We start from the raw sequence: 115,343 nt of genomic DNA on the forward strand, positions 1-115,343 counted from the left end.
ACTGTTGCTTTCAGCCTGTGCGACCAGGCCTGAAATACGCTTCCAGGATGCCTCTGTAGCCGGTAAGTTTCCGCAACATTGGACCATAGACGGTCGCATTGCGTTTAAATCTCCGGAAGAAAAATTCAGCGCCTCAATGACCTGGGAACAAGATGATCAGGACTACTTGTTGAGATTGTCGAAACTCATTGGTGGTACACTGCTGACCATGCAAAAAACGGGCGAGCGCGTGCTGCTGGAAGTAGACGACAACACATTTACCGACAGCAATGCCACACGTCTTATTTATCAAAATACCGGATGGAACATTCCGGTTGACGATTTAAAATACTGGATTTCTGGCCGTCTTAACCAGGCTGGTGCTTCCGTGAAGGCTGTTCAGCGGGACGAGAATGGCAGGCTCTGGTCATTTACCAGCCAGGATGGTTGGCGAGTCAAATATCAAAACTATAAGGTGTTTTCTGGCACAGCGCTGCCCCACAACATTTTACTGAGTCACAATAAACTGCAATTAAAAATCCGCATTAGCGAATGGCATTTTAAAGGTTAACAAATTAGCTATGTTCCTATCCCGACACTGGCCCAGTCCGGCAAAGCTCAATTTATTTCTGCATATTACCGGTCGCCGCTCAGACGGTTATCACGAATTGCAATCGCTGTTCCAGATGTTAGATGTAGGTGATGAACTGCACTTTAATATCACCGACGATCCTGAAATTTTACTGTTAAGCCACTTTCCCGAAGTACCCCATGAGCAAAACCTGATTGTCAGAGCCGCCAAACTTCTGCAAACATTTTGTGGTGTCTCAAAGGGCTGCACAATAGAAGTGGACAAAATATTGCCAATGGGCGGCGGTATCGGTGGGGGCTCTTCCAACGCGGCCACGACGTTAGTGGCCTTAAACCACCTTTGGCGATGCAATCTCACCAACCAACAATTGCAACATCTGGGGTTGCAACTGGGTGCCGATGTACCGGTATTTATCAACGGTAAAACCACGTTTGCCACCGGAGTTGGCGAGCAGTTTCAGGCAGCGCCAGAAACACAGCAAACCTTTCTGGTAGTAAACCCAGGTGTACATGTATCCACCGCGGAGGTTTTTACTGATCCGGAGTTACCCAGAAATAGCGCGCTGCTCGACACAGCTCATTACCGTTTTGAAGACACCCGCAATGACTGCCAGGCACTGGTTTGTAAAAAGCATCCAGTTATTGCAAATACGTTACAGTGGTTGTTACAATACGCGCCGTCAAGAATGACGGGAACAGGAGCCAGCATATTCGGTGTATTTAATCACCCTGAAGATGCCCAAAAGGCGCTGCATGATTTACCTGAACATTGCTCAGGTTTTGTCGCTCAAGGGTGTGTCGAATCGCCTTTACACAAGCGGCTAAGTCAGGAACTTCCCGAATTTTAAAACCGAGTTGGCAGCAGGTTTTTACCATGATTATCTGGCGAAAATTCACGCTTACCCGACCATAACACAATTACATTAACGGAGTTGTTGCTTTCAGGGTCGGGACATTAGCTTTTACTATTTCTCCCCCTATGTTAGATCAACAGGCTCCACCTACTTTTCTGAGGAAAAACGTAGTGCCCGATATGAAGCTTTTTGCCGGTAACGCGACGCCTGACCTGGCTCAAAAAGTCGCTGACAGACTATATACTAAATTAGGTCACGCCAGCGTTGGCCGATTCAGCGATGGTGAAATCAGTGTCGAAATTCATGAGAACGTCAGGGGAGCGGATGTGTTCATCATTCAATCCACTTGCGCGCCTTGCAACGATAATCTGATGGAATTGATTGTTATGGTAGACGCGCTGCGCCGCGCATCTTCTGGCAGAATCACCGCGGTAATCCCCTACTTCGGTTATGCCCGTCAAGACCGTCGAGTTCGCTCTGCCCGTGTGCCAATTACTGCAAAAGTGGTTGCCGACTTTCTATCTAACGTCGGTGTTGATCGCGTACTCACTATCGATTTACACGCTGAACAGATTCAGGGCTTTTTCGACGTACCAGTAGACAATGCTTTTGGTACGCCAATTCTGTTAGAAGACATGCGCAAGCGCGACTTTAACAACCCGGTTGTAGTGTCTCCTGATATTGGCGGTGTGGTAAGAGCACGTGCTGTTGCCAAGCTAATGAACGATATCGACCTGGCGATCATCGATAAGCGTCGTCCAAAAGCCAACGTAGCTCAGGTAATGCACATTATCGGTGAAGTAGAAGGCCGTGATTGTATTATCGTCGATGACATGATTGATACCGGCGGCACTCTGGCAAAAGCTGCAGATGCATTAAAGGCCCATGGCGCAAATCGCGTATACGCTTATGCCACCCACGCTATATTCTCCGGCAATGCCGCCAGCAACCTGGAAAACTCAGTAATTGACGAAATCGTTATCACTGACAGTATTCCGTTATCTCCGGCCATGCAAAAAGTCAGTAAAGTTAAACAACTTGGCTTGTCCAAAATGTTAGCCGAAGCCATTCGTCGTCTGAGCAACGAAGAATCTATCTCGGCAATGTTCGAGCATTAATATTGCTATGAGTGGTCTGCTGCAGACCACTCTTCCCCGCCCTGCACATTAATCTCCATAAATATCAAACTATTGATTGTGCTACCCCGTTGCTAATGTTAGAATTCGCCGCCCTTTTTTGAGGGTAAGCACAGCTGTAATTCCGCAGTGAAGTGCGTTCGACGAAAATTTTGGTCGCGAAGTTTTCGTAATTTTAAGATTTATTGGAGTAATTTATGCCAGAAGCAATTTTTAATCTGGATGCAGAAGTCAGAACTGACTTAGGGAAAGGTGCGAGCCGCCGCCTTCGTCACGCTGATAAAGTTCCTGCGATCCTGTACGGTGCCGACAAAGAGCCAGTTTCATTAACTTTAGCTCATAACAAAGTTTTCCAGGCGCAAGAGTTTGAAGCTTTTTATTCTCACGTTTTAACACTGAACATCGGTGGCGAGAAAGTTGAAGCTTTGGTTAAAGACATGCAACGTCACCCATACAAGCCTAAGATCATGCACTTAGACTTTTTACGTGTAGATGCATCACACGCTTTAACTACAAACGTTCCTTTGCACTTCGTGAATGAAGAAGCTGCACCTGCGATCAAAACTGACGGCGGTCACGCTGAGCACCATATTGCTGACATCGAAATCAGCTGTTTGCCTGCTAACCTGCCAGAGTTCATCGAAGTTGATCTGATGGATGTTGCGTTAGGTCAAACTGTTCACCTTTCTGATCTTAAATTGCCAGAAGGTGTTACTTCAGTTGAGCTTGCTAAAGGTGAAGGCCATGATGTTGCAGTTGTAACTATCAAGGCTGCTAAAGGCGGTGCTGCTGAAGAAGCAGAAGAAGAGACTACAGAGGAATAATCTGCTTGTCAGATATTCGTCTTATCGTGGGCCTGGGAAATCCGGGCCCCGAATATCAAAACACACGCCATAATGCGGGCAGTTGGGTAGTAGAACAACTGGCTCGACAATCAAACATTCCCCTTAAAGCTGATAACAAATTTTTTGGTTTAACTGGTCGAGGCATTATTGCCGGTCAGGATGTTCGCTTGCTTATCCCCACCACTTATATGAATAAAAGCGGTCAATCCGTCGGTGCGGTAATGCAGTTCTACAAATTACAACCAGAGAATCTGTTAGTGGCTTTTGACGAGCTGGATCTCGAACCTGGTATCATCAAATTCAAAGTCGGTGGTAGTTCCAGCCAAAACGGCATTCGCGATATTGTCAAAGCACTTGGCAATAACAAAGAATTCCTGCGCTTGCGCGTTGGCATCGGACACCCAGGCTCCCGTGATCGGGTAACCGGTCACGTGTTGGGTAAAGCCTCGGCGGAAGATCAAAATAAAATGGATGCAGCAATAGACGAAGCGTTGCGCTGTATCGATATACTGTTTAAACAAGATATTAAAGCCGCAATGAATCGCTTGCATTCATTTAAAGGCTGACTCTGCTTATAAAGGAAAAACAATGGGTTTTAAATGTGGCATCGTTGGCCTACCGAATGTAGGTAAATCAACTCTGTTTAATGCACTCACCAAAGCGGGTATCGAAGCGGCAAACTTTCCGTTTTGTACAATCGAACCAAACACCGGTGTTGTGCCGGTACCGGATCTGCGTTTGGACAAGCTGGCTGAAATCGTCAAGCCACAAAAAGTGATCGCCACTACCATGGAATTCGTGGATATTGCCGGATTGGTTGCCGGGGCGTCTAAAGGTGAAGGTCTGGGCAACAAATTCCTGGCCAACATCCGTGAAACTGATGCTATTGGCCACGTTGTACGTTGCTTTGAAAACGACAACATTGTGCACGTAGCGGGCAAGGTTAGCCCTCAAGATGATATCGAAGTTATCAATACCGAGCTGGCTTTGGCAGATTTGGAAACCACCGAAAAAGCGTTAATTCGCGTTGGTAAACGCGCCAAAGGTGGTGACAAAGATGCCAAATTTGAGATGACAGTACTGGAAAAAGTTAAGCCTCATCTGGATGAAGGTAAAGCACTGCGTTCACTTTCTCTGAGCAAAGAAGAAGCTGCTGCGATCAGCTACATGAACTACCTTACGCTTAAGCCAACTATGTACATTGCCAATGTGAATGAAGACGGTTTTGAAAACAATCCGTATCTGGACAAAGTACGTGAAATTGCAGAACAGGAAAACGCGGTAGTGGTGCCTGTTTGTGCTGCTATCGAATCCGAAATTGCCGAGCTGGAAGACGACGAAAAAGCAGACTTTATGGAAGAAATGGGCCTGGATGAGCCTGGCCTTAACCGCGTAATTCGCGGTGGTTACAGCCTGTTAACCCTGCAAACCTATTTCACCGCCGGTGTAAAAGAAGTGCGGGCCTGGACTTACCCTGAAGGTGCAACTGCCCCACAGGCAGCCGGTAAAATCCACACGGATTTTGAAAAAGGGTTTATCCGTGCTGAAGTGATTGGCTACGACGATTACGTTGCCTGCAATGGAGAATCAGGTGCTAAAGAAGCCGGAAAGTGGCGTCTTGAGGGTAAGGATTACCTGGTTAAAGACGGTGACGTTATCCACTTCAGATTTAATGTTTAATCTTAAAAGTTTATTTAGAAAGGCGGTTTAACACCGCCTTTCTTGTTTTAAATATCTAACACCACGCTGTTTGCCAACGCGGTGCTTGTTACAGGTAAAAGCTAAACCCTACTGGCAGGAGCCAGGCGCTGATGCCAGGATATTGCTTTTCCCTTCGGTGTAAGCCGATACCCATGGCGTCTTACTGCCCTTACCGGCTGTAGCCAATACATAGTCTCGCAGCTCTGTTTCTGCAATCTGACGATTGGCATTAATGGTGTTTTGTGAAGCACCATCATAGTCCGCAAACATATCTGGACCATTGCCTTCGGTGACATCCAGGGATGCAAAAGCCCCTGATGTCGTGCAATTAGCGTCGGATTCGTAAACATAACTTCCCGTCACTTCCAGATTACCGTCCCGCACTGCATCAGTGAATAGCTCCACTTGCCAGTCAGACAAATCGTCTCCCTTTGAGTTAACTACAGGGTTCATAAACAGATTGTTTTCCACCAGCGCACTTCCGCCAACACGAATACTCATGACATCTTTGCGATAACCATAAAACACATTGTTGAACAGGTGGCTTTGTCCTCGACGCAATAGCGGTACACGACGCATCGTATTGTAGGAACTGGCACCAAAATTATCGTCTGTAGTAACAAACAGATTGTTGTGGATGGTAGTGGTGATCTGTGAATTGATGGCCCGACTATCACTGGAACCATGTAACGCAGCGCGCTTAACATTCACCAGTTTACTGAAGGACACAGTAATATCATAAGCACCAACCTTCACATCAAACGCAGAGTCGCCGGTAGTGTCAAAAGTATTTTGATGTATCCAGATATCGTGCGATTCACCTGTAGAACGAATCATATCCGGGTCCAGATCATGATCTTCTGTATGCCCTACACCAACAAATTTATTATTGGTAATGATGACGTTTTCGGACTGATGGGTAGATGCACCGCTACTGTCTGCACCAATTTTAAAGCCGTTAAACACAAAGGTTGCATTGGCACCCCGACCATCAATGGTGGTGTTGCTGTCGATGAGATAGTTTCGTATTGGCAAACTACTGTCGTTGAGCTCACTATTGAAAAAATCCACCAAACAATCGCCCGAAGACATGCCTTTGGCTGAGCAATAGGCTTGCGGATCCCGACAGGTTGCCTCATCTACACCCAGCGCACTTTGCAAGGCAGGGTCAGCGCAGTAAGGACGGTACATCATTATGGAAGTTTCGTTGGCGAAGTCTTCTTTGTCGAAAACAATCCAGTTGTAATCATCCGATGAAATAGCCGCCAGAATTTGATCTTCCGGTGACTGATTGGTGATCACCACCAGTTGACTATTTCCTGCCGGATTGTAACCGCCCGTCGCTGCCGCACCATAACCTACCGGTGAGCCCAGAGAATTGGCCAGACAGGCAACGATTTCCTGGTCGGTTTGCAATGAAGACTCACGCCAGTTAATCGCATCATTGTTTATCAGTTCTGCACAATCAGCGTTGGGGTAATTCACCACACCATCGCCATTGTCACCGCCATTACCTGGATCTGGGTCCGGAGTAGGATCTGGGTCAGGAGTAGGATCGGGATCAGGCGTTGGGTCCGGATCGGGCTGTGGATCGGGATCGGGTTCCCCTTCTGAAACAGTGGCCAGATAAGTTTCAAATTCAGTCACCCTGGGTGTGCCAGATGCCGACTCAATCACAAAACTGACTTTACTCAGATTAACCTGGTCGAACAGAATATAGTCCCCAACACCATTACCTGAAGCCAAATCGCTACCTGAATCATGATTTACCAGGGTCCAGTCACCGATTGTGCCCTCTGTGCCAGCATGTTCAAGAATGCGAACCGCGTTGATCGGCGCGGATAAATTCTTAACTGAAATGGTTCCCGTAGTGCCGGACGGCGACCAGTAGGTGCTTAAGTCTCCATCTCGGACGTTGCCATAACTGGTACCGCTTCCTTTAGAACTACCGTCAGAACCCGCACCAATCGAATAGTTTTCGCTGGTAGAGGTTACCTCACCTTCACCGGTGCCCGGCTCTTCTGGTGGTTCAGTGGGTTCTTCAGGCGGATCAACAGGGTCCTCTGGTGGATCCACTGGCTCCTCCGGTTGTTCTGTAGGCTCATCCGGTACAGTACCTGTCGCCAGATAGGTTTCAAATTCTGCGACCTTGGGTACACCAGAAGCCGAATTGATCACAAAATTCAGTTTGTTCAATGTTACTTCACTGAACTGAATGTAACCTGCTCCGTTTCCGGTGGCCAGCACGGCTCCGGTATCATGGTTTTCCAATGTCCAGTCACCTATGTTTCCTTCAGAGCCAGCAGCTTCAATAATATTGACTAAATTTACCGCTGTATTGAGATTTTTAACTGAGATTCTTCCGGTACTGCCCCCCGGAGACCAGTAGGTTGTCGTATCGCCATCGGTAACATTGCCATAGCTGGTACCACTGCCCTTTGAGCTACCATCCGCACCGGCGTTTAATGAATAGTTTTCGCCGGTTTCAAACTCACCGGGATCCGGGTCTGGTGTTGGATCAGGATCAGGCGTCGGATCGGGATCAGGCGTTGGATCTGGGTTTGGATCAGGATTATCTCCACCATTTGACGTTGAACAATTACCATCAGACACGGCTAAACCGGTATTAGCACCGGCACTGGCCAGCACAATGGCTTCTACACAGGATGCATCATCCAGCTCATAAACATAAGGAATACTGATACTGGTAGTGGAAACAGGATTAGGGCCAGCTGGATGGTTATCATCTGAATCCGCAGTCCAGGTTACTGAAGCATCAAAAATGTTGCCACTGACATCCCAATATCCCATGTCATTGGTATAAAAGGTTCCTAACGGATCTTTGGCATTTTCAAAATAGTTGTTTTCAGCCTTGATCTCACCACCGATTCTCGGGTTCATACCCGATTTGTTTATACCACTATACACATTGTTATAGGCATGAGCGGTAGCGTGTCTCAACAGTGGTGTTCTTGAATCAATGTTGTCATACAGGTTGTGGTGATAGGTTACCGGGCCATTATTATCATCACTGTCACTGGACCCAACCAGGCCACCCCTTCCGGAGTTTCGTAAAATACTGTAAGACAAGGTGATATATTTACTGGTGTCTTTTAAATCAAATAACGCATCGTAACCATCGCTTTCACCGCCACCAGCTTCAAGCGTAAGGTGGTCAGCCCAGACATTAAATACATCAGATTCCATACCGATGGCATCACCGCCATTGGATGTGGGCGAACCAGATTTTTTAACATTACGGACATGCAAGTTCTGCAAAATTACATTCGATGCATTGCGTAAATGAATACCCAGTTCATCAAAAAGCGCCCCATTACCAACACCGATAATAGAAATATTGCTCACATCTTTAATTTCTATCTTGTCATCTGCAGTGTTACAACTACCAGACACTTTCGAAGTATTGCCATGATTAATGGTACCCTCAACATGAATAATGATTGGAGTATCATTAGCCGCCCGGTTACACAATGCGGCGTGGATCTCGGTCCCCGTGGTTGCATACACCACACTGCCACCTGCTCCACCGGTAGTTCCGCCATTTAATGAAGCAAAGCCACCAGCATCTGCCCAAACCACGCCAGATTGCGCGGATAAAAGTAAAGCAATTGCCGAGCTCAATAAACCCGGTTTTCTCTTGCCTATGTTCATTTGTATTTACCTTAAATAATTATAAATTAAGTTATCTTTGGCATACCTTGATATCCCGACACATTTACCAACCCCAAAATGCCACCGGTAGCAACTTGAGCTAAAAATAAATGCCACCGGTGGCATTTATTGTAAAAAATCAAAGGCGCGTAGGCCTTTCTGTTGTGTCTATTGATAACTTTGTGATTGACGGTTGCTTACAGGCAACCACTCTACATCCTTGATTACATCCCAGTAACATCCCATTAACATGCAAAGTTATAACCTATAGTCCCGCCTAAGGTCAAATAATAACCCCATTTTTTTCTGTTTCATTGCTGAAGTTGCTAATTTACATTTAAAAATGTCAAAAACGAGTTCGAATAGGCCCATTCAGACGACAACATTACTCAAATGATAGAACTTCTAGTCGAATTTAATTAATTAGGAGTGATATGAACATGATTGAATGGGATGGCAACCGCAAGGGTTTATTACCCTTACTTTGGGTTTTTCTGACAGTGAATTATATTTATTGCGATGTGTTTACTTTGCACCTGGCTAAATATTTAGAAGCATTTTTATCCGGTGACGTAGGTGGAATGCATATTACCGAGGAATTTTTACTGGTTTTTGCTTTCATCATGCAAATTCCGATGATTATGATCCCGCTGTCCCGGCTTCTCAGCTACAAACTAAACAAATATGCCAACATCATTGCTGGAGTGATTACCACCGGGGTACAAACCTATACCGTCTTTATGGGAGGCACACTGCACTATATGTTTTTCAGTTTTTTTGAGATTAGCACGGGGTTAATCATTATTTATTTAGCGATTTCATGGAAACCGAGTGCAATTGAAGGAGAAACAACATAGCCAGGTAATATTATTGGTTTAGTGAGTTTCGATAAACTGACGGGCTATGTCCCGTCATGTTTTTAAAGGCGGTGTTAAATGTGGATTTAGAGTTGAAACCGACATCAAAGGCGATAGTCGTGATTAATTTGTCACTCTGCGCTAATTCCCGCTTTGCTTCTTCCACCCGATAACGGTTGACGAACTGAAAGAAACGCGTATTCAGATGTTGCGATAAGGTCTCTGAAATATGGTTTTCTGTCTCTGCAATTGCCTGAGATAACCTGTTCAGCGACAAGTCGTCTTGCAAAAACAACTTGTCTTCAACCATAGCCCTGTGAAGTTTGGAAGCAATTAATTGCATCTTCTCACTGCTGATAATGGCTTCGCGAGGCTGACTGGTGCGAGGTGCGCCTTTTTCAGATTGCTCTAATATTTTCTGTGCCAGCGATTTTTGAATAAAAATTCCCAGGGCAATAACTTCAAGTGTTGGCAGCAGCTTACCAGAGCCAACCCACAACCAACCCATCGCCCCCGCCATAAACTCCACTGAAAACAGTAGCCATACGGCGCCCCAAACCCACAAAATGGATCTAAACCAGGCTAGTGAATTGTGCTCTATCTCAGAAAACCGCTCCATAAGTTGTTGCACGTGAGCGCTATGCAATTTCAGCGATAATATTAGAAAAACAGCGGTAAACACGATAAATGTTACGGTGCTAAACAAGCAGGTAAATAAAGCAATGCGCCACAATTCTGGATCGCGTGTGGCAGGACTTGCCAGTGCCAGCTTTTCTGCCGGGCTAATCAAAAACATAAAGGGCAACATCGCCACAACCACCAAAATCGGACCGGCAGCAGCTAACCACAAAATCTTTTTATCTACGGCTTTTTCAGCAGACATAGTGGCATGAGCATAAAGATACAAAGCTGGTCCCAACAGTAATCTGAAAGGTAATTGCAACCCCGCCAGACCGGGCGCATAAACGTAGGCACCGGAATAAATGAACAGTTCACCCAGCAAATGGACGAGCAATAACACAAACAGTCCCTGAAGATAAAAGTTTTGCTTTTGTGCTGGTCTTTTAAAAACCTGCAACAAGGCCATTAACACCATGCCCAACATGCAGGAGTATAAAACTGTGGGAAACAGATCTATCATTTCATGAAGCTCAATGATTTTTTATTGTTTTAAATACATATTGATTAATATCATCTAAATTTTGAATTTATTTCTAATAAGGCTAGACAAGTATCTTAAAATACAGCGGTCAGACAATGTAATACTAGATCCAGACTAAAATGCGCAACTATGGCAGAAATAAGTCCATAACGCCAAAAGCACCAGCCATATAAAATAGAAACGCAGGTATTTCCTATAACGGTACCCCAAATAGCAAACGCATCGGTTACCCCATAAGACATCAGTTGGGGAAGATGGGCTGTCCCAAATAAAATACCCACCACTAATATTGTCCAAAATACTACGACATCAGTTAAAGTTTTTTTTAGGAGCAGGTTTTGTATGGCAAACAAGAGTAACGTCATTAATCCAAGCCTGAACCAAATTTCTTCCCCAACACTTGCCCCAAGAGACACGAGGAATCCACCGATAACTCCCCTAAAACCATATTCTGGCATCTCATCGGGCAAAGCGGAATCACTTCCCCAGCGAATTGCCAACAGGAATGCGCCCAAGGCAATTCCGTTTATAAACGCAAATTTCACCCCTCTCTGTAGCCCGTTAGTTTCAGATGTTCTCTCGCTCACTAAGCCAAGGCCCAGCTTTTTGCCGCATGTGAGCCCTACAAGCAATGCTGGTAAAGTGCATAAAGACAAGAATAAAAGGCTGGGTACTATAGTAACAATGAAGTCTTCATCAGAAACCATCTTTTCGTAAGCAATGTAACTGAACTGCGTTAACAAAGTGGCCAGAAACAAAAACATCAATTGAAATAGAAAATCACGGCGATTTTTATAAATGGATAACAAAACAGCTTCCATGACATTTATACTGGCTCTCAGGATAAAGAAATGACCACATAGCAACAAACAATAAGATGTTATTAAACGTAAATTTCGTAGACTGATAGACCACTCGAAAGCTAAGTGCCCTTTTCCACTACCAGATAGGTGTGTAATTCGGGATGCTGATCAAACTCCAGATGGCGAATGATACAACCGGCGTCCATAAACAGAGTTAAGAACCCATTTAAGCCCAACGAGGAATAATAAACTTCTGGCCCCATTGCTTTATTTTGATGGTCCCCTGCCTCTTCCGTACCACCAAAAGTAAAAATAAATACGCCATCGGGATTAAGTGCCGCAATAATCTTATTCAGCACTGGTTTTTGCATATCCAATGGAATATGCCAGATACTGTCCCACGCTGTGATGAAATCGTATTGCTGCGTTAAATTAAACTCACAGATATCTCCGTGATAAAAACACACATCAGGGTTGCGCTGACGAGCCAGCTCAATCATCTTTGCCGAAACATCTAATCCCGAATATTGATAGCCACGAGATACCAATAAATCAAGAAACCGCCCGGTACAGCCGCAACCAATATCCAACGCACTTCCCTCGGGTTGTGCAAAGCCCAGCGCTTTTTCATGGGCTGCAATACCATTCTGGCGATTAAAGGATTCTCGCTGCCACAAATGAGTAATTTGGTCGTAGGCTTTGCCTGTTTCAATTGGTTTCATTGCAGCTTTCTTTTACTTTATCGTTCTAAATTCTGTGATGCTTAAAAAACCAGGAAAAACAATCCGGTCATCACACTCACTCCCAGCAGCGCCGCTGCAATTTGCACTAAACCATCACGCTCTAACAATCCCAGTCCCATAATCATCAACACCAGAGCAGGTCCTAAATTGGTAAATGGTACCGGCAATGTGATAATGGCCCCCAACAAGGTAATGATAAAACCATTAATACGGTCAACAATAAAAGCTTCGGTGAATTGCCAGCGCGGTTTTAAAAAACGCTCTATCGCCCTGATTTTTGGCTCAAAAGTCAGTAAGGCTTTAGCCACACTGGGTCCACTAAGCGGGCGTTCCAGGATAAATTTGGGTAACCAGGCCTTAGTGCGCCCAAAGCTCATCTGAATACCCAGGCACATGATCAGGATACCAGCAAACAGGGATACAAACGGGATCACATTAAAAATAGACAGGAGTATCAGAAGCAAACCGAAAGTCCGATCTCCCATGCGGTCCGTCAACATTCGCAAAGTGATTTTTTCCTGACCGCACTGCTCAATCAGAGAAACAAGGACATCAGAGGTGCGAGTTCGCGGCGTCTCAGGAATGGTAAACAGCGTTTTGTCAGTATTTTTATTTTGCGTCAAACTACTTCACCAATGAGCTGTTCTTGTCCTGATTGTTCCGATTTTAGGTCAATTACACAGGTTCTACCAATTGCTAATGGCGATACTTGATATTGCCATACAAGGCTGCATAACGAGCGCAAAAATCAGACTGTTCAAGACGTAGCAACTCGTCGAACTAATCTTGGCAGTATGGATGCTCTGCCTGCCAGTGTCGGGCGATTTGCTCGCGGGTACACAGCCAAACGTGATCTTTGGCTTTTACATACTCTACAAAACGTTTTAAAGCAGCGAATCTGGCAGGTCTGCCAATGATGCGATTATGTAAGCCAATGGATAACATTTTAGGCTGCATCTGCCCTTCTTCATAGAGAATGTCAAAGGCATCCTTGAGATACTGATAGAACTGTTCCCCACTATTAAAACCCTGCGCGGTTGCAAAGCGCATATCGTTAGTATCCAGGGTATAAGGCACCATCAACAGGGGTTTGCCATTTTGAGTATCATAATAAGGCAAATCGTCCGCATAACTGTCTGCGCAATAGAGGATATCTTCTCGTTCGGCGATTAATTTCAGTGTGTTTGGGCTGGTTCTGCCTGTGTACCAGCCAACCGGCGCTTTGCCGGTTAACTGTGTATGCAGTCTGATGGCCTCATCAATTTGCTGGCGTTCCTGAGCTATGTCCATATCCTGATAATGAATCCAACGCAATCCGTGACTGGCAATTTCCCAGTCTGCCTGCAACATGGCCTGTACCGCTTCCGGGTTGCGTTGCATCGCCATAGTGACACCAAACACCGTGATTGGGATATGATGCTCCAGAAACAATCGGTGCAATCGCCAAAATCCGGCGCGGCTGCCGTATTCGTAGATGGACTCCATGGACAGGTGGCGATCAGGATAAGCCTGGGCGCCTATAATTTCTGAAAGAAATTTTTCTGAGTGGCTGTCACCGTGTAAAACGCAGTTTTCGCCGCCTTCTTCATAGTTAAGTACAAACTGTACCGCAATCTGCGCCCCACCGGGCCAATTGGCATCTGGCGGATTGGCGCCATAACCCTTTAAATCTCTGGGATAACTGGCCATAACTTTTATTCCGGTACTTTCAGGCCACAACTGCTCAAAATTGAGCGACACAGGTAATCGCCAACATCCTGGAAGCCTTTTTTATTCAACATCTTGCCATCCTTTAATATACTGATCTGAGCGGAGAAATCAGCGTAATGCTGGGTGGTAGCCCAAATCTGAAACATCAACATCGCCGGGTCCACATTGGCCATTTTGCCGTCCTGAATCCATTGCTGAATAATGGCAATACGAGATTGAAACCAGCTAACCATGCCGGCCTTAATTTCATCAGACAGTTGCTCTGCTCCTTTGATCATTTCCATCGCAAAGATTTTAGAGGCTTCGGGATAAGTGCGGGATATTTCCAGTTTTTCGCGGATATAACGCGACAAGGCGACCGCCGGATCATCCTGCGCTGTTGCGTGATCAAAACTGGAATTCCACAGAGACAAAATATCGCTCAACACGGCTTCATAGATGCCCTGTTTAGACTTGAAATAATAAAGTACGTTAGCTTTGGGTAATCCGGCTTTTTCTGCCACTTCCTGTACAGTTGCTCCCTGATAACCTTTAGTGGCAAATACAGTCACCGCAGCTTTAATAATTTTACCGTAATTTGCCTGTCTGACACTGCCCTTTACGTTCTTTTTGACGCTTTTTTGCACTAGCACTGATTCTTTTCCTCTATCGGTATTCCAATTTCTGATAGCGATGGCTGCAAACAATATATATTAATCTTCGCAGAAAGCGCCATACTATAACAGGTACTACAGTTAATTTAGGCTATAACAAAAAGGCATTGTCTGACTTTAGTTAGCGCCTGGCGTTTATTCAGACAACCCAATTGTTCACTTGCAACCCTGTTGAAATACCAATATATTGACCAAACGGTCAAGTTTTGCAATATATTTTAACCCGGAGGCACCTGATGATCAGCTTCTTGCTGAATAATGAACCCATCCATATTAGCAATATTGATAACAATTGCACGGTTTTGGAATGGCTCAGAGAAGATAAGAAACTGTCTGGCAGCAAAGAAGGCTGTGGTTCTGGTGATTGTGGTGCCTGCACGGTTGTATTAGCAGAGATCAATAAATCCGACGATGGTCTGAATTACAAAGCCATCAACAGTTGCATTACGTTTATGTCGGCGCTGGACGGTAAACAGCTTCTCACCGTCGAACACCTGGAAGAGCAATCACAATTACACCCGGTACAACAGGCCATGGTGGATAAGCATGGCTCACAATGTGGTTTTTGTACTCCGGGATTCGTCATGTCTATGTTTGCCCTGTATAAAGACAGAAGCAAAGGCAGCAACGATGATTTAAACAGAGATAACATTGAACACGCCCTGTCAGGCAATCTTTGTCGTTGTACCGGATACCGCCCTATCATCGATGCAACATTACAGGCTTGCGATCAGCCTGCCCCCGATAAATTTTCCAAAACAGAGTCCGATGTCGTTCAGTCTCTGAAGGCTTTGCCCGACAATCAAGGAGTCGACGGACTGCATCTACCCAAAAGCCGCACTGAACTAGCTGCGCTAATCAACAAATATCCTGATGCACGACTGGTGGCTGGCAGCACCGACCTGGCGCTGGAAGTGACACAAATGTACAAAATCTTGCCGCAGTTGATCAGCACACGTTATGTCCCTGAACTTAATAGCCTGACAATAGATAACAAACATTTAGTTATTGGTGCCGCTGTCACCTACAGCCAGTTACAAGACACTTTGTTAAATGAATACCCTGAACTCAATGAACTACTCACCCGACTTGGCTCTTTGCCTATCCGCAATCAGGGAACACTGGGAGGCAATGTCGCCAATGCCTCGCCAATTGGTGATATGCCGCCGGTCTTATTGGCATTAGATGCCACCCTGACCTTAGACGACGGCGAGCAAAGCAGAAGCTTGCCGGTGCAGGATTTCTTTTTAGATTACAAAAAAACGGCCCTTCGCTCCGGAGAATGGCTGCGCGATATTCGTATTCCCGCAAAAGTGAATGCTAGTTTTTTAAGCGCTTACAAGATATCCAAACGTATCGAAGATGATATCTCAGCGGTATGTGCCGTCTTTAATCTGCAGGTGGAAAATGGCGTTGTCAGTAACCTGCGCACCGGATTTGGTGGCGTTGCGGCCATTCCTTCTCGTTGCGCTGCACTGGAGACAGCCATCACCGGAGAAACCTGGAACAGAGAAACCATGCTAAAAGGCAAAGCCATATTAGCCAATGCTTTCAATCCAATTGATGATGTCAGAGCCACAGCGCAATACCGCAAGGATATGCTGGTTAATTTGTGGCAGCGCTTTTGGCTGGAGTCTCAGAACCACAACCACACGGAATTGAGGGTGTTGCAACATGCGTAAATTAATAGACAACAACACGACACCCGGTTTCAGCACTAAATCAGTCGGCACCAGTAAAAAGCACGAAAGTGCTGACCGCCATGTAACTGGTAAAGCCAGATACATCGACGATATGCCAGAGCCCGCAGGCCTAATGCACGCCGCGGTGGCAATGAGCGACACCGCCAGGGGCATCATTCGCACCAAAGATGTCAGTGCAATTAAAGCGTTTCCCGGCGTTGTGGACGTTATCACAGCAGAAGACGTACCTGGTCATCTGGATATTGCTCCGGTGTTCGAGGGCGACCCGATGCTGGCGCACCAACAGATTTTATTTCATCGTCAGCCCTGGTGTGCATTGTTATCCACCTCCACCAATATTGCCCGAAAAGCGGCTGGTTTAGGAAAATTAGAAGTCGACGCCGAAAAACCGGATTTAGATATCCATCAGGCTCACCAGAAGCAAAACTTCGTCCGCCCGACGCACCAAATGAAGCAAGGGGATTTTGAAAAAAGCAGTGCTTCGGCGGCCATTACCGTAAGCGGTGAGGTCAAAATTGGCGGTCAGGAACACATGTATCTGGAAGGACAGGTTGCGCTGGCCATTCCCGAGGAAGAAGACCGAATAAGCATTTACACTTCCTCACAACATCCCAGTGAGGTTCAAAAACTGGTTGCCGAAGTGCTAAATATCAAACTGCACAAGGTTACTGTTGATATGCGCCGCATGGGGGGGGGATTTGGCGGTAAAGAGACTCAGGCTGCGCAATGGGCCTGCATTGCAGCCTTGCTAGCCGTACGCAACCGCTGCCCGGTCAAATTGCGGGTTCCTCGCATGCAGGACATGATGCTGACCGGTAAACGCCATCCATTCCAGAACAGCTTTACGGTGGCCACCGATGAGCAAGGGGTAATTCAGGCCACGCAGGCAAATATCAATGGGCTGTGTGGCCATTCAGCAGATTTGTCTGAAGCCATTGTCGACAGAGCCATGTTTCATTGTGACAACGCCTATTACCTCGGTGCAGCTGACATTGTGGGCTACCGCTGTCGCACCGATACCGTATCTCACACTGCGTTTCGCGGCTTTGGTGGGCCGCAAGGCATGGTATTAGCTGAAGCCATGATTGAGGCTATCGCCCGGAAAACCGGAGAAGATCCCCTCACTATACGACAGCGCAACTTGTATGGTGGTGCTGGGCGCGATACGACTCAATACGGCATGAAGATTGAGCATAACAACTTGCCGGATCTTATCCAGCGACTGACTGAATCATCAGAATACTGGCAACGCAGAGAAAGCATTAAGCAATTTAATCAGCAAAATACCGTTCTCAAGAAAGGCCTGTCGCTGACACCCGTCAAGTTCGGTATTTCCTTTACCGCAAAGCACCTGAATCAGGCGGGTGCATTGGTACATGTTTATACTGATGGCAGCGTTCAGGTAAATCACGGTGGCACCGAAATGGGCCAGGGCCTGCACACAAAAATCCAACAAATTGCCGCCAATGAATTTGGTCTGGATATTGAGCATATCGAAGTCACCGCCACCCGCACGGACAAAGTACCTAATACCTCGCCTACTGCTGCTTCCAGCGGCACCGACATCAATGGCAAGGCCGTGCAAAATGCCTGTTTAACAATAAAACAACGTCTGGCGGATTTCTGGGCCGAGCAAAATCAGGGAAACAGCGACGCGGTTACATTCAAAGATGGTGTGGTTAGCCTGGATAAGGCGCAAATCCCCTTTGCCGATTTGGTGCAACTGGCTTACATGAATCGGGTTTCTTTGTCCTCTACCGGTTTTTATAAAACCCCTAAAATTCACTATGACCGCACCACCGGAACCGGCCGCCCATTTTTCTACTTTGCCAATGGCGCTTCGGTTTCAGAGGTAACTCTGGATACCTTAACCGGTGAATATCGGGTTGACCGGGTTGATATTCTGCATGATGTCGGCACCAGCTTAAATCCGGCCATTGATATTGGCCAGATTGAAGGCGGGTTCATTCAGGGTATGGGCTGGCTGACTACCGAAGAATTGTTGTGGGACGACAACGGCAGATTGCTCAGCAATAATCCGGCAACCTATAAAATTCCGGCCATTGGGGATACGCCCAGGGAATTCAATGTAGAGCTATATCCTTACCCCAACGAAGAAGACAGTATCTATCACTCCAAGGCTGTGGGTGAACCTCCCCTCATGTTGGCCATGAGTGTCTGGTGTGCACTTAAAGATGCCATTTCCAGCCTGACTGACTACAAAGAAGATCCGAAGCTGGATCCGCCTGCCACGCCAGAAAAAGTGTTAAAGGCTATTCAGGCATTGCCTGCTGACAGCCTCACTGTAGAGGTGTTAAGCCGATGAAGATCAGCAACTGGATGCAGGCCATCAGCTATTGTCAGGAGAAACAGCACCCCTTTGTGTTGGCCACAGTCATAGAACACAAAGGCTCGGTACCACGAGACAGTGGCGCCAAGATGGTGATCACTCAGGACCAGACTTTTGACACTATCGGCGGTGGCAACCTGGAATACATGGTTACGCGTAGCGCTCAGACCATGCTACTGGCAAACAATACGGCGATAAAAGTCGAAGAGTACCCCTTATCAGCTAAGCTGGCCCAGTGCTGTGGTGGTTTTGCCAAGGTATTACTGGAAAGCCATCAGATCCAGACACAACAAATCGCCGTATTTGGCTCAGGCCATGTTGCTAATGAATTGCTGCCTATCCTGCAGCGCTTGCCAGTAAGAATACATTGGATTGATGAACGTTCTGATTTATTCCCGGCAACAATGCAAGCCAACGTCAATATCATCGCCACTGATTGCCCTGTCAGCGAATTAAAGTTACTACCAGCAAATACGCTTGTTCTGATCATGACCCACAATCATCAGCTGGATTTCGATTTGGTTAAAACGGCACTCAAGCGAGATGATATTCAATATGTAGGCATGATAGGCTCGCAAACCAAAGCCAAACGATTTCGCTACAAATTAAAACAACGAGAGCTGAGCGATGTCCAAATAAACAAGCTGGTGAGCCCGGTAGGTGAACTCTCGGTGCCGGGAAAAACCCCCATTGAAGTGGCCATTTCCATGGCGGCCCAAATCACCCAGTTGTTGCATCAATCGAAACAGCAAAGCACGGATACTGACACAGAAGAATACATTCAGGAGGACACTCACGCGTGACCTTACAGCAACTCAATCAGCTCAATATTGACGATTGCATTAACTGGTTTGAACAAACCTGTGCGGCGCAAAACTGGTGTCAAAAAATGACACAAGCCCGTCCCTTTTTAGGTTTATCTGAATTACAAACCAAAGCGGAATTCTTTTGGCAACAATGTAGTCACCAGGACTACCTGCAAGCCTTTGAAGCCCACCCTATGATTGGCGATGTCAACAGCCTGCGAGAAAAATACGCCAGTACGAAAGGCATAGCCAGTAGTGAACAATCCGGCGCCCAAAGTGCCAGTGAAGAAACCTTGCAGTCGCTACACCGGCTAAATCAGCAATATCTGGAAAAACATGGTTTTATCTTTATCGTGTTTGCGACGGGGAAAAGTGCCGGGGAAATGTTACAAATACTGGAAGAGCGGCTGCCCAATGATACCGAAACTGAAATTCAATTAGCGGCTGCCGAACAACTTAAAATTACCCTGCTTCGAATTAACAAACAATTGCAAATGGAAGGCTTAGTATGATCACGTTATCCAGCCATGTTTTAGATACCACCAAAGGGCGACCTGCAGCAGAAATGGCCTTAATTTTAACCTCGCCAGATGGGACACAGCATCAGGGGGTAACCGATAGCGATGGTCGCTGTAAAGATTGGGGCATAGCGCACTACGAGGCCGGGATTTATTGTTTGCGCTTTATGTGTAAGGAATACCTGGACAGTTACGCCCCGGACAGCCTGTACCCGTTTGTCGATATCCATTTTGAAATGACAGAAAGTGGCGGCCATTACCACATTCCCCTGTTGATCTCGCCCTTCGGTTTTAGTAGTTACCGCGGCAGTTAAGTAAAAAATTCAGAGAATAAGTTAATTATGAGTATCAAGTTAATCACCGGTCATATTGTCCACTTCCCAAACAGCACAGAATCGCCGCAACAGGATGTAGTGGAAATCAAACAAGGTGCGTTAGCCATTGATGGTGAAAAAATCCTGACAACGGATACGGCTGCGCAGTTAACACAACGCTATCCCGATGCGGAAGTGATAGATTACGGCAACAAACTGGTGGTACCCGGTTTTATCGATACCCACCTGCACTTTCCACAAACAGAAATGATTGCCAGTTTCGGGGAGCAGCTAATTGACTGGCTGAACAAATATACCTTTCCCACAGAGCGCCAATTTGAAGATCCGGCCTATAGCCGAAAGATTGCCGATTTTTTCCTGAACCAATTGTGGCGCAACGGCACCACCACGGCTGCCGTATGGGCAACTGTTCATAAAAACTCGGCAGAACAATTATTTAGTGCGGCTTACGAGCGCAATATGCAGATATTAACCGGCAAAGTATGCATGGACCGCCATTGCCCAGACTACTTGCAGGATACCCCTGAGTCAGCGCAACAGGACTCTGCTGATCTCATTGCCACCTGGCATAACAAAGGCCGTCTGAAATATGCCATAACGCCAAGATTCGCCCCCACCAGTACCGAAAAACAAATGGCCATGATGGGTGAGCTGATGTCCAGTTACAAAGACGTCTATTTGCAAACTCACCTGAGTGAAAATCAACAGGAAATTGCCTGGGTAAAAGAGCTGTATCCCAACAGTAAACACTATCTGGACGTGTATGACAGCTACCAAATGGTGACAGAGCGCTCTTTGTTCGGTCACTGCATACATTTGGAAGATGACGAATGGCGACTGATGTCAGAAAAAGGGGCGATTGTCTCCTTCTGCCCCACGTCAAACCTGTTTTTGGGTAGCGGATTATACAATCTCAATAAAGCCAAAGCGTTTAACGTTAAAACGACTCTGGCCACAGATGTAGGTGGTGGCGACAGTTTTAGTATGTTGCGCACATTGGGCGAAGCCTACAAGGTATTTCAGTTACAAAACATCACCATGGATTCGTTGTCAGGCCTGTACATGATGACCAGAGGTGCAGCAGATGCCCTGAAGTTACCTGATATCGGGGATTTTAACGCCGGTACATTTGCTGATTTTACCGTGTTAGATCCGCATTTTAATGAGCTATCTTCGTTGCGTTTACAGGACTCTGACGATGCAGAAGATATTTTATTCGCGCTGAGTATGCTGGCCGACGAACGTGCCACCGTCGCTACCTGGATTGCAGGTAATCCTGTATGGCAGGCACAATAATAAAAACTAAAACGGAATAGCCTTTAGTGAAGGCAAACTACAAATAACAGGGATAGCTAAAAACAATAAGTTAAGGGGACTTTTATGTGGGCTGACTGGGTTGCGTTATTTATTCGCTGGTTTCATGTCATTGCAGGCATCGCCTGGATAGGCGCGTCCTTTTATTTTATCTGGTTGGATAACAATCTTCGCCAGCCGCCACAATGGAAAAAAGACAAAGGCATTAAAGGTGATCTTTGGGCTGTGCATGGTGGTGGCTTTTACGAAGTCGCCAAATACGAATACGGCCCGGAGCAAATCCCCAAAACCCTGCATTGGTTTAAATGGGAAGCCTACGCCACCTGGTTGAGTGGCATGTTGCTGTTGATATGGATGTATTATCTGGGCGCCGAAGCCTACCTGATTGACCCGGGTGTTAAAGCCATGGAGGCCTCCACAGCCATCAGCCTGGGCCTGGGGTTTATCTTTGGCGGTTTGTTTATTTACGAAATTGCCTGTCGCAGCCCGCTGGCAAAATCTGCCGGACTTTTTGCGGTATTTTTAGTATTGTTTTTAAGTTTATCGGCCTGGCTGGCTACTCAGTGGTTTAGCGGTCGCGGTGCCTACATTCACGTTGGCGCCCTGATAGGCACGATAATGGCCGGTAACGTGTTTTTTACCATCATTCCATCGCAGCGAAAACTGGTCCAGGCGGTAACAGATAAAGAGCCCATTGATCCGCAATGGGGTGCCGGTGCCAAGCTGCGCTCAGTACATAATAACTATCTCACACTGCCCATTATCTTTTTAATGATCTCAAACCACTACCCTATGACCTACCAGCACCCACAAAGTTGGTTGGTACTAGTGGCTATAGCTGCGGTATCAGCCTGGATAAGGCACTTTTTCAATCTGCGCCACATAGGCATAGTCCGGCCTTCAATTTTGATTACCGGCGCAATAGGTATGTTATTTATCGCCATTTGGGTATCAAAACCTCAAACCACACCGGTGCAAACTTCAGTGGAATCAGCCCCCACAATTCCGGTAAATCAGGACATAATGGCCTTAATGCAAAAACATTGTAGCAATTGTCACAGCGAGACACCCAGCGACGATATCTTTGTGGTTGCGCCACTGGGATTAAAGCTGGACAACTGGTCACAGGTTATTCAATGGGCTCCACGAATCCACCACCGGGTATCTGTGACCAAAGACATGCCTTTTTTGAATAAAACAGAGATGACTGAAGAGGAACGCCAGAAAATTACCGACTGGTATCATGAGGCCATCAGGAAATAGCCACCCGGTCAGCATGTTGTAAATTTACGTAAATATACTGTACATCGCCACACTGATCCTTACACTGTTAGCCTGCGTAAATGCTAATTTGATAAGGATGAGTTTGGATGACATCGAAGCTGGTTTTCAGTGTGGTTATAGCTGCGGCTTTTTTCTTCAACGCAATGGTCAGCGCGCAATCCGGTAATGGACCTGAACGGGCAGCGAACATCATTGCCCAACCACTGCAATTTCAACCTCTCAAATCAGCAATAGACACCATTGGTACGGCGGAGGCTCAACGCTCGGTCAGTATCTACCCTGCCACATCCGACATTGTCACTGAGGTATTATTTCAGCCTGGTGACTTTGTACAGTCCGGTCAGGTATTAATAAAACTCGATGATCGACGGCAGGTAATCGCAGTTGAGCGCGCCAAAATTGAACTCGCTGACAGAGAGCGTACACTTACCCGACTGAAAGAAAGCAAAACCCGGGGCGCTGCCACACAAAGCGATGTCGATGATGCCATCACAGAACGTGATTTGGCAAAAGTTCAGTTACAGTCAGCTGCAGCGGATCTTGAAGACAGAACGGTAAACGCACCATTTTCCGGCTACCTTGGTTTGACCGATGTGGAACCAGGTGATCGAATCAACACCAATACCTTAATCACCACCATCGATGACCGTTCCAACCTCTATATCAATTTTTCTGCGCCCGAATCCGCGCTGACAATTCTTAACAATGAGGCCATTGTGACGCTATCGCCCTGGAATAATCGCGGTAATGAAATAACGGCTGAGATAGCGCAAATTGATTCACGCATCAATATCCAGGACCGGACACTCAAAGTGCGGGCGATTCTGGATAACCAACATGATGTTTATCGTCCTGGATTGAGTTTCAAAGTCACCTTGCAGCTTGATGGTGAACCCTATCCTGTGATCCCGGAAGCCGCACTTTCCTGGGGAGCAACCGGTGCCTACGTATGGATAGTTCGGGAAGGAAAAGCAAACCGCGAGCGGGTTAATATTGTGCAACGCCTGCGTGGCAATATACTGGTCGAAGGCCAACTACAACGTGGCGAATCGCTGGTTATTGAAGGAATTCAGCAACTCAGAGAAGGTCAGGCGGTGCAGGCTTTTAGCAATACCGGTAAGAAACAACTAACCAGTGTGGAGCCCGGCTAATGTCTGAGCTACATACCAGTCACAAAGAAGATCTCCCGTCTTTATCAATTCGACGTCCGGTACTGATCATAGTACTGAATCTGTTGATCATTATTGCCGGTTTGTCGGCCATTCTGGGTCTGGAAGTGCGGGAATTACCCGATGTAGACCGCCCGGTTGTGTCAATTCGCGCCTCCTACCCCGGGGGTGCCCCCGAAACCGTGGACACCGAAGTTACCAGTCGGCTGGAAGGCGCTGCTGCCAGAGTCAGTGGTGTAAAAAGTATCAGAGCGCAAAGTGAAGAAGGCTTTGCCAGGGTTGTCATAGAATTCAGACCCGGTATCAATATAGAAGATGCCGCCAACGAAACGCGGGAGGCTATCAGTCAGGTGCAACGGCAACTGCCTGATGAAGTTGAGCGACTTGCCATCGTGAAAGCCGATAATGATGCCGGTGCCGTGGTAAGCCTGACGCTGTCCAGCGATAGTATTGAAATGGAATCGCTCACCGAGATGGTGGAAACGGATATTGCACCGCTGTTTTTGTCTATACCAGGGGTGGCGGATATTCGCATCAATGGTGAACGGGAAAAGGTGTTAAGAGTCACCGTCGATCCTATTCGCCTGGCCAGTTTTGCCCTGTCCTTTTCCGACGTCGCCAGCGCCTTGCGTACAGCGCCATTTGACGTCCCGGCAGGCAGCCTGCGTTCTACAGATCAGCAGGTAATTGTGCGAGCTGATGCCACCTCTATAACCGCCAGCGAAGTAGAGAACATCCTGATATCAGGGAATACCCGTGTTGGGGACGTTGCCAATGTGTACTTCGGTCCTGCCGACGCTAACAGTTTTGTACGCCTCAACGGCAAGCCCGTCATCGGGTTAGAAATATTGCGCCAGGCTGGCGCTAACACCATCGAGATATCTGATCAAACTCAGGCGATGGTTGAAGAATTACGACACCGATTTCCGTCCTTAGAAATACACATCACCGATGATGACGCCCAGTTTATTCGCGGTTCCATTGAGGAGGTGTTAACCTCTCTTTCCTTCACTATTGCCTTAGTAGTTTTTACCCTCTGGCTGTTTTTGGGTTCTTTCAGAGCCACAATTATCCCTGCGCTTTCTATTCCGGTATCACTTATCGGGTCACTTGCGGTTATGTGGATGCTGGGCTTTTCCATCAACATACTTACCTTACTTGCCTTAGTGCTGGCAACAGGTCTGATTGTTGATGACGCCATTGTAGTATCGGAAAACATTCAGCGCAGAAAATCACTGGGGTTGGCCAGCAAGGCAGCGGCAGTTATAGGTAGCCGGGAAGTGTTTTTCGCCGTGGTCGCCACCACCGCAGTGTTAGTGGCCGTATTTGTACCTATCGCCTTCTTACCTTCCACAGCGGGGCGACTGTTCAGAGAATTCGGCGGTGTGTTGTCAGCTTCAGTGATCATTTCCTCGTTTGTTGCGCTAACGCTGGTGCCTGCCTTTAAGGCCAAAATACCCACAGGCAACAATAAGACCATGTTCTCCGGTTTTGGCAATGCCTGTTTAACAGGCTATAAAACCGCATTGGGCTGGTGCTTAACCCGCGGTTTTGTGGTGTTGTTATTGAGTGTTGTGGCAGCCGGGGGCGCTGTCGCCATCTATGACTCAGTGAAAAAAGAACTGCTTCCACCCGAAGACCGGGGCAATGTCCGTATTTTCGCCCGGGGACCTGATGGTGTGGGTATCGCGTTTATGGACCGACAAGCTGAAAAGATGGAAGACACTTTGCTACCTTATATGCAAGATGGCAACATCGAAACCATCAAGACGGTGGTCGGTCAGTGGGACCCCAATATTGTCTACATTACGGTCAATCTCAAAGACTGGGAGCAGCGCAGTAAATCACAGCAAGATATCATCGCCGAAATAAGACCTGAATTGAACAAGATTCCAGGCGCACCGGGGCGAGCATTTGGTCCCAACTCTCTAAACCTTAGGGGACAGGGAGGCGGTTTAGAATTTGCGATCACCGGCAATGATTATGACGAAATATACGATGTCGCACAGGATTTCAGTAAAGCATTGGAAAACCGTTTTCCACAAATGGGGCGGGCCGAAATATCCTATCAACCTACTCAACCACAAATGCGGGTGCATATCGATCGTCGTAGAGCAGAAGAGTTGGGGGTGCCCTTTTCTGATATTACCAACACGCTCAGATCTGCCATTGGTGGCTACGATCTGGGTAATCTCAATGTCGGTGATCAGGCTATTCCGATTATGTTGCAGTCCACCTATAAGGACATTGCAGATCCAGCCGATTTAACAAACCTGTATGTGGGCTCAGGTAATGGCAGTTTGGTACCACTTTCCAGTATTGCCTACATCACTGAAGAAGGCGTTGCCGCAGAGTTAGAGCGTCATGCCCAGCGACGGGCCATTGAAGTAGATGTGGACTTGCCTGACAGTATTTCCATGGAAGAAGCCGTTACCGGCCTGCGAGAACTAGCACAAGATGTGTTACCGGATGGCTTTGGCCTGGTGTTTTTGGGCGAAGCACTGACCTTCAGAGAAACCGATCAACAGGTTAACATCACCTACCTGGTAGCCTTTATCATAGTACTTCTGGTTTTAGCCGCGCAGTTCGAAAGCTTTAACAGTGCGCTGGTTGTCATGATCACTGTGCCTTTCGGTATCGCAGCGGCTATTTACGCTGTATTTTTAACCGGCACTTCCATCAATGTCTATTCCCAGATTGGTCTGGTGATGCTGATTGGCCTGTTGGCAAAAAACTCCATCCTGCTGGTGGAGTTCGCTGATCAACTCAGAGACCAGGGACATTCAGTAAAAGACGCGATATTAAAAGCCGGTGAAGTGCGTCTGCGCCCAATTATGATGACCTTAATGTCTACGATTCTGGGAGGTATCCCCTTAATCGTCTCCAGTGGCGCCGGTGCAGAGGCCCGAAACGCTATTGGCTGGGTAGTGTTTGGCGGACTGGGTTTAGCGGTGGTATTTACCCTGTTTCTCACACCTGTTTTATATTTTTGGCTTGCCCGATTCGTTAAACCCCGCAAAGACAACGCTAAACAACTGGAAACAGAGCTGCAATCCGCCGGAGAAAAACTGCAACAGCACAACCAATAGGTCCCTTACAGTTTAAAGCCTTAAAAGACAATGAAAAAAGAAAATGAACTCAGCAAGCGTACATTGGCAGTTAGCTTGCTGCTGGTAGTAGCCATTGTGGCAGCGGGCACAGCGATAGCTCATATGTCCTGTATATATTTAGGGCCTCAGTGCTTTGAGGCCCAGTATGCTCCGATGGAAATCGTCGAATCTGCCCGACAAGGAACACTGCTGGCTCCGCTTGGCACCATTTTTGTTTCCGCACTATTTTTAGCAGTTACAGCGTATGCACTGTCAGCCGCGGGGTTTATTCGCGTGCTTCCGCTGTTAAAAGCCGCGATAATCACAATTTCCTCGCTATGTGTTATCAGAGGCATCTTGCCAATACAGTTAAAAATACGCCATCCAGAATTGGTAGATCTGAGTAACTTATTGATTGGACTCACCTGGCTGCTTTGCGGTATTTTCTTATACCTTGGCTATCGGATGATGAATCACAAAAAATAAAATCATGAATAAGCTTTACGTCTCACTATTTTTTATCATTGCTGTTATATATACGCTCAGCAGCCCTCTGGCACCCTACCCCCTGAGTCCTCTGGTAAAGGTATTCCCAATCGTTGTTTTAGCCTTAGTGGCTTACCAGCAGCTCCCTGCGGGGCATCGTACTTATCCCTTGTTGGCATTGACATTTAGCGGTTTAGGCGATGTATTACTGGCAATGCAGTTTGAACAGAATTTTATGGCGGGCCTGAGTGCTTTTCTGATCGCTCATGTCTTTTACATCATTTGCTTTGCGCGATTTGTCGACGATGTGCAAATTTACAAAGCCCGGTTTAGACATCTGGCGGCGCTGGCTATGTTGATCTACTCCTGGTTTATGGCCCAGTGGGTGATGCCGGAAGAAGTTGTTTTGAGATATGCGGTTATTGTGTACGTTGGCGTTATCAGTTTTATGTGTATCAGCGCTATCTTTTCGGCACAAACGTCCCATCGTCTTCATTTGTACGGCGCCCTGATTTTTGCCGTCTCAGATAGCCTGATAGCCTGGAATGCCTTTCGGCACCCCATCCCTTTCGCAACGGTCTGGATCATGGCCAGTTATTATCTGGCTCAATACCTGATCATCGTTGGAATTATACGTCTTACGGCATACGCTCGCCACGAGATGTAACGTAAAGCTGATACCACTGCTCACGGCTTAATTGCACCTTAGTGGCTTGTGCACAGGCCTGGATGCGTTGTGGGTTTGTCGTACCTATGATTGGCTGAATATTTGCCGGATGACGCATTAACCAGGCAAGCACGATAGCTTCTTTAGATACGTTAAATTCTGCCGCCATCATAGCCACCAGGTTCGCGGTAGCAATCACATTTTCAGGCTGACCATCGAGATTGCGCCCCGAAAACAATCCTTGTGCAAGACATCCCCAGGCCTGTATTTGCACATTATTGCTGCGGCAATACTCAACAATACCCGGTGAAAAGTGATTCGTTGTACCGGATGACATACCCGCGTTTACACTTTCATTTAACCAGTCCAGATTGCGCAGACTCATTTCTAACTGATTGGCGACCAGGGGTTGTTGCAAACCAGATTGCAAATATGCCATTTGATAATCATGCATATTAGAAACGCCGAAGTGCTTAACTTTGCCCTGTTCGATAAGCTGATTGAACGCTTCTGCAACATCATCCAATTCCATCAGAGGATCTGGGCGATGTAGCAGCAATATATCCAGTTGCTCGATATTTAGTCGCGCTAAAATACCCTCCACTGACTGTGTTATCCAGGATTTTGAAAAGTCATAGCGCGCCGGGCCTTTGTCGTCATCAAATTTAATGCCACACTTACTTTGGATCACGAATTGTTCACGCAATTCCGGACGCTGTTTAAGCACTTCGCCAAACACCGCTTCGGCTTTGCCCAATGTATAAATATCAGCGTGATCGATAAAATTGATGTTGCCTTCCAGTGCGGCATCTAAAGCTTGGTGCAATTCCGTAATATGTGCAGGTGTAAACGGCTCTGCACTCCAGTCACCGCCAAATCCCATACAACCTAGCCCAATCGAACTCACCGATGGAAAATAATTTGATAACGGAATAGATTTCATCATTTCTTTGCTCCTCATTTATACCGGGAAACCCCAAAGACCAATATTGTCAAAATGGACACGTTTGGGTTGTTGAAGTAAAAATAATACTGACTGCGCCAGATCTTCCGGTTGTAACCAACCAGACTTTTGGTTGTCTTCCGAGTTTGCCGCCGGCACCTGCACTAACCCGGGACACAAGCTGTGGACCTTGATGCCAAACTCTCTGACTTCTTCCTGCAGAGCCAGGCCCAACCCCAATACACCAAATTTTGCCGCACAATAAGGGCCAGCTTCTGCGTAACCATTTTTTGCAGCCTGAGAAGCAATATTGATAATAAATCCACTTTTCTGCGCCTGCATCGTGGGTAACACTGCCTGACTCAGCAAAAAAGTCCCTTTGGTACAGGTTTCCATGACTAAATCCCAGTTTTCTTCCGGACAATCAATAATTTTATCTGTAACACCCAGGCCCGAATTATTAATTAAAATGTCTACTGTACCAAATGACTGTAACGTTTTAGAAACCAGCCCCTGAATATCCGCTTTTATTCGTACGTCGGCAGCCACTGGTAAACACCTGGCCTCATATATGGCATTAAATTTATCCGCAGTTTCTGACAGCAGTGCCTGACGGCGAGAGCTAATAACTACATTAACGCCGGCTTTAAGCAGCGCTTCAGTGATAGCAAGACCAATACCTGAGGCCCCACCCGTGACAATAGCCACTTTGTTTGCGAGTGTGTTCATTTAAATTCCTATGGAGATTTGAAAACTAAGCCCAGCTTACATTAAACGCGTAAATGTACTGTCCAATATGTGAAGGTGCCATCAACAAGGTATTGGAGACAACCGCCTTAAACACATTAAAGTTACCGTATAACTGGCGCATACCGGAGAATTTAGGGGTGAAAAAAGACAAGGGAATATAGACCATGGTAACAACAAAATAACCTTGCCACAGAGACTGACTAAAGTAGCGCTCGTTAAAGGCCAAACCGAACAAGCCGATAAGGCCAAACAGCACCACGATGACATCAATGACATCCTGAACCTTATAGCCTTTGGTATTTTGCTGCCATGTCCCATTAGACAGATCAAACAGGCGTCCAATGACAGAAACCACAACCAATATTGAGGTATACCAGAAAACGATTGTCCAACTCATTTTTGATTCTTTTTAAGCCATTCGTTTAACAGTTTAATTTGACCACATTTATATGCTGCATAGGTGATTCTCAGAGAATTACTTAAAATTTCGCTGTCAGTCCACCCAGTCTTGTCTCGCAACTCGGCGTAACAATCAACCGCTTCAGGATTTACGTAGCCTCTTAACATTTTTTTGCCTTCAGCTTTTTGCTTTTCTCTGAACCGCTTTTGTTTATCTGCGTTTGCTTTCAGACGATTTTTAACGTTGCTCATGTCTATGAAAAGTCATCCCTTTTATGCAACTATACCCTTTCCCACGACGAATGAAAGTTTCACAGAAAATTTGCACAATTAATACCCTGTGTCATCCTCCAAACCATAAAAATACTGGCGAAAAAGACTAATCAGACTTGTTTAGCGCACAAGTGTTCGCTAAATTAGCCGCAAATTTTTAAACAGTGAAGTGCAAAAATGTCAGAAAGAAAGAATCAGTTTGATAAAGAAGACCTACTTAGTTGTAGTCGCGGCGAACTCTTTGGACCAGGAAACAGCCAGTTGCCTGCGCCCAATATGTTGATGATGGATCGCATTGTAGAAATTAGCGAAGATGGCGGAGACAACGGCAAAGGTTACATCCATGCTGAATTGGATATCACACCTGATCTGTGGTTCTTTGATTGTCATTTTCCGGGCGATCCTGTCATGCCCGGTTGCCTGGGTTTGGATGCCATGTGGCAACTAGTTGGATTCTTTCTGGGTTGGAGTGGCGGCCCCGGCAAAGGCCGTGCACTGGGTGTGGGCGAAGTGAAATTTACCGGCCAGATCTTACCTACAGCTAAAAAAGTCACCTACAAAATTACCATGAAGCGCGTCATCAAGCGCAAACTGTTTATGGGCATTGGTGATGGAGTAGTAGAAGTAGACGGCCGTCCAATCTATGAAGCAAAAGATCTGAAAGTGGGTCTGTTTCAGGATACCAGCAACTTTTAATTTAGTGCCAGATATACAAAAGCCCCTCTACCGGGGCTTTTGTTCTCTCTAAAATACTGAAGATTGTGTTTTTATTTTACAAGACCTAAGCTTCGATCTTCCATTGCAGCTCTCCAACCACCAAGCCACTGAGAACGCGCCTCTACAGCCTGGAATGGACAGTTGTCTTTAGCCCTACCAGAAATACCAGCTTGATACCCTTTTGCGTGGGCCCGAGATAATTTATCGCGCTTTTGTCTTTTCATTTTCACCTCTTTATCAATTGCTGTTTGTAGGCTTTATGCCCACCCCTATGAAATAGAGGATCCTGACCTTGTGTTCAAGGTTTAATTTTTACACTGACTACTTGACAACACATAAGTAAATGAAATCCATACAGCTTTTTCTTTACAACATTTTTTCATAAAAATTACATTTTTAATTACATGCAATTAGCGGTTAATTTTTATGATTAAAAACGCATAAAAAAGCCGCGAATCGCGGCTTCAGACAAAGTAAAAACAACTGGTTTATTAGCGTTTAAATCTTCTCATCAGTAATACAAGGGGTAACAGCAACAAGCCCCATCCCGTTGAGCCACCCTGACGATCAGGCGCGCTGGTATCGTCATCATCGTCATCGCAGGAATCAATTTCGCCACCGGGAATCGGATTTAAACGTACAGTGATAAAGGTATCAACCAGGTTTTCAGAACCATCATCAGCTAATGCCAGATTACCCTGAACATCAGTTTCAGCCCGTCTGACTCTGGCCAGCGCAGCAATTTGCCCACTGTCATTGATGCTATGCGCCTGAATAATCGTATAAGGTGAATCACAACTCAATAAATCATTGAGGTTCTGAAAGGTGCTGTCGTTCACATCATAGACAAACGCTTCTCTGCGTCGCGTGCTACTTAGGGTGGTTTCTACCTCGCCCTCGCCCACAACCTGACCATTATTGTTGATTCCCCGGGCGACACTGGAAGAACCAGGGAAAAAGTCATCGGGGAAGCTAATCTCATTAGAATCCGTGTTGTACACGAAAAACTTACTGCGATCGATACCGTTAATACGTTTTACCGCATATCCCGTCACAAGATTACTGTCATTGATGTCTGTCGCAATACTGCTTCGGTATTCATTTCTGTCTGTGATACTGATGATTTCGTCACCGGAAAATACCGCGGCATACTGGCTCATAAAATCCGTATTGTCTTCAAAGAAATTGGTGGTTCGGCCTACGGCCACACCATTTTCGTTTATTGCAAGTGCCTCACTGGAAAACAAACGGTCATCGTCTTCTTCTGGCTCAAAAGGCACTTCATAAGTCATGGTATCAGTGACATTACCATCAGTGTCTAACTGCCAGATTACGGCTCTGCGGTGGTGTGTACTGAACAACGTCGCATGTAAATTTTGTAAGCAGGTTTCCAATGGCTGGTCACCACGGTCCTCTTCATCATTACAGGTTTCTACCGCTTCAGTGATGGCTTCTCTGGGATTAAAGATTTCTAACCCCGCCACCATCAGGCTGTTGTTAACATCACGGGCTTCGGTGTATCCGCCCACCAAATCAGAATCGGAAACCAGACCGACAGTATTACCATTGAGGTCGACAAAACCTCGGGTAGTATGTCCACGTACCAGATAGGTTATTTCCTCATCGTCTTCATTGACGTACTCAACTTTTACCGGGTTTCCTTCAGAGTTACCCACGATAACACCACTGTCGTTAATCCCCTTAACGCGGGTATCAACACTCTTTGTGTAGCCTGAGTAGTCAGCGTCTTCAACATCAAACCCGGGAATATAGGACACTGCCCCGGTGTCTGACACATAGCTAAGCCAGGGAACCAGTCGTTGCACGGTTCTCACACCCTGACCGGCGCGAATAACGCTCAGAATAGTCTGATAATCTTCGAGATTAAAGTTGCCATTTTGAGCCGCTTCAATGTCGGTTAAATTATCCTGTAAGGTCTCACTTTCAAAATCTATCAGCGACAAATCAATGGGAATATTGTATTCCGCTAACGGGAACTGTGAACTGTAAGTAAGTGACATAACGATGTCACCTGACTCGTTCATATCCACCGGGAAGGCATTTTTTGACACCGCATGAGTATCAATTTCTGTAACCTGGTACAGTGCACCATGTGAAGCCTGAGAAAATACCGCCATTGAAACCAAGGCAACCCTGGCAAATTTAAAATATTTCATTAACTCGTTGATTCCTGTTTCATACTTTCAAGCTCATCCCAACGAGAATAAGCCTGTTCCAATTGTTGTTCTGTTTCTGCCAGCAAGGTCAGCGTGGCTGAGACCTTATCCTGATCCTGGCTGTAAAATTCAGGAGCACTTATTTGTTCCTGAATTTCCTGAGTTTTATTTTCAAGATGTTCCACTTTTTCCGGTAACTCATCCAACTCCAGCTGTAATTTGTAACTGAGCTTTTTCGCCTTTGTATTACCTGAAACGCTCTTTCGACTCTCCTGCGGGGCAGAAGTTTCAATCTTTACATTGGCTTTTTTGTCTTTTTGTTGCTGCGCATACCAGCGATGAATTTCCTGATAGCCGCCAACAAACTGTTGAATGATACCTTGCCCTTCAAAGAAGCAGCTCGAAGTGACTACATTATCCACAAATTCGCGGTCATGGCTAACCAGAATCAAGGTTCCCTGGTAATTTGCCAGGGTTTCTTCCAGTAATTCCAGCGTTTCTACATCCAGGTCGTTGGTGGGTTCATCGAGAATTAACAAATTACCGGGACGTGACAAGATCTTGGCTAACAATAAGCGGTTTTTTTCTCCACCTGACAAAGAAGATACCGGGGATTGTACCCGTTCAGGTGAAAACAAAAAGTCTTGCAAATAACTAATTACATGACGCCCGCGACCATTTATGTCTATTTCTCGTTTGCCATCTGCAACCACATCGATCACCGCTTTGTCAGGGTCCAGTTGCTCGCGGTGTTGATCAAAATAGGCGATTTCTAAATTGGTGCCTTGCTTGACTGTACCGGCATCAGGGGTAATCTGCCCCAGCAATAATTTGATCAGGGTACTTTTTCCGCACCCATTAGGGCCCACCAGAGCTAACTTATCACCTCGTATTACCTGTAAATCCAGGTTTTTTACCAGTGGCTGTCCATCTATGGCATAGGTAAGCCCTTTGGCCTCGAATACCCGTTTGCCAGATTTCTGACCGTCACTTAACTGGATAGTGGCATTACCTTGCACTTTGCGTCGCTGAGCATATTCGTCGCGCATTGCTTTCAGGGCCCTCACCCGACCTTCATTTCTGGTTCGGCGAGCCTTAATTCCCTGACGTATCCAGGTTTCTTCCTGACTTAATCTTTTGTCGAACAGCGCATCCTGAGTGGCCTGCACTTCCAGATCCTCTGCTTTTTTAATCAGGTATTTTGCGTAATCTCCCGGGTACTCGGTCAACACACCCCGGTCTAAATCAACAATTTTATTCGCCACACGACGGATAAACGCCCTGTCGTGGCTGACAAAAACCATGGCCCCCTGGTATTCCATCAATTGATTTTCTAACCAATTGATCATCTCAATATCCAGGTGGTTGGTGGGTTCATCTAATAATAAAATATCCGGCTTACGCACCAGCGCTTTAGCCAGCGCGGCCTTTCTGCGCCAGCCACCAGACAATGATTCCAGTGTGACATCAGCATCAAGCTGCAACAGAGAAATCACCTGCTCAATGCGCTGCTCTAATTGCCAGCCCTGACGGGCATCCAGTTGCTTTTGCAAGGTGTCCAGCGTCGCCAGGTTTTGCTCTGACGGATCTTCAGCCACAAGCGTTACCACTTCGTGATACTGCTTGAGCAATATACCGATTTCCTGCAGTCCTTCTGCGATGTAGTCAAACACTGTGATATTAGCCAATGCAGGCGGGTCCTGCGGCAGTACAGCAATCACCGTTTCACTGTTCACTATGCGCTGGCCATCATCCAGTGCCTGTTGCCCGGCAATCAGTTTCAGTAACGTGGATTTCCCCGTGCCATTGCGTCCGACTAAACACATTCTTTCACCGGGGTTTAATGTCAGATTGCCTTTTTCAACTAAGGGTTTGTGCCCAAAAGCAATACAGGCGTCTTTAAGTTGTAACAACATTATCTTAAGAACTCCTGTAACTGCGCCTCATCAAACGGCCAACCTAATTCAACCCCTGACTCATCGTTTCTTAACACCGGTATTCTGGCGCCGTATTGATGAAAATACTGGCGCTCGGCTTTAACGTTAATTTCAGAAAGCGTAATGCTGTCTGCTAACAACGTGGACAACATACTTTTGGCGATGTCACACAAATGGCAATCAGTGCCTGAGAACAAAGTTAATTTATGCATACAAATGTGGATTATTTACCCTGTAAAAGAAAACAATGATGAATTTTACTATTGCGCTTAAAATCCTCGGGAATAGTATCTGCTGTGATGTTTTTCACCGTCAGATTGAGCTTTTCCGTCACGTCACCAGACAATTTAAAATTGCGTAAATTATTGGAAAACACAATAACGCCATCGGTGGCTAAAGACTTGCTCGCATCCCTTAACAGTTCGACGTGATCTCGCTGTACATCCCAGGTGTTTTCCATGCTTTTGGAATTAGAAAAAGAAGGTGGATCAATAAATATCAAATCATATTGATAGCGGTTTTGTTTTAACCAACTGGTGACATCGGCTTTGACAAAGTCAAAATCTCCCTGCAATTTATTTAGAGCAAAATTCTGTTTTGCCCAATCAAGGTAAGTATTAGACATATCTACCGTGGTAACCGACTTAGCACCTCCTAATGCCGCATAGACCGACACAGAACCGGTATAGGAAAACAGATTTAACACCCGCTTGCCTTTACTCATATTGCGGATCATGCTCCGGGTATCTCTATGATCCAGAAATAATCCGGTATCCAGGTAATCAAACAGATTAACTAAGAACTTAGCGCCATTTTCCTGAACTTCCATCATCTTATTTTGACGGGAGACTTTTTCGTATTGATTTTTGCCCTTTTTAACTTCGCGCACTTTTAACGCAACATTTTGCGGCTCAATGTCCAGGACTTTAGGCGCCACCAATAACACTTCTTGCAGGCGGGCACGGCTTTTTTGCTCCGGAATGTTTTTCGGCGCAGCATACTCCTGGATCACCAATGCATCCTTGTACCGGTCAATTGCCACATTGTACTCTGGCAAATCCGCATCATAAATGCGATAGCATTCGGTGTTTTGTTTTTTCAACCAACGTCGCGTTTTATCCCAGTTCTTCCGTAACCTGTTGGCAAAATCACCTTCCAGTTTTGCTTCGTGTTTCAGTTCAGCCAGATTTCTGTCAGCCATGTGAAACAGCACTAACTCGCAATCCAGATTGGCGTTTTTAAATTTATAACTGCGGGAAGAAGCCAGTTTGAGTTGTTTAAGCAGTTCGCGGTTTGAGGTTAACAAGGCTAAGTGCCACTGCGCATAATACTCCTTTAACCAGCTACCCCATTGCTGGAAAATCGGCAATAAACGGTTGAAGTCGCTTAAACGTTCACCGTATGGTGGGTTGCTCACCAGATAACCCGGTACTTCAGTTGCCGGCGCATACTCTGTAGCATCTTTGTGAGTAAACTGAATCATATCAGCCACGCCTGCGATTCTGGCATTCTGCTTCGCAATATTAATGAGTTTATGGCTTATTTCACCGGCAAAGATATTGCCAATGGCTTGTTTCTGCCTTTTCTTAGCAGACCCCAAAATAACTTGCCACACACTTTCATTGTGCCCTGCCCAATGACTAAAGCCCCATTGTTTGCGTTGCAGCCCCGGGGCAATTTTAGCCTTGTACAAGGCAGCCTCAATCACCACAGTACCTGAACCACACATGGGGTCACATAAGGGCTTGTCAGTATCCGCTGTCCAGCCACTGCGCATTAACATGGCAAATGCCAGGTTTTCCCGAATGGGTGCCGGGCCAGTTTCCTGCCGGTAATTGCGTTGATGCAGGCTGCCACCGGACATATCCAGATAGATAGCGGCTTTATCACGGTGAATTCTACCCTGAATGCGAATATCCGGATTGCTTTTGTCTACGTTTGGCCTGGTTGAGTGGTTTTCAGAGAATTTATCCACCACCGCATCTTTTATTTTCAGAGCGCCAAACTGGGTATTGCGTATTTCTTTGTTAGTGCCGAAAAAATCTACAGCAAAGGTGTTTTTCAGGTCAAACTGGCCAGGCCAGTTGACTTCGCAAGCCAACTGATACAGGTCATCCCCTGTCTCTATTCTGCCCGACGTTAATTCCAGTAAGACGCGGTTAGCTAACCGTGACCACAAGCAAATAGAATAAATGGCTTCAAGCTCAGCGCTGGTAATGACCTGCCCGGGCTTTTGCTGACACTCCAACTCTGGCAGTAACTCTTTTATTTCTGCCGCCAGTAACTCTTCCAGGCCCAATGCTGTTGTGATAAGAATTTTATACATATTCATCTGTTCCCGCGTTTTCAAGGCTATCCCCGGTAAACGCAAATAATCTGTCAACACCCACCTTTATCAGAGAAAAAGCGGCTAATTGTTTGGTTTCATTAATCTGATATGGTTGCAACAACATGGCCAACACATAATGCCCTTCAGGGTTTAACAGCAATATATCAGCGCCATCGAACCGGGAGGTGACTGAAGCCAGACCGGGTATGGTGACAGACATTGAGTTTGCGTCCACATTTTCCTGGTACAGCCAGTTTTTTGCGGCAATTTCCTTGTGAAAGACAAGGGCTGCAGTGGCGTTGATCACAACCTGAAAGGCCAGTTCCGGCCATTGATTAAACACCGAGATTTCGATGTACTCCACCAGTTCATTGTAAATTTCGGTATCAGTTACCGAAAAGGCGACACTGCTCAGGTCTTTATCTCGCAACTGTTTAGCGGCAATGCCGGTAACCACCTTGTGCCCGGTATCAAGGTTGAGAGTCAGGCACTTAAACTCCGGATCCAGCTCCCATTGCCAATGAGGAGAAGGTAGCAAAAAACTCAATGAGCCACCTGAATACCGGACACGATATCTGTGATCAGTTGTGGCCCCTGGTAAATAAAGGATGAATAAACCTGTAGGACTTGTGCACCAGCATCTAATCTGTCTTGTGCGCTCTGAGCAGAATCGATCCCTCCTACCCCCATGATTGGGATTTCACCGGCTAAGGCGTTCGCCAGTAAACGGGTAACTTCAAGGCTTTTTTGGGTTAGCGGTCCACCGCTTAATCCCCCGGCTTCTTTTGCCCAACGCAATCCTTCCACACCGTCACGGGAAATAGTGGTATTGGTGGCAATGACCCCTTCCACCTGCGACTTTTTCAGTGAATCGGCAATGCCTTCAATTTCTTCCGCACTCAGATCCGGTGCTATTTTCACCAAAACCGGGACATGTTTACCATGCCTGTCAGCTAAAACCTGCTGCTCCTGCTTAATACCACTTAACAAGGCTTCCAGCGCTTCGCCATATTGCAGATTGCGTAAGCCCGGTGTATTAGGAGAAGAAATATTAATCGTGATATAACTGGCATGTTCGTAAACCTTACGCATGCAAATCAGATAATCATCCAACGCGTTTTCTTCTGGTGTGACTTTGTTTTTACCAATATTGATACCCAGCACACCGCGATATTGCGACTGTTTTACCTGTTCAACCAGGTAATCCACCCCTTTGTTATTGAAACCCATGCGATTGACGATGGCCTGGGCATCTTTAAGCCTGAATAACCGGGGTTTATCATTACCGGCCTGAGGCAATGGGGTCACGGTTCCAACTTCAATAAAGCCAAACCCCATAGCAGCAAAGGCGTCGATACACTCGCCATTTTTATCCAGGCCTGCAGCAAGTCCGACCGGATTAGGCAACGTCATACCCAGAAACTGAGTTGGTTTAGCGTCTACGTCTTGTTTGTACAAGTTCTCTAAAGGTGTGTTTTGCGCACGCTTTAAAAAATTAAGCGTTAAGTCGTGACTGACTTCAGCATCCAGATTAAACAGCAACTTTTGTGCTAACCAATACATTCAGTATCCCTTAATAAAATAAAAAGCCCGGTTAATACCGGGCCTTCGTTCAAACATTCAAATTTAGTACTATTACTAATCGCAATTCAAACTCAATAAGCCCAACTCTCGTAAAGCAACTGAGAACTTAGCGAACTCATGAGTTGTGCTGGTTTTAAACTCGGCCATCATATGATACCAGCGTTCCAGCAAGAATTGATGCTCTTTAATCCATTTATCTAAAATTTCCCTGGCATCGCTGCTTTCCGGTGCATGTTTAAGAATGCCAACCGTTAGTAAGCGTTGTTGCCAGTCTAACTCTTCGCGATAAGAGGAACGCGCCAGTGCTTGCCAGTGATTTGAAACAGCCTGTTTATTGATCTGATCCAGGAACCAATGTAATTCCAACTCAGAACCCAGCATGTAATACAAGCTGGCAATCAGCGAAGTATCGCGATCCTGCTCCGCGACGATTTGCGCCAGATCCAGACATGAGAACAGATTACTCATACTGGCAATTCGGGTCGCTATTTCGTTGGGAACCCCAAGCTTCACGAAATTGTCAATATTGAGCTGTAATTGCTTGTATTCAGCCGGAACAAGGTAAGCCTCAAGATTTTCACTGATGTTGTCGAACGTGTCGGCATAACTGTCGATACAGGCTTGTAATTCCTGACCTTTTTTACCGTGACGCATATACCAGCGAGAACCGCGACGCAACGTGCGACGTATGCTGTCAAACATTTGCAATTGCACTTCAGCAGAGACCTTGTTGTCCAAATCTTCGACACTGCCCCACAGCGCTTCAATCTTGAACACACCTTTGATCACGGCATAAGCATTGGCAACTTCATGCACTGCTGCGCCGGTTTCTTCACGCATACGGAACAGGAAGTTCAGTCCCATGTCATTAACCATGTTATTGGCCAATTTCGTAGCGATGATTTCTGCCCGCAATGGATGCTCTTCCATTTTGGCGGCAAATTTGTCTTGCAGCACTTTCGGGAATGCACTAAGCAGCAGTTTGGCGTGATAAGGGTTATCCGTTATTTCAGGAATATTGAGCTGTTCTTTAAGTACCATTTTGCCGTAGGAGATCAGTACCGAAAGCTCCGGACGCGTAAACCCTTTACCACGGGTCAGACGTTCGGATAAATCATCGTCAGAAGGGATAAATTCCAACTCGCGGTTAAGCACCCCGTCTCGCTCCAGGCCATGTACAAAGCGCAACTGCTCTTTCAGGGAGCCGACGCCGGTTTGATGGGTAATCGACATGCTTAATGTCTGACGATAACAATCCTGGATCACCAGGTCTGCAACGTCGTCGGTCATGTCATATAACAACTGATTACGTTGTTTGACTGTCAGATCACCGGCATTGACCACAGAGTTCAGCAAGATTTTGATATTAACTTCATTGTCCGAGCAATCGACACCACCCACATTATCAATAAAGTCGGTATTGACCCGGCCTCCCGTTGACGCATATTCAACCCGTCCTAACTGGGTCAGACCCAGATTACCACCTTCACCGACAATCCTGGCCTTAACCTGGCTACCGTTGACCCGTACATCGTCATTGGCTCTGTCGCCGCAATCTGCATGGCTTTCTTTAGAGCTTTTCACATAGGTGCCGATACCGCCGTTCCAGATAAGATCAACCGGCATCTTAAGTGCGGTATTGATCAACTGATTCGGTGTCATACTGGTGGCTTTGGTATCCAACCACTTTTGCATTTCCGGCGTTAACTGAATAGATTTCGCTGAGCGAGAGAACACGCCGCCGCCTTTAGAAATTAAAGACTTATCGTAATCATCCCAACCCAATTTTGGATTATCAAACAAACGCTTGCGCTCTACCCAGGTCTTGGCCGCATCCGGGTCCGGATCAAAGAAAATATTCAGGTGGTTAAAGGCACAAACCAGACGCGTGTGTTTAGACAGCAACATGCCGTTGCCGAATACGTCACCAGCCATATCACCTACCGCTAAACAGGTAAAATCTGTGGTTTGACAATCAACTCCCATTTCCCGGAAATGGCGTTTAACCGACTCCCACGCGCCTCTTGCTGTAATGCCCATGCCTTTGTGGTCATAACCTACACTACCACCAGAGGCAAATGCATCACCTAACCAAAACCCGTATTCTTCTGAAATACCATTGGCGATATCTGAGAAAGTAGCAGTACCTTTATCAGCGGCAACCACCAGGTATGGATCATCTTCGTCGTGGCGTACCACATTTTCCGGATGAACAATGCTGCCATCTACGATGTTATCGGTGATATCTAATAAGCTGCGGATAAAGATTCTGTAGCATTCCTGACCGGCTTTAAATATCGCATCGCGACCTTCAGATACCGGTAGTTTTTTACAAACGAACCCGCCTTTAGCGCCAACCGGAACAATAACGGTATTTTTTACCTGCTGGGCTTTTACCAATCCCAGCACTTCGGTTCTGAAGTCTTCCTGACGATCGGACCAGCGCAAGCCACCGCGAGCCACTTTGCCACCACGCAGGTGCACACCTTCAACCAGCGGTGAGTAAACAAAAATCTCAAACTTAGGTAACGGCAGGGGCATATCCGGAATCAGTTCCGGCAGGAACTTAAAGGAGATATACGGTTTTTCAAACCCTTCTTTATCCGTTTGATAAAAGTTAGTTCTCAGTGTGGCCATTATCATGTCCAGATAACGGCGAATAATACGGTCGTCATCCAGGTTTGCCACCTGATCTAATTTGTGTTTGATATCCTGCTGTAATGCCTCAATCTTGTCAGCATCTTGCTCTTTGCTGGGATCAAAACGCGCTTCGAACAAACTGATAATCAGTGTGGCAATATCTGGGTATCTGTCCAAAGTACGGGCAATATAGCTATTACTAAAAGAGCTGCCGGTTTGGCGCATATACTTAGCGTAGGCACGCAAAATGGTGACTTTGCGCCCCGTCAGCCCTGCCCCAAGAACCAAACGGTTAAAGGCATCATCTTCCAGATCATCATTCCAGACTTTGGAAAACGCATCCTGGAACAACGATTGTGCTTTCACCATATCCATTTTGGCACTGGTACTGTGTAACATGGAGAAATCCATGATCCAGTTAACATCGCCGTCGGCACTCTTCACTTCGTAAGGCGTTTCATCGATAACGCGCAGACCGAAGTTTTCCAATACCGGCAACACTGCAGATAGGTGAATAGGCTCTTTCTTATGGAAGAGTTTCAGACGAACAGCCTCACTGTCTCTGGACTCTTCCTGAGGTTTGTAGAACAGCATGTCCAGGCGGTGACTATCATCCAGCAATTCCAGCTTTTCGATGTCTACTACCGTTGTGCCTGGCAGATTTTGTTCCATATAACTACGGGAAAAAGCGCTTTCATATTTTTGTTCTAACGCTTTGCCTTTCGTCTGGCCATAGCTGGCTCTGATTGCGGAGCCCAGTTTGTCATCCCACGATTTAGATAGTTCCACAATATTCTTCTCTATGTCCTTTACGTTAACTTCTACATTATTGTTCTCAACACGAACAATGTAATGGGTTCTGGCGTAAACCGATTCAGAGAAATAGGTTGTAAATTCGACTTCTTTGTCACTGCCAAGAGACTTCTTCAGCAACGCCTGGGTTTCTTTACGCAGTTGCGTGTTGTAGCGCTCTCTGGGAACAAATACCATGCAAGAGAAGAATCGACCGAAGATATCTTTTCTGACAAATATTCTGGAAATACCGCGCTCCTGCATCTGGAAAATGCCCACGACAATTTTAAGCAGCTCTTCGTCTGTGGTTTGCAGGATCTCATCACGGGGATAGGTTTCCATGATATTTAACAGGGCCTTGTAAGCGTGTGTTCCTCGCTCAAAACCCGACGCATCACAAATGCGTTGGATCTTATCCTTAAGAACCGGCAGTTGTAAGGCACTGCTGTTGTAAAAAGACGCGGAATAAAGACCCAGGAAGCGATCTTCTGCAATCACGTTGCCTTTGTCGTCAAATGTTTTGATGCCGATGTAATCCATATAGGCAGGACGATGTACACGGGCTCTGGAATTGGTTTTAGTGAGGATCAGGGGTTTATGGCTCAGGGTTTCCTGGCGAGCAGATAAGGGTAATCTGGACAGAACGCGTTCCCGATCACTGATGGAGTTTTTCATCAATCCTAAACTGGATTCATTGTCAGCAATCCAACGGTAATCGCCTTTGATAGCCTTCGCACCATAATGACGGTAACCCATCAATGTAAAATTGTGATCTTCTACCCAGGCCAAAAAGCGCTCCGCTTCCTGTTTTTGTTCTTTGCTACAAGGCGCCGGGGCTTTTTTGAAATCGGCAATAATGCTTTTCAGGCGTTCCCGCATTGCTTGCCAGTCATCAACCGCTAAACAAACTTCATCCACTACAGATTCAATTTCTTTCGCCAGAGCGTCCAATTTACGACGGGAAGTTTGTCTGTCAACTTCAATCAAAAACACCGTTTCTTTAGTGGTGTTTTGGTTTTTGGCACCTTCGCCAAACTGAACCAGGTTTCCATGCTCGTCACGCACCAGACTCAAAGGACTATGGATCAACAGATGCGAGGTGATGCCCAATCGATTTAGTGACATGCGCACCGAATCCACCAGGAACGGCATATCTTTTACGATAATCTCTACGATGGTATATGTGGATTGCCACCCGTGCTTAGCAACATCCGGATTAAATACGCGAATAAAGGATTTATCACTGTTGTAGGTAGCAAACTCATTCCATAAGCTGAGCACTGCTCCATAAAGGTCACTATCGCTACGACCATCAAGATCGGTGTTTGCGACGTTTTGATATAAATTTTTAGCGAACTGAAATACCAGTTCTTGTTTTTCTTTATCTACTTTATTTTTAATAAGTTGGTACACGTTGTTCAAAAGAACAGAATGTGCGCTTGTAGATACCGTCATTTCAATACCTTGTGATGTTGGGCTTAATGTAGGGTAATTGCCAGTCTCTGATAAGCCTGGTTCAGAGACTAGATTTTGCAATATTTTCCATGAATATTACTGAATATTAAAGAGAAATTTACAACACAAAACTGCACCAAAAATAAATATTCAGGCTTCTCAAATAAAAAATGACCTGAAAGGTCATTTTTTATTAATTTTTTGCATTGCTATGCAATATATTATTTTTGCTTACGCCAGAACAGGGCTGCGATAGCTGGTAATACCAGTATAGCTCCCAGCATATTCACCACAAACATAAATGTCAGCAATATCCCCATATCCATCTGGAACTTAAGTGACGAAAATACCCATGTACTGACGCCGACAGCCAGTGTAATACCTGTGAATAGTACTGCACTTCCCCGCTCCTTCAGGGCTTCAAGGTAAGCATCCTGACAACACATACCGTCTTTCAGTTTTTGGCTCATGGTAGACAGGATATAAATTCCATAGTCCACACCAATGCCTACGCCAAGAGCAATAACGGGTAAGGTAGACACCGTCAGGCCTATCTCAAGGTATGTCATCAATGCCTGAGCCAATACTGACACCACATACAAGGGTATAACCACGGATAAGGTTGCCCGCAGTGAGCGGAAGCTCATCAGACACAAAATGATTACGGCTCCAAAGACATATAACATCATAGGGTCTTGTGCCGCCGCAACCGCTTCATTGGTTGCTGCCATTACACCGACCGGCCCGGAAGCCAGTTTAAATTGCAGATTGTCTGTTTCATATCCGGTTCTGAACGCTTTGACCGCATCAACCACACGATTGATTGTCTCAGCTTTGTGATCTTCCATGAACAAGATAATCGGCATAACAGAGCAATTACTGTTCAACAAGCCTGAGGATGTGGGCACCCGACCAATGGCCTGAACCATGGTTTGCTCGTTTCTTGGTAATACCTTCCACTTCGAGTTACCTTCGTTGTACCCGGCATTCACACGTTTAGCCACCGACGGTAAACTGATAGCAGATTGCACCCCATCAATGTTGGTCATTTTCCACTGGAACTCATCAATCGCGCTCATAACATCGTGTGACGTACAGGCTTCCGCATCAGTTTCCACCAGGACGGACATATAATCCACCGTGATTTCAAACTTATCCGTGATCAAAAACGTGTCCTGGTTGTAGCGGGACGACTCGTGCAGCGCCGGAGCACCTGCATGCAGGTCACCAATCTTCATTTCTTTTGACTGTATCCAGCCCAGTACAAACAATACAGCAGTAATCGCCAGAATATACTTAGCAACCCCCATTGATGAGCAACATGAAATACGTTCCCAAATGGCGTCTATTGTACTTTCTGTTTTGTTAACAACATCTTCAGCGCATTTGGTTTTTAATTTCAGATAAGACATTAACACCGGCAACAAAATCAGATTGGTCAGAATAATGACTGCAACCCCCATAGATGCCGTGATAGCCAGTTCGCGGATAATACCAATGTCAATCACCAGCAAGGTCATAAAACCGACAGTGTCTGATATCAGTGCAACACCACCAGGTATTAACAATTTTCTGAAAGCATTTTGTGATGCCAATTTGGCAGTAGAGCCATTGGCCACTTCTTTGCCCACGGCATTGATCATCTGCACGCCATGACTCACACCGATGGCAAACACCAGGAACGGCACCAGAATCGACATAGGATCTAAACCAAATCCTATTACCGTTAGCAAGCCCAATTGCCACACCACCGCAATCACAGAACACAGCAGCGGCAGGAAGGTCAGCATAAGTGACTTGGAAAAGAAGTAAACCATGACGGCCGTAATGGCAATCGCGATAGTAAAGAACAACACCACGTCTTTAGCACCATCAGCCACGTCACCAATCATCTTGGCGAAACCAATGATATGGATACTGATAGTATCGGATTCAAACTGACCTCGTAGTTCATTTTCAAACTGCGCGGCCAATTTCAGGGTATCGAGTTTTTCCCCTGTTTCCGGGTCCAGTTCCAGTAACTGCGCCGTCACCATTGCGCATTGAAAATCAGTGGAAACTTGTCTGCCAACGATGCCTGCCTTGGTGATATTTTCCGAAACCAGTTCTAAGGCTTCAGGACTGGAAGGGGAAAAGTCAGCAGGAATGACCGGACCACCGGCAAAGCCACCTTCAACAATTTCAGTAAAACGTGTAGATGGTGAATACAGCGAAGTTACCAGGCTTCTGTCCACACCAGGTATAAAAAACAACTGGTCGTGAACATTCTTTAAGGTAGTGAAAAAATTCTCATTGAAGATGTCGCCGTCTTTTTCACACACGGCGACTAACACATTATTAGCACCACCAAAATCTTTGCTGTGCTTCATGTAGTTCACCATGTAATCATGGTTCAACGGGATATTTTTAGTAAACGCGGCGTCCATTTTAAGTTGCATCGCCTGGAAAAACAGAAAGCCTGTCGCAACAAAAAACAGCAGGATAACGGCAAGCCGATGCCTGAACAGCAATTTCTCAAGAAGATCGGTTAACGAATTCATATCTGTTTTATGTCCTTAATTCAGAGGGAGAGATTTAAAACCTACAGCCGATACTGCAATGGCCTTTTGCCCGGCAGCAATCGCATCGATGACATTTTCACCGTCTTTCTGTTTTTTGAGTCGCATTGTTCCGTTTTGATAATATCCAACCGTTCCGTTATTACCCACGAGTATTGCACCGGAGTCATTGACTGGAATAACAGAATTAAACGTCGCAGTGGTTTTAGTTTCTACACGACGCCAGCTCTCCATGTCATCTTCAGAGACATACAGGCTACCCCGCAATCCTGCCGCCATCACATGACCATTAGCCAGTTTAGCAACACCGAAAAATGAACCATAGTAATTGGTTTCTACCCGTTGCCAACTCTGACCAAAATCTTCGCTGTAGGCCACCAATCCAGATTCGCCGACAACAATCAATCTTTGTCCATCGGCAGTAACTCGGTTGAGATGCGGCAAAATGGACGCCATTTCCTGACGGTAAAATTCCTCATCCTCGACTTTCAACTCTTCAACATAGGCTTGATCATCCGGGTGCAGAAACGTTGGGTGGTATTCCCGCTCCCAGTTTTGTCCCCCGTCCTGAGTTCTGAAAAATACCCCGTAAGCGCCAATGGCAATTCCCTGCTCAGGGTTGAAGAAAAAAACATCCAGCAAAGGACGCTCTAATTCAGGTAGAAACTGCTGAGTTTGCCAGGTTTCGCCATTGTCAGCAGAATGAAGTATTACGGCATCATGCCCAACCGCCCAGAGCTGCTCACCCATTGCAAATACAGCGGTCAACGTGGATTTTGTAGGCACAACCTTTTGCGTCCAGTTTGCGCCATTATCATCTGATACCAGGACATGGCCGCGTTCACCAACGGCCAATAAACGGCTGTCTGACGTGACGATATCCAATAACATTGATTTGTGAGCTAGTGGGGCAAGATAAGAGGATTCAGTTGCCGATAACGCGGAACAAAATAAAAGACAAGAAACGAGAATACTTTTTGCTGATTTCATAAATCCTTCAACATAGAAAAAGGTGGCCCTTTTGTGGGCCACCAAACAACACAGATTTTAGCGACGCCCTTCTCTTCTTAGCGCCTGTGGAGTGAAATCTTGATCCTGAAGTTCTACAGAGAAGTCATACATACTCTCTTCATTATCAAGTCCCACCGCCAGATAACGACGTGAGTTGAGGTCATGGTTAACATCAAGCGTAGACCAATGAGTAGGAACTTCATAATAATTTACGCCATAAGCAATATTAACCCGATACAATTCGCCGCGATTATCATACATATCCGCGACCTGGATTTGCCAGCTATCTTCATCGATGAAGAACACGCGTTTTTCGTAGATGTGTCTGACACCTTCTTTCAGTGTGGCTTCAACAACCCAAACACGGTGTTTTTCAAAACGCGTCAGGTCAGGATTGATATGACCAGGTTTTAAGATGTCGTCGTATTTTACCTGATCACTGTGCAACTTGTAGTTGTTGTAAGCAACATATAATTCTTGCTTACCTTTTAACTCCCAGTTATAGCGGTCCGGAGCACCGTTAAACATATCCAGATCATCACTGGTTCTCAGGCCATCAGCCGCTGTTCCCGGGGCATCATAGGCCACGTTTGGCGCCAGGCGCACACGGCGCTGACCTGTATTGTACGTCCAGGCTTTCCGCGGCTCTTTTACCTGGTCCATGGTTTCATGAACGAGTAACGCTGTGCCTGCCAGACGCGCTGGTACCGTCACTTTTTGTTTGAATTTAAACAGTACGTTTTCTTCAAACAGAGACTCAGGTGTCGCATCGCGCTGAGAATATTTAATCATTAAAACATCATCAAACCCGATAACAGTGAAATCTCCACTGGCTGTCGGCGCAGCCTGACCACCAAAGCGCTGCACTCCCTGGCCACGATATCGCAATAAGTGGTTCCAGATAGCTTCCAGACCATTTGAAGGGATCGGGAATGGAATTGCTCCTGAGGCGTTTTTGATGCCGTTACCACCTTGCACTAGTTCGGCGTTAACCGCATTTACTTTTGCCTGATCGTAGATCCATTGTGGATTCGATGCTGTGCGTCGCGTTTCGTACACAGGCATGCGGTAAGTGTCTGGATAGGTTTCAAACAGCTTTATCTGACCAGGCGTCAGAAAAGCTTTGTACTGTTCAAGATTAGCGGATGTGATCTCAAATAACGGCTTGTCAGCGGTAAATGGATCAGGGTGGAAATCGCCGGGTGTGTAACCATCCGGTGCTTTCGTGATACCACCGCCCCACGCGGGAATACTGCCATCAGCATTGCCAGCTTTGACACCACCTAACGGAGTTAATTCGGTTCCTAACTTGGCGGCTTCTGCTTCAGAAACTTTGGCATTTGCCACGTTTACTGACAGCGCCATGGTAATTGCAGATGCAATCAGGGCCAGTTTTTTCATTATATTCGCTCCTTAGATGGAATACTTAAAGTCAAAAGAGATAAAGTCACGATCGGATAAGTCATTCGCCTGACCACCACCCCAGAATGCATTGTAGGAGAAGGTGCCGGACATCTTGCTCAGATAATCGAAAGTGAAGCTGATGCTGCCCGATTTTCTATCTTCAGTGAACAGGAACAACGGATTTGGTGTGGTTCCGTCAACATCGTGGGCAAACGTAGAGCGCACTCTTAAGTTGATACCACTATACACGTTGTTAAAGTCTGCTACAGCCAGTAAGCGGTAACCCCATGCATTATCAGTCGCAAACTGAGCACCGGTTTCCGGACCGTTAGATAAACCAACATGTAAGCCTTCACGGGTAGACACTGAGCCATCAGGATTAGTAATGGGTACCAGAGGTACTGAACGGTGTGTGCCTGGAGCTTCCAACGCTAACACACTTGGATCTGGCATATCCTGGATTTCGACGTAACCCACTTCACCCAAAACAATCAGGTTATCTATGAATCCAACCGGTCCAAATAAATGGGACGCGGTTAACTGCAACTGCAGGCTATCCAATTCAATAAAACCTTCAATGAATTCACCAGGAGTCGGTGCATGACCTATGTACGAGTCGTACTGAGAAATTCCCGCCAGATCAGGACGCAGTCCTGCTGCAGCTAACTGTTCCGGGAATGCCGCGTAAAGCAGGGTTACATCGTCAATCTGCATCGGCTCATCAGGACGGAATGAAATTTCACCTGCCAGAGAGGTTTCACCCACGCTGGTGTTAAAGCTCATACCGTACAGTTTGATGTCTTCCGGGAAGTATGCCGCTGCTTTAGGGAAGATTTTTAAATCTGTGATATTTGACGCTGTGATCTCATTAGCAGCAAGAAATCCTATATCTTGCGCAATAGTCTGTCCTCTGTAGTCAGCACTAAGTCCGGAAAGTAATGGACGGCTGCTGTGATAATTCAGATGGTAGAAGCTAAACTCTGTATTGTTTAAGGCTTCAGAGAAGTAGGTAAACTTAACACCGTATTGACCACTGTCACTGGCGTCGTTGTAGAAGTCGTCGCCTTCAGCACGAATCGCCACTTTGGTTGCATGTGCTAACAATGCAGAGCCCATAGCGGTCGGATCTGCTCCGGCACGTACAGCAGCGCCAATTTGATTGAGAGAATTAATTAAAAACGCCTGGTCTATATCCGGGTTACGGGTAAAGCTCAACTGGATGTTATTTAGGTGACCGCCGTCACCGGCGAAATCATTGGTGCCAAAATAGGTACCAGACACGGGTAAAACACTGCGTTCAAACTCATACTGATAATAAGCGTCGACACTAAAACTGTCAGTCAGGCCCAATGAGGCAAATACCGTTCCCACCGGAATAAATACTTCTTTTAGTTCCGCACCTGGTGCTCTGGCACGACCTACATCCACCGGGTTGATTGTATTGATACCATGCTGAATAAAGGTACTCTCACCCCAGGAAATCACCTGGTCACCAATACGCAAGCTGAATGGCTTTTCACCCAGATAGGTGTCCCAATAGAAAAACGCATCCAATAACCGCACGTCAGTACAGGCGTTTTCTTTTGCTCTTGGGTCATCACACAGATCGCTGCGGCCATCGTTACCTGACAACTGGCTGGAGATAGGGTTTTGCCACGGACGATCACCGTCCATCAATTCAAAGTCGTAGTAGTACATGCCACGTAAGAAGACACCCCAGTCACCTTTGTTGATGTCTAATTCGTGCACGCCTTTAAATACGGTTGAAAAAGCTTCACCCCTGTCAAAGTTTAAATTTCCCAGGTCGCCGTTCGCTGAATAGGCACCGACACCGTCATTCAGTCTCCAGATATCCTCACCCTCATAAATGATATTGGTGGTCATGTTATAACCGGTCCAGTCAAGGTTGGGTTGGCTACTGTTAGAAATTTTCCCGAAATCACGGTCTTCAACCCGATAACTGGTTCCCAGTGAAAAGGTTGAATCGAACGTAATATTGAAACCACCGACTTCCCAATTTGCACTGTGGGCTGGAACCGACATAACGGTAGCAGCGGCCAGTCCAATGGCAAGAGGCGACTTTTTGAAGATACGAGGCCCTTTGATCATGATTTTTATTCTCCCCTGTCTCTGCAGGCTGGTGTTGTGTGTACCCTATAAACACAGAGTGCATGCTTATAATTAACAAAATGATTACATCATTTTAATACGGACGCAAGAACTAATCGTACCAGTTAAAATGATGGTAAGGTTCGGTTATATCAACATTTATTTATTTTAGGTAAACGAAGTAATAGCCTGGCTAGGCAATTTTTTCAAAGGATTTGAGCTTGTTATTTTCATCCACGATTAGACGAAATCGCCCCTGAATCCCTGTTTTCGTTACATACGGCCTGAGATTCTTGGTGGGAAGTTGCACTTTTTCGCCTGAGTCGGACGTCATCAAACAGGTGTTCAATTGAGGTCGATAAAGATTTTCACAATCGAAATAACTGATATTGAGGCTGAAAAAATAACTTTTCATTTTTGTGAATATTTTTTAAATAAATGGCTCTGATTTAATCAGAGCCAAGACTTTTGGTTACTTTTTCGTACACATCTTTACTTAATCCTGACGTATCAGCGATACGCGTTAATTGCAGACGCATATTTTCAGCCTGAGGACCTGTGAGCTTTTTCCACTTCAATAGTGGTGTAATTATGCGCGATGCAACCTGGGGATTAACACTGTTAAGTCGAATAATGTTATCGGCGACATATTGATAACCGGAACCATCCTCTTTGTGAAACTGCGGAACATTGTAAAAAGCAAATGTACCAACAACTGAACGCACTCTGTTAGGATTATCAAACGTAAAGCGCTGATGGCTGGTGAGCAAATCCAAAGTGGGCAAGATATCGTCTCTGTCGGTGCCGGCATGTAGCGCAAACCACTTATCAAGTACCAGTACGTCGTCATGCCACTTTTGTTCAAAGTCTAACATCAAACTTTCAAAACAACCCAGGGTCCCTGGGGTTCTCAGCGCATGTAACGCGCCCAGCGAATCGGTCATGTTATTCGCTAAAGAAAATTGCTGTTGTGCCAAATCAGTCTGGCCACTGGCCAATGTGTGGTATTGCAACAATAAGTTCTTCAACCGGCGCTTTTCTGCATCGCTGGTCTCATACTGATACGGCTTATTTTCAAACCCTTCAATATAGTCGACAGCGAATGTGTTGAGTGCATCGGCCAAACTTTTTCGAACCGCTTCTCTGGCGCTATACAGCGTTAAAACATCCACTTTTTCACGTTGTTCACTCAGGTATTCAAAGCCAGGTAAAGACAACAGCTCGCTCAGCAGACCAAGGTCGGAAATACCGGCAGATATCAATTGTTGAGCAATGGCGGCTATGTCACCTGCAACATCCCCCCCGGTATCAGCTCGCTTCCAGATTAAATCAGAGTATACCGACTGCGCAGCATCCCAACGCGCAAAGCTGTCTTTGGCATACAACATGATTTCCAGCGACTCGCTGTTATCGATTGCCTGCTGCACCTTTACTGGCGCAGAAAAGTCGGTAAACAACGCGATATTTTGTTCCGCATTTACATTTTCAATGACCAGATCATCAGCGTCATTTAATAAACTGAAAACCCCGCTTTTTACCTCGTCGGTACGCTTATCGAACAATTCCCAGGCCACCGGAATATGTAAGTTTTGTTTTTCTTTTTGACCTGCTGTTGGCGGGTGAGTTTGCTTTAGACTTATCGTCAGGGTGTTATTCGCCGGATCGTAGTGTTTAGACACTGATACTACCGGCGTACCTGACTGGCTATACCAACGTCTGAATTGCGATAAATCAACACCGCTGGCATCCTGCATAGCCTGCACAAAGTCATCACAGGTTACGGCCTGGCCGTCGTGACGTTCAAAATAACAATCCATCCCTTTCCTGAATCCATCCTGCCCCAGCAGAGTGTGGATCATGCGAATCACTTCAGCACCTTTGTCGTAGACCGTCACCGTATAGAAATTGTTCATTTCAATCACTTCGTCGGGGCGGATAGGATGTGACATTGGCCCGGCATCCTCAGCAAACTGATGCTCCCGCATGACCCGCACCTGTTTGATACGGTTGCTGATATGGGAAGACATATCCGAACTAAACTGTTGATCGCGGAACACCGTCAGGCCTTCTTTCAGGCTTAACTGGAACCAGTCCCGGCAGGTAACCCGATTTCCGGTCCAGTTGTGAAAGTACTCATGGGCAATAATAGATTCAATGTTGAAATAATCTTCGTCGGTGGCAGATTCCGCATTCGCCAGAACAAATTTGCTGTTGAAAACATTCAGCCCTTTGTTTTCCATTGCCCCCATATTAAAGAAATCAACAGCAACCACCATGTACACGTCCAGGTCGTATTCCAGACCAAAGGTTTGTTCATCCCATTGCATTGATTTTTTCAGGGAGTCCAGTGCGTGCTGACCTCTGCTGCCATTGCCTTTATCTACGTACAACTCAAGTGCAACATCACGTCCTGAGATAGTGGTATATTGGTCGGTAACCTGGTCAAAATTACCTGCCACCAAAGCAAACAAATAACAGGGCTTTTTAAAGGGATCATGCCATGTCGCCCAGTGACGCCCGTTTGCCAGCTCTCCTTGCCCGGTTTTATTGCCATTGCACAATAGATAGGGATACTTTTCCTGGTCGGCAATGACTTTCACCGTGTAGGTTGTCAACACATCTGGCCGGTCAGGAAAGTAGGTTATCTTTCTGAAGCCCTCGGCTTCACATTGTGTACAAAAAGTACTGGCCGCATAGTACAGGCCTTCTAACGACTTGTTTTCAGACGGCAGACACTCTGTAACAATTTCAACGTCTGCGTTCTCGAAGGGAAATACCACCTGCAGGCCATTTTCAACAACCCGGAATGCCTCGTAAACCTGACCGTTTACTTTGAAAGACAATAGCGCCAACCCTTCACCATCAAGCATTAACTTGTTTTGGCTGAGGTTGGTTTTCTTAATTTTTAATCGACTGGTAACCCGGGTTCGCTGTGGATCTAAATCAAACACCAAATCCACTGACTTAATTTCAAAGCCATAGGGTTTATAGTCAGCCAGCCGTTTGGCGGCTGGCGTTACTGCAGAATTATCCATCTATTGCCTGTTTTAGTTATTGGGACCGCAAGTCCCATTTGGGGAATCACTCGTAGTAACTTGTATATGTTCAGGCGGCTCTAATCTCAATATCTTAATGCCGAGATAAGCATAAATAATTGCCAATACCGGATTAATCAGATTAAAGAAGGCAAAAACCGCATACTCAAAGGGATGTACCAACAATACGCTGTGCATGTAAGCACCACAAGTATTCCAGGGGATTAGCGGTGACGTTATGGTGCCTCCATCTTCAAGGCTACGAGACAAATTAAGCTGGTGTAAACCGCGCTTTTTAAACTCTTCTTTGTACATGCGTCCCGGCATGACTATGGAAATGTACTGATCAGCGGTAATCAGGTTAGTACCAAAACAGGTTAAAATAGTTCTCGTCACCATATCTCCTGCGGATTTTGCCCCTTTCAAAATAGCGCTAACAGCGCGTTTTAACAGGCCTACTTTTTCCAATACCGCACCAAAACACATGGCACACATGATTAACCAGATGGTATTGAGCATACTGGACATGCCACCACCGGAAAGTAAATCATTGAGATTAGCGTCGGTGGTAGTAAACGACACGCCATCAAACAACGCAATCCAAACCACTTTAATCGCCATCGGAATGGAGTAATCGCCATCCGCTAACCGGGCTATGGCTTCTGGCTGAAATAAAATCGCCCAAAGGCCACCGAGCAACGCCCCGAAACCCACAGAAGGAAATGCCGGTACCTTTTTAATGGCCATTGCCAACAACACAAACAAGGGAATAAGCATATGAAACTCAATATTGAATTCCTGCTGTAGCAAAGATTGCATTTGAGCAATATTTTCTGAGTCGACGTTATTGGAGGCATTAAAGCCCAGGAAGGTGAATAAGATTAATGCGATTACAATGCTCGGTACCGTAGTCCACAGCATGTATCGAATATGAGAAAACAAATCCGTACCAGCGACAGCCGGTGCCAGGTTGGTGGTTTCTGAGAGAGGCGAAACCTTGTCACCGAAATACGCACCAGACACAATGGCACCTGCAGTAATCGCTTCGGACATTCCCATCCCGTTGGCGATACCAATTAAAGCGACACCCACAGTTGCAGCAGTAGTCCAACTACTGCCAATGCTCATGGCAACAACAGCACATATAACCACAGAGGCGGTATAAAACACCGTAGGATTAAGTAGCTCAAGGCCGTAGTAAATTAGCGTGGGTACCGTCCCGGACAATAACCAGGTGCCAATCAGGGAGCCAACAGCTAACAAAATCAGTATGGCCCCTAACGAGATTGAAATCCCCTTGATCAACCCCTCTTCTATTTCTTTCCAGGTAAAGCCGTTCTTCAATCCAACAATGGCCGTTACTGCCATTCCTAACAGTAATGCAATCTGATTGGGTCCGCTGGAAGAGTCACTCCCGAATACCACCACTGACGTGCCCAACAGGGAAATAAGCACGACAATAGGGATAATGGAATCCAGTAGTGAAGGTTCTTTATATTGTGATTCTGACATCTTTTATTCTCTTCGATACAACGGGTAATTTAAAAGAAAGAGCGGACAAACATAACGACAATAATGACCGGACATACAAACTTAATGTACCAGGGCCATACCCGCCAGAAAAATGAGTGCTCGGCAGCTTCATTGCCATTTTTAAGTTCTTGCAGAATTTCGTTTCTTTTCCAAACCCAACCGGCGTAAATAGACAATACAAGCCCTAACAAGGGTTGACTATATTCTGTTGTCAGTGAAACCACCAGGCCAAATAGCCAATCAAAATTAAATACTAACGTGGCGCTGATCAATAAAATCGCTCCGGCGATAAGCCATACCGCTTTCGTACGGGCTACATTTTTACTTTCGACGACATAGGCAACCGGCACTTCCAGCATTGAAATAGACGAGGTTAATGCTGCGATAATCATAAGCGCAAAAAAAGCAAAGCCAACAAGGCTACCGATATCACCCATAGTATTGAACAGTTCAGGCAGAACCGCGAATATCAGATTAGACCCTTCGATTAGCACACCGCTTTCATTGAAAATGGTGACGCCATTATGCATCGCAACATACATAGCCGGGATAATAAGCAGACCGGCCAAAATGGCAACGCCAATGTCCACCAGAGCCACTGACACCCCTAACGATGGCAGATTCTCTTTTTTACTGACGTACGAACCATACACCAACATGGTCCCTACCCCCAGCGACATAGAGAAAAACGCCTGCCCCATCGCACTAATGAGCAGGTCGGGATTACCTATTTTGCTGAAATCCGGCAGCAAATAAGCCCGCATTCCTTCCGATGCACCGTCCTGCATCGCAACATACAAAATCAGAATGCCGACAATAACAAACAGGGTTGGCATCAAACGCACTGACCATTTTTCTATGCCATCGCTGACACCACCAACCACGATTGATGCAGTTAACGAAATGAATATAGCGCAGAATATCAGGTTACGTGACTGGGACTGACTGGTGAGCCAGTCTGACAATGAATCTTGCCCCAGGAAAGACATCAGCGCTTCAATACAATGGGAAATCATCCAACCCGCGACAATAGCGTAGAAGGACAAAATGAGAGAGACGGTTATAAAGCCCCATACCCCCGTTGCCCGCCCTATTTTGTGGCCGGTTACCTGCCCGAGCGCATCCACCATGTTTGCACGTGTGGCACGGCCGATGATTAGTTCAGCCATCAATACCGGATAGGCCAGTACAAACGCTAAAATGATATATACCAAAACAAATGCAGCACCACCATTGCTGGCGACTTGTGTAGGGAAGCCCCAAATGTTTCCCAGGCCCACAGCTGAGCCGGCAGCGGCAAGAATAAAACCTATTCTCGTTGAAAACTCGCCTCTGTTATTCATGTAAATTCCTTGTTGTTATGTTGTTATTTTTGTAATTAATCTGCAATCTTCACCGCGTACGGAATTTTTTGCAACCAATAAAAAAGGGCCTGAAAGCCCTTTTTAGTGAATTAAATCGAGATCAACGGTTAATGGCATACTTGCCAGTATTTACCACATCGAGAGTAATATTTACCGCTTCATCCAGATATGGGTCTAACTCTTCTAAATCCTCTGGTACATCATCTAATGTCGTGATCTTTTCTTTGCCCATTCTCACCAGTCTTTCATTTACCCGTTGTAATTGCTGCGCTTCCAGATCTTCTTTTTCCTTCTTGCGCTCTGATTCAACAATACTGATGTAGTCTTTATCTTTGCTCTCTTTATAACGCTCAATATCGTTAAAGATATACGCAAACTCAGGGTCAGTGGCTATGCGTTGTTGATATTTGCTATTCACCTGGGTGACAGCTGAGCTGGTTTCACCGAAAGTCGTGTAGTTCGCTCGTGATATGCTGTCCCATGGCAACGCATTATCTTCCTGGCTTTCTCCCCATTCTGCTGCCTCAATTGGCGATGGGAAAAGAATATCGGGCACTACACCCTTGTGCTGGGTACTGCCACCATTAATGCGGTAAAATTTCGCAATAGTAAATTGCACACTGCCTAGCGGATTGTCGTAAAAGTCATAGATACGTCCCAGTCCCCGATGCTGTTGCACCGTGCCTTTACCAAAGGTCTGTTCACCGACAATTAGAGCGCGTCCATAATCCTGCATTGCCGCTGCAAATATTTCGGATGCGGATGCGCTGTACCTGTCCACCATAACCGTTAACGGGCCATCGTAGTATGTCACACCATCAGTATCACTGTTTACACTGATCTTACCGGTACTGTAACGCACCTGGACTACTGGGCCTTCATCAATAAATAATCCGGACACCAGCGTTGCTTCGGTTAATGAACCGCCGCCATTGCCGCGCAAATCAACAATAACGGCTTCTACGTTATCTTTTTCCAGCGAGGCCAGCTCATTTCTCACATCCTGATGCAGGTTATTGTAAAAAGATGGAATGGTAATCACGCCGACTTTTTTGCCTTTGTGCACACCGACTTCAGGTACATACACTTTCGACTGAGCGGCGCGATCTTCCAGTTTAATCTTATCGCGTACAATGGCGACGACCTCAGGTGCAGCAACATCGCCGGTGGCTTTAACAACCTGTAGTCGAACTTCGGTACCTTTTGGCCCTTTGATCAGCTCTACCACCTCATCGAGACGCCAACCGATGACATCAATAAACTCTTCGCCTTCCTGAGCAACACCGACAATTTTATCTTCCGGTTTTATTTTTTTGGATAAATCCGCCGGTCCACCAGGCACAATACTGCGGATCACGGTAAAATCGTCTTCCAGTTGCAACACGGCACCGATGCCTTCAAAAGACAGGTTCATTTCCATCTGAAAACGTTCGGCGTTGCGAGGCGAAAGATAGCTGGTATGCGCTTCGATACTGCGCGCAAACGCGTTCATCACCGTCTGGAACACATCTTCGCTCTTGGTTTGGTGTAATCGTTTTATGGCGCGGTTGTAGCGTTTTTCCAGTAAATCTTTAATTTCTTCCTGGTTTTTACCCGCCAGTTTCAGATTCAACGCATCGTATTTGATGCGCTGACGCCAAATTTCGTCTAATTCAGCATTATTTGCAGGCCACTGGGCATCTTCTCTGTCGTAGTAATATTTATCCCCTTCCTTTTCAAAGTCGAAAGGTTTCTCCAACAGTGTCAAAGCAAACTGAAATCGTTCCAGTCGCTTTTCCAGGTTTTGTTCATACATTTTATAGGCGACAGACATATCGCCTTTTGACAGGGCTTCATCAAAATCATCTTTGAATTTGCGCAGTTGCTCGATGTCAGATGCCAAAAACACCGATTTATTTGCATCAAGGGAACGCAAATAGCGATCAAAGATCATTTCAGATGTGCTGTCGTTGAGTTGTATTTCTTTGTAGTGAGCTCGTGTGAACAAATCAGATATCCGCTTTGCAGCTACCTTGTGTTGTCCTTCCGGGTTCAACTCTGGCAGTGCTTCGGGGGCATTGTCAGAAGCGAAAACACTCCCGGATACCATTGATGCCAGCAATGCTGACAGAACTGTTACACGAACTACTTTTCTCATACAACTACCTTTTTTTGGCTATAAGTCGCAGGTTGTCTTGCTGTACTTTTATCTGCATTCCAGAATCAAGTATAACCTGAATGCCATCTTTGCCCACTTCAACTATCGTCGCAGGCATCGGAGACTTGCCGACTTTTACGGACACTTTGGTACCAGCGACTAAATCTGAATCCGTTAACTTTTCAGGTTTAGGTCTGTTAGCTGGCGCTTTGCGTTCTTTTAGCTTAGCGTTATCTGGTGCAGTCTTGCCATTAGCTTTTGACTTATTTTTGTAATTTTTCTTTTCACCGTCCTGTTGCCGCGCTTTCGCTTCAGATTTTTTCCGCTCAGCGACTTTTTGCTTACTCTCTTTGAGTTGCAACTGCGCATGATCTTCATGGTCTTTTTCAACTTTAGCGTCTGCACTGCCATCAAGGCTTACGCGATCTGCACCTTCTTTGATGGAATACAAATAACGCCAGCTGTTGGTGTAGTGCCGCAAAGAACTGCGTAAAAGGGTCTTACTTACCCGTGGCTCATCTTTCAGTGCCTCGGCAAGATCTTGAAAAATACCGATCTTAAGCGGCTTTGCATCACCTTCACTGGTAAAGCACGCTGGAAATGTTTCGGTCAGGAATTGGATGACTTGTTTTGAGTCAGAAAATTTTTCGGAAGTATCCATTAATGGAAATAGTCTTGTGTTAATAATTGTTCAGATGTGCGCATCATCCCAAGTTGCCAGCAATTGGTCAACCCAATCACTTAAATCCTGGGCATCAATTGACAATAAATCGGCGTCTTCTCGCCAATTTTCCCATACGTGCTGCACCATATTCTCTAATTGTTCTACCGGGATGTCTTCATCGGCTTTGTCGTACAACAGGTGCAATATCGTATTCAACTGCTCAGCAGCTTCTTCTGCCTGCTCTTCATCAAAGACATCCATGTCTTCAGCCGTAGCTAAAACTACGTGAATATCAAAGAATTCCTTCAAGCTAAAGCAGCCTCTACGATTTTAACTACTTTTTGCAATCCCACCAGATCCATCTTATCGAAGCGGGCTTTTTCAGGGCTGTCTAAATCCAGCACACCGATTAACGCCCCATTGACCATTACCGGGATAACAATTTCAGAATTTGAAGCGTGATCGCAGGCGATATGCCCCTCAAACTCATGAACATCCTCAACCACCTGTGGGAATTTAGTTTTGGCGGCGGCACCGCATACGCCACGACCAACCGGGATACGCACACAAGCCGGTTTACCCATGAATGGTCCTAAAACCAATTCATCACCTTTCAGAAGATAAAAACCCGCCCAGTTAACGGACGGTAGTTTATTCCAGACAAGAGAGGCAACGTTCGCGAGATTAGCGATCATATCAGATTCACCGGCCAAAATAGCTTCGGCTTCCTGCGCTAATTCATCGTATAACTGCTCTTTCGTTTTCGCCATAATTCTTTCCTGCAATTTCGAGAGAATGCTAATTTAATTTGTTTTGCATTAATTTAAAACAGATTTCAAATTACATTCGTATGCGTAAAACAGAAAAAGGGGCTGTATTACGCATTTGTTTTTTCGGGAAAAGCGATATTGGGGAAATTAAGCAAAGATCAAGGTTTGCTTAATTATATAGATATATCAACTGGCACTAATTAATAGCGAATTGCACTTCCACTATCGCGCTGATTCCAGTTTCGCCCGGCATAAAGCTATCCTTTGCAGCAACACGCATCATACCTGCGGATTCATGCACTGGCAGGTTAGCAGATATCTCTGATACGCCAACAACTTCTCCCAAAGACACCCCTAACTTACCAGCCATTTGTTTAGCTTTATCCTGGGCATCAGCGATGGCATTAAGCAACGCGGTTTCATAGTGTTGTTGTTCGTTATTGACCAGCATTTGAATGTTGTTAATTTCAACATTTGCGATGCGAAAAACATGGTCAAAAATCAAACTTAATGCTTCAGTTTCTTTGATATTTACTTTAATGATGCGCGTTAATTCAAAGCCTTTTTGTTCCCTGTTTTGGTTTTCATATTCAATCCACGGGGAAACAAATATCTGCATACTTTGGATGTGCTGTTTTTCAACGCCCTGCTTGATTAACAGACTTTGCACCTGTTCCGTTTTTTGCGAAACAGAAGCAAAAAGCTTACTCACTAAGGGGCCTTTTTCACGCATAATCACGTCAAATTGCAGGCCATCAGGCGCGGTCAATACGGTGCCATGACCTGAGACTCTCAGGATATTTTGAGCAAAGCCAGTTGAAGAAAATATCAGACAAAAGCAAGCCAGAAACAGTGCAATTCTCATCGTAAAACTCCTTTGAGATTATTTTAAGCCGTTGTTGCTAAAGGTTGTGGCATTATCGCCCAGGAAAATGATTTTGATGTGTTTGCCATCTTCACTGCCCCAGATACACGATGTCGTGCCTAACGTCTCAGAACAATTGCTCGGTGCCCCAATAATGGCCTGAACTTCATCCTGACTCATGCCTAATTTAAGTAAATCGTAGTTTTCTTTAGTCAACCTGGAACAGGCAACTAAGAGCAGCGCTGCAATAAAAATAATAATGAGCTTTTTCATATGGTTACTCCGGCAACAATTTACTGAGACTCTAAACGAGGGCCAGGTATTTGTCTAAGTATTTGCTGTAACCAATAGTAATGCAGGTGACCAGGTGTCACCCACATTTGAATCGCCCGGCGCCTGTTGCAACTGAGTTGTCATTTTGTCAGGCACCGTATGGCTATCATCTATCGCTCTGAAACCTTATACGTCATAGGTAGTTGACGCGGTATCACCACCGCGTCCGGTCCAGTTCGTGTGAAAATACTCACCACGTTTTTTGTCCAGACGCTCGTAGGTATGAGCACCAAAGTAATCACGTTGTGCTTGCAACAGGTTTGCCGGCAATCTTTCACTGCGGTAGCCATCGAAATAACTCAGTGCTGAGTTGATGGTGGGGGCAGCAATACCATTCATTAATGCAGCGGCCGCCACTCTTCTCCAACCCGCCTGAGCGGCTTGTAATTTTTCACTGAAATAACTGTCCAACATCAGGTTGGCAAGCCCGGGCTGCTTATCAAAAGCCTCTTTAATATTGCCCAGGAATGCTGAGCGGATTATACAACCGCCTCGCCACATCATGGCTATTCCACCATAATTGAGATGCCAGCCATGTTCTTTAGCGGCTTCTCGCATCAATACGTAGCCTTGTGCGTAGCTTACAATCTTGGCGGCAAAAACAGCCTGGCGTAGATCTTCTATGAAAGCCTGTCGGTCGCCATCAAATGTTGACTCAGGGCCAGAAATGATTTTTGCGGCAGCAACGCGCTCATCTTTTTGTGCGGAAAGGCATCTGGCGAATACCGCTTCACCAATCAGGGTTAATGGCACACCCAACTCCAGCGCAGCAACACACGTCCATTTGCCGGTTCCTTTTTGTCCTGCGGTATCTAATATATTTTCGACCAGCGGTGTGCCATCAGTATCTTTAAATGCCATGATGTCGCGGCTAATTTCCATCAGGTAGCTGTCCAGGTCGCCTTTATTCCATTCCGCGAACACCTGGTGAATTTCATCAGCGGTTAACCCTACGTATTGCTTCATGAGCTGGTACGCCTCACAAATCAACTGCATATCTCCGTACTCAATGCCATTGTGTACCATTTTCACAAAATGGCCGGCACCATCTTCACCCACCCAGTCACAACAAGGAAAATCCCCTTCGACCTTCGCGGCAATGCACTGAAATATTGGTTTAACCTCAGGCCAGGCCTCAACTGCACCACCTGGCATAATTGAAGGGCCAGTTAAAGCCCCTTCTTCACCACCAGAGACCCCCGTACCAATAAAGTGAATACCTTTTTCTCTTAGCCAGGCAACTCGACGGTTTGTATCAGGGAAGTAGGTATTACCGCCATCGATAATAATGTCACCTTCGTCCAGCAACGGGATCAACTGCTCAATCACAGCATCTACCGCGGCGCCGGCCTTTACCATCAACATCACTTTTCGCGGCACTGCTAATGAATCAACCAGTGCCTCTAAGCTATCCGCACCGCGAATAGTTAAACCTTTCGCCCGGCCATTGATAAAATGCGAGACTTTGTCAGTCGAACGATTGTAGGCGGTCACGGTGAAGCCTTTATTCGCCATATTTAGGATGAGGTTTTCTCCCATCACAGCCAGCCCAATAAGGCCAATATCTGATTTAGTTTTCATATCTGCTCGGTAATTCTCTGAAAAAGTAAAGTTCACGGTGATATTGATTGCTCATGTTCCCCGGAGGTGAATCCTGTAACTCATTACATACAAGGTATATTGCATCTTACCCAACAGTTACCGGCCAACATCAACATACCTGTGACATCATAATAAATGATAATAATTTCTATTTGGGTAAATTATCGAATAATTTAGAATGACAAGTTCTCAACTAGTCTTTATTTCAGATGAAAAAGACTACACCATTGAGTTTTCAGGAAGTCAAATATTCACAAGCTGGCTCAACCAGAAGCAAAGGGAAATTGGCCTGTTTAAAACCTGATGCAATAACGATTAGGAACACGTATGTCTTACAAAGTTGAAATTATGTACTGCACACAATGTCGCTGGTTAATGCGCTCAGCCTGGATGGCCCAAGAGTTACTTACCACCTTTACCGATGAAATTTCAGCACTGTCGCTTATCCCGTCCACGGGTGGAAAGTTTCAGGTTATCGCTGATGGTAAAATCGTCTGGTGTCGAAAAGAACAAGGAAGGTTTCCTGATATTACCGAACTTAAGCAGTTGGTCAGGGACATCATATCCCCGGATCGTCATTTAGGTCACAGTGACAAGCGACCACCTTCCAATGTAGATTAGCGTCACCAATTTAATTTTCTAAGAACTGCGCAGTTCAATTCCGACTTAACCTGTTTAGCTAACCTGAACAGTAATAGTATCTTACGGTATTGTCTTTGATATGTGTTGATATGGATGTTGAGGAAAAAGGTAGGGAAAAATCCCAGACACAAAAAAACCACCCTGAGGTGGCTTATGTGCTTTCAAATTAGTGGCGGAGTGGACGGGACTCGAACCCGCGACCCCCGGCGTGACAGGCCGGTATTCTAACCAACTGAACTACCACTCCGCATGTAATTTGAAGTCGAGACGAAAGTAAAATTGGCGGAGTGGACGGGACTCGAACCCGCGACCCCCGGCGTGACAGGCCGGTATTCTAACCAACTGAACTACCACTCCGCATTAAGATTTAATAAATCTTTTTACTTTCAACAACTTACTTGTTTTTCAAGCCCGTTGTCTCAACCGCGGCGCAGATGATACGGGTTCAGGTATGTCGAGTCAACAGCTTTTTTCCACTTTATTTGATATTTTCTTTTAACAGACTGTTATTTAAACGATTACAGTTTTATTTCTGTTCAGTGACAAAATAAGCACCAATTTGAGGCGGTTTATTAGTCAGGCATAGACAGTTCGATAATCCCGGAATCCGTTGCATCATCCGCGGATTTTAGTTTTTTACCATCACTTTTGCCTTTATTGCCGGGTAGCAAGGACTTTATCTTATCCAACAGCTCTGTCATAAACGAACCACCGCTGGTTTCGGGTACAGCCCTGTCGACCTCAACTGGTTTCTTTGTTTTTGGTGCTTTACCTCTGCCCAGGAAAAACCACAAAATAAAGCCACCAAATATCACAATAAACAAATTAGCCCCCACCACGATTGCCATGAGCTGTGAGCGCGGCATACCTTCCTCTTCCACAGGCGCGGCTTTTAACTTTTCTAACTCCTGCAGTGCCAGGGCTTCTGCCGATTGTGCATCTTCAGGCAATGCGTCTAAATCTTCCAGATTGGTTTCTAACAATGGTTCTTCAAATACGAAGGTGTATTCGGGCACGTCCAGAATAAAATCACGCCCATCGACCGTGTTGCCGTAAGCCGTTAACTTGACCCTGAATACACCGTATTCAAAATTTACAATTTCATGAGTTCTTATTTTGTCGGTAATATCAGTAATCGAGAAATTTTGTACATCGCCATTGAGGAACCGCACCTTACCATCCACCAGTAAACTGGACATATCGACGGTTTTTCTGTCTGCATCGACTTTCAGAAGGTGAAAACCGTCTCCTTCTTCATCCAGCTCAACATCGATAGAAATGGGATTATCCAGCAACAGGATATTTTCACCCACCTTTTGACGGGTAAACATGGGGGTCACTATTGTAAAAATGGGGGTCCATTCACCTGAAGCTATTCTGAGATTAAACTGTCCGGTAAAGGTGCCATCCAACGGCCTTTCGTCCATCCCTTTGCCATCGTCCTGAAAGGTTGCTATCAGTTCTGTTTGAGCACCAAAGTTGTTGTAGCTGGGGTTATTGGTACTCTTAAACTCCATGGTGAGTTGTACTACGTCACGAAACTCATTGTAATCAATTGCATGACCACCGTTAGTCAGGTAGGCGGTTTGCTTAATTATCTCACCCGAAAAGATGATAGGTGCCAGTGGATTGGTTTCCAGTTGAATATCACTGACCACCATGACCCGACTGTCAGGCAAAATTTGTCCCACTGCCTGCCATGGGCCTGGGGTGGGATTTTTAATTTTGATCATGTCGTAGGTTTGGGAGTCGTACCAAACGATATCCAGATCATCTGCCATATTCTGAAAAATCTTACTGCCGTCGGGCCGCACTAACACCACCGGTGTTGAGCCGAACTTACGAAAGAAGATCATAGTAATTTCATCAACCTTGTAATCGATACGAAAGCGATTCTGCAGCAATTTTATGCCGTTGTAATAGTCGTTACCGAGTTCCACCAACGGGCTTCTGTCAATGGTATTTTGCTGATCTGTTGCATTACCCGCCCTCTGCTGCCCATAACTGTGAGGCACAGAAAGTAAAACAATACAAAGTAAAGCAACAAATCGGGTTATCAAAGTCCTGTTCTCCAAAGGCATTTTCCGCCTTCTTTTTCTACGATATCGAGTCTCTCTTCATGATGTTTAAGTTCATCGGCCGATGCCCTGATAATCTTTAATGGTTTGCGTTCCCCTGATAACCGGCGAATACTGAGGTCGTCTTCTCCACTTTTGTCATTACCTGATAAGTTAAGACGTGTTTGCCCTCCGGTCATTTGCAGATAAACATCTGCCAGAATCTCGGAATCCAGCAAGGCGCCGTGGAGTTCACGGTGGGAGTTATCTATGCCATAACGACGACACAAAGCATCCAGATTGTTTTTTTGCCCGGGATGGAGCTTTCTGGCCAGCTCAAGGGTATCTAACACCGAGCAAATTTGATCGACTTTAATTTGTTTATGTGTCGCCAGGGAAGCCAGTTCGTGATTTAGGAACCCGATGTCAAACGGTGCATTGTGAATCACCAGTTGAGCACCGCGTACATATTCTAAAAACTCGTCTACAACTTGTGAGAATACCGGTTTATCGGTCAGAAACTCATTGGTAATTCCGTGGACGTCTATGGCTTCCTGTTCCACTACGCGCTCAGGATTAATATACACGTGATAATGATTGCCCGTGAGTCGGCGGTTCACCAGCTCTACACAGCCTATTTCAATTACCTTATGTCCCTGTCTGGGATCTATACCAGTGGTTTCTGTATCTAATACTATTTGACGCATCAAAACTCCATACATTGACGACGCTAGCTCAATACACTGATCTAACACCAGGATGAAAGGATAAATCAAGGGGCTTAGCTTTATTTTAGCGCAACGACTGACAGCATGAATACAATCAGGTTATGATCTGCTAAAAAAGACAGACAAAAAACAATGACTAAAAAAGATGTTGCCATATTTACCGATGGCTCCTGCCTGGGCAATCCAGGACCGGGCGGCTATGGGGCAATAATGATTTACAAAAAGAACCGAAAAGAACTGGCTAAAGGCTATGCGTTGACCACCAACAATCGCATGGAACTACTGGCTGCAATAGTGGCACTTGAAACCCTTAACACCGGCTGTAATGTCAACCTGACCACAGACAGTCAATATGTCCGACAAGGGATCACTTCCTGGCTCAAGGGCTGGAAAGCCAAAGGCTGGAAAACAGCAAGCAAAAAACCGGTTAAAAACAAAGATTTATGGCAGCGTTTAGATACGGCTTGTCAGCCACATACAATTCAATGGAATTGGGTGAAAGGCCATTCTGGCCATCCCGAGAATGAACGCTGTGACCAGTTGGCACGTCAGGCAGCCGAAAACGACAATCAACGTCAGGATGAGGGTTATCTGGCTGAACAAAGCTGACCCTCTGTACGGCTACCAACATACTACCAGTTTGCCAATATTATTATTGTTGGCCATGTATTCATGAGCCAGATTTATATCGGCAACGGAATAAACCCGATCCACCACAGGCCGGATTGCGCCACGGCGTAAGGCCCCCGAATATCGCTGTACAAAGTGTTGGATTAATTGGGTTTTATAGTGATCACTGCGATTGCGCAGTGTACTGGCGATAAGACTTGCTCGCTTTGCCAACATTTTTGCCATATCCAGTTGTTCAACGTAGCGTCCCCCCAGAATCGCTAACTGAATAATTTTTCCATCCACCGCGAGTATATTCAGGTTTTTGCCGGTATAGTCATTGGCCACCACGTCCACCACAATATCAGCGTTAAAGCCCTGCGTTTTTAGTACCTCATCAAAGTTATTTTGCCGATAGTTAATCAGAATATCTGCTCCGAGATCAGCGCATGCCTGCAACTTAACATCATTGGAGGCCGTCACCGCTACCTGAGCGCTCTCCTGCTTTGCCAACTGAATCGCGGCTGTGCCGACACCGCTCGCTCCGGCATGTATCAATACTTTTTGTTCAGGTTGAAGTTGTCCAATGGTAAATAGTGCCTGATAGGCGGTCAGAAAAACTTCGGGTATCGCAGCCGCATGGCTCATGGCCATATCATCATAAACTGGAATGGCGTGTTCCACGGGAAAACTAACATATTGCGCATACCCGCCGCCCGTCACCATAGCGCAAACCGTTTTGCCCTGCAGTGCTCGATCGACACCCTCGCCCACATCGCAAATCACCCCTGCGACTTCCATACCGAGAATCTGGCTCGCGCCAGCCGGTGCTGGATATTTTCCTTGCTTTTGCAATAAATCGGCTCGATTAATGCCAAATGCCTTTACATGGCATAGCACCTCACCTTTTTCAGGAATGGGCGCAGCACAGGAATTTAAATCACAAGTTTGCGTAACAGGATCAATATCCAAAAACTGCATTTGCATCGTTTGACATTCTTAACAGGTAGTAAAAGTTGTGTGGGCGTCGGAAAATGACGTATCAGAAACCGTCACAGAACTCACAGCTGAGGCAGGAGACCCCTTCCATAACCAGTCCATGAGCATTTCAATGTCTGTTGACTCCCCCTGGGCGAACACCTCAACAGAACCATCAGGTAAGTTTTTAGCATAACCGCTAAGATTGAGTGAAAGTGCTTTTTCACGTGTGGTGGCACGATAAAAAACGCCCTGAACCTTTCCTGATACTATGGCTTTTTTGGCGTAATCTGACATTCTAATTCCATGAAGATATGAGAGAACATGCACCCAACTACAGTAAAGTAGCGTCTAAGGGGCAGCTAAGAAACCGTTGTTATTATTACTGACGCTACATCATCTGAACAACTTCGGTACCTACCACAAAAGTACTGTCGTTTTCTTCAAACTGCCTGACCACCTTTACAATAGCGCACAACGAAGAGATTTGATCACTGGTAGATTCAATATTCACTTCCATTTCGTCGCCAACCTGCAAGGCTTCTGGTACTTCAAATGACATACCAGTCGCACTGATATCACGACACAGGGCCGAGATCTTTTGTTTGGCTCCATCGCCATTCACTAACAGCGTACACGGAGAGTTCATCATCATTCGGAAAAAAGCGCGTTTGTCGTCGTATCCCAGCATTGCGTTACCTCTTGGCTAAGTGAAACATCGACTTTATTATTATCCGGGAAGTCATTCCCGTTAGCGCAGAGTTTGTTTCTTTTTTGCCATTGAACAAAACAAACAAACTCAGCAACTGCGAATCATTCTATGTAAAAAAAATGTTGCCTGCACCTCTATCACTAGAACTTGTCTAAATAGTTTTCGATCCTCTTAGATGAAATCGGCATACTTGTACCCAGTTGCTGAGCGAAAAGTGAAATACGTAGCTCTTCAATCTGCCAACGCACATCTGCCAGACCTTCTGGTGCGTTCACTTCACGTGCAAATTTCTGTAACACCTGCTCATAGCGCTGCTGTACTTTTTCAATCTGTAACTGTTGACTGCGATCCCGAATGGGGTCCACCGGAATTTTTTCCAGACGTCTTGCCAGCCCCTCAATATAGCGGTTCCAGTCTTTCAGCTTTTCAACCCCAATATCAGCAACAAAGCCGGGGTACACTAATGACGCTAAATGGCCTTTAACATCGGCAAAAGCATTAATCATATTCAACGGTGTTTTGCCTTTCAGGGTTTTGCTTATACCGTGGGCCGTGGTAAGGCCTTTTTCTACCTGAATGGCGACGTCCAGTACCTGATCGTTTAACTCGCCCGCCAGGGACTGACACAATTGCTCAAAGCCATGCGCTGATCGCAAATCATAAGTTGAGTTTTGTATGGCTTCGTCCACAACGGCATCAATGCAATCACTGATCAGCGCCCTGATTTGACCAAACGGATTGAAGTACAGGCCCAATTTAGATTTGTTAGGTAGTTTGTCTTGCAGATATTTAATTGGTGATGGCAATTGTTTAATCAGCAGTTGTCTTACACCTTGTTGGTGTGAACGAGCAGCCTTGTGAGCGTCATCAAACAATTTCAGGTGAACCTTGTTACCTTCTTTGACAAGGGCGGGATAGGCCTTCACCGTATAAGCGGCATCTTTATTGGTCCACTGGGCAGGTAAATCATCAAAATCCCAGCTCTGTATGTCTTTCCGCTCGAGGTCAGGGGTCGCGACAGCTTTGAGGGTATTGCTCAGGTGCTTTTTAAACTGGGTTTTCAGAGATGTCAGATCTCTGGATTGCCCTAAAAACTTATCGTTTTCATCATATAATTTAAAATTAAACTGCAAATGTGCCGGCAATGATAAACCTTCCCAGACATCATCAGACAATACTACGCCACTCATCCTGGTCAGCTTTTTAGTAAAGGCTTTCTTAAAATCACCTTCTACCTCCAGACCGTTAATAGCCCCTTTGGCGTAATCTGGTGCGGGCACAAAGTTGCGACGTAGTTGTTTGGGTAGCCATTTAATCATTGTTATGGCCAGCTCTTCTCTTAACCCTGGCACCAGCCAGTCGCACCGTTCTTCAGTTACCTGATTCAAAAGAGGTAGGGGTATTTTTAAACTGACCCCGTCGTCATCTGCACCCGGGTTAAATGCATACTCCAGAGGTAACACCAGGTTCCCGGCACGCCATTGATCCGGAAAGTGACTTTCTCCGGCATCACTGGCGTCATTTTTGAACAAGTCCTCTTTAACCAGATGCCAACGCTGTTGTTCATTTTTATCCTGTCGTTGCCACCATTTTTTGAAGTCCGCTTCGGTGCAGATATTTTCAGGCAACTTTTGGTCGTAAAAATCCACCAGGACCTGTTCGTCCACTAACAAATCCCGACGTCGAATTTTTTCTTCCAGATTTTCGACTTCAGCGATTTTTTCCAGATTCAGTCTCAGAAACGGATAATTTAATTTAGTGTCACCGTTTACCAGCGCTTCCATAATAAACAACTGCCGACAGATGGCGGGGTCGATTTTGCTGTACAGCACAGTGCGCTGATTCACCACTGGCAGCCCCAACATGGTGGCGGACTCCTTTGCTTTAACCGCGCCCGCCTTTTTGCTCCAGAATGGTTCAGCATAGCGATATTTACACAGGTGTTTACCCGCGTCTTCTAACCACTTTGGCTCAACTTTGGCTATAGTTCTGGCAAACAATTTACTGGTTTCAACCAGTTCAGCTGCGATCAACCATTTAGGTGGCTTTTTATAAAGTGCTGATCCCGGAAAGACCACAAACTTATTGTTACGGGTTCCCAGAAATTCTTTATTTTGCTCCATAAATCCGGCATTGGTTAACAGGCCGGGGATCAATGAGCGATGAACACTTTCAAAATCTGCAGCACGGTTTTTAATCCCCCACCCCAATGATGAAAACGCCTGTTTAAGCTGACTAACAATATCCTGCCACTCCCGCAATCGCAGATAATTCAACATCTGATCTTTGCACCATTTGCGCAGCTGATTGCCAGAAATATTGCGCTGTTGCTCGCGAAACCCTTTCCACAGGTTTAAATAAGCGACAAACTCAGATTCTTTGTCAAGCCACTGAGTGTGCAGTTCATCGGCCTTTTGTTTAAATTCAGCAGGACGTTCCCGAGGGTCCTGAATGGACAATCCGGCCACGATAATCATGATTTCGTTTAGCGTATCCAGTTTGTCAGCTTCCACCAACATACGTGAATAACGCGGATCAACCGGTAACCGGGACATTGCCCGTCCAATTGCGGTCAGCGTCAACATTCCGCGTTTACCTTTGCTGACAGCCTGCAACTCTTCCAGCATTTTGATCCCGGCAGTAATATCTCGGGATTGCGGTGGCTGAACAAATGGAAACCGCTCAATATCACCCAGCCGCAATGCCGTTAACTGCAAAATGACTGAGGCCAGATTGGTACGCAGGATCTCCGGATCGGTAAACTCCGGTCGACGCAAATAATCATCTTCATCGTACAAGCGAATACAGATACCTTCTGCAACGCGCCCACATCGTCCGGCGCGCTGATTAGCACTGGCCTGGGACACAGGTTCTATGGGTAGTCGTTGCACTTTACTGCGCGAGCTGTAACGGGATATCCGTGCGGTCCCTGTGTCTATAACATAGCGAATGCCAGGCACGGTTAAACTGGTTTCAGCGACGTTGGTGGCCAGCACAATTCGTCGACCGTGATGAGGCTGAAATATTCGGTTTTGTTCTGACGCAGACAACCTGGCATACAGGGGTACAATTTCCGTGTGTTTTAATTTCGCATTGGCCAGAAACTCCGCGGTATCGCGTATTTCCCGTTCGCCGCTTAAAAAGACCAGGATATCGCCCCGCCCCGCCTTCGAAAGCTCTTTGACCCCATCCAAAATACCTTCCAGTTGGTCGCGTGTTTCGTTGCGCTCATTCATCAGCGGGCGATAGCGGACCTCGACCGGGTAAGTTCGCCCTTCCACCAGAATCATTGGGGCATTGTTAAAGTGTTTGGAAAATCGCTCAGGATCGATAGTGGCAGAAGTGATGATGACTTTCAGATCGGGTCTTTTGGGCAGCAATGATTTCAAATAGCCCAGGATAAAATCAATATTGAGGCTGCGCTCGTGTGCTTCATCAATAATCAGTACTTCGTATTTACTCAGAAACCGGTCTTCCTGAATTTCTGCCAGCAGGATACCGTCTGTCATCAACTTAATGTAGGAAGATTCTGATGTCTGGTCGGTAAAGCGAATTTTAAAACCTACCGTCTCCCCCAGTGGCGATTGCAATTCCTCGGCAATGCGACTGGCAACACTGCGGGCTGCCAGACGGCGTGGTTGGGTATGACCTATCAGACCTTTGCAACCCAGCCCTGCCTCAAGGCATATTTTGGGTAACTGCGTGGTTTTACCTGAGCCGGTCTCCCCTGCCACAATAACCACCTGATGCTGCTGCAAGGCAGTTAAAATTTCCTCTTTTTGTTGTGATACCGGTAATTCCGGATAATTCAGCTCCGGACGATTTTCCAGTCTGTGGTTTACCCATTGCTGGCTGTTAACGATGGCAGCCAGTAACTTATCCGGCACATCAATCTCTCCGTCAGCAGGCGCGGATAACTTTTCTATGTTTCGACGGAAATAATGTTTATCACTGATGCGACACGCATCAATCTGACTGGATAAATATTGGAAAGACTGTACTTTGGGCAAAATCTAGAAACCTGTCACTAAAAGAGCGACAGATCCTAGAAAATTGCGTCAGCTATTGCCAGTTTTTTATTGCACCGGGTTTAACCGGCGTGCTTGTAACCATCCCGCAACTGAATATCGATGGCATTGAGTATCTGGGCACGACTAATACTCCCCAATAATACCCCATCGTCGTCAACTACCGGATATACCTTGGGTTTCTCAGAAATCATCTTCTGGGCAACCTCTAAAACTGAGGCATAGGGTTTAAGCGATAACACGTCTTTCATCATGATATCTTTTACACGTGCCACCTGCTCGCGATAGTAACTGGACTCTATCATTTGTCGTAAACAGTCTTGTTCAGATAAAAATCCCACCAGTTGTTTTTTCTCGTTAACAACCGGGCCCCCGGTTTGATGGCTATGCAATAACTTCTCGACGGCTTCGGCAACCGGCATTTCGGTCGTAAACGTAACAGGACGCCGACTCATATAATCGCAAACCTGTAATGACTCCATTCTGCCTCCTTTTATAAGTATGGATTCTAAGCGCTGTAAAGCATTGGAGCGGGGATTAACTCCCTTACCAGTAAAGATAGTCCCAAGTTTCGGGGAATAACAACTATTTTTTCAATATTCATACAGGTTTTGATTAGTCCAGTGTAAATCCCACTTTAAGGGACACTTGCCAATGGGCCACTTTTCCTTGCTCAAGGTGACCGCGGGTTTCCGTCACTTCAAACCAGCGCATATTGTGCACCGTCTCACTGGCCTTAGCGATGGCGTTTTCTATCGCCTGTTGCATACCTTCAGGCGATGAGCCGGTAAGCTCAATTAATTTATAGGTATGATGACTCATGACACTCTCCAATTTAACTGTTCGCTAAAGTTATAGTTCAATGTGGCTGAAATCTAAACCTCAGCCCCATTAAAACCGCCATAACAGAGCAGTAAACCGGGCAGTATCAGTTGCTTCGAAAGCGCTTTTTTGTTTGAATTTATGTTTGAATTCTTACAGACAGCTAAATGTGAGCAACGCGTTAAATTCCCAACCTTCCATTTTGTGGCACGATTACGAAAGCTGGGGGGCTCAACCTCATAAAGATCATCCCAGTCAGTTTGCTGCGATTCGTACCGATCTTGAGCTCAACCCCATTGAAGATCCAATTAACTGGATGTGCCAGATACCCAACGATTATCTTCCTCATCCGCAAGCCTGTTTAATCACCGGTATTACCCCGCAACAATCGTTGCGTGACGGCATGATTGAAGCGCAATTCATGGCGAAAATTCACCAACAGATGAGTCGTCCTCTTACCTGTGTTACCGGCTACAACAACATTCGCTTTGATGACGAACTGACCCGTTTTTCTCTGTATCGCAATTTTTTCAATCCTTATGCGCGTGAATGGCAAAATGGCAACAGCCGTTGGGATATCATCGATATGGTTAGAGCCTGTTATGCACTGCGACCGGAAGGTATTAACTGGGTATTCAATGATGACGGCAAACCCACCTTTAAGCTGGAGCTTCTGTCGAAAGCCAATGGTATAGCACACGAATCCGCCCATGACGCCTTGTCTGACGTTTACGCCACAATTGGCCTGGCCAGACTGATCAAAGAGAAGCAACCCAAACTCTACGAGTTTTTGTTTTCCATCAGAGCGAAAAACAAAGTCGCCGGATACTTTAATACCGCCTTAAAAACACCGCTGGTACACATTTCGTCTAAGTTGCCCTCTGAACACGGCTGTTGCACCTGGATTGCCCCGCTTTGTCCTCATCCTACCAATAAAAATGCCATTATCTGCATCAACCTTGCCCTGCCGGTTGAGCCGTTGGCAGAACTCAGCATTGAGGAATTAAAGGCCAAAATGTACCTGCGCAGCGATGAGTTATCGCCGGGCGAGGCGCGCTTGCCGATAAAGCTCATTCATCTGAACAAATGTCCTGTGGTGGCCCCGGCCAAAACGCTGACGGAAGAGAACGCCCAGCGTCTGGGAATCGATCGGGAACAATGCCTCTCGAACCTGAAGTTCATACAGCAACAAGTGGGTCTGGAGCAAAAGATCTCCGCACTCTACGAGGGTTCAGAAAACCCGCAGCAGGACCCGGATCACGCCTTATACAGTGGCGGGTTTTTAAGCGACGCAGATCAACAACTTTGCCAGCAACTTCTGGATACGGCACCGGCGTCGCTGGATAAATTTGCCGGGAAATTTAGCGACCCCAGACTCAATACTCTGTTGTTCAGATATCGCGGCAGAAACTATCCTAATTTGTTTAACGCTGAGGAACTGGATAAATGGCAACGGCACCGCCAATACCGACTGACCGACCCCGGTTCGCCAGCCAGCCTGACACTTAACGATTACCTGCTTGAAGTGGAACAATTGGTCGCTGAAAATAGCCAGCAACCACAAAAATTAAGATTGCTAAAAGACTTGTATCAGTACGCTCAACAGCTGTAATCTTGAGTTTTACCAAACATTGCCGATATGTTGGTAACATTTGATGCCTGATATCCTGTCAGCTGTCACTCTAAAATTATAAAAGCACTGCGGTACAACAAATGAATGGAATTTATTTAGAAATCGACCCAACCGACGAGTATCTTGACCTGATGCTGATGCCATCAGAAATAGAAGGCCGTCTGGAAGAGAAGTCGATAATGTCATTCGTCAAAAGTAGCGAATACAACACCTTCTATATCTTTGAAGAAGCTATTGCTGCCGCTGTTGCTACATTTAAAAACGCACAACGCGTAGATACCTCAGACCCCATCACAGAACGCATTGGTGAAAGACGCGACGCGCAAGTCAACTTTCGGCTATCTGAAGACGAAATGCGGGTAAATCTGGTAATCACGTCGGCCTGGGCAGGCAAACAAGCCTCGGTTAAAGCCCTGCAAACTCAGGCCAAAAAACTGGGCATTGTGCGCGGACTGAGCAAGAAAAAGCTGGTAGAGATGGCAGATGAAGCCAGAAAATCCCCTCCAGGCACGGTACTGGATGATGTTGTTGCAATGGGATTACCGGCCAGAAATGGTAAAAACTCCCGGGTAAAAGCATTGGTCGAAAATGCACTGGAGCGCATTCTCAAGCCCAAAGAAAAAGACGGACGCGTTGATATGCGCGATCTGGGCGATATTATTTGCGTAAAAGCCGGGACGCCTGTGGCCAGACGGGCACAACCCACTGAAGGGCGAAAGGGTTATACAGTTACCGGCACACCGTTAGAACCTGTAGCGGGCACCTGGGTCAGTTTCAAACCAGGTTCGGGAACTGAAATCAGCCCGGATGATGAAAACCTATTGATCGCCGAAATAAACGGCATGCCGAAATTCAAACAGGATCGCATGTGGGTAGATGACACCTTTATCTGCAAAGGGGTTAATGTCGGAACCGGTAATGTCAATTATGATGGCGCAGTTTTGGTTAACGGCGATGTCACAGAAAAAATGCAAATCATCGCCACCGGCGATATCACCATTAATGGCTTTGTTGAATCAGCATTTATTCAGGCCGGCGGCGATATAATTATCACCGAAGGGGCAACCGGTAAGCATCAGGAAGCGTCCGACGATTACAGTACCATACTGGAAGCCGGAGGCAGTGTGCATGTGGCCCATGGACAAGGCCTTGATATTCGTTGCAATGGCAACGTTACTGTGGGGCGACAACTGGCTTACAGTAAAATCAATTGTCGTGGCACTGTCACTGCCGGCCCCATCAATAATCCAAATGGCAACCTGTTCGCCTGTAAAATTGAATGTTATGGCAAAATTTCAGCAGGCACGTTAGGCGCCGTATCCGGCAGTGCCCTGTCCATTGATTTCAGTGGTGGCTTTAACCAGTTGATGGAGAAAAAAGATCAACTGGATGAATTGTGGCTGCAACTGCAACAAAACAACAAGAGCCACGAAGACAAAATTAATTTTATCAAAAGCAAAAAAATTCCAAGGCAACTGGCCGACAGAGTGAACGAAGCAATTCACCTGTTCAATAATGAGAAAAAAACCTTAGAGTGGCTGCAAGAAAAAATCATCGAAATTAAAAAAGCCAAAGAAGAATATGTCGAAGTTATTGGCCTGGAAGCAAAAAATAAGATTTACCCGGGCGTGGTGGTACGACTCAACAACCGTTCGTGGAAAGCAGATCGGGAATATCCGCGGGCCCGGATTAAATACGAAGGTCACCAGTGGATGTACGATCCTAATACCAGATAAATCGAAAAAGCGGTGCATCAGCACCGCTTTTTTAGCTTATTTAGTCAACCGCTTTAGCAACGCCGAAGTGTCCCAACGGCCACCACCCATGTTTTGGACGTCGGCATAAAACTGATCCACCAGTGCTGTCAGCGGTAAACTACTGCCATTGCGCCCTGCTTCCTGTAGTGCTATCCCCAGATCTTTACGCATCCAGTCGATAGCAAACCCGAAATCAAATTGATCCTGCAACATGGTTTTATGTCTGTTTTGCATTTGCCAGGATTGCGCAGCCCCCCCGGGAAATAACATCAACCACGGCTTCGCAATCCATACCGGCATTTTGACCAAATGCCAATGCTTCAGCCAGGCCCTGAACCACGCCGGCAATACAAATTTGGTTCATCATTTTAGCCTTTTGTCCGGCACCCACATCCCCTAGTAGTCGATGATATTGCGAATAGGCATCCAACACCTCCGTTACCTGCTCATACACAGACGCTTTTCCACCCAACATAACCGTCAGTTTTCCATTTTCTGCACCGGCCTGGCCGCCGGAAACCGGACCATCTAAAAAAGCCACCTGCTTGTTCGCTAATTCTTGTGCCATTTCGCTAGCCACTTCGGCAGAGGTGGTGGTGTGATCAATGACAATAGTGTTTTCCCGAATGCCTTTTACAACACCATTGTCACCCATTATCACCTGACGTAAGTCATTGTCGTTGCCAACACAGACACAAATGATATCTGCCATTTTTGCGGCCTCTTCAGGTGTCGTAACAGCAGTACCATTGTATTCCTGACACCAGCGTTCAGCTTTTCCTGGTGTGCGGTTATAGACAGTGACATTAAAACCCGCTTTGGCTAAGTGTCCCGCCATGGGATAGCCCATAACGCCCAGACCTAAAAAGGCAACATTTCTCATTTTCAACTACCCGGATATTGTAATTTTTCATCGAGGACGCATTCTGCGTTAAATAACACCTGTAGTTCAAGCGGAAAAATTTACGCTGCACAGCGCCAATAAAAACGCTATGCTTGATTCTATGACAACATCGAGGAGCCTCTCGTGGCAGATAACATTTACCAATTCACAGTTAAAAATAATAAAGGTGAAGACATCAACCTGGCACAATATCAAGGAAAGGTTGTATTGATTGTAAACACCGCCAGCAAATGTGGTTTCACCCCGCAATATGATGGCTTACAGGCCCTGTATGATGAATACAGCCGGGAAGATTTTGAAGTTTTGGCATTTCCTTGTGATCAGTTTGGTCATCAGGAACCAGGTGATAATGAACAGATAGAGCAGTTCTGCAGTATCAACTTTGGCGTGAAGTTTCCCCTGTTTCAAAAACTGGAAGTCAATGGCAAAAATGCCGCTCCGGTGTTTGACTACCTCAAGTCTGAAGCCCCGGGATTAATGGGCAGTAAAAGCATAAAGTGGAACTTCACCAAATTTCTGATTGGCAAAGATGGCCTGCCGATTAAACGCTACGCGCCCAACACAAAACCCGAAAGTATCAAATCAGACATAGAAGCCGCCATTAAAGCCTGATGATAAAGGCAACAAAATACATGGAATGAAAACGATGAAAGTAGCCGTGTTTAGCGCAAAATCGTACGATCAATGGTTTTTGCAGAAACACGCCATAGACACGGCTATTGAGTTCACATTTTTTGAAACGGCATTAAGCCCTGAGACTGTTGCCCTTGCTGACGGTTTTGATGCTGTTAACTGTTTTGTAAATGACAACTTGTCTAAAGCGGTACTGAAAACCTTAAAAAGCTTCGGGATTTTGCACATTAGTTTACGTTGTGCGGGCTTTAACAACGTAGCTCTTCAGCAGGCCGCAAAGCTTGGTCAAACCATTACCCGGGTACCGGCCTATGCACCGGAGTCGGTTGCGGAACATACCCTGGCATTATTACTCACACTGAACCGGAAAACTCACAAAGCCTACAATCGGGTAAAAGAAAATAACTTTTCACTGCAGGGATTGTTGGGCTTTAACCTTTCCGGAAAAACTGTGGGCATCATCGGCACAGGTAAAATTGGGCAGGCTGTAGTGCGTATTTTTGCAGGTTTCGGTTGTAAACTACTGTGCCACGACCCGATACAATCAGAAATCGTGTTACAAAGCGGGGCACGTTACGAGCCACTGCAAAGCTTGTTATCCGCTTGTGATATTATCAGTCTGCACTGCCCGTTAACGCCTGAGACACAGCACCTGATTAACGACAGTGCCATCGAAAAAATGAAACCTGGCGCAATCCTCATCAACACTTCGCGCGGTGGACTGGTGGATACCAAAGCGGTGATCGGTGCCCTGAAATCGAAAAAATTAGGAGGCCTGGCGTTAGATGTCTATGAAATGGAATCAGAGTTATTTTTTAACGACTTATCTGGCGAAATTATTCAGGACGACGTGTTTCAACGGTTGTTAACCTTTCCCAATGTAGTGATAACAGGTCATCAGGGCTTTTTCACCGAAGAAGCCCTGACAGAAATTGCCACAACAACAATCAACAACTTGTTGGATTTTAACAGCGGCACTATCAAGCCTGAAAATCAGATAGCGATAGCGCCAGATTAACCCTTTAGTTGTCGAACAGGCAATGATGCAAATGTTCTACAATGCCTGGCGCATCATCACTTCTGACTAAGAAGCACAGATTGTGGGCACTGGCACCGTGACAAATCATACGCAAATTGTATTTTTCCAGCGCGGATAATACGTTACCGCCTACACCTCGTGTCGCCTGTAAATGATTACCGATAACGGCCACCAAAGATAAACCTTCTTCGATTTCCACTTCCCCGATTTCCCGTAACTCCGCCAGCAAAGTCGGAGTAATTTTGCGGCTATTGCCATTGGTGGGTTCATCTAATGTGAGTGCGACACTGATTTCAGATGTCGTTATCAAATCAACACTGATTTTGTGTTTAGCCAGTAGTGTAAACACTTCCGCCAGAAAACCGGTGGCGTGTAACATGGCAGGACTTTTCAGGGTTAACAGTACCTGCTCTTTGCGCAGGGCAATGGCACGGTAGGCGGGTTTGTGCTCGGTTTCCCAGGCTACCCAGGTACCACCGGCTTCAGGATCTCTGCTGGACCCCACAAACACCCTGATATTGGAACGCATGGCCGGAATTAGTGTTGCCGGGTGCAAAATCTTTGCACCAAAGGTTGCCATTTCTGCCGCTTCATCAAAACTGATTTCAGGTATTGGCCGGGCTTTTGCAGTCAATCGAGGATCGGTGGTGTAGATACCGTTGACATCCGTCCAAATCTGCAGAGCTGATGCCTGAACTGATTCCGCCAGTAATGCCGCACTGTAGTCACTACCGCCACGCCCAAGGGTGGTGGTTTTGCCGAATTCATCGGAGCCGATAAAACCCTGCATAACAAAAACACTGTGGGGCAATTCCGGCAATATCAGGGTTTCTGCCTGATGTTTTATTTGTTCGATATCGGGGGTGGCTTTGCCATATGACGAGTCAGTTTTAACCACCTGACGAACATCAAAGTTGACGGCATGAACCCTGTGCTCGCGCAATATTTCAGCAAACAGTAATGACGACATGCGCTCACCGAAAGACAACAACTCATCCTGCAACGCCAGTGAATTGGCCAGTTCAGATTCTTTTGCGATCGCTGACAGCTCATTGAGCAAATGCTCCAGAGCCTGAGCCAGCTCAGGTTTATTACCCATTTTTTTGAGAATAGAAAATTCGATATCAGCAATATGCGCCAGGATAGCATCCCGCTCGTTGGTGGGCATATTGCCTTTTGCCAACCGCACCAGATAATTAGTAACCCCGGATGAGGCACTGACGACGACAACTTTTATATCCTGATTGCTTGCCACTATACTGGCGCAGCGAGACATGGCGTCAAAATCGGCGACACTTGTGCCACCAAACTTTGCGACTATCAGTCCTGTCATAATTAATGTATTCCGAATGAATTAATGCAATTTAACACTGGCAGGAACGTTTTTAGCAAACGTTTCAATACCAGAAGCCCAACACTCCGCCCACGGAGTGACAGTTACAGAGTTTCACCTCAAATAACCAAACTGACTGCCGTCTGATTGCAGTCAGTTCTCGGCGATGGTCCCCGTCATTCAAACAGCAAAGATAAACAGACTATCCCTGTTGAACTATCTGGCCAACGCTCCTCTTCTGATATACGCAAGGAGAATACCGGTGAACAGGTATCTGGCAGGCGTAAAATCGAGTAGGCAGATTAAAAGAAATTACGCGTGCAGTTGCAAGCACAATTTAGTTCTTTCTTATCACGATATGAAAATATTTGCCTAACCACAGGTACGGCTCCTGTTGGCAATGGGCTAATTCCAGCGCTTTAATCTGTTCATAATGCAACGCCTGATGTTGCTTATCTTTTAAATAGTCATGAAAACAACGGATACCGGAGGTTTTAATCACTTCACAGGGTAATTTGGCCAACCAGCCGAGCACAGTAGCGGGCAATAGTGGCGTGTGACTGGCTAACCTGAGTCGGTTTTTTTGCTTCATCCCGTTTTTGATCAGATCAAAATTGCCGTACAGAATGTTGCCAAACAGGTTGGCGTTTTGATTAAAGAAACTCAGAGATAAGTACCCCTTGTGATTCAATAATTGCAGCAGCTTTTGCAGGACAGATTCAGGTTCCTGCAACCATTCAAACACGGCATGGCATACTATCAGTTCAAATTGCTGCTGTTCATCGATATCCTGGATAGCGCCATGCTGCAAAGTCAGGTTTTCACCGGCGTTCAGTTTGGTTTTAGCCACCTCCAGGGTGTCCCGGGACAGGTCATTTAACGTGACATTCAGCCCCTGATTCAACAACTCTCTGGCAAATTCACCGGTGCCTCCTCCGGCATCCAGCGCCTTGGCCTGTGGCGGCAACAATGGCCACAAAAATTCCAGATTGTGCAATAGCATTTCATGCCTCAGGCGCCCTTTGGTGGTACCATAAATATTTTTATCAAACTTGCTGGCAATGTGGTCGAAACTGGTATCATTGTTTCCCTCAGGCGCTTTGCTTTTCACTTTTTTATCGGACATTGATCACACAACTATGCTAGGTTTTACGTTGAAAAAATGGTTAGGCGCATTATTACAGCCTTTACCGGTACTGGTTATCATTTTACTTTTTACCTTGTGGCTCATGCTAAAAGGCCGCCACAAAGCCGCCATTTGGCTACAATCTCTGAGTGTTTTGCTGCTGATAGCTGTCACCACCCCACCACTTGCTGATTATCTGGTCAAACAGGTTGAAGGCAACATAGCACAGTTTGACGAATCACTGACCGTGGATTTCGTCGTGGTTCTGGGCTGCGGTCATGTCAATGACAGGCGCATTCCCATCACCGCACAGATAGACAGCTGCTCACTTCACCGGGTCACCGAAGGAGTCAGAATAGCAAGACAACAGCCGGGCGCTCGTATTGTGTTTAGTGGCTATGGTGGCAGTCAACCCATGAGCAATGCAGAAACCAATAAAGAGCTGGCCATGGCATTAGGGATCAGTGAACATCGCATTACGGTCTTTTCAAACCCTAAAGACACACGCGAAGAAGCACAGCTTATGACGCCTGTCTTAACCAATAAAAAATTTGCTCTGGTCACATCTGCCAGCCACATGCCACGCGCCATAGAGTTCTTTCGACAACAAAAACTGACGCCCATCCCCGCGCCCACCGGGCACCTTCACCGCGAAGAAGGTGAAAAGTTATTGAGGGAATACCTCCCCGATGCGCATTATCTGCATAAAACAGAGACAGCGACCTACGAATTTTTAGGGCGACTTTGGCAAAAGCTCACTGAATAAGATTCCGGAAAAACTTTACACCGGGTTGTCGATATCAATAAAGCTGACATCCAGCGCCAACTCGCGGGCGACAACCTCTCCCAGTGCCTTTATTCCGTATCTTTCGGTGGCATGATGGCCTGCCGACAGGTAGGCAATCCCCAGTTCTCTGGCGATGTGTGTGGTTTGTTCTGAGATTTCACCTGAAATAAACATATCGATGCCATGTTCGGCAGCCTGCTCAATAAAACTTTGGCCGCCACCGGTACACCAGGCCACCTGATTGATTTTGCGTTTGAGATTACCCACTACCATTGGTGTTCTGCCCAACCGCTGTTCAACGTTTTTAGCAAAATCGGCAACACTGGTGTGGATATTACTGGTGCCCCGCATTACAACCCCCTCTGGTTTTATCGCCTCAACACTGTGAATATCGGTAAGTCCCAGAAGCTTTCCCAATTGACTGTTGTTGCCGAATTCCGGATGCACATCCAGGGGTAAGTGATAGGCGTACAGGTTAATGCCATTGTCTATCAAGGCTTTAATACGTTGGTATTTCATACCGACGATGGCGGGATTTTCACTTTTCCAAAAAAAACCATGGTGCACTAACAATGCATCGGCACCATGTTCAATCGCAGCATCAATCAGCGCCTGACATGCGGTTACACCGGTAATAATATTCTGAATCTTGGATTTACCTTCGACCTGCAATCCATTTGGACAATAGTCCTTGATTAACTGCGGTTGCAAACGCTGGTTTAACCAGCTCAACAATTCCGTATTTTTCATTCGATTTCCCCTGTTTTTCGTCACAAAAAACGCTATTCAGTATGAAAATTAGACTTTAGCTATAAAACACTGTATAACAACTGGCTGTATTTTCGCATTCAAGTATTAAAAACAAAATAGTTAAGATTAATATGAGTAAATTGGATAAAGATCAGGTAATTGCTAAATTCACAGAAGCCTACACAGCTGCAAACGGCAAAGCGCCGGAAATTGAAGCCAAGGGCGGATGGTACAGTGTCGACGGCGGTAAAAATATGCGTCTGGCACAATTAGACGAAATGGCTGACGAGCTGGCAGGCGGAAAAGCTGAAGAAGCGCCAAAAGCTGCGCCGAAAAAAGCTGAACCTAAAAAAGAAGCCAAAAAGGCAGAAAAAGCGCCTAAAGCGGCTGCACCTAAAAAGGCTAAAGCAGACAAGTCAGGCTTTTCTGTAAAGGCATTCTGGAATGAAAAGCTCGACAAAGAGCATCCAGGCTCAACGCTACCTCGATAAACATTCTCGAGACGCGAAGATGACGAAAAAAGCGCCTGTACGGCGCTTTTTTTATGCCATCAATCCTAATTCCAGCGGATATGGATTGAGATACGCCTGTTTTGCTAAAAACTCGTTTGGAAACTCCCGCAAATAATGATTTATCAGTGTCAACGGTGCCAATAACGGCACGTAGCCACTGTGATATTTTTTTATTTCCTCAGTCAGTTCCGACTTATATTTGCTGTCCAGCTCCTGTTTGAAAAACCCCTGCAGGTGCATCAACACATTAGTGTGTTTTTTTCGGGTGGTGGGTTTAGATAGCGCTTGCATAAACTTACTGCGGTAGGCAGCTACAGCGGCATCAAAATCCTGACGACAATTAGCCACCACAGGCCCTAACTCATAATAAATTTTAGGGTTGTAGGCTAACAATAAATATTTATAACAGGTGTGAAACTCAATCAATGAAGAAGGCTGCATGTTTTCAAGCACCAACTGCCTGAACCTGGCATAGGCTTCTACTCGGGTGAAAAAGCTCTCTCTGAGCCCCTGATCATTCAGGCGACCATCCTCTTCAACTGGCAGATCCGGAAAAGCCTGTTTTAATGCTGCGGCAAACATACCGACGCCATCGCGGTGTAATAACTTTCCATCCTCATTGTGAATCTTGATGCGTTCCATACCGCAACTGGGTGACTTGGCAGCCAAAATATAACCATCAAGCTCTTGCAGGCGTTCAAGCTGACGAGAGAAGTACCCGGCCATTGCATCACTGTAATCTTTTTCACCGGTTTTAGAATCAACTAAACGAATCCGCTCATCAACCTCTCTTAACTGGATCGCCGGTCTGGGAACCGGCATCCCTATCCCCACTTCCGGGCAAAATTTTACAAGCTCATAATGTGTCACAATGTGTCCAGCCACAAAAGCTGAGCGCTTGTGGCCACCATCGAACCTGACCTTATCACCTACCACACAGGCACTGGTACCAATCTTTATCATAATGTCCTCCTGCCTGTATTACGTATCATCAGAATTCAGAGATCAACTTCAGGCCCTGAGCATAGCAACCTTTTCTATACCGTGTTCAGGGGTCCAGCGTTTAATTTCTTTAAAACCGTGTTTCTCATATAAAAGGATAGCAGGTTTATTTTTGCTGGCGGTCTCTACCAAGGTTTTCTCAAAATCGCCCAGGCTAAATACATGTTGCAGCAGTTGCCCGGCAATGCCTTTTCTAAAAAACTCAGGAGCCACCACCAGGCTGTGAATTTCCAGCACATCGGATGCCAATTCCACTTCAATCACAGCCCTTAGTTGCCTGCCCTCTTGCATAGCAATGAATACATTATTTGATTATGCTATCTGTTCAACTGTGCGTTTTAGCGGCGGAAAGTTTTGCGCCTGAATCAATTCAGCTTCTAATTTGTAGGACGCCTGGAAAACAGAATGAATTTGCTCTGCAATAGTCCGTTTGTGATGTGCTAACGTTGTTATCATTATTTGCAACTATTACCCTTGAATCACCGCATTGCCGACGTTATAGAAAGAGCGAATACTCTTGATGTAATCACCTTCAAGCTCATACCATTCACACACCGTCATTTGCAGGCCGGTGTTACTATTATGTTGCTCGAACTGCACACAAACCTGATCAGCATCGCATATATATTTAATAACGGTGAGTTTGTTGCCTAAAAAGTCTTGCTTGTTTTTAGCGACAATTTCCATGTAACGATGTTTGGATTCGATAGTGCCAAAGGGGCTGGTATGGATAAAGTCATCGGCTATAGGTAAATCGTCGATTTCACCCGAATTCCAGCATTGAAACCATTTTTCTATTAGTTTATGCATATGTACTTGTCCGGTTATTGAAGCTGTTTAATAAAAAGAACCTTACTGCTTGTAATGTTACCATTGTCCTCATAGCCATGAATCTGATAGCCATTATTTATCAGTAAACTCATCATAGCAGGGAACTGATTCATGGATTTAACCCTGATATAACAGAGTCCAACATGCTTTTTCACCCATGCCTCCTGCTGACTAAGCAGTGCCTGCGCAACCCCCAACTTCCTGTATTGCGGTAAAACGGCTCCAATCCAACTATAGAATTCGTTATCTGACACCTGGTAGCCTACTTTAAAGGCAACATCAGTACCATTAACTGAGGCGATCAGAATAAGGCTGATACGGTCTTTAAGTCGCTCTGATATTGATATTTCACTGTGTTTTTTACTAAATTCAGGGATCAATTTTTGCATTGCGGCCACATCTTTAACTGAGCCTTCCCGGATTGAAACCTGCATATTTCCCGCACCTCTCAGTAAGTCAATAATTGAGCCAGATTGATACAGTTCATTCTAAATGGGATAAGCATCATAAACCATCACGGAAATTTTTTAACCTTCCATTTTACCTGCACATTTCGGGGTTACTTTATTTACCAACCCATAACGGAGGTATGACTATGAATCGTGGCAATTACGGACGCAACCTGGCTCCGCCAACGCAGGATCCTCGCAGAGATGCCAAAGCTCAGATGATAAATGGCCCGAACCGACAAATACTGGACAATAAAGCCAATCAATCCCTTCAGGCGCATGTTGCTAAGGTTGCAAACCAATCCTATAACGCCCTCAGGGTTTATCATGGCGTGCATTCAGACGGTCAAAACCGAATCAATCAGCAGGGACTGCGTGCTCAGGGAGGACCAGGCATGTCTGCTGCGATTGGAGATCAAAATCGGGCACAAGGGCACACTTTCGTTACTACCGATAAGGACCAGGCCGGATATTATGCGAAGATATCCACTGAGATGAACAAAGCTCGTGTTATGGAAAACCACAACTCTACCGAAAACCAAATTGACAGAGTCCTGAATGGACAGATTCAACCGCAAATTATGCGAGCCATCCTGAGTCCAACAGACAAAAGCAGAATGTTTAAAGATTACAAAGGAGGCGATGGCGATCACATGATCCCTCACAATCTGAGTTCTCAGAAAATGCTCCCCGGAGACAACACCAATCATGTCAATATGGCGCAAAAGCAACGGGCTGTCACCCTGATGCAAAGTGAGATGCAAAAACGCGGGGCAACCGTCAGCACAGATACCGCAGGTAATCAATTACAACTACAGCGTCGTGCCTCAATTGCCAATGACAATGCTAAAGTTAACAGTCAGTACGCCACAGACGGGGCCAGGGAAACGGTTAAGCGGGCCCGAATGTTTGGCGTTTTTAGACAATAGAAAGTTGCTACGATAAAACAAAAAAGCCTCCGAAGAGGCTTTTAAATTTAGATTAATCAACACAGCGGTTAATCAAAGATCAGCGGGTTTAGACCCTTCCACTCTGCTTTTAAGCTTCTGACCAGGTCTGAATGTGACCACGCGACGGGCTTTGATGGGTATATCTTCTCCTGTCTTAGGATTTCTGCCAGGACGTTCATTTTTTTCCCGCAAATCAAAATTCCCAAATCCGGATAGTTTTACCTGTTCACCCGCCTCCAGGGCTTCACGCATTTCTTCAAAGAAATGTTCCACCAGATCTTTGGCGTCTCGTTTATTAAGACCCAATTTTTCAAACAGGTGTTCTGCCATATCTGCTTTGGTCAGAGCCATAGGTTATTCCCTCAAAGATGCATTAAATTCTTCAGTGAGTTTTTCTACTACACCATTAACAATACTTTGGATTTCACTTTCTTCAAGCGTTCGCTCAACATCTTGTAGTGTCAGGGACAAAGCAAGGCTCTTTTTACCCTTTCCAATATTGTCACCACGGTACACGTCAAATAAGTTTAGGCCAACCAGTAGATTTGTGCCAAATTTTTCAATGACTTGCAAGACTTCTGATGCATTTATTGCTTCATCAACGATAATTGCTATATCTCTGCGGTTAGCAGGGAAACGTGACAAGGGTTTCGCTTTAGGCAACTTTGCTTCATTTAAGTGCGTTAACAGCAGTTCAAATACATAAGTTCGGCCATTTAACGCCAAAGGTTTTTCAAACTTAGGATGCACAGCGCCGACATAGCCCACCAACTGTTCACCGAGGTAAATCGCTGCCGTTTGTCCTGGGTGCATAGCGCTATGCTCGGCCTTTTTAAACTGGTATTCAGCAGCACTACCGGTGAGTGAAAGTAATCGCTCAACGTCACCCTTAATATCAAAAAAGTCTACTTTCTGGCTGTTTTCATTCCAGTATTCCGGGGCCTTATCACCGGCGATAACACCGGCAATCATCTCTTCCTGACGAACCCCTACCTTGAAAGCAGTATCAGGAACAAAGCGCAAGCCGGTTTCAAACAAACGAATGCGACTTTGTTGGCGATTCTGATTATAGCTTACGGATTTCAACAGGCCGGGTAGCAAACTTAGACGCATCGCCGACATATCCGCCGAAATTGGATGTGGCAATATTAAACTCTCAGCATCCGCAAACAACAATCCTTGTGCTTTAGGATCAACGAATGAGTAGGTAATTGCTTCCTGATAATCATTGGCCACCAACACATCTTTGAACACATTGATGTTCAGTGCACTTTCCCGATGCTCCGGCATCGCCAGCGACGCTACAGGTGCCACATTGGGGATATTGTTATAACCATAAATGCGGGCCACTTCTTCGATCAAATCTTCTTCGATTGCGATATCAAAGCGATAGGCCGGCACCAGACACTGCCATGCACTGTCATCAAAAGAAGTATCAAAGCCAGAGCGCTGCAATAACTCGGTTACCTGAGCGGCAGGAATTTCAATTCCCAGAACACGTGCCAAACGCGATTGACGCAAGCAAACTTTTTTAGCGGCCGGGATATGGCTATCTGAAACAGCTTCCACCACAGGGCCGGCTTCGCCACCCACAATATCTAACAAGAGTTGCGTAGCTCGTTCCATGGCAGTTTTTTGCAACTGAGGATCAACACCACGCTCATAGCGGTGCGATGCATCTGTGTGTAGTCCGTATTGGCGGGCTTTGCCGGCAATGGCTAAAGGTGCAAAAAACGCACTTTCCAGGAAGATATCCACGGAACCGTCAGAAACCCCTGAGTCCAGTCCACCAAAGATACCCGCCATCGCCAACGGCTTGTGTTCATCGGCGATCACTAAGGTATTACTTTGCAGTTTTACCTCATTGCCATCCAACAAAGTTAACGATTCGTCTTGTTGAGCAAAGCGAACTTTGATGCCACCCTCTAATTTGGCCAGATCAAATGCGTGCATTGGATGTCCAAGCTCCAGCAACACATAGTTGGTCACGTCGACCACAGGGTCGATAGCACGAACGCCGCTGCGACGTAACCTTTCGGTTAACCAGGTCGGAGAATTCGCCTCCAGATTAATGCCTTTGATTACCCGCCCTAAATAACGAGGGCAGGCTTCGGGCGCTTCCAGAGTGATACTGCGACTTTCGTCAATGCCAGGAGCAACCGGTGGAGCCTGAACTTCAGTAACATCGGCGTTGTTTAACACACCGACTTCTCTGGCCAGACCGCGAATACCTAAACAGTCCGAGCGGTTAGGCGTCAAATCTACTTCGATAGAAACATCATCCAGGTTCAGATATTCACGGATATCCAGGCCAACTGGTGCATCTGACGGCAGTTCAATTATACCGTCGTGATCGTCAGAGATTTGCAACTCAGAAAAGGAGCACAACATACCAAATGAAGGTTGCCCCCTTAACTTCGCTTTTTTGATTTTAAAATTGCCCGGTAGTACCGCACCCACAGTCGCCACCGCGACTTTTAGACCCTGACGGCAGTTTGGCGCACCACAAACGATATCCAGTAACTCGTCACCGCCGACATTCACTTTGGTAACTCGCAACTTGTCAGCATCAGGATGTTGACCACACTCAACGACTTCACCGACAACTACGCCACTGAACTCGCCAGCTACAGCATCAACACTGTCCACTTCCAGACCGGCCATGGTGATTTGTGCCACCAATTCATCTGTTGAAATTGCTGGATTAACCCAGTCTCTTAACCATTTTTCACTGAATTTCATGCTGTTACTTATTACTTAAATTGTTTCAGGAAGCGCAAGTCGTTCTCAAAAAACGCGCGTAAATCGGTTACGCCATAGCGCAACATTGTCAGTCGCTCAACGCCCATACCAAATGCGAAGCCGGTGTATTCTTCAGGGTCGATATTGACCGCCTTCAATACGTTAGGGTGTACCATTCCACACCCCAGCACTTCCAACCATTTGCCATTTTCACCCATCACATCCACTTCCGCGGATGGTTCAGTAAAAGGGAAATAGGACGGGCGAAAACGCACCTGTAAATCCTGTTCAAAGAAGTTACGTAGAAAATCGTGCAAAATACCTTTCAGTTCAGCAAAATTGACATTCTTATCAACCATCAGACCTTCTACCTGATGGAACATCGGTGTGTGTGTCTGATCATAGTCATTTCGGTACACGCGGCCCGGCGAAATAATACGCAGTGGCGGCTGCTCAGTTTCCATAGTCCGGATCTGAACGCCAGATGTTTGCGTACGCAACATTACGTCGGGGTTAAAATAAAAAGTATCGTGATCTGCTCTGGCCGGATGATGTGCCGGAATGTTGAGTGCATCGAAATTGTGAAAGCCGTCTTCCACTTCTGGCCCGGATTTAACCTCGAACCCTAAATCACCGAAAAATCGTTCTATGCGGTTAATTGTTCGGGAAACCGGATGTAACCCGCCTACGTCGGTTTTATTACCGGGCAATGTGACATCAATCGATTCGCTTGCCAGTTTGGCATTTAGTTCTGCTTCTTTCAGTGCTTCACCGCGCGCATGGATGGCCTGCTGCACTTGCTGCTTGGCTTCATTAATGCGTTGTCCCATCAGGGGGCGCTCTTCCGGAGCAACCTGCCCCAGACCTTTTAATAATGCGGTTAATTCGCCCTTTTTGCCCATGTAACCAACACGGATTTCGTCTAGTGCATTCACACTATCGCAAGACGCAATCTCTGACTGCGCCTTATTCACTATGGCTTCGAGATCCATAAACTCCCCGAATGCTTAAAATTTAAGGAAAATGATGAAGGCGGAATTCTACACGAAACCCGTGGAAATGGGCTAGTACAATGCCCTATTTTTCATACAATACAGTAATTTATTGCTCGTTTTCGGCGATATTTTGCAAATTTGGGACTGATTGCCCCAATCAACGTGAAGGTATAGTAAATTAGTCGTATGTCTTGGGTTAATACTGGTATCCATTTTAAGGTTATGACACATTGCTATCACAGATCAGGTTGATGACCTATAATTACAGCTTCCTGCTGTATTTTTGAACGGTTAACGATTCAAGATTAGCAAACCGGTTAAAATATTTATCATGGTCCGCTAATATTGCACAAAATCAAACTATTAGATGACATATGGATATTTTTGTAGCCCGCCAGGCGGTGCTTAACAACAAGCAAACAGTAGCTTACGAGTTATTGTTCCGGGAAGGTAGTGATAACGCCTACCCGGCCGGTGTTGAATCTAAAACGGCAACCTCTCGCCTGATATTAAATCATCACTTAAATAGTGGCTTTGCACACATTACTGGTGGTAGAAAAGCACTCATTAACTTTTGTAGTGAAGGGATCATCGAACAACTCCCCGCCTTAGTTGCCCCGGAAGAGTTGATCATTGAAATACTAGAGGATGCAGAGCCTAGTGATGAGTTGCTGGCGGCCTGCCAGATATTAGCCGAAAAAGGCTACCGGTTGGCGCTGGATGACTTTAGCTATAACCCTGCCTGGGATCGGTTTTTGCCGTATATCCGTCTTATCAAATTTGATTTACAAACTCTGAACTATGAACAAATACAGGCTCAGTTAAGCATTCTGAAAAAACACAAAAAACTCAAATTCCTGGCTGAAAAAGTGGAGACACAACAGGAATTTGAGCAATGCAAAAGTTTGGGGTTTGAGTTTTTTCAAGGCTACTTTTTTTGCCAACCTGAAATGATGAGTGGTAAAGATGTCAGTGCCAACTACAACATTGTGGTGGCGATACTGTCAGAAGTGCTGCGACCACAATTTAGTTTTGACCGATTAACCGCTCATTTTGAGCTGGATGTTTCACTGACTTACAAACTGCTGAAATTTATCAATTCCAGTCTGTTTCAGTTACAGGAGCAGGTGGGTTCTATCAAACAGGCGTTAATTTATCTTGGCGAAGAAGAAGCCCGCAAATTTATTGCTTTGATCGCCACCGCACACATTGCTCAGGAAAAACCTGCCGAACTGGTGAGGATGTCCGTTGTACGGGCGAGAATGTGCGAAATTATCACCGGTCGCACCAAAGCGGGAGATACTGATTCAGGCTTTCTGCTGGGATTGTTTTCACTCATCGATGTTATCCTGAACAAATCCATGGAAGACATCGTCTTATCTCTGCCACTGATGGATGAAATAAAAGAAGCGCTACTGGGCTATAAAAATAGCCTGTTCCATATCATGCAGCTGATTAAGGCTTATGAAAGCGGCAGTTGGTATAACACTCAGCGCTTTGCCAACGTAGTACAAATAGAAGAAAAAGTCCTGCCTGGCATTTACCAGGAAGCGTTAGAATGGTCTGCAAGCTACGAAACAGCTACCGTCTCCTGACCTCAATATTGAGGGTTATATGAGCGACGTAATGGCCAACAAAGTAACAGGAACATGCACAAGAACCCCCACCAGTAATGCAGTTCAACGGCATACAGGGTGAGTAGTTCAATGATGATAATACAGCCAGGCATCAGATACACAACGCCTGGCGTTTTACCCTGTAACCGCCAGCTGAGTAACAACAGACTCAGACTGGCTATTGGGTGCAGCCCCGGCAACAACCACACAGCAGGAGTATTGCCCAAATACACGGCAACATTCACGGCCACAAGTGTCAAACCTGCAAGCCAGCATAGCTGAGTCCGTCTTCGATCTTTATGAACGTCAACAAACAAGGTCCAGCGGCGGTTTGAAGCAGTTGCAGCACGAAAGTCTGTTGCCAGATTAAGCCCCATTTGCAGCAGCAGGGCGGCGGCAAAATAGGATGCAAACAGATTAATCTGATGACAAAAAAGCCAGTAGTACAACAGGCAAGTAAGGTAACTGCCTTGATTGTACGCCAACGCGACCCATAAGGTTTTCTTCCCCAACCAATGATATACGCAGCAAAGAAGAAACAAGGTAATTAATACCAGGAACAACCACCACCAGTTTGCGGCGTACTCGGCATACAACAGCAACCAGGTTTGCTTAGAGAATAAAATAAAGTCCTGTACTGAATAAGTCCACCATACATCCATATTAGATAGCTCTGAAGGCGTCTTTGATGGCCCGCTGAGTTTTCAGATCAGGCAATTCGCCATACATTGCCTGCATGTTCTCCTGCATATGAGCCACCTGACTGGTGGCAGGGATCGCTACCGTGACACCAGGTGTGGCCAGCACATATTTTAATAACAGTTGTGGCCAGGTAGAGCAGCCCAGCTCACCTGCCCAGCCGGGCACAGGTGCCTGTTTCGCATGAGTGGCTAACCGGCCTCCCTGAAATGGTCGATTGCAAATAACCGCTACCCCCTTTTCCCGGGCGAGAGGGATGAGCGTCTGCAACACTTCGGTATCAATCAGGTTGTAGGTCAACTGAACAAAATCCACAGGATGACTCTTGAGTATCATTTCCACTTCTTTATGTCGCCGTCCATGAGACGTAGTGATGCCCAGGTATCGGATGATCCCCTGCTGCTTAAGTTCCTGAAGCCAGGGTAAGTGATGTTGCCAACCGACTAAATTATGAACCTGTAACAAATCAAAGCGGAATTGCTGCCAAAAGGCCAGTGAGTCACTCAATTGTTCCCGGGCTTCGTTTTGTGAACTGGTCCAGGTTTTAGTGGCCGCAAACGGTTTGAACCCGGGGTTTTTAGCCAAGGTGTATCCCAGCACCTGTTCTGCTGAACCATACATAGGCGACGAGTCAATAAACGTTCCCCCGGCGCTAAAAAAAGCCCCTAACACCGCAGCACGGGCGTTGCGAAGTTGCGGATTATTTCCCACATTAAAGGTTATCCAGGTGCCCATTCCTAACATGGGCACACGTTCACCGGAACTGGGAATTAATCCGGTATGGAGCTTTGGCTGACGCGCGGCGTTTACGGTTACGGGCGTCAATACGCTGGCAGCCCAAAGTGCTCCGCAACCCGATAGAAACTGTCGCCGGTTAGTGTATTTCCAGTTTTCCATTGCTGCTTCCAGCTAAGTTTTTATACCAATCGCAACAGTCCAATTACAGCTGTCCGAGGGGAGCGTATTGCATCAGCTAATCCGTTAATGCAACATTGCATTGAGCTGATCAATAACTTCGCACCATTGTGCATCTTCTTCTAGTTCAGCTTTAATAAACGCCCGTTGAGAATCCGTCCAGAAGTCGGCATGTTCTATATGGACATCATCAGGCAAGCCTTTATTTTGATAAATAAAGTAGTCCATGCCTTCATCGCTGGCATCCAAACCCAGCTGACAAAACAAGTCTTTTAACGTAGGTGTCGTACCGATCATAATCTCAACCTCCGATTTCAAACAAATTGACACTGTTCAGCGTTGCCACTAAACCCTGTGTAAGCAGAGCGCGCTATTTATTACTGTACATTTTTTAAACTCAGAAAAAAACGCCCTGACTTTGATTTTGACACTACACAAATTAACGGAGCCTTAAAAATATCCAATCGTCACTGTGCAGTTTATAAACGGAATATGCCCATTAATAAAATTAAGGTATAAGTATAGTGTAGTATTGGAAAAAAATTTTGCGACGCAGCGCAAACAGACAAAATTAAATCAGGAACCGTCCATGCCCTTTTCTACTGTAACAAAAGCCGTTGCTGCATTAACATTTACCTGCCTTTCCTGTTTCAGCGTAGCTCAGGAATTCATAAAAATACCCGATGACCGATTGTTAATTCTGAAAACCGATGTTGGTGATGTGTACATCGAGTTAGCGCCTCATATTGCACCTCAACACGTGTCCCGCTTCCTGGCACTGCACAACCTGCAAGCATACGACAATACTGCGTTTTACCGTGTCATTGATGGTTTTGTCGCCCAGGCAGGGCCTGGAGGTAAAGGTAAACAGCCCTATCCACCTTTAAAAATGGAAGCGATTCACCCTACCAAAGAGCTGGAATTTAGCCTGGTTCAGGAAAGGGATTTATTTGCGGCCTATACCGCATTCAGCCGGGGTTTTGCGATTGCGCTGAACGCCAAAAAAACGGAATACTGGTTAACTCACTGTCCAGGTGTTGTCGCAATGGCTCGTGACAATGACCCTGACTCAGCCGTCAGTGACTTTTACATTACTATTGGTCAGGCTCCGCGATACCTGGACAAAATAATGACAATCTTTGGCCGGGTTGTATATGGCATGGAAGTAGTGCAGCGCATCCAACGCGGTGTAGTCGGCGATGATGGCTTAATGGCAAACAGTCACAAGCCCACTCAAATCCAGTCCACGATTCTGGTAAGTGAGTTACCTGTTGAAAAACGACCGGTAATCCGGGTGGAAAATACCCACGGTAACTTATTTGATGTCAAACTGGCAGAGCGCAGACACCGCAGCCATCCTTTCTTTTTCGAAAAGCCACCAGCGGTGCTGGATGTTTGTCAAGTACCTCTCGCCACACAGTTTGAGGCCCCGGCTCAACCTTAGTCGCGATTTCGCCCGTATTTGTCATGGCTGGTAACCCAGTCACCGGCGATCACAGCGCATCCCAGTGAAATATCACCAGCCAGCACTGTCGCAGCAACTATCTCAGCAAACTTATTCGCCTTGCCTTTGCCGTAACAACCCAACAGATTGAGACATTCCTTTTGGGTTGGCAACCCAGTCCCGCCGCCATAGGTAGCACAAATCAAAGAAGGTAAAGTAACTGCAAGGTATAAATCCCCATTGTCCAATAACTCATGAGACAAAATGCCGGCATGAGACTCAACCACATTGGCTTCATCCTGCCCCGTGGCGATAAACAGAGACGCGATACCATTGGCTGAGTGTGGACCATTGTAGGCCGCACCGGCCATCATGGCTCCGGTATTCGCCATGACACAAGCACGAGCCATAGCCACAGTATCGGTGTGCATATAACGCATCAGGATGTCACGATTAATAATCACTTCAGCGATAACTCGCTTACCCCGCGAGCCCAACATATTCAGATGGGAGTGTTTCTTGTCAGTATCCATATTTCCGGACAGCAAATAGCGTGTCGGCGTTTGGTAATTAGCAATTATCCACTCACAGGCGGCCAGTGTCGCCTTTCCAACCATGTTCTGACCCGCTGCATCGCCCGTCGTATAGTTAAAACGCAAATAGCGCATTTTTGCCACTGACCACTGCTGAATATTCACCAGTTTTCCAATACTGGTGGTGGATTCCGCCACTTCTTTGATGTTGTCAAAGTTTTGTTTGACCCAGTCTCCAAATGCCCGTGCTTCCTGAGCATCATTAAAAATGAATGCCGGTGCGCGCTGCATATACTGCTCTACAACAGTCGTTTTACAGCCACCTGACTCGCTGATAACCCGCATACCACGGCTATAACTGGCTACCAGCGTGCCTTCGGTTGTAGCCAGAGGCACGTAAAAATCGCCCTGTGCGTGTTCTCCATTGATGGTAATTGGGCCCGCGACACCAACCGGCATTTGTACGACACCGATAAAGTTCTCAATATTTCCGGGCAGACAGCCAGGGTCGATACTAAACTGGCCTGTGTGTTCCAGTGCTTCACCAGTTTTTGCGGTTAAAAAGTCGCGTCTGGTTTTCGCCATTTCGTGTGTGTAATTGGTTTTCCCATTTCTGGGAATGCGATCTGCTATTTTCATAATGATGTGTCCCGGCAACTTTTTTGTGTGTGCTTATTCAATGTATAACATTCGCCATTGCAACAGGATGACATTTTAACCGAATAACCGCTGATCAGAGCTGTAGAAGTCGGATCACCTCCACTATTAGCCGCCAAATGTAACAAAATTGTTAATTCAAAATAATATAACCAGAACCGGTCAGTTTAATTACCCTTATATTGATTTCCCATAAGAGCAGTAAATCCCTTGCGAGATTAATTTTTAATCACTATAACCTGCACTGGTCGGAAGTCATACCAGACCATAAACCAATAATTCGGGTTTGGGCTTCAGATCTTTTTATAAAAAATCAGGAACAAAAAATGAGAAAAATAACATTTACTATATTGACCCTACTCCTCTACCTCTCGTCCCCGGTTTCCGCAAATACTGGCCTGGCCTTAGTGCATGGAACAGGGAACCCATCGGATGCCTACAACGATTACTGGACCGGCGATTTCGTGAACTCAGTACGTCAGGGGTTGCCCAACCCATCACTGGTATTGGTAATTAACTGTAATTTCGATAAATACATGTGGGATAACGCCGCGGCCGGCTGCCTGGCAGGAGCCCTTAGCCAGTTTATCAGTCAAAACCAGATAACCAATCTGAAGGTAGTGACTCATTCCAATGGCGGCAATGTGATGCGCTGGATATTGAGTAATCCTACCTGGGACAGCCGCTATCCGAATATCATAAACAAGACCAGCCGGGTCATTGCACTTGCTCCTTCCAGTGGCGGTACTCCGTTAGCTGACGCGGTAATGAACGGCAATGTTTTTGAATCTACCCTGGGATGGTTATTAGGCTATAAATCTGACGCCGTAAGACAGCAGCAGGAAAGTTGGATGGTCTATTACAACAGCAACTATTTGTCCGGTACTTCGGGTCGTCCGGCTTTACCAACGATTTTTGAAGCAGTAGTGGGCAGTGATGTTGATTCTGCGATATGGGACGGTGACAGCTATTGCGCAGGTTATCAGAATCAGGTTGCTCTTGAAGTAACACAAAACTGGTTAGACTCCTGCTCAGATGGTTTCCTGAATTGTTCTTCACAACAGGCGGCCGGAACCACCTGGTTTAAAGACAAGCAAAAAACCAAAGGCAGTGAACCTCTGAGTCACCAGCAAAGTCGCCGTGACTGTTTTAACCTGGACAAATTAGTTCGTGACCGTATCTAGGAGCCAAAGATGAAACCTATAAAAAACATTAAAAACAAAACCCTCCTGGTACTGGCACTGGCGCTTAGCAGTCAGGCGATAGCTGCGACACAGCAGTCTTATCAGAGCAGTGAGCCTGCTGCAGTATCTCTCCCGATGCAGGACGATGTTGAGCAACAGCGGGTTACCTACATTTGGCCCACCGTTGATTCGACCAGCAGTCATATTTCACAAAGTCAGCAGGTACAAAGCGACGAATACTGGCAGACAGTGACTGGTGCTGAGCTAAACAAAGGTTTTCCTTTGTATGTAGGGTCTGACGCTTTAGTCAGACTGGCTCCCATGGCCAGTTATCAGTCCGGTGCTCGTCAGATATCTCCGGCTGTAAATATGGATTCAATCAGTCTGTCTGCTTCCGCCGGTTCTCAACCCACGGTGAGTCTGTTGGCTGACCAAGAAGCCATGCAAACAGCCGGATTTGATGATGGCAGTGTCGCCGTAAAAGTAGCTAATCACTCTGATAAGCCATTAACTATGCGCAGTGAATCACAACTACCTGGTGATGCTGAATACCTGTTGCATGTGAAGGAAAAAGGCAGCACCGGTTTACTCCAGTTTGCGGTGCCCTCTCAGCTGGACAGCCAGCAGCAGGCAATTACTATCAATGCTAATCTGGGCGCTAAGGCTATCATTCCAATGACGACCCAGGTCAGCATCATCACACCTACAGGCGAGCACATTGCAGCACAACTGCAGCACAACAAAGTAACTTTTGATCAACAGTTGTCTGAATACGGCGCCCGTCATGGTCTCTATCAGGTGCAAATCCATACGCTTGGAAACGTGAATGGTAAGCTGATCAAGCGTTCAGCAAAACTTCCCTTTGCCCTTACCGCTAAAACTGCCGCCATTGAAAAGGTTACGGTTAGCGATAAGCTCTGGGTATCTCTGGATGTGTTGGAGCCAGGTCGTTACAACCTGACTGCGACCTTGCAAGGTATCGATAAAAACGGCAAAGCCCACTCATTGCAAACTGCCGACGTGGCAGAGTATTTTGAGCAGAGCCGGGCCATGGCATTGCCATTTGAGCTTCAGAACTTTTCCCAGTATGACCGCTTTGAGCTGGTGAATGTAAAACTCACCGATCAAAGCCGACTAATGACTTTGCAGGTATTACCGCAACTATAATAGTCAATACTGATTAAAAAGGCCGGGCTCATTTCAGAGTCCGGCATTTTTTTGCACCGTAAATCAGTAGCAACTTAAATCAGCGACTAGTTGTTTAAGCCTCTTTTTGAATAATCAGGTGCTGAATCTTTTGCTCACCTATGTAACAAATTACTTTGGGTATCAATCCATACATAAAGGTCAATATAGAGATACCTATAGCTGGACCGAGCATCTGGTGCTCTATGATTTCATTCACATCTATAGCAATCGCTACGCCGCCTATAACCAGCCCCATAAATCCCAGCCACAAACTGCTGTTGCCAAGTATTGTGTAAACGTGTTTGGCGGCTTTTAATTCTGTAATATCCATTATCAGTTCATTATCAAACAATAGCCGCAATGCCGTTTTGCAGGTTTGCGCAGAGCAGATGCCAATGGTTAAAAAGATGGCAGGCGGGTAAACCACCAGAATAGACGGTACATTTATAAATATGCCTACTTCACCACTAAACATGATTGCCATGAGTAAAGTAGCCAGAAAGGTCAACAAGCCTAAAATAAACATCAGCAATCCCCTTTTGTTTTGCCATAAATAACGTACGGCCGTTCTGACAGCCTGACGCTGATACCATGCCAAAGCGGTTAAATAATCTTGAGATTGCAGTTTCTGCGAGTATTCTTCTGCCAGGTCTCCGACCACAGGCTCTTTTAATTCCGTCGGCAAACACCAGGTTAAAAAGCGCTCTGTAATCTGTGGCGGTTGAGATACCATTGGTTGATTTTTAAACCTCATAATTGCACTCCGCGGCCACGCAAAGTCAGGCCCTGCCACATTTGAGTCAACGCATCTTTACTGCGTTTCAGCGCCTGTTGTCCTTTGGCTGTAACTTTAAAATACTTTTTCGCCCGACCGCCCCGCTCTTTAGTAGGCTCTCCCATACTGGATGTCACCATACCTTTGACTTCTAAACGTTCCAGGGTTGCATACAGCGCTCCAACGGTTACATCTCGATTAAGCTGCTCTGCCAGTAACTCTCGCACGGTTTTGCCATAGGCATCGGAGCCAAGGCGCATCACTGCCAGTAAGATTACCTGCTCAAACTCACCTAAGTATTTTTGCTCACTCATAATGAAAATATCTGCACCATTTACTCTATAATGTAGAGGATATTTGTAAGAGTGCAATATTTATTTTATTTTGTAGAGTAAATTAAATGACGGTCTGCTCAGTATTCCGCTTACTGAGACTCTGTGGATGTGGATTGAGTATTGGACCAATGAGGATCGTAATATTGCATTGATAAACCGTAAGAAGCATAGATTTCCTGAAGTTCACCAGTTTCCAGCATCCGTTCAAGGAAATAGTCGACTTTATCTCGCAAATCTTCGGGTTGTATGTTTTTAACTTTTCGGGAGATACCCAGCTGAAAAACCCGCTCTTCACCTATGGGTTTATCTAAGAATCTGACATTGTGAATCTCGCCTCGTTGCTCCAGATACCAGGTAAAAATTCGTTCGTTGACTGCCACGGCTTTTACCCGTTTTAAAAACAGCAGCTCAGGAAGCTTAGCCATTGTATTCACCTGAATTGGCTTAATGTTGCCCAGTGCCACCGCCTCATCAAACTCTACGCCAATCGAATTACCAAAAACCACACCGATATCACCGTGACTGTATAAATCTTCCAGGCGTTCATAGCTAAAAGGTGTGTCGTTGAGTATTGCCAACCGATAGGTAGACTTGTGCAAAGGCTGCGCTCCAAACACCACATGCTTTCGGTAGCGGTCCATTTTAAACAACACACCCAGATCGATTCGGCCTTTGATGAGGTAATCCGTCGCTCTTTTTTGCGGTAACAGCAGGACTTTAAAATCACTGTCTATGCGACTCACAACTGCGCGTATGACATCAATATCCGGCCCTTTTGCCTGGTTGTTTTCGATGATGTGGTAAGGGGCAAAGCTAATATCAATCACACCGATTTTAAGTCCTATGGGTTGTGGAGCCTCACCAGCCCGCGCCAGGGAAAGGTTAGCAATCCCCAACATCACCACACAGACAAAAACAAAGAGCAATCGATATAACATAGTGAACAAAAGCGTCACAAAAATTTAATAACAGAATAACTAGAGTGTTAACGACAGAACTGGAAAACACAAGTCATGAGAGTTTGCTAAACATCCTTATCAGCCCAAAAAGAACTGACACTGGCACCCAAAAAACGGGTAACTGTCAGATCAGGCCTGAGCTAGTACAGATTATGAAAATCAACTGTACTTAACTCGATAGAACCCTCACATTCCTGCACTTTCAGTATCAATACTTATATTATTTAATACCTCAAGGAGCTTTCAGCACTTCGTTTGAACTCCTCATTGAGGTATTAAATAATATAAGTCGCGAGTTAAGCAGGTGCAGGAAACCCAAATAAAAATGTTAACCACGCAGCCAAGGCTGCTTTACAGGAGCTTTAAAACCCTAAACATATTAAGCCACCTAATCAATTTTCTTACGCAAAATCAATAACATTTCCTACAGACTAAGCATTGAAAAAATACAAACTAGTACTTTTTGCAAACCAACTGAAAATCATGTCAGCAGAAACCACAGAAAAATCTAACAAACAAATTTATGGCAACGTAGATGTATTAGCAGAAAAGCCGAGGCTAGGTGCATTGCGTGAAGATATAAAAACATTATTTGACAGCATCAGAAATTTCACAATTTCATTTGCGTTTTTAAATATAGTTTTGTTCATGGATAGCTACATTCCAACTCTTGGAAACTACCCTTATTTTACGGCTTGGCTAATGACTTTGATCTTGTTTATTGCAAATGCACTTTTTTTAGCAAATTGTTACTGGTTTTATACAAACTCTAAGCTTCGAAACATCAGCAAAGCCAGAGCATTCAGTACAATTTCAGGCTTATTTTTTTTCGTGCTTTTGTATGGACTTTGGTGGTTATACACCATAGACCAAATCTTCCCAAAATTTGACGGCATATACTTTTAACAATCGCGACTAAATAGTGCTCAAGAATTATGCTGTTGGGAAACCGCAAAGAAACAATGTAAAGGCTTGCGCTTTGTATTTTTCACTGTACCTGAAAGTTCTTTTTGTGGTTCAGTGTGACAATTGAACCAATGTGAAAAGCACCAAGCATTTTGAGGTTATCGGAGTTCTCTTTTTCATCTCGCTCTAGGCTGAGGGTCTGAAACGTCAAATTATCAAACCGAGATTAGCACCCTGATAATCAGTTCCGGTCTGTGCTAACAGGCAAAAAATAACAACAATTTTATGATAAAGCAATTTTGTCGATTTTGTAGCTTTTTAACATAATCACGGTTTCTGGAACCAGTCAGATTCGTTTGGCTTTGTGATTTTGTCCAATGTCTCAAAATCATATCTTTCAGTAGCGTTTTTAGTTGTAAAAGTGCTACTGTAAATTTTGGTCAAATTAACTATTTTTGAGTTTTGCTGGGTTAATGACGATTTGTGGACAAAACCAGCATTTTCAGGGGTTAGCTTCCAAGCATTCAATTGCATTTGCCCCCAGTTATTCCCAAAGAGAAATCTGGTTGTTAAATATTGTCACCAAACATGAGAAAGGAATTGATATGAAAGGAACTAATGTAGGTGTTGTGCACATTGATGTAATAGAGGAGTCATTCTTCGATGAGTTCGTAGCAACAGTGGATCAAATGGAAGTAGGATTGGATTTAAAAAAAATGCCAAAGCCCGGTCCCTTTGCCTGTGCAGAATGGTTTATTCCTACAACCATTGCCGTTTTTCTTGGAAAGCCATATTTTGAGTCCTTTTTAAAAGAGGTGGCAAAAGACCACTACGAATTTTTAAAGAAAGGGATATCAGAACTGTGTGACAAGACAATAAAAACTCGCAGGTTTGAACCTACTTTGTACTCTAGTGCAGGAAAGAAAAATAATGACAACCCTTATACATTGTCTTTTTCTGTTATTGCCGAAACAGCAAGTGGTTTTACTTTCAAGCTTTTATTACCAAAGCTATGTGATGAATTTGAATATCAAAAAGCAACCGATGCATTTCTAGACTTCATGGCAGATTATTATTCAGCAGGAGAGTTGTCTCAAGCCTATGAAATAATCAAGATGAATGGACGTCATAGAGGGCAAATTCTGGTTAAGTACAATCAAGATACTTCAAAAATTGAATGGCAAGACGATTTACCACCAAAAGTAAGAGAGAGTATGTTGAAATAGGTAATTACACGAAGTTATTTAAAACTTTGTTGATGCAAGAACAAAGTAGTGACGCATTCGCTTGAATGCTACTCCCTATTACGTTCCCTAGTTATCGTTCAACTACAGCAGTTGAATCAAATCTCCATACCCCCATATGAGTGTCCCCGATATAATTAATGTCGTAGTAACAATTACTGAGAAGCATCTTAATTTTTTAAATTTACGTTCTAAATAAACGCAAATGAGTAACCTTGGATAGGCTGAAGAAGAATCCTCTGGAATAAGTTTATTAAATGCCGACAAAAACCAGATTTCACTTAACAGCGGAATTAACACTATCAATGAGCCTGATCTGGCAAACCAAGTGTGAATGTCACGTTCAAAAGGGTTCCAGTAGACAAATGTTCCTATCAAGATTAAGAATACTGTTGTGGTCACTCCCCACTTTAACATTAATTTATAGGCCTCCTTTGACTGGTCACGAGCAGATTTTTTGGCTTCATCATTTAATTCTGCAAATACCTCTTCTAGGGGGGCTACCCAACTAGTTTCTATTGTCATTCCCTGCTTTTTCACAGCTCCCTCTCTCGAATAAAGCTTACTCTTTTAAGCAACCACCGTTGAAACGGTGGCTTTATTGGTAATTTAACTTCATGACGCTGCCTGATAGTCTTCCATGGCGGCAATAATCGACTCAATCGATATAAACATCAATGTTAATTCGATATCCCCGTCTTGCTTAGTAGCTATAGATACCATCCCCAATCTACTATAAAAGCCCACGGCATCGGGATGTGACCACAACACAACTCCTTTAAGTCCTGCTTGCTCACTAATTATAACAGCGCTTTTAAATGCCTCGGCAAGTAAATCCCTACCAATCCCTCGTCCTTGATAGCGCAAATCGGTTGCGATCTGATCGATCATTAGCACTGGGACTTGCTTAGGGAGACTTCCAGTACCGACAAACCACGATTTCTCGAGGCTATGCACTCGCAATGTAATGTAAGCGACAATTTGATCGCCCATCATAACCGCATGACCTCGAATTAAATTCTTTTCTAATTTTTTGGCGCAGCTCTTTACTAAAAAATTATTTAGGAACTTCTGACCGCAATCAAAGTCCTGAGTGCTACTTTTATCTATAATTATTTCTGTTAGTGGAAATATTGCCGGCTGGCATTCTTCTGTCATTTAAATTCACCTTCGTTTCATCAAGGCCCTCAGTTCATCAGTTGGTTCTACAGGTTTACTCATTGCCCTATCTAACACATCCCAAGAGTCCCTAGTTAACCTAGTAACGTGGCTGGACTCGATTACTTGTAGAGCTTTTTCCTGAGCAATCGACAGCATGAAAGCGGTTAAACTAATGCCTTTCAAATCTGCTGCCGTTTCCAACTGTTGCTTCACTGTTGGCGTAGTTTTAAGTTCAATACGCGCAGGCTTTTCGTTACCAAGCGCTGTTTTATATTCATTTTTTGCTAATGCAGTCATTTTACATAGTCCTGTTTAATTATTGATTTAAGTCATGGAGCCTCCTCAAATTATGTACCCACAAGTACCGCGATTAGATTTTTCATTTATCATTCTCCGTTTTAACCTTATACATTTGAAACATTCATAACATTTAAAAACACATTCAACCGTACTATGTACGGACAAAGCCCATACTATATCGCATTGACACTATTGTCAACCATCCGTACTATGTACGTTCAATGGCGAAGCCATGCTAGACAGGCTCCTGCGTCCCGCAGGAGTCGCCAGAGCTATTGGAACAAGAGATCTATTGGAATGGTAGTCACTAGAGATGCAAGAAGCTGTTCACTGATTCTGGGCGCTCTGATATTGATGAAACAACAGATCTCAACTCCCCTCCTGCTAGACAAAAGCGTTAGGTAGATTCTTTTGAATAATGAGTCTGTGACCGTTCCCGAACTAATTAGAATGGCCTTCTGTCGCCGCCTGGCTCGCCAGGCTAACGCGACGCCACATTTGCATAGCGCAGCGATCAAATTGCGCCGGGAGGCGCGCCTTATTAATATAATGAAGATATACGTGAATATAGAAACAACTCGGATATATTCACATAATTACAGGATGTAAATCATTAACTACCGGATATATTTTTATTTCTTGATTCAATGGGTAATCAACACAAAAAATAAGGCCGATTTTCCAAATTTTTTATATTTTTCTGGATTACATGAAGGCAAAAAAGTATGAAATCACACAACAGTAAAGAACGAAGCACGACGAGAACCGGCTGAAGCCGGTGTGTCTAATTGGTATTTTTATTGTGACTTGTTAAATAAACAGTTCTGGATAAGTTTTTCTGATCACCGAAACAGGGAACATTGCCTTTAACTTCAGAAACTCATCTATCTTTTGTCGATCGGAATTCTGAGAAAGTAGTCGTGCAGCCTTCTCTTCGCCAACCTTTTCTGAGAGCTGCTTCCTGTACTCTGCTTCAGCAATTATATGGTCACTATGTCCCTTATTTCGCAGTCTCCATTTTTTGAATTTGGCATCAATGCCCTCTTTTGTGTACTTCGCCACTCGAGTAAGGTGAGAAAACTTAACAGCCTTAATTTTTACTAACCAATTTTTATTGAGCCATTTAATAGCCGGTACTGCCCGTTTGTCGCCATTTTCCATAACTTCATACTGCAGAACCAAACCAAGAATATTCAACTTTTGGAGAACCCTAGACGCCTCGTAAATTGAGTCATTCGGGCGACCATTGTAGGTTTTATAACCATCCGGTAAAAACCGGAGTAAATCTTGCCAAGACAAGCTTTTTGCTCCACCACTGCTCAAAGGCGTCTCTAATTTGAAGTTCGCCAGGTTCAGAGAAGCTATACATGCAGCTAGTAGTAGACAAATACTCTCCCTCCCCTCAGAGCGCATAAGACGTTTACCATTTAACTCTCCATCATTAATAGAACTGTGAAAGAAGAGCTCTTTTGCCTTAAAAGGTTGATAATAGAGGTCACGTACAAACCTTATTAAATCTTTTTGCATTGGGTGAAGGTTTTTGGTTTTTAAAATTGCATTTAATGAATGACTTAGTTTTATTTTGTTGTGTTGCCTATTTCTCAATTGATTGTTCGCAAAGCAACCAAACCACTAGACAAAAAGGTACCCCTTCACTAAACTGAAAGTGAATTTTTAAACAGTCCGTAACTGTTTTTGTGTCAGATAGCGCCAACTATCTGGTTAGTGAAGAAGCCGCTTTTCTAAAGCGGTTTTTTTGTGCCCAAAATGCGCTCCTACGTTATGCGCGTTTTTTTGTAGGAGAATCTGTTTTTGTAGGAAGGAATATCCAGATTTTCTAGATAAGAAACTGATAAATATAGATTTTTTATCAGCCCAAAAAGAAAAACGGGATGCATCCTGCATCCCGTTTCCCATATAAGAACTTAAGCTAAATTTGTTAAAAAATTAAGCTAATGCGCCTTTAGCGGCGTTTACTAATGCTGTGAAAGCTGCTTTATCGTGTACCGCAATATCCGCCAAAATTTTGCGATCGATTTCTACAGAAGCTTTTTTCAGACCATTAATAAAACGGCTGTACGACATACCGTTAGAACGTGCTGCAGCGTTGATACGTGCAATCCACAATTGACGGAATTGACGCTTGCGCTGACGACGGTCACGATAAGCATATTGACCTGCTTTAGTAACCGCCTGGAAGGCTACGCGATATACACGTGAACGCGCACCGTAATAACCTTTTGCAGCTTTTAATACTTTTTTGTGACGAGCACGTGCGATAGTACCGCGTTTTACTCTTGCCATTATTCAGTCTCCTCTCTTACACGTAAGGTAACATGCGTTGGATCAACGCAGTATCTGCATCATGAGCTAGCTTTTTGCCACGCAAGTGACGTTTACGCTTAGAACTCTTCTTAGTCAGAATGTGACGCAGGTGAGACTGTTTGCTTTTAAAGCGGCCTGAAGCGGTTTTTCTAAAACGCTTCGCGGCACCGCGATTAGTTTTAATTTTGGGCATGATTACATACTCCGCATTTTTAAGGCTAAACACGCTAAAACATTAAAGGCGTGCATAGCAATTGCTACATAGTCGCAAGGCGAACCCTTCGAGCAAGCTCAATGGATTACTTGCAGGCCTTACAACCTCTACTTTTTGGGTGCCAACACCATGATCATCTGGCGACCTTCAACCCGATTAGGGAAGGCCTCACAAGTAGCGATGTCTTCCAAATCGGTTTTAACCCGGTTTAAAAGATCGATACCGATGTCCTGGTGTGCCATTTCACGTCCGCGAAAACGGATAGTTACTTTGGCTTTGTCACCACCTTCTAAAAAGCGACGCAGGTTGCGCAGTTTTACCTGGTAGTCGCCTATATCAGTGCCAGGGCGAAATTTAATCTCCTTGACCTGAATTTGTTTCTGCTTTTTCTTCTGCTCTTTTTGAGCTTTACTTTTCTCGAAGAGGAATTTCCCATAGTCCATAACTTTACAGACAGGTGGCTCAGCATTCGGGCTGATCTCAACCAAATCCATATTAGCTTCAGTGGCCTTATCCAGGGCTTCATTCAGGGATACTATCCCCGCCTGACTTCCGTCAGCTCCAATCAGACGAACTTCATTGGCAGTAATTTCGTTATTAATACGTTCTTTATTACCGCTGTCCGCTCTATTGTTACCTCTTTTAATAGGTTATTCCTCCGAGAAAATTAGCAAATCTTTTTCTGGTGAATTTCTTCAGTGATTTTGCTGATAAAATCATCTACAGCAAATTTTCCTAAATCTTCACCTTTTCGAGTGCGGACAGCTACTTCTCCAGCTTCCACCTCTTGATCTCCGATTACCAGCATGTATGGAACACGCCTGATAGTGTGCTCGCGGATTTTAAAGCCAATCTTCTCATTTCTCAAGTCCGACTTTGCTCTAATTCCGTGTTTTTGTAGTTTTTCCGTGACTTTTTTAACGTAATCCGCCTGATTATCGGTAATATTAAGCACCACAGCCTGGGTTGGAGATAACCAGGTCGGGAATTGCCCCGCGTATTCTTCGGTTAAAATACCGATGAAACGCTCCAGTGATCCCAAGATTGCCCGGTGAATCATTACCGGCACTTTGCGCTCGCCATCTTCTGCGACATAGGTTGAACCCAGTCGGCCAGGCATAGAGAAATCCAGCTGGATGGTGCCGCACTGCCATGCCCTTTCAAGGCAATCGTAAAGTGTAAATTCGATCTTAGGTCCGTAAAACGCACCTTCACCCGGCAATACTTCAAACTCAATGTCATTTGCAGTAAGGGCATCGGCCAGGCCTTTTTCTGCTTTGTCCCACATTTCATCGTCACCCACTCGCTTTTCCGGACGAGTAGATAATTTAACGACAATGTTTTCAAAGCCAAAGGTCTTGTATGCCTCATAGACCATTTTGATACAGCCGCTAACTTCGTCCAGGATCTGCTCTTCAGTACAGAAGATGTGGGCATCATCCTGGGTGAAACCACGCACCCGCATCAGACCGTGCAGCGCGCCTGATGGCTCATTGCGGTGACAGCTGCCGAACTCGGCCATGCGCAACGGTAAATCACGATAAGATTTTAAACCCTGGTTAAAGATCTGCACGTGACCCGGGCAATTCATGGGTTTTACGGCATATTCACGATTTTCAGACTGGGTAGTAAACATGTTCTCTGCGTACTTATCCCAGTGACCAGACTTCTCCCACAAGGAGCGGTCCATCATCAATGGGCCTTTCACTTCATCGTAAGTGTAATCCACTAACATTTCACGAACGTACTTTTCCAGTTCTTTGTATATCGACCAGCCATCGTTGTGCCAGAACACCATGCCAGGTGCCTCTTCCTGCCAGTGCCACAGATCCAGGGCTTTACCAATTTTACGGTGATCGCGTTTTTCAGCTTCTTCCAGGCGTTTAAGGTAGCCTTTCAGTTGTTTTTTATCCGCCCAGGCCGTGCCATAAATACGTTGCAACATTTTGTTGTTGCTGTCGCCACGCCAATAGGCGCCTGCAACCTTCATGATTTTAAAGTGATGACAGAAGCGCATATTGGGTACATGCGGACCACGACACATATCAATGTATTCTTCGTGATGGTACAAGCCCGGCTTGTCATCTTTTTCTATGTTTTCATCAAGAATAGTGGTTTTGTAACTTTCACCACGACCTTCAAAGGTATCTCTTGCGGTTTGCCAGTCTACTTTTTTCTTAACAACGTCGTAATTGGTTTTGGCCAATTCCAGCATTCGCTTTTCCAATTTATCCAGGTCTTCCTGGCTTAGCGAATGCTCCATGTCGACATCATAGTAAAAACCGTTGTCAATTACCGGGCCGATGGCCATTTTGGTATCCGGCCATAGTTGTTTGATCGCATGACCTAACAGGTGCGCACAGGAGTGGCGCAAAATTTCCAGTCCCTCGTCATCTTTAGCGGTGATAATTCGAAGCGCAGCGTCCTCGGTGATAATATCGCTGGCGTCGGCCAGTTCACCATTGATAGCACCGGCTATCGTTGCTTTGGCTAAACCTGGGCCTATATCGTTGGCAACATCTAAAATGGAAAGAGGATTGTCGTATTGACGCTGACTTCCGTCAGGGAGAGTAATAACTGGCATGAGTTTTCCTTTTACAGTGGTGACGCCTACCAAACGCCACATGCTAAATTCAGTATAAAAAAGTATGCTTTGCAATCTGGCTTTGTCTATGAAATAACGAGATCCATCAAAACTTGCGCAAATCGCGTCGCGAGTCTAACAACTGACTCGTGAATTTTCCACCCTGGAGTTGGCACAATATGCGGTTAAAACCGTTTTTGAGACATTTTTCACAACCAGCTGGTTTATCCGTCGCCGCTGTTTTATTTTTGCTTTTGCTGCCAGTAAGGTCATTGGCGTGCGAACCCGCGTTAGACTGGCAAGCTGAGCAGGAACAAGCCGGTGTTACGATTTGGCGCGCCGAAGACAGCCAACAGCGCACATGGATAAAAGCGCAAACCCAGGCAGAAACACCCTACTGGAGCCTGCTGAATTTACTGAGAGATACAGCTAACGCACCACAATGGATAGATGATGTTATTCAGGTCGTATCACTACCCGGTACCGATAAATATACCGATCTGGTTTATACCGAGTTTCATGCCCCCTGGCCTTTCAGTGATCGTAAAATGAGCACTCAATCGACCCTGCGTTTTTTCCCTGGCCACCAAAAAATGCACATTCAGGTTGCGCAACATCCTGATTTTAATGACGCCAATCATTTAGTCGCTATGCAAGACATTGAAGGCTGCTGGTCAGCAACACAAACATCTTCGACACACACGCTGATTACCTGGGCCGGAACGGCTAAACCAGGTGGTATTCTTCCTGACTGGTTAGTGCGCACAACCATGAAACAATCAACAATGAATACCTTTAAGGCGCTTAAAACCCAACTTGCGAAAAAAAAATATCAAGAGAAACCATTGGCTTACCCTGAAGTTCCATAAAAATCCGTGATTGCCCCTTAAATTTAGCCAGTTATTCACCATAATTAACAGACTTGCTGCCAGAGCGCACTCTCCTGTTATCAACATGGCATCAGGCAAACAGGTTGGTCAGTTATTAGCAGTGAAAACTGATCTTGGGTAGGTTAACGAACATGTGGCATTTCATCAGTGACAACATAAGTCATGCAATACAGCAGGACTTCATCTGTGATGACATCAGAGAAGTGTCTGGTGGCGATAGTCATCGGGCTTATAAAATATCCGATGGTCGGAGGCGCTTCTTTGTCAAAGTCGATGTGGCTCCACAAAAAGAAAGCTTCGATGCAGAAGCGCATGGACTATCACTGTTGCATGAAGCGGCGCACGTAAGAATTCCCAAAGTTATCTGCACCGGGTCTACTCAGGAACACGCCTATATTGTACTGGAACACCTGACGCTAGGTGACGGGGAATCAACGGACTGGCGGGAAATGGGACGTCAGTTAGCCAAATTGCACCTTCACACCGAAAGCCAATACGGTTGTCATTTTAATAACTTTATCGGACGCACCCGCCAGATAAACCAATGGGATACGGATTGGGCGTCTTTCTATAGTGAGCACCGAATTGGCACTATGTTGCGCATGATGGCAACAAACGGTATTCGGTTTGTGAACATAGACTCAGCAACACAGCAAATATACAACTTACTCAAAGGGTACCAACCGGAAGCGTCGCTGCTGCATGGCGATTTGTGGCGCGGCAATGTGGCATTCTTCAAACACACGCCGGTGCTGTTCGACCCGGCCTGTTATTATGGTGACCGGGAAACGGATATGGCAATGACCGAGCTGTTTGGTCCCTTCCCCGCAGCCTTTTACGAAGGATACCGGGAAGTCTGGCCGCTTTCTGATTGCTACCAGCAACGGCGCCCTGTTTATCAGTTATACCATTTATTAAATCATGCGCTAATGTTTGGAGGTGCGTATGTTACAACGGCACAGGAAACGTTAAAACAACTGCAAAAACACTAGCGAAATTAAACACGAGGTCATGATTACCAGAATAGCGAGGCAAACCATGTTCAATGATCATACTTTAAAACATACTGACATTAACTGCCCACATTGCGGGCATCCGGTTCATCTGGATTTAGACTGTAGTAATGGCGACCAGGATTACATAGAAGACTGTGCCAATTGTTGTAACCCAATTCATTTAAACTTACATTTGAATGAAGTTAGCCGAACCGTAGAGCTCAGTGTCAGCTCGGATGACGAACAGATATACTAAATCGCTTTTTTACAGACTAACCTCCCGCTGGGTGATAACCGTTTTTTTGTGGTTGGGGGTCAGTGCGTGTTCACAAAAACCCTTCCTGCAATCAACATTGGACGAATACGGCCAACGCATAGCCTACATCCTGGAGGCAGACTGGCAGGTCACGGCCATCGCTGCCGCTGATAGCATGGCCCCCCCCAAAAAAGCGCAACCGGTAACAGCAACCAGGCAAATTAAGCTCAATGAGTTTTACCAGTTACCTGATTGTGGTATCAAACCCATTATTGCTGAGCGTAACACCACGCTGGGTAAGCTGCAGGCTCCTTCACAACGCTATTTGTACGATTTTCGCTTATATCAGGCGCTCAAAGATTGTCTGACTCGTACTTCCGACGAAGTGCAGGCCAGTCTGTTGCCGCTACTCGAACAAAAGCAACGTGATGTGCAACAAAACTGGCTGAACCTGGTAAACACCAGCCCTGAGATCAGCGTTGCCCTATGGAGCCGCCAGGCCTATTTCAGCGCCGAAGAGGATCACCGCTTTGCCATTCAAAGCTGGAAGCAACTGAGCCAGCACTCACCGGAATCCGCTGAATCGGGTAAAACTGTCGAAACCAGGCGTCTGGAAGACAGTCTGAACAACATAGCCAACGCCAAAACCCCGGCAAAAATCAAAAATGATATCCGTATATTTAACCAAATATTGCCACGTTTAACTGATTTTATTGCCATTGAGACGGCGTACCTCGACTGCGAATCTCACCCGGGACACAAACAAAAAGCGCAATACCTGAGCAATGTTTTTAATTTATTTTTCATCCAGAAGATTCAGCCTCATGTTGGCAAAATCAACGCCTGGTACTACCAAATAACGCCAATACTTGCACAATTGCCACTTGCCGAAAGCAGAGGGAATTGGCTTGCTCCGGAAGAACACCTGACATTCTTACAGCAAATCAAAGAGCACGTAACCGTTTGGCAAAACCTGTTTAAACGTTGCGAAGTTGCGGTGCGTACCAGCTGATGGGCCTTTTCGCTTAAAATTCTTGCCAGGTTTCCACGGATTTTGTCACTGAGCGGATTTTTCCTCTCAGAGATTCAATTGAAATCGGTTTAGACAGATAGTCATTCATGCCAGCCGCCAGGCAGCGCTCTTTGTCGCCTTTCATAGCATTGGCAGTTAATGCAACAATCGGTATTCCCCGATATCGACCGCCTGCCGCGCCTGAACGAATGTGCTGCGTTGCTTCAAAGCCATCCATTACCGGCATTTGACAATCCATTAAAATGTAATCAAAACCCTCAGAAGATTTCAGCAATTGCTCAATGGCATCAGCACCATTAGCCGCTACTTCCACTCTTTGTTTTAGTTCATTGAGCATATGCAAGGCAATCTCCTGATTGATGGGATTATCTTCCACCAACAGTGCCCTTTTGCCTGCCACCTCGGTGTTCACCGCCTCGTTAGTGCCGCCAACTTGTTGGCCATCGTTTTCACCCCCTAAAATGGCATTTCTGAAATTAACGGGGGTAACAGGTTTTACACAGGTAGCCACATTGTTGAGTTCTGACTGTAAAGGGTGTTGCGTTGATTTAACAGAGTTCAGTAGCACCAGTTGCCCGCCTTCAGATTGCGCTTTTTTCAGTGCGTTTACCAGTTCCTCTGAGCAGGGCATTTCATCAATCAAAATAAGTACAGGCAATGGGCTTTTTGCCAGACTCTTTACCTTTTCCAGGGCAGTGCACAACATCGCCGGTTTAACCAACAAAAGTCGCGCATTTAAAGCACGCAGGTATTCGCTGAAAAACGGTAATTTGTGCTGCTCGTATATATAAATTACGCGTTCATAAAGTAACGCCAAATCCACTATTTCGGTTTGCTTTTTGCCCGGTAACAATGGCAACGTAATGGTAAATTCACTGCCTTCACCTGCCTGGCTGGCAACACTGATATCGCCGCCCATCATTTGACATAATCGTTGAGATATCGACAGCCCCAATCCAGTACCACCAAACTTTCTGGTGGTGCTGGCATCAGCCTGTGTAAATGGATTAAACAACGTGGCGAGTTTGTCATCCGGAATTCCGATCCCGGTGTCTTTGACGCTAATTGTAAACAACACCCTGTCCTGCTGCTCACTACTGTGAGCAATAACGGCAACGTCGCCGAAGTCTGTAAACTTGTTGGCATTGCCCAGAATATTAGTCAGCACCTGACGTATCCGCCCCGGATCGCCAATCACATATGCGTGCCGTAACTGATGGGCCGACATCACCAGTTGATTGCCTTTATTCACCGCCTCTAACGCCATTGCTTCGGTAACATCGCTTAGCAATTTAATCATATC

General features: G+C 45.6%; 107 protein-coding genes, 2 tRNA genes, 1 pseudogene and 1 riboswitch (1 of these 111 only partly in view). Of the genes and pseudogenes, 38 read left to right on the forward strand and 72 right to left on the reverse strand.

Annotation, left to right across the window (positions count from 1 at the left end):
• The 6 genes from lolB to ychF form a co-directional block, all read left to right on the forward strand.
• Positions 1–550 (forward strand): lipoprotein insertase outer membrane protein LolB (gene lolB, locus LJ740_RS02970; protein WP_229527568.1); only part of this gene is annotated, 550 nt, incomplete at its 5' end.
• Between the two features lie 10 nt (positions 551–560).
• Positions 561–1,418 carry a 4-(cytidine 5'-diphospho)-2-C-methyl-D-erythritol kinase gene (ispE, locus tag LJ740_RS02975; RefSeq protein WP_229527569.1) on the forward strand — a complete coding sequence of 286 codons (858 nt, stop codon included), beginning with the start codon at positions 561–563 and terminating at the stop codon, positions 1,416–1,418.
• 176 nt (positions 1,419–1,594) lie between these two features.
• Complete coding sequence (locus LJ740_RS02980) at positions 1,595–2,542, forward strand: ribose-phosphate pyrophosphokinase (RefSeq protein WP_229527570.1); 948 nt, start codon at positions 1,595–1,597, stop codon at positions 2,540–2,542.
• Positions 2,543–2,757: 215 nt separating this feature from the next.
• On the forward strand, positions 2,758–3,384 hold the full coding sequence (locus LJ740_RS02985; RefSeq protein WP_229527571.1) for a 50S ribosomal protein L25/general stress protein Ctc: 627 nt from the start codon (positions 2,758–2,760) through the stop codon (positions 3,382–3,384).
• 5 nt (positions 3,385–3,389) lie between these two features.
• A complete protein-coding gene (gene pth / locus LJ740_RS02990) occupies positions 3,390–3,971 on the forward strand; it encodes an aminoacyl-tRNA hydrolase (protein ID WP_229527572.1) in 582 nt (193 codons plus the stop codon).
• A gap of 22 nt (positions 3,972–3,993) precedes the next feature.
• Positions 3,994–5,085 carry a redox-regulated ATPase YchF gene (ychF, locus tag LJ740_RS02995; protein ID WP_229527573.1) on the forward strand — a complete coding sequence of 364 codons (1,092 nt, stop codon included), beginning with the start codon at positions 3,994–3,996 and terminating at the stop codon, positions 5,083–5,085.
• A 108-nt stretch (positions 5,086–5,193) separates the two neighbouring features.
• Here ychF and LJ740_RS03000 read toward each other — a convergent pair whose 3' ends face one another.
• Complete coding sequence (locus LJ740_RS03000) at positions 5,194–8,778, reverse strand: pectate lyase family protein (protein ID WP_229527574.1); 3,585 nt, start codon at positions 8,776–8,778, stop codon at positions 5,194–5,196.
• Between the two features lie 434 nt (positions 8,779–9,212).
• On the opposite strand from LJ740_RS03000, the gene LJ740_RS03005 reads away from it, so the two are divergent.
• Entirely contained in the window at positions 9,213–9,635 is a 423-nt protein-coding gene (locus LJ740_RS03005; RefSeq protein ID WP_229527575.1) for a DUF6326 family protein, read from the forward strand.
• 10 nt (positions 9,636–9,645) lie between these two features.
• On the opposite strand, the gene LJ740_RS03010 is transcribed toward LJ740_RS03005, so the two are convergent.
• The 6 genes from LJ740_RS03010 to LJ740_RS03035 form a co-directional block, all read right to left on the reverse strand.
• Positions 9,646–10,776 (reverse strand): helix-turn-helix transcriptional regulator, encoded by a 1,131-nt coding sequence (locus LJ740_RS03010; protein ID WP_229527576.1) that lies wholly within the window; start codon positions 10,774–10,776, stop codon positions 9,646–9,648.
• Positions 10,777–10,871: 95 nt separating this feature from the next.
• Positions 10,872–11,618: a CPBP family intramembrane glutamic endopeptidase gene (locus LJ740_RS03015; RefSeq protein WP_229527577.1), complete on the reverse strand. Its 747-nt coding sequence runs from the start codon at positions 11,616–11,618 to the stop codon at positions 10,872–10,874.
• 101 nt (positions 11,619–11,719) lie between these two features.
• Positions 11,720–12,322 carry a class I SAM-dependent methyltransferase gene (locus LJ740_RS03020; protein ID WP_229527578.1) on the reverse strand — a complete coding sequence of 201 codons (603 nt, stop codon included), beginning with the start codon at positions 12,320–12,322 and terminating at the stop codon, positions 11,720–11,722.
• A 41-nt stretch (positions 12,323–12,363) separates the two neighbouring features.
• A complete protein-coding gene (locus LJ740_RS03025) occupies positions 12,364–12,966 on the reverse strand; it encodes an exopolysaccharide biosynthesis protein (RefSeq protein ID WP_229527579.1) in 603 nt (200 codons plus the stop codon).
• A 157-nt stretch (positions 12,967–13,123) separates the two neighbouring features.
• Positions 13,124–14,032, reverse strand: a complete 909-nt coding sequence (puuE, locus tag LJ740_RS03030; RefSeq protein ID WP_229528029.1) for an allantoinase PuuE — start codon at positions 14,030–14,032, stop codon at positions 13,124–13,126.
• Between the two features lie 5 nt (positions 14,033–14,037).
• Positions 14,038–14,685, reverse strand: coding sequence for a TetR family transcriptional regulator C-terminal domain-containing protein (locus LJ740_RS03035; protein ID WP_324255586.1), 648 nt, complete (start codon positions 14,683–14,685; stop codon positions 14,038–14,040).
• A gap of 257 nt (positions 14,686–14,942) precedes the next feature.
• Here LJ740_RS03035 and xdhA point away from each other — a divergent pair, with 257 nt between their 5' ends.
• The 11 genes from xdhA (at position 14,943) to LJ740_RS03090 (ending at position 28,427) form a co-directional block, all read left to right on the forward strand.
• Positions 14,943–16,388 (forward strand): xanthine dehydrogenase small subunit, encoded by a 1,446-nt coding sequence (gene xdhA, locus LJ740_RS03040; RefSeq protein ID WP_229527580.1) that lies wholly within the window; start codon positions 14,943–14,945, stop codon positions 16,386–16,388.
• The gene (gene xdhB, locus LJ740_RS03045) at positions 16,381–18,735 is read left to right on the forward strand and encodes a xanthine dehydrogenase molybdopterin binding subunit (RefSeq protein WP_229527581.1); all 2,355 of its coding nucleotides are present in this window, start codon (positions 16,381–16,383) and stop codon (positions 18,733–18,735) included. Before xdhA ends, xdhB begins: the two co-directional genes overlap by 8 nt.
• Positions 18,732–19,562, forward strand: a complete 831-nt coding sequence (gene xdhC, locus LJ740_RS03050; RefSeq protein WP_229527582.1) for a xanthine dehydrogenase accessory protein XdhC — start codon at positions 18,732–18,734, stop codon at positions 19,560–19,562. Before xdhB ends, xdhC begins: the two co-directional genes overlap by 4 nt.
• Positions 19,559–20,077 carry a 2-oxo-4-hydroxy-4-carboxy-5-ureidoimidazoline decarboxylase gene (gene uraD, locus LJ740_RS03055; protein ID WP_229527583.1) on the forward strand — a complete coding sequence of 173 codons (519 nt, stop codon included), beginning with the start codon at positions 19,559–19,561 and terminating at the stop codon, positions 20,075–20,077. The genes xdhC and uraD overlap by 4 nt, the downstream gene beginning before the upstream one ends.
• Complete coding sequence (gene uraH / locus LJ740_RS03060; RefSeq protein ID WP_229527584.1) at positions 20,074–20,397, forward strand: hydroxyisourate hydrolase; 324 nt, start codon at positions 20,074–20,076, stop codon at positions 20,395–20,397. The genes uraD and uraH overlap by 4 nt, the downstream gene beginning before the upstream one ends.
• Before the next feature lie 27 nt (positions 20,398–20,424).
• A complete protein-coding gene (gene guaD / locus LJ740_RS03065; RefSeq protein WP_229527585.1) occupies positions 20,425–21,714 on the forward strand; it encodes a guanine deaminase in 1,290 nt (429 codons plus the stop codon).
• An 84-nt stretch (positions 21,715–21,798) separates the two neighbouring features.
• Positions 21,799–22,995 (forward strand): urate hydroxylase PuuD, encoded by a 1,197-nt coding sequence (locus LJ740_RS03070; protein ID WP_229527586.1) that lies wholly within the window; start codon positions 21,799–21,801, stop codon positions 22,993–22,995.
• 107 nt (positions 22,996–23,102) lie between these two features.
• The gene (locus LJ740_RS03075) at positions 23,103–24,167 is read left to right on the forward strand and encodes an efflux RND transporter periplasmic adaptor subunit (protein WP_229527587.1); all 1,065 of its coding nucleotides are present in this window, start codon (positions 23,103–23,105) and stop codon (positions 24,165–24,167) included.
• Positions 24,167–27,274, forward strand: coding sequence for an efflux RND transporter permease subunit (locus tag LJ740_RS03080; RefSeq protein WP_229527588.1), 3,108 nt, complete (start codon positions 24,167–24,169; stop codon positions 27,272–27,274). Before LJ740_RS03075 ends, LJ740_RS03080 begins: the two co-directional genes overlap by 1 nt.
• A 30-nt stretch (positions 27,275–27,304) precedes the next feature.
• On the forward strand, positions 27,305–27,760 hold the full coding sequence (locus LJ740_RS03085; protein ID WP_229527589.1) for a hypothetical protein: 456 nt from the start codon (positions 27,305–27,307) through the stop codon (positions 27,758–27,760).
• A 4-nt stretch (positions 27,761–27,764) separates the two neighbouring features.
• Positions 27,765–28,427: a lysoplasmalogenase gene (locus LJ740_RS03090; RefSeq protein WP_229527590.1), complete on the forward strand. Its 663-nt coding sequence runs from the start codon at positions 27,765–27,767 to the stop codon at positions 28,425–28,427.
• Here LJ740_RS03090 and LJ740_RS03095 read toward each other — a convergent pair.
• From LJ740_RS03095 to LJ740_RS03110, 4 genes are read right to left on the reverse strand one after another with little or no spacing between them, the layout of a single operon-like run.
• Entirely contained in the window at positions 28,399–29,370 is a 972-nt protein-coding gene (locus LJ740_RS03095) for an aldo/keto reductase (RefSeq protein WP_229528031.1), read from the reverse strand. The genes LJ740_RS03090 and LJ740_RS03095 overlap by 29 nt on opposite strands.
• An 18-nt stretch (positions 29,371–29,388) precedes the next feature.
• Positions 29,389–30,099 carry an SDR family oxidoreductase gene (locus LJ740_RS03100; RefSeq protein ID WP_229527591.1) on the reverse strand — a complete coding sequence of 237 codons (711 nt, stop codon included), beginning with the start codon at positions 30,097–30,099 and terminating at the stop codon, positions 29,389–29,391.
• A 25-nt stretch (positions 30,100–30,124) separates the two neighbouring features.
• Positions 30,125–30,517 carry a hypothetical protein gene (locus LJ740_RS03105; RefSeq protein WP_229527592.1) on the reverse strand — a complete coding sequence of 131 codons (393 nt, stop codon included), beginning with the start codon at positions 30,515–30,517 and terminating at the stop codon, positions 30,125–30,127.
• Positions 30,514–30,771 (reverse strand): hypothetical protein, encoded by a 258-nt coding sequence (locus tag LJ740_RS03110; protein WP_229527593.1) that lies wholly within the window; start codon positions 30,769–30,771, stop codon positions 30,514–30,516. The genes LJ740_RS03105 and LJ740_RS03110 overlap by 4 nt, the downstream gene beginning before the upstream one ends.
• Before the next feature lie 198 nt (positions 30,772–30,969).
• Between LJ740_RS03110 and fabA the strand changes: the two genes are divergently transcribed.
• Complete coding sequence (gene fabA, locus LJ740_RS03115; protein WP_229527594.1) at positions 30,970–31,488, forward strand: bifunctional 3-hydroxydecanoyl-ACP dehydratase/trans-2-decenoyl-ACP isomerase; 519 nt, start codon at positions 30,970–30,972, stop codon at positions 31,486–31,488.
• 71 nt (positions 31,489–31,559) lie between these two features.
• On the opposite strand, the gene rmf is transcribed toward fabA, so the two are convergent.
• From rmf to gnd, 23 genes are all read right to left on the reverse strand, one after another.
• The gene (rmf, locus tag LJ740_RS03120) at positions 31,560–31,733 is read right to left on the reverse strand and encodes a ribosome modulation factor (RefSeq protein ID WP_229527595.1); all 174 of its coding nucleotides are present in this window, start codon (positions 31,731–31,733) and stop codon (positions 31,560–31,562) included.
• A gap of 267 nt (positions 31,734–32,000) precedes the next feature.
• Positions 32,001–33,686, reverse strand: coding sequence for a DUF3466 family protein (locus LJ740_RS03125; protein ID WP_229527596.1), 1,686 nt, complete (start codon positions 33,684–33,686; stop codon positions 32,001–32,003).
• Positions 33,686–35,605, reverse strand: coding sequence for an ATP-binding cassette ATPase Uup (gene uup / locus LJ740_RS03130; RefSeq protein ID WP_229528032.1), 1,920 nt, complete (start codon positions 35,603–35,605; stop codon positions 33,686–33,688). Before uup ends, LJ740_RS03125 begins: the two co-directional genes overlap by 1 nt.
• Positions 35,602–35,835: a glutaredoxin family protein gene (locus LJ740_RS03135; protein ID WP_229527597.1), complete on the reverse strand. Its 234-nt coding sequence runs from the start codon at positions 35,833–35,835 to the stop codon at positions 35,602–35,604. The genes uup and LJ740_RS03135 overlap by 4 nt, the downstream gene beginning before the upstream one ends.
• Before the next feature lie 11 nt (positions 35,836–35,846).
• Entirely contained in the window at positions 35,847–37,949 is a 2,103-nt protein-coding gene (gene rlmKL / locus LJ740_RS03140; RefSeq protein WP_229527598.1) for a bifunctional 23S rRNA (guanine(2069)-N(7))-methyltransferase RlmK/23S rRNA (guanine(2445)-N(2))-methyltransferase RlmL, read from the reverse strand.
• Positions 37,942–38,499, reverse strand: coding sequence for a cell division protein ZapC domain-containing protein (locus tag LJ740_RS03145; RefSeq protein ID WP_229527599.1), 558 nt, complete (start codon positions 38,497–38,499; stop codon positions 37,942–37,944). Before LJ740_RS03145 ends, rlmKL begins: the two co-directional genes overlap by 8 nt.
• Positions 38,496–39,515, reverse strand: a complete 1,020-nt coding sequence (pyrD, locus tag LJ740_RS03150) for a quinone-dependent dihydroorotate dehydrogenase (protein WP_229527600.1) — start codon at positions 39,513–39,515, stop codon at positions 38,496–38,498. Before pyrD ends, LJ740_RS03145 begins: the two co-directional genes overlap by 4 nt.
• A 75-nt stretch (positions 39,516–39,590) precedes the next feature.
• Positions 39,591–44,423, reverse strand: coding sequence for an NAD-glutamate dehydrogenase (locus LJ740_RS03155; protein ID WP_229527601.1), 4,833 nt, complete (start codon positions 44,421–44,423; stop codon positions 39,591–39,593).
• A gap of 221 nt (positions 44,424–44,644) precedes the next feature.
• Positions 44,645–46,963, reverse strand: a complete 2,319-nt coding sequence (locus tag LJ740_RS03160; RefSeq protein ID WP_229527602.1) for an efflux RND transporter permease subunit — start codon at positions 46,961–46,963, stop codon at positions 44,645–44,647.
• Between the two features lie 15 nt (positions 46,964–46,978).
• Positions 46,979–47,872 carry a WD40/YVTN/BNR-like repeat-containing protein gene (locus LJ740_RS03165; RefSeq protein ID WP_229527603.1) on the reverse strand — a complete coding sequence of 298 codons (894 nt, stop codon included), beginning with the start codon at positions 47,870–47,872 and terminating at the stop codon, positions 46,979–46,981.
• 156 nt (positions 47,873–48,028) lie between these two features.
• Complete coding sequence (locus tag LJ740_RS03170; RefSeq protein ID WP_229528033.1) at positions 48,029–49,396, reverse strand: DUF1329 domain-containing protein; 1,368 nt, start codon at positions 49,394–49,396, stop codon at positions 48,029–48,031.
• A gap of 9 nt (positions 49,397–49,405) precedes the next feature.
• Complete coding sequence (locus LJ740_RS03175; protein WP_229527604.1) at positions 49,406–51,505, reverse strand: DUF1302 domain-containing protein; 2,100 nt, start codon at positions 51,503–51,505, stop codon at positions 49,406–49,408.
• Between the two features lie 193 nt (positions 51,506–51,698).
• Positions 51,699–51,920, reverse strand: coding sequence for a DUF2835 family protein (locus LJ740_RS03180; RefSeq protein WP_229527605.1), 222 nt, complete (start codon positions 51,918–51,920; stop codon positions 51,699–51,701).
• Positions 51,921–51,954: 34 nt separating this feature from the next.
• Positions 51,955–54,540, reverse strand: coding sequence for an aminopeptidase N (pepN, locus tag LJ740_RS03185; RefSeq protein ID WP_229527606.1), 2,586 nt, complete (start codon positions 54,538–54,540; stop codon positions 51,955–51,957).
• Positions 54,541–54,552: 12 nt separating this feature from the next.
• Positions 54,553–56,052 (reverse strand): Na+/H+ antiporter NhaC, encoded by a 1,500-nt coding sequence (nhaC, locus tag LJ740_RS03190; RefSeq protein WP_229527607.1) that lies wholly within the window; start codon positions 56,050–56,052, stop codon positions 54,553–54,555.
• 29 nt (positions 56,053–56,081) lie between these two features.
• A complete protein-coding gene (locus LJ740_RS03195) occupies positions 56,082–57,416 on the reverse strand; it encodes a sodium-dependent transporter (RefSeq protein WP_229527608.1) in 1,335 nt (444 codons plus the stop codon).
• Between the two features lie 121 nt (positions 57,417–57,537).
• Positions 57,538–59,574, reverse strand: coding sequence for a carboxy terminal-processing peptidase (gene prc, locus LJ740_RS03200; protein ID WP_229527609.1), 2,037 nt, complete (start codon positions 59,572–59,574; stop codon positions 57,538–57,540).
• A 4-nt stretch (positions 59,575–59,578) separates the two neighbouring features.
• Positions 59,579–60,235: an RNA chaperone ProQ gene (gene proQ / locus LJ740_RS03205; RefSeq protein ID WP_229527610.1), complete on the reverse strand. Its 657-nt coding sequence runs from the start codon at positions 60,233–60,235 to the stop codon at positions 59,579–59,581.
• A 30-nt stretch (positions 60,236–60,265) separates the two neighbouring features.
• Complete coding sequence (locus LJ740_RS03210; RefSeq protein WP_229527611.1) at positions 60,266–60,547, reverse strand: hypothetical protein; 282 nt, start codon at positions 60,545–60,547, stop codon at positions 60,266–60,268.
• Complete coding sequence (locus LJ740_RS03215) at positions 60,544–61,008, reverse strand: GAF domain-containing protein (RefSeq protein ID WP_229527612.1); 465 nt, start codon at positions 61,006–61,008, stop codon at positions 60,544–60,546. Before LJ740_RS03215 ends, LJ740_RS03210 begins: the two co-directional genes overlap by 4 nt.
• Before the next feature lie 196 nt (positions 61,009–61,204).
• The gene (locus LJ740_RS03220; RefSeq protein ID WP_229527613.1) at positions 61,205–61,873 is read right to left on the reverse strand and encodes an SIMPL domain-containing protein; all 669 of its coding nucleotides are present in this window, start codon (positions 61,871–61,873) and stop codon (positions 61,205–61,207) included.
• 18 nt (positions 61,874–61,891) lie between these two features.
• On the reverse strand, positions 61,892–62,146 hold the full coding sequence (locus tag LJ740_RS03225) for a DUF3862 domain-containing protein (protein ID WP_229527614.1): 255 nt from the start codon (positions 62,144–62,146) through the stop codon (positions 61,892–61,894).
• Between the two features lie 186 nt (positions 62,147–62,332).
• Entirely contained in the window at positions 62,333–63,787 is a 1,455-nt protein-coding gene (gene gnd, locus LJ740_RS03230) for a decarboxylating NADP(+)-dependent phosphogluconate dehydrogenase (RefSeq protein WP_229527615.1), read from the reverse strand.
• Positions 63,788–64,135: 348 nt separating this feature from the next.
• Here gnd and LJ740_RS03235 point away from each other — a divergent pair, with 348 nt between their 5' ends.
• Complete coding sequence (locus LJ740_RS03235) at positions 64,136–64,429, forward strand: SelT/SelW/SelH family protein (protein ID WP_229527616.1); 294 nt, start codon at positions 64,136–64,138, stop codon at positions 64,427–64,429.
• A 191-nt stretch (positions 64,430–64,620) separates the two neighbouring features.
• Here LJ740_RS03235 and LJ740_RS03240 read toward each other — a convergent pair.
• The 4 genes from LJ740_RS03240 to dnaQ all read right to left on the reverse strand — a co-directional run bounded on the left by LJ740_RS03240 (position 64,621) and on the right by dnaQ (position 67,214).
• A tRNA-Asp gene (locus LJ740_RS03240) sits at positions 64,621–64,697 on the reverse strand.
• A gap of 33 nt (positions 64,698–64,730) precedes the next feature.
• Positions 64,731–64,807: transfer RNA gene (locus LJ740_RS03245), tRNA-Asp, on the reverse strand.
• Positions 64,808–65,022: 215 nt separating this feature from the next.
• On the reverse strand, positions 65,023–66,525 hold the full coding sequence (locus tag LJ740_RS03250; protein WP_229527617.1) for a TIGR03503 family protein: 1,503 nt from the start codon (positions 66,523–66,525) through the stop codon (positions 65,023–65,025).
• Positions 66,507–67,214, reverse strand: a complete 708-nt coding sequence (gene dnaQ / locus LJ740_RS03255; RefSeq protein ID WP_229527618.1) for a DNA polymerase III subunit epsilon — start codon at positions 67,212–67,214, stop codon at positions 66,507–66,509. Before dnaQ ends, LJ740_RS03250 begins: the two co-directional genes overlap by 19 nt.
• Positions 67,215–67,367: 153 nt before the next feature.
• On the opposite strand from dnaQ, the gene rnhA reads away from it, so the two are divergent.
• Entirely contained in the window at positions 67,368–67,844 is a 477-nt protein-coding gene (gene rnhA / locus LJ740_RS03260) for a ribonuclease HI (protein ID WP_229527619.1), read from the forward strand.
• A 12-nt stretch (positions 67,845–67,856) separates the two neighbouring features.
• Here rnhA and LJ740_RS03265 read toward each other — a convergent pair whose 3' ends face one another.
• From LJ740_RS03265 to LJ740_RS03290, 6 genes are all read right to left on the reverse strand, one after another.
• A complete protein-coding gene (locus tag LJ740_RS03265; RefSeq protein WP_229527620.1) occupies positions 67,857–68,831 on the reverse strand; it encodes an NAD(P)H-quinone oxidoreductase in 975 nt (324 codons plus the stop codon).
• Between the two features lie 12 nt (positions 68,832–68,843).
• Positions 68,844–69,119, reverse strand: a complete 276-nt coding sequence (locus LJ740_RS03270; RefSeq protein WP_229527621.1) for an acylphosphatase — start codon at positions 69,117–69,119, stop codon at positions 68,844–68,846.
• A 94-nt stretch (positions 69,120–69,213) separates the two neighbouring features.
• Positions 69,214–69,513 (reverse strand): PilZ domain-containing protein, encoded by a 300-nt coding sequence (locus tag LJ740_RS03275; protein WP_229527622.1) that lies wholly within the window; start codon positions 69,511–69,513, stop codon positions 69,214–69,216.
• A 161-nt stretch (positions 69,514–69,674) separates the two neighbouring features.
• Positions 69,675–73,544: an ATP-dependent RNA helicase HrpA gene (hrpA, locus tag LJ740_RS03280; RefSeq protein WP_229527623.1), complete on the reverse strand. Its 3,870-nt coding sequence runs from the start codon at positions 73,542–73,544 to the stop codon at positions 69,675–69,677.
• Positions 73,545–73,624: 80 nt separating this feature from the next.
• Entirely contained in the window at positions 73,625–74,044 is a 420-nt protein-coding gene (locus LJ740_RS03285) for a CBS domain-containing protein (protein WP_229527624.1), read from the reverse strand.
• Between the two features lie 133 nt (positions 74,045–74,177).
• Positions 74,178–74,384: a dodecin gene (locus LJ740_RS03290; protein ID WP_229527625.1), complete on the reverse strand. Its 207-nt coding sequence runs from the start codon at positions 74,382–74,384 to the stop codon at positions 74,178–74,180.
• Between the two features lie 169 nt (positions 74,385–74,553).
• Here LJ740_RS03290 and sbcB point away from each other — a divergent pair, with 169 nt between their 5' ends.
• Positions 74,554–75,996 (forward strand): exodeoxyribonuclease I, encoded by a 1,443-nt coding sequence (sbcB, locus tag LJ740_RS03295; protein WP_229527626.1) that lies wholly within the window; start codon positions 74,554–74,556, stop codon positions 75,994–75,996.
• A gap of 101 nt (positions 75,997–76,097) precedes the next feature.
• Positions 76,098–77,753, forward strand: coding sequence for a DUF342 domain-containing protein (locus tag LJ740_RS03300; RefSeq protein ID WP_229527627.1), 1,656 nt, complete (start codon positions 76,098–76,100; stop codon positions 77,751–77,753).
• 36 nt (positions 77,754–77,789) lie between these two features.
• On the opposite strand, the pseudogene LJ740_RS03305 reads toward LJ740_RS03300, so the two are convergent.
• Positions 77,790–78,657, reverse strand: a pseudogene (locus LJ740_RS03305) (NAD(P)-dependent oxidoreductase).
• A 144-nt stretch (positions 78,658–78,801) separates the two neighbouring features.
• Here LJ740_RS03305 and LJ740_RS03310 point away from each other — a divergent pair.
• Together LJ740_RS03310 and LJ740_RS03315 are read left to right on the forward strand one after the other, a co-directional pair.
• Entirely contained in the window at positions 78,802–79,290 is a 489-nt protein-coding gene (locus LJ740_RS03310) for a glutathione peroxidase (protein ID WP_229527628.1), read from the forward strand.
• Between the two features lie 34 nt (positions 79,291–79,324).
• Positions 79,325–80,329 carry a 2-hydroxyacid dehydrogenase gene (locus LJ740_RS03315; protein ID WP_229527629.1) on the forward strand — a complete coding sequence of 335 codons (1,005 nt, stop codon included), beginning with the start codon at positions 79,325–79,327 and terminating at the stop codon, positions 80,327–80,329.
• Between the two features lie 4 nt (positions 80,330–80,333).
• On the opposite strand, the gene lysC is transcribed toward LJ740_RS03315, so the two are convergent.
• Both lysC and LJ740_RS03325 read right to left on the reverse strand, forming a co-directional pair.
• Entirely contained in the window at positions 80,334–81,683 is a 1,350-nt protein-coding gene (gene lysC, locus LJ740_RS03320) for a lysine-sensitive aspartokinase 3 (RefSeq protein WP_229527630.1), read from the reverse strand.
• A 66-nt stretch (positions 81,684–81,749) separates the two neighbouring features.
• Positions 81,750–81,929, reverse strand: a riboswitch (Lysine riboswitch).
• Between the two features lie 91 nt (positions 81,930–82,020).
• Positions 82,021–82,809 carry a methyltransferase domain-containing protein gene (locus LJ740_RS03325; RefSeq protein ID WP_229527631.1) on the reverse strand — a complete coding sequence of 263 codons (789 nt, stop codon included), beginning with the start codon at positions 82,807–82,809 and terminating at the stop codon, positions 82,021–82,023.
• A 28-nt stretch (positions 82,810–82,837) separates the two neighbouring features.
• Here LJ740_RS03325 and LJ740_RS03330 point away from each other — a divergent pair, with 28 nt between their 5' ends.
• Positions 82,838–83,575 (forward strand): ElyC/SanA/YdcF family protein, encoded by a 738-nt coding sequence (locus tag LJ740_RS03330; RefSeq protein WP_229527632.1) that lies wholly within the window; start codon positions 82,838–82,840, stop codon positions 83,573–83,575.
• Positions 83,576–83,590: 15 nt separating this feature from the next.
• Here the strand turns inward: LJ740_RS03330 and LJ740_RS03335 are convergent, their stop codons facing one another.
• Positions 83,591–84,346, reverse strand: a complete 756-nt coding sequence (locus LJ740_RS03335) for a Nif3-like dinuclear metal center hexameric protein (RefSeq protein WP_229527633.1) — start codon at positions 84,344–84,346, stop codon at positions 83,591–83,593.
• A gap of 131 nt (positions 84,347–84,477) precedes the next feature.
• Between LJ740_RS03335 and LJ740_RS03340 the strand changes: the two genes are divergently transcribed.
• Entirely contained in the window at positions 84,478–84,837 is a 360-nt protein-coding gene (locus LJ740_RS03340; protein WP_229527634.1) for a hypothetical protein, read from the forward strand.
• Positions 84,838–84,888: 51 nt separating this feature from the next.
• On the opposite strand, the gene LJ740_RS03345 is transcribed toward LJ740_RS03340, so the two are convergent.
• Genes LJ740_RS03345 through LJ740_RS03360 form a run of 5 tightly spaced genes read right to left on the reverse strand, consistent with a single transcriptional unit; the run spans position 84,889 to position 87,125 of the window.
• A complete protein-coding gene (locus LJ740_RS03345) occupies positions 84,889–85,821 on the reverse strand; it encodes a YbgA family protein (protein WP_229527635.1) in 933 nt (310 codons plus the stop codon).
• A gap of 48 nt (positions 85,822–85,869) precedes the next feature.
• Positions 85,870–86,157 carry a GNAT family N-acetyltransferase gene (locus LJ740_RS23245; protein ID WP_324255595.1) on the reverse strand — a complete coding sequence of 96 codons (288 nt, stop codon included), beginning with the start codon at positions 86,155–86,157 and terminating at the stop codon, positions 85,870–85,872.
• A 15-nt stretch (positions 86,158–86,172) separates the two neighbouring features.
• Positions 86,173–86,316: a hypothetical protein gene (locus LJ740_RS23250; protein WP_324255587.1), complete on the reverse strand. Its 144-nt coding sequence runs from the start codon at positions 86,314–86,316 to the stop codon at positions 86,173–86,175.
• Between the two features lie 12 nt (positions 86,317–86,328).
• Positions 86,329–86,670: a nuclear transport factor 2 family protein gene (locus LJ740_RS03355; protein WP_229527636.1), complete on the reverse strand. Its 342-nt coding sequence runs from the start codon at positions 86,668–86,670 to the stop codon at positions 86,329–86,331.
• A gap of 14 nt (positions 86,671–86,684) precedes the next feature.
• Complete coding sequence (locus tag LJ740_RS03360; RefSeq protein ID WP_229527637.1) at positions 86,685–87,125, reverse strand: GNAT family N-acetyltransferase; 441 nt, start codon at positions 87,123–87,125, stop codon at positions 86,685–86,687.
• Between the two features lie 161 nt (positions 87,126–87,286).
• On the opposite strand from LJ740_RS03360, the gene LJ740_RS03365 reads away from it, so the two are divergent.
• Complete coding sequence (locus LJ740_RS03365; protein ID WP_229527638.1) at positions 87,287–88,069, forward strand: hypothetical protein; 783 nt, start codon at positions 87,287–87,289, stop codon at positions 88,067–88,069.
• Between the two features lie 72 nt (positions 88,070–88,141).
• Here the strand turns inward: LJ740_RS03365 and ihfA are convergent, their stop codons facing one another.
• From ihfA to pheS, 3 genes are read right to left on the reverse strand one after another with little or no spacing between them, the layout of a single operon-like run.
• A complete protein-coding gene (ihfA, locus tag LJ740_RS03370) occupies positions 88,142–88,441 on the reverse strand; it encodes an integration host factor subunit alpha (RefSeq protein WP_229527639.1) in 300 nt (99 codons plus the stop codon).
• A gap of 3 nt (positions 88,442–88,444) precedes the next feature.
• Entirely contained in the window at positions 88,445–90,832 is a 2,388-nt protein-coding gene (gene pheT, locus LJ740_RS03375; RefSeq protein ID WP_229527640.1) for a phenylalanine--tRNA ligase subunit beta, read from the reverse strand.
• Between the two features lie 11 nt (positions 90,833–90,843).
• Positions 90,844–91,824, reverse strand: a complete 981-nt coding sequence (pheS, locus tag LJ740_RS03380; protein WP_229527641.1) for a phenylalanine--tRNA ligase subunit alpha — start codon at positions 91,822–91,824, stop codon at positions 90,844–90,846.
• Between the two features lie 377 nt (positions 91,825–92,201).
• Here pheS and LJ740_RS03385 point away from each other — a divergent pair, with 377 nt between their 5' ends.
• Positions 92,202–93,422, forward strand: coding sequence for an EAL and HDOD domain-containing protein (locus LJ740_RS03385; RefSeq protein ID WP_229527642.1), 1,221 nt, complete (start codon positions 92,202–92,204; stop codon positions 93,420–93,422).
• A 2-nt stretch (positions 93,423–93,424) separates the two neighbouring features.
• Here LJ740_RS03385 and LJ740_RS03390 read toward each other — a convergent pair whose 3' ends face one another.
• The 3 genes from LJ740_RS03390 to LJ740_RS03400 all read right to left on the reverse strand — a co-directional run bounded on the left by LJ740_RS03390 (position 93,425) and on the right by LJ740_RS03400 (position 95,354).
• Complete coding sequence (locus tag LJ740_RS03390) at positions 93,425–94,105, reverse strand: hypothetical protein (protein WP_229527643.1); 681 nt, start codon at positions 94,103–94,105, stop codon at positions 93,425–93,427.
• 1 nt (position 94,106) lies between these two features.
• Positions 94,107–95,039 (reverse strand): aldo/keto reductase, encoded by a 933-nt coding sequence (locus tag LJ740_RS03395; protein ID WP_229527644.1) that lies wholly within the window; start codon positions 95,037–95,039, stop codon positions 94,107–94,109.
• Between the two features lie 84 nt (positions 95,040–95,123).
• Positions 95,124–95,354 (reverse strand): DUF2789 domain-containing protein, encoded by a 231-nt coding sequence (locus LJ740_RS03400; RefSeq protein WP_229527645.1) that lies wholly within the window; start codon positions 95,352–95,354, stop codon positions 95,124–95,126.
• Positions 95,355–95,646: 292 nt separating this feature from the next.
• On the opposite strand from LJ740_RS03400, the gene LJ740_RS03405 reads away from it, so the two are divergent.
• Positions 95,647–96,501 carry a peptidylprolyl isomerase gene (locus tag LJ740_RS03405; protein WP_229527646.1) on the forward strand — a complete coding sequence of 285 codons (855 nt, stop codon included), beginning with the start codon at positions 95,647–95,649 and terminating at the stop codon, positions 96,499–96,501.
• Here the strand turns inward: LJ740_RS03405 and LJ740_RS03410 are convergent.
• On the reverse strand, positions 96,498–97,673 hold the full coding sequence (locus LJ740_RS03410; protein WP_229527647.1) for a hydroxymethylglutaryl-CoA reductase: 1,176 nt from the start codon (positions 97,671–97,673) through the stop codon (positions 96,498–96,500). The two genes, LJ740_RS03405 and LJ740_RS03410, sit on opposite strands and share 4 nt — an antisense overlap.
• Positions 97,674–98,017: 344 nt before the next feature.
• Between LJ740_RS03410 and LJ740_RS03415 the strand changes: the two genes are divergently transcribed.
• Together LJ740_RS03415 and LJ740_RS03420 are read left to right on the forward strand one after the other, a co-directional pair.
• Positions 98,018–98,875 carry a hypothetical protein gene (locus tag LJ740_RS03415; RefSeq protein ID WP_229527648.1) on the forward strand — a complete coding sequence of 286 codons (858 nt, stop codon included), beginning with the start codon at positions 98,018–98,020 and terminating at the stop codon, positions 98,873–98,875.
• Between the two features lie 9 nt (positions 98,876–98,884).
• Positions 98,885–100,042 (forward strand): DUF4785 family protein, encoded by a 1,158-nt coding sequence (locus LJ740_RS03420; protein ID WP_229527649.1) that lies wholly within the window; start codon positions 98,885–98,887, stop codon positions 100,040–100,042.
• Positions 100,043–100,136: 94 nt separating this feature from the next.
• Here the strand turns inward: LJ740_RS03420 and LJ740_RS03425 are convergent, their stop codons facing one another.
• The 3 genes from LJ740_RS03425 to LJ740_RS03435 form a co-directional block, all read right to left on the reverse strand.
• A complete protein-coding gene (locus LJ740_RS03425; protein ID WP_229527650.1) occupies positions 100,137–100,817 on the reverse strand; it encodes a hypothetical protein in 681 nt (226 codons plus the stop codon).
• The gene (locus LJ740_RS03430; protein WP_229527651.1) at positions 100,814–101,152 is read right to left on the reverse strand and encodes a PadR family transcriptional regulator; all 339 of its coding nucleotides are present in this window, start codon (positions 101,150–101,152) and stop codon (positions 100,814–100,816) included. The genes LJ740_RS03425 and LJ740_RS03430 overlap by 4 nt, the downstream gene beginning before the upstream one ends.
• Before the next feature lie 110 nt (positions 101,153–101,262).
• Positions 101,263–102,111 carry a substrate-binding periplasmic protein gene (locus tag LJ740_RS03435; RefSeq protein WP_229528034.1) on the reverse strand — a complete coding sequence of 283 codons (849 nt, stop codon included), beginning with the start codon at positions 102,109–102,111 and terminating at the stop codon, positions 101,263–101,265.
• 459 nt (positions 102,112–102,570) lie between these two features.
• Between LJ740_RS03435 and LJ740_RS03440 the strand changes: the two genes are divergently transcribed.
• Entirely contained in the window at positions 102,571–103,038 is a 468-nt protein-coding gene (locus LJ740_RS03440) for a hypothetical protein (protein WP_229527652.1), read from the forward strand.
• A gap of 473 nt (positions 103,039–103,511) precedes the next feature.
• Entirely contained in the window at positions 103,512–104,264 is a 753-nt protein-coding gene (locus LJ740_RS03445; RefSeq protein ID WP_229527653.1) for a hypothetical protein, read from the forward strand.
• A gap of 102 nt (positions 104,265–104,366) precedes the next feature.
• Here LJ740_RS03445 and LJ740_RS03450 read toward each other — a convergent pair whose 3' ends face one another.
• The 8 genes from LJ740_RS03450 to thrS form a co-directional block, all read right to left on the reverse strand.
• Complete coding sequence (locus LJ740_RS03450) at positions 104,367–104,822, reverse strand: hypothetical protein (RefSeq protein WP_229527654.1); 456 nt, start codon at positions 104,820–104,822, stop codon at positions 104,367–104,369.
• A gap of 75 nt (positions 104,823–104,897) precedes the next feature.
• Complete coding sequence (locus LJ740_RS03455; RefSeq protein ID WP_229527655.1) at positions 104,898–105,440, reverse strand: GNAT family N-acetyltransferase; 543 nt, start codon at positions 105,438–105,440, stop codon at positions 104,898–104,900.
• 6 nt (positions 105,441–105,446) lie between these two features.
• The gene (locus LJ740_RS03460) at positions 105,447–105,740 is read right to left on the reverse strand and encodes a type II toxin-antitoxin system TacA family antitoxin (RefSeq protein ID WP_229527656.1); all 294 of its coding nucleotides are present in this window, start codon (positions 105,738–105,740) and stop codon (positions 105,447–105,449) included.
• A gap of 813 nt (positions 105,741–106,553) precedes the next feature.
• Positions 106,554–107,348, reverse strand: coding sequence for a hypothetical protein (locus LJ740_RS03465; protein ID WP_229527657.1), 795 nt, complete (start codon positions 107,346–107,348; stop codon positions 106,554–106,556).
• A 342-nt stretch (positions 107,349–107,690) separates the two neighbouring features.
• Positions 107,691–108,047 carry a 50S ribosomal protein L20 gene (gene rplT, locus LJ740_RS03470; RefSeq protein WP_229527658.1) on the reverse strand — a complete coding sequence of 119 codons (357 nt, stop codon included), beginning with the start codon at positions 108,045–108,047 and terminating at the stop codon, positions 107,691–107,693.
• Between the two features lie 16 nt (positions 108,048–108,063).
• Positions 108,064–108,261 (reverse strand): 50S ribosomal protein L35, encoded by a 198-nt coding sequence (rpmI, locus tag LJ740_RS03475; protein ID WP_229527659.1) that lies wholly within the window; start codon positions 108,259–108,261, stop codon positions 108,064–108,066.
• Between the two features lie 128 nt (positions 108,262–108,389).
• Positions 108,390–108,929 (reverse strand): translation initiation factor IF-3, encoded by a 540-nt coding sequence (gene infC, locus LJ740_RS03480; protein ID WP_229528035.1) that lies wholly within the window; start codon positions 108,927–108,929, stop codon positions 108,390–108,392.
• Positions 108,930–108,949: 20 nt separating this feature from the next.
• Positions 108,950–110,866, reverse strand: a complete 1,917-nt coding sequence (gene thrS, locus LJ740_RS03485) for a threonine--tRNA ligase (protein WP_229527660.1) — start codon at positions 110,864–110,866, stop codon at positions 108,950–108,952.
• A 272-nt stretch (positions 110,867–111,138) separates the two neighbouring features.
• Between thrS and LJ740_RS03490 the strand changes: the two genes are divergently transcribed.
• From LJ740_RS03490 to LJ740_RS03505, 4 genes are all read left to right on the forward strand, one after another.
• Entirely contained in the window at positions 111,139–111,735 is a 597-nt protein-coding gene (locus tag LJ740_RS03490; RefSeq protein ID WP_229527661.1) for an SRPBCC family protein, read from the forward strand.
• A gap of 152 nt (positions 111,736–111,887) precedes the next feature.
• A complete protein-coding gene (locus LJ740_RS03495; protein ID WP_229527662.1) occupies positions 111,888–112,748 on the forward strand; it encodes a fructosamine kinase family protein in 861 nt (286 codons plus the stop codon).
• Positions 112,749–112,794: 46 nt separating this feature from the next.
• Positions 112,795–113,007: a CPXCG motif-containing cysteine-rich protein gene (locus LJ740_RS03500; protein ID WP_229528036.1), complete on the forward strand. Its 213-nt coding sequence runs from the start codon at positions 112,795–112,797 to the stop codon at positions 113,005–113,007.
• A gap of 97 nt (positions 113,008–113,104) precedes the next feature.
• Positions 113,105–114,019 (forward strand): DUF3080 family protein, encoded by a 915-nt coding sequence (locus LJ740_RS03505; RefSeq protein WP_229527663.1) that lies wholly within the window; start codon positions 113,105–113,107, stop codon positions 114,017–114,019.
• 13 nt (positions 114,020–114,032) lie between these two features.
• Here LJ740_RS03505 and LJ740_RS03510 read toward each other — a convergent pair whose 3' ends face one another.
• Positions 114,033–115,343: the 3' portion of an ATP-binding protein gene (locus LJ740_RS03510; protein WP_229527664.1), read on the reverse strand. Its footprint extends 1,923 nt past the window's final position; the window shows 1,311 of its 3,234 coding nt (coding positions 1,924–3,234); its start codon lies beyond the right edge, outside the window; the stop codon is at positions 114,033–114,035.

Source organism: Planctobacterium marinum (assembly GCF_020687805.1).
GTDB classification, from domain to species: Bacteria; Pseudomonadota; Gammaproteobacteria; order Enterobacterales; family Alteromonadaceae; genus Planctobacterium; species Planctobacterium marinum.

Coding starts and splice junctions, on each gene's coding strand:
- LJ740_RS03125 (WP_229527596.1), bottom strand. CDS start 33,686: ATGAAATATTTTAAATTTGCCAGGGTTGCCTTGGTTTCAATGGCGGTA.
- LJ740_RS03335 (WP_229527633.1), bottom strand. CDS start 84,346: ATGAAAAATACGGAATTGTTGAGCTGGTTAAACCAGCGTTTGCAACCG.
- LJ740_RS03275 (WP_229527622.1), bottom strand. CDS start 69,513: ATGCTGGGATACGACGACAAACGCGCTTTTTTCCGAATGATGATGAAC.
- LJ740_RS03095 (WP_229528031.1), bottom strand. CDS start 29,370: ATGAAATCTATTCCGTTATCAAATTATTTTCCATCGGTGAGTTCGATT.
- LJ740_RS03215 (WP_229527612.1), bottom strand. CDS start 61,008: ATGGCGAAAACGAAAGAGCAGTTATACGATGAATTAGCGCAGGAAGCC.
- ychF (WP_229527573.1), top strand. CDS start 3,994: ATGGGTTTTAAATGTGGCATCGTTGGCCTACCGAATGTAGGTAAATCA.
- pepN (WP_229527606.1), bottom strand. CDS start 54,540: ATGGATAATTCTGCAGTAACGCCAGCCGCCAAACGGCTGGCTGACTAT.
- LJ740_RS03410 (WP_229527647.1), bottom strand. CDS start 97,673: ATGAAAATAGCAGATCGCATTCCCAGAAATGGGAAAACCAATTACACA.
- LJ740_RS03420 (WP_229527649.1), top strand. CDS start 98,885: ATGAAACCTATAAAAAACATTAAAAACAAAACCCTCCTGGTACTGGCA.
- LJ740_RS03340 (WP_229527634.1), top strand. CDS start 84,478: ATGAGTAAATTGGATAAAGATCAGGTAATTGCTAAATTCACAGAAGCC.
- xdhB (WP_229527581.1), top strand. CDS start 16,381: ATGCGTAAATTAATAGACAACAACACGACACCCGGTTTCAGCACTAAA.
- nhaC (WP_229527607.1), bottom strand. CDS start 56,052: ATGTCAGAATCACAATATAAAGAACCTTCACTACTGGATTCCATTATC.
- LJ740_RS23250 (WP_324255587.1), bottom strand. CDS start 86,316: ATGATAACAACGTTAGCACATCACAAACGGACTATTGCAGAGCAAATT.
- uraH (WP_229527584.1), top strand. CDS start 20,074: ATGATCACGTTATCCAGCCATGTTTTAGATACCACCAAAGGGCGACCT.
- rnhA (WP_229527619.1), top strand. CDS start 67,368: ATGACTAAAAAAGATGTTGCCATATTTACCGATGGCTCCTGCCTGGGC.
- LJ740_RS03155 (WP_229527601.1), bottom strand. CDS start 44,423: ATGACGGTATCTACAAGCGCACATTCTGTTCTTTTGAACAACGTGTAC.
- LJ740_RS03400 (WP_229527645.1), bottom strand. CDS start 95,354: ATGATCGGTACGACACCTACGTTAAAAGACTTGTTTTGTCAGCTGGGT.
- LJ740_RS03100 (WP_229527591.1), bottom strand. CDS start 30,099: ATGAACACACTCGCAAACAAAGTGGCTATTGTCACGGGTGGGGCCTCA.
- pheS (WP_229527641.1), bottom strand. CDS start 91,824: ATGGATCTCGAAGCCATAGTGAATAAGGCGCAGTCAGAGATTGCGTCT.
- LJ740_RS03080 (WP_229527588.1), top strand. CDS start 24,167: ATGTCTGAGCTACATACCAGTCACAAAGAAGATCTCCCGTCTTTATCA.
- LJ740_RS03165 (WP_229527603.1), bottom strand. CDS start 47,872: ATGTTATTGGATATCGTCACGTCAGACAGCCGTTTATTGGCCGTTGGT.
- LJ740_RS03395 (WP_229527644.1), bottom strand. CDS start 95,039: ATGGAAAACTGGAAATACACTAACCGGCGACAGTTTCTATCGGGTTGC.
- LJ740_RS03345 (WP_229527635.1), bottom strand. CDS start 85,821: ATGATAAAGATTGGTACCAGTGCCTGTGTGGTAGGTGATAAGGTCAGG.
- LJ740_RS03300 (WP_229527627.1), top strand. CDS start 76,098: ATGAATGGAATTTATTTAGAAATCGACCCAACCGACGAGTATCTTGAC.
- puuE (WP_229528029.1), bottom strand. CDS start 14,032: ATGGCCAGTTATCCCAGAGATTTAAAGGGTTATGGCGCCAATCCGCCA.
- LJ740_RS03415 (WP_229527648.1), top strand. CDS start 98,018: ATGAGAAAAATAACATTTACTATATTGACCCTACTCCTCTACCTCTCG.
- LJ740_RS03085 (WP_229527589.1), top strand. CDS start 27,305: ATGAAAAAAGAAAATGAACTCAGCAAGCGTACATTGGCAGTTAGCTTG.
- guaD (WP_229527585.1), top strand. CDS start 20,425: ATGAGTATCAAGTTAATCACCGGTCATATTGTCCACTTCCCAAACAGC.
- rlmKL (WP_229527598.1), bottom strand. CDS start 37,949: ATGTATAAAATTCTTATCACAACAGCATTGGGCCTGGAAGAGTTACTG.
- LJ740_RS03270 (WP_229527621.1), bottom strand. CDS start 69,119: ATGTCAGATTACGCCAAAAAAGCCATAGTATCAGGAAAGGTTCAGGGC.
- LJ740_RS03455 (WP_229527655.1), bottom strand. CDS start 105,440: ATGACAGAAGAATGCCAGCCGGCAATATTTCCACTAACAGAAATAATT.
- fabA (WP_229527594.1), top strand. CDS start 30,970: ATGTCAGAAAGAAAGAATCAGTTTGATAAAGAAGACCTACTTAGTTGT.
- rplT (WP_229527658.1), bottom strand. CDS start 108,047: ATGGCAAGAGTAAAACGCGGTACTATCGCACGTGCTCGTCACAAAAAA.
- LJ740_RS03010 (WP_229527576.1), bottom strand. CDS start 10,776: ATGATAGATCTGTTTCCCACAGTTTTATACTCCTGCATGTTGGGCATG.
- LJ740_RS03430 (WP_229527651.1), bottom strand. CDS start 101,152: ATGAGTGAGCAAAAATACTTAGGTGAGTTTGAGCAGGTAATCTTACTG.
- LJ740_RS03175 (WP_229527604.1), bottom strand. CDS start 51,505: ATGATCAAAGGGCCTCGTATCTTCAAAAAGTCGCCTCTTGCCATTGGA.
- LJ740_RS02985 (WP_229527571.1), top strand. CDS start 2,758: ATGCCAGAAGCAATTTTTAATCTGGATGCAGAAGTCAGAACTGACTTA.
- LJ740_RS03360 (WP_229527637.1), bottom strand. CDS start 87,125: ATGCAGGTTTCAATCCGGGAAGGCTCAGTTAAAGATGTGGCCGCAATG.
- rpmI (WP_229527659.1), bottom strand. CDS start 108,261: ATGCCCAAAATTAAAACTAATCGCGGTGCCGCGAAGCGTTTTAGAAAA.
- LJ740_RS03405 (WP_229527646.1), top strand. CDS start 95,647: ATGCCCTTTTCTACTGTAACAAAAGCCGTTGCTGCATTAACATTTACC.
- pyrD (WP_229527600.1), bottom strand. CDS start 39,515: ATGTATTGGTTAGCACAAAAGTTGCTGTTTAATCTGGATGCTGAAGTC.
- lysC (WP_229527630.1), bottom strand. CDS start 81,683: ATGACAGGACTGATAGTCGCAAAGTTTGGTGGCACAAGTGTCGCCGAT.
- xdhA (WP_229527580.1), top strand. CDS start 14,943: ATGATCAGCTTCTTGCTGAATAATGAACCCATCCATATTAGCAATATT.
- LJ740_RS03235 (WP_229527616.1), top strand. CDS start 64,136: ATGTCTTACAAAGTTGAAATTATGTACTGCACACAATGTCGCTGGTTA.
- LJ740_RS03290 (WP_229527625.1), bottom strand. CDS start 74,384: ATGAGTCATCATACCTATAAATTAATTGAGCTTACCGGCTCATCGCCT.
- LJ740_RS03325 (WP_229527631.1), bottom strand. CDS start 82,809: ATGTCCGATAAAAAAGTGAAAAGCAAAGCGCCTGAGGGAAACAATGAT.
- LJ740_RS03285 (WP_229527624.1), bottom strand. CDS start 74,044: ATGGAGTCATTACAGGTTTGCGATTATATGAGTCGGCGTCCTGTTACG.
- xdhC (WP_229527582.1), top strand. CDS start 18,732: ATGAAGATCAGCAACTGGATGCAGGCCATCAGCTATTGTCAGGAGAAA.
- LJ740_RS03390 (WP_229527643.1), bottom strand. CDS start 94,105: ATGGATGTATGGTGGACTTATTCAGTACAGGACTTTATTTTATTCTCT.
- LJ740_RS03160 (WP_229527602.1), bottom strand. CDS start 46,963: ATGAATTCGTTAACCGATCTTCTTGAGAAATTGCTGTTCAGGCATCGG.
- LJ740_RS03090 (WP_229527590.1), top strand. CDS start 27,765: ATGAATAAGCTTTACGTCTCACTATTTTTTATCATTGCTGTTATATAT.
- LJ740_RS03000 (WP_229527574.1), bottom strand. CDS start 8,778: ATGAACATAGGCAAGAGAAAACCGGGTTTATTGAGCTCGGCAATTGCT.
- rmf (WP_229527595.1), bottom strand. CDS start 31,733: ATGAAAAGACAAAAGCGCGATAAATTATCTCGGGCCCACGCAAAAGGG.
- LJ740_RS03385 (WP_229527642.1), top strand. CDS start 92,202: ATGGATATTTTTGTAGCCCGCCAGGCGGTGCTTAACAACAAGCAAACA.
- proQ (WP_229527610.1), bottom strand. CDS start 60,235: ATGGATACTTCCGAAAAATTTTCTGACTCAAAACAAGTCATCCAATTC.
- LJ740_RS03435 (WP_229528034.1), bottom strand. CDS start 102,111: ATGTTATATCGATTGCTCTTTGTTTTTGTCTGTGTGGTGATGTTGGGG.
- LJ740_RS03425 (WP_229527650.1), bottom strand. CDS start 100,817: ATGAGGTTTAAAAATCAACCAATGGTATCTCAACCGCCACAGATTACA.
- ispE (WP_229527569.1), top strand. CDS start 561: ATGTTCCTATCCCGACACTGGCCCAGTCCGGCAAAGCTCAATTTATTT.
- prc (WP_229527609.1), bottom strand. CDS start 59,574: ATGAGAAAAGTAGTTCGTGTAACAGTTCTGTCAGCATTGCTGGCATCA.
- LJ740_RS03365 (WP_229527638.1), top strand. CDS start 87,287: ATGAATCGTGGCAATTACGGACGCAACCTGGCTCCGCCAACGCAGGAT.
- LJ740_RS03105 (WP_229527592.1), bottom strand. CDS start 30,517: ATGAGTTGGACAATCGTTTTCTGGTATACCTCAATATTGGTTGTGGTT.
- LJ740_RS03195 (WP_229527608.1), bottom strand. CDS start 57,416: ATGAATAACAGAGGCGAGTTTTCAACGAGAATAGGTTTTATTCTTGCC.
- LJ740_RS03110 (WP_229527593.1), bottom strand. CDS start 30,771: ATGAGCAACGTTAAAAATCGTCTGAAAGCAAACGCAGATAAACAAAAG.
- gnd (WP_229527615.1), bottom strand. CDS start 63,787: ATGAAAACTAAATCAGATATTGGCCTTATTGGGCTGGCTGTGATGGGA.
- LJ740_RS03460 (WP_229527656.1), bottom strand. CDS start 105,740: ATGACTGCATTAGCAAAAAATGAATATAAAACAGCGCTTGGTAACGAA.
- LJ740_RS03135 (WP_229527597.1), bottom strand. CDS start 35,835: ATGCATAAATTAACTTTGTTCTCAGGCACTGATTGCCATTTGTGTGAC.
- ihfA (WP_229527639.1), bottom strand. CDS start 88,441: ATGGCTCTGACCAAAGCAGATATGGCAGAACACCTGTTTGAAAAATTG.
- LJ740_RS03495 (WP_229527662.1), top strand. CDS start 111,888: ATGTGGCATTTCATCAGTGACAACATAAGTCATGCAATACAGCAGGAC.
- LJ740_RS03180 (WP_229527605.1), bottom strand. CDS start 51,920: ATGAAAAGTTATTTTTTCAGCCTCAATATCAGTTATTTCGATTGTGAA.
- LJ740_RS03220 (WP_229527613.1), bottom strand. CDS start 61,873: ATGAGAATTGCACTGTTTCTGGCTTGCTTTTGTCTGATATTTTCTTCA.
- dnaQ (WP_229527618.1), bottom strand. CDS start 67,214: ATGCGTCAAATAGTATTAGATACAGAAACCACTGGTATAGATCCCAGA.
- LJ740_RS03005 (WP_229527575.1), top strand. CDS start 9,213: ATGAACATGATTGAATGGGATGGCAACCGCAAGGGTTTATTACCCTTA.
- pheT (WP_229527640.1), bottom strand. CDS start 90,832: ATGAAATTCAGTGAAAAATGGTTAAGAGACTGGGTTAATCCAGCAATT.
- thrS (WP_229527660.1), bottom strand. CDS start 110,866: ATGCCAGTTATTACTCTCCCTGACGGAAGTCAGCGTCAATACGACAAT.
- LJ740_RS03500 (WP_229528036.1), top strand. CDS start 112,795: ATGTTCAATGATCATACTTTAAAACATACTGACATTAACTGCCCACAT.
- LJ740_RS03225 (WP_229527614.1), bottom strand. CDS start 62,146: ATGAAAAAGCTCATTATTATTTTTATTGCAGCGCTGCTCTTAGTTGCC.
- LJ740_RS03355 (WP_229527636.1), bottom strand. CDS start 86,670: ATGCATAAACTAATAGAAAAATGGTTTCAATGCTGGAATTCGGGTGAA.
- LJ740_RS03265 (WP_229527620.1), bottom strand. CDS start 68,831: ATGCAAATGCAGTTTTTGGATATTGATCCTGTTACGCAAACTTGTGAT.
- LJ740_RS03020 (WP_229527578.1), bottom strand. CDS start 12,322: ATGAAACCAATTGAAACAGGCAAAGCCTACGACCAAATTACTCATTTG.
- LJ740_RS03315 (WP_229527629.1), top strand. CDS start 79,325: ATGAAAGTAGCCGTGTTTAGCGCAAAATCGTACGATCAATGGTTTTTG.
- LJ740_RS03075 (WP_229527587.1), top strand. CDS start 23,103: ATGACATCGAAGCTGGTTTTCAGTGTGGTTATAGCTGCGGCTTTTTTC.
- LJ740_RS03445 (WP_229527653.1), top strand. CDS start 103,512: ATGACGATTTGTGGACAAAACCAGCATTTTCAGGGGTTAGCTTCCAAG.
- LJ740_RS03015 (WP_229527577.1), bottom strand. CDS start 11,618: ATGGAAGCTGTTTTGTTATCCATTTATAAAAATCGCCGTGATTTTCTA.
- LJ740_RS03070 (WP_229527586.1), top strand. CDS start 21,799: ATGTGGGCTGACTGGGTTGCGTTATTTATTCGCTGGTTTCATGTCATT.